The organism is Haliscomenobacter sp., assembly GCF_040403615.1.
GTDB lineage: Bacteria > Bacteroidota > Bacteroidia > Chitinophagales > Saprospiraceae > Haliscomenobacter.
The window spans coordinates 1-84,226 of the sequence record NZ_JBBAKG010000012.1 but is presented as its reverse complement, the minus strand read 5'-3'; the positions used below and the strand labels follow the sequence as shown (position 1 = coordinate 84,226).

The following is an 84,226-nucleotide window of genomic DNA, read 5'->3' as shown; positions in this document are numbered from 1 at the left end:
GTCGGTCGCTGAGCGTGGTCGGTCGCTGAGCGGAGCCGAAGCGCTTCGACTACGCTCAGCGACCGGCTACGTTCAGCGACCGACAAACCTAAAACTACTGCTTGTTAAAAGTCATCGCCGAAGTTTGGGTACCTCGTGAATCATTGAACTTACTGACCAGAAAGACATTCATAGTATTGCCTTGTTTTTTGAAGTATACCGTGCGCAACACAAACCCTTGATTGTAAATGGCACAGTGGGTAAAGTTTGGATTGCCAACCAAAGGATCAACTTTTGCTTTGCCCCAATCGCAATCTTGTGGTGTGCACTTGCCCCAAGTGGCCATGTTTGCACCAGCATCTACAAAGTTGATTTTGGTTAAGCTGCTGGTATTGGCGTCTGCATTCAACCATTTGTCTTGCATTGCAACAATTACTCCAGGATTAACACTGATGCCTGGATCGATTGCAATATTTGGATTGATTACCAAGTTTGCCTTCGCTTTTACCCAAATGGCGCGGCGACCGATATTGTTGGCGTTGTATTTGATCCACATGAAGCCGTCGATTCCCCAATCAGTACCCCATGAGTTTTTGATCAACCAGGCGCCTTTGGCGTCATCCCAACCTACGATCTGTACAACGTGGTTGGAAGTAGGGCTACCGTAGTTGCTGGCGAAACCAAAAAACACACCAGATACATAGTTTTGAAACAAACCGTCTACCATTACACTGGAAGCTACTGATCCATATTTGCAAATGGCTTCTTTGATTTTGGCAACAGAAGCAATGCCTACATAAGTTGCCGCTGGATCAGCCAGCCCCCATGCTTCTGCTTTGTAATTGGTTGCCGGCTTAGGCTGACAAGCCGTAGCAGCGGAGCTATAAGGATAGGTAGCTTCAGAAACCACACTGTTGTTGCCATCTACCCACCATTGATACACTATGTTGGACATACCGCCACCGCAGTCACCGCCACCAGAGCAGGATAGAATTTGTTGTTCAGAAAGGTTCAGCGCATTGGCAGTACCGCCATTGACTTTCAAATAGTTGGATTCGTAAGCCGCAGTTGTACCGAAGGCCCAGCAGCTGCCACATCCTCCTTGATCGCGGATTGGGGTAACCAACCCTTTAGAGCGGGCATCATACGATGCGAAACCTGCATTACAAGACAATATGCCCGGATCGATGGTGAAAGTCTTGAGGCGTAAGTAGTTGTTTACATTTTGAAGTTGCAGTGGAGACAATTCTTTTTCACCAGTAATCATGGCAATCGAGCGACCAGATACCCCCGTAAAGCCTACCGCAAAGGGAAGTTTTTGAGTGAAGATGAATTGGCGCTGTTGTTCCAGTTCAATTTTGATGTTTTGAGGTGCTTGAATTTCACGATTGATGTAAAATTGAGGCACTTGAACTTGAGCTTGCATGCCACAAGCGCTTAAAAACAGGGCAAAAAATGCCAGGGACTTCAGTGCGCTGAAGCCAGAGAAAATTTGCGTATTCATGTTGATGAGCTTAAAGGTTGTTATAGAATTTTGGGATCTTCAGGATTTAGGAAGTGTTGATTGTAATGAAAAAATCAACACTTCCTTGACAAGCTTAATCGATCATTACGGTGTAGTTTTCACGTTTGGCAACTTTCAGAATCTGCTTGTCAAATGGCCTACGGTAAACGAACTCTAGCGTGGTCTTGCCTTGTTTCAGTGCTTTGAACACAAATACATCCATGCCAGGTTTACCATCTATTTTGTCATCAGATTCTTCGTATGTCTGTTTGTCCAATTGTACGTATTGGGTGTCGGCTGGACTGGCCAGCGCCCAACTATAGCCGGTCGCAATGTTGCCGGGTAACTTAATCTCAAACTTTTCGCCAGCTTTGGCGCGGATAGTGTGTTGTTCAGGGATCATGTCAGGGTCAGTATGGCATTGAGCCAGGAATAGGATGCTGATTAACCAAGTTTTCATGGTATTGCATTTGAACGTTCAAGGATAGGTGTGGGGAGGTGGGAAAAGCGTTCCGCGGAGAAGGGATTTTTTTTGAAAAGAATGGAAAATTTTAATTTTTTGGATGTAATTACAATTTCAATGTTTTGTAAACGCAGTATGGGCAGCCTTTCCTGGCTGCCCATACTGTTTTTTTTTGGCCTATAACTTGTGGGCAACCACAAGGGTTGCCCCTACAGTTCGCGTACCCAAATATTCCGGTAACTGGTTGGGTTGCTGTGGTCTTGTAATTCGATTGGTGCTTTGCCGTGGGCAGGGTTCTTGGGCAAACCAATATACGGAGTCGTTCCTCTGATTTCTGTATGGCTTTGGATCAATACGCCATTTTGCAGTACAGTGATGTACGCAGGAATGATTTTGATGCCATCTTTATTGAAGTGAGGAGCAGTGTAAATGATGTCGTACACCTGCCATTCTCCCGGAGGCAAACAAGCATTCACCAATGGCATGGTTTGTTTGTAAATGGATCCTGCCTGACCATTGGAGTAAGTGCGGTTGTTGTAACTGTCCAAAACCTGAAGTTCATAAATGGACTGTAAAAAAATACCGCTGTTGCCCCGGCCTTGGCCTGAACCATCAACAACGGCGGGCGTACGAAACTCGATGTGCAACTGAACATCTCCAAACTCGCGCTTGGTACGGATATTGCCAGCACCTTTCACTGCAGTGATGGCATTGCCTTCAACCTTCCAGCCCACGGCTTTGCCGTCTTTTGCGGCTACCCATTCATCGGCGTTTTTTCCATCAAACAATACGATAGCATCAGAAGGGGCTTTCCCCATCAAAACCGGGGTGATCACCCTTGGCTCGGGCTCCCATATTTCGGTAGCCTCTGGCTTGATGATGTCTTGGGCAATGGCAACTGCGCACAGCCCCAAAAAGCATACTAGTGTTGAAAAGAATCTGTTCATTGTTTTAATTTTTTTGTACAAGACGTTTGTTTATAATCTTCCTTTCGGAGACGCTAGATTAGCAAAAATCATTTGTTATCTGCCCTAAGTCAAGGAAAATTTCTGCTTTTACTCCATGATTTTAACCAAAACGATACCTTTTGATAAATAGTTGGGGAAATCAATCTTTTTGCACTTTATTATTTGGAGCTTTGAACGGAAATTATTTTATATTTTCGCCAATGTGGATGTTGTTAAAACCATAAAACGAACATGAGAGGCAAATACCTGAAAATACGCTGGCTATGGTTGGCCAGCATTGGGGCAATTGGCAGCTTGCTGTTGCTCTCTGAATGTGCCAAAGGTCCAGATGCACTGGGCAATACCATTCCTGATGTTGTTGACTTTAATTTTCATGTCAAACCCATCCTTTCTGATCGCTGCTTCAAGTGCCATGGTCCTGATGCACAAAAGCGGGAGGCAGGTTTGCGCCTGGATACCAAAGAAGGACTGTTCAAGGCTTTGGAGAAGCACAAAGATCAATTTGTCGTAGTGTCTGGCAAACCTGAAAGCAGTGAAATGTGGCGGCGTTTGATCCATGAAGACCCCGATCAATTGATGCCTCCGCCCAGCAGCAACCTGAGTTTGAACGAAGCGGAGAAAACCATTATTCGCCGTTGGATTGCCCAGGGTGCCAAATACCAAAAGCACTGGGCTTTCATAGTGCCCCAAAAATCACCGCTGCCCAAAGTCAAACGCAAAGATTGGAACGATAGCCCGATCGATCGTTGGGTTTTGACCAAAATGAAAGACCTCAATCTCGAACCCAATGATCGGGAAGAATGGCCTCGCCTCATCCGTCGGGTTTGTCTGGATTTGACCGGCTTACCCCCTACCGAGGTCGTGATGCAAAAATTCAAAAAAGACGATTCACCAGCCAACTACCGCAGACTGGTTGATTACCTGATGAAGCAGCCTGCTTTTGGCGAAAGGATGGCTGCACACTGGCTGGATGTGTCGCGTTATGCCGATTCGCACGGTTATCAGGATGATGGGCCTCGTACCATGTGGCCATGGCGCGACTGGGTGATTCATGCCTTCAACACCAATATGCCTTTTGATCGTTTTGTAAGTTGGCAAATCGCGGGGGATATGTTGCCTAACCCCAACAAAGAAATGCTCTTGGCCACGGGTTTCAACCGCAACCACAAAATCACCCAGGAAGGTGGCGTAATCGATGAAGAATACCGCATCGAATATGTAACCGACCGCACCAATACGTTCAGTAAAGCCTTTATGGGCCTGACCATGGAATGTTCCAAGTGCCACGACCACAAGTACGATCCCATTACCCAAAAAGAGTACTATCAACTCTTCTCGTTTTTCAACAGCGTTCCTGAAAAGGGGCTTTTTGGAGACATTTCGCTCGTATCACTGGCCGACCCGCCAAATATGCGCATTTCTAACGCAACGGTACGAGACACTTTGCCTTTCATCAATAAAAAACCAACCGATACGGCAGTGGTCATGATCATGCAAGACATGCCACAAGCTCGCCCCACCTTTATACTCAAGCGCGGGCAATACGACGCTCCATCGGTAGAGGTACAACGCGGAACCCCGCGCTCCGTGCTGGCTTTCGATAAAAAATTTTCCAACAACCGCGCGGGATTGGCCGAGTGGCTCTTCAGTCCCAAGCATCCGCTCACCGCCCGCGTTTTTGTCAACCGGATGTGGATGGAACTTTTTGGAACGGGTATCGTCAAATCTTCAGAAGACTTTGGCAATCAGGGCGAATTGCCTACCCATCCGGAATTGTTGGATTGGTTGGCGGTTGATTTTCAGGAACACCATTGGGACGTCAAGCGCCTAATTCGTGAAATTGTGCTCTCCTCAACTTACCAGCAAGCGGACGCCATCAGCAAACACAAGCAGGAAATTGATCCTGAAAACCGGTACCTCTCCCGTGGGCCGCGCATCCGCATGAGCGCCGAGATGATTCGCGACAACTGGTTGGCTACCTCCGGGCTACTCAACCAAGAAGTAGGTGGCCCAAGTGTCAAACCCTATCAGCCAGAAGGCTTGTGGGAAGACACCAATCCAGGACGGGGGCCGTTGATGTCTTACAAACAAGACAAGAAGGAAAAACTTTACCGCCGGAGTTTATATACCTTTTGGAAACGCACCGCTCCCCCACCGTTCATGCTCACGTTTGATGCGCCAATGCGCGACTATTGTGTACCCAAACGCACACGAACCAATACGCCCCTGCAAGCACTCAATATGCTGAACGACCCGCAAATGCTGGAGGCAGCGCGTTGGTTAGCAGCGCGTTTGCTCAAAAAGACGGGAGGTGGAGAGCTTGCTGTGCTAAGTGCATTTGAACGCATTCTGACCCGTGAGCCCGAAAGCAAAGAGCTCAAGCAATTGTTTGCCTATTTCCAAAAGCGCCGCAAGACCCTCCAGGAGGATCCCAATCGCGCAGAAAAAATGCTCCAGGTGGGGGAAGTAGCGCAAGCCAAAGGGGTAAACCCCTTCGACTGTGCCGCGCTAAGTGAAGTGGTGCAAATCATTTACAACATGGACGAAACCATCACCAAGTAATAGACTTATTGTAACGGCGAATACAATCGCTGCAACCATAAAAGATCATGCAAAAGGAAATACTCGAGTCAAAACTCAACATCAACCGTCGGGCTTTCTTTTCCAAAATGAGTGTGGGCATTGGTTCCCTCGCACTGGGCTCATTGTTGATCCCGGAATTGTTCAAGGGAGGAGAAGAAGATGCAGCAACCCTCATCCCGGGATTGTCGCAATTTGCGCCCAAAGCCAAGCGGATCATTTATCTTTTTCAATCTGGAGCACCTTCTCAGCTTGAGACCTTTGACTACAAACCCAAGCTTCGTGAAATGTTTGGGAAAGAATTGCCTGGTTCCATCAGGCAAGGCCAGCGTTTGACCGGCATGACCAGCGGGCAAACCTCATTCCCCATTGCGCCATCCTACATCAACTTCAAGCAATACGGCCAAAATGGCACCTGGGTAAGCGACTTCTTTCCCCACATTGGAAAAATTGCTGATGACATCTGCGTCATTCGTACCATGAATACGGAGGCCATCAACCACGACCCCGCCATTACTTTCTTCCAAACGGGGAATCAACAATCTGGTCGCCCTAGTATGGGTGCCTGGATGAGCTATGGCCTGGGCAGTGAGAATGAAAACCTGCCCGCTTTCATGGTCTTGACCAGTCGCGGCAAAGGCAACAGTCAGGGCTTGTATGCCCACCTATGGGGCAGTGGTTTTTTAGATTCGGTGCACCAGGGGGTGATGTTGCGCGGCGGCAAAAATCCCGTGCTTTACCTCAAAGACCCCGAAGGCATGAGCCAATCCGAACGGCGGCAAATGCTGGATCAAATCGCGGAGTTGAACCAAAACAGCTACGAAAAGATAGGTGACCCAGAAACAATGGCCCGCATCCAGCAATATGAAATGGCTTACCGGATGCAAACATCGGTACCCGAATTGATGGATTTGAAAGACGAAACCGACAATACCGTAAAACTATATGGCCCTGATTGTTTGGTTCCCGGCACTTATGCATCCAACTGCCTATTGGCGCGGCGTTTGGCCGAACGTGGGGTGCGGTTTGTACAGTTGTACCACCAAGGTTGGGATCAGCATGGCAACCTTCCCAACGAAATGGGTGGCCAGGCCAAAGACGTGGATCAGGCTTCTGCGGCCCTGATTACCGATCTCAAGCAACGGGGTATGCTGGAAGATACCTTGGTGATCTGGGGCGGAGAATTTGGCCGGACAGTGTTCTGTCAGGGCGATTTCAAAGCCGACAATTATGGTCGCGATCACCACCCGCGCTGTTTCAGTATCTGGATGGCCGGAGGTGGCATCAAACCAGGCATCACTTATGGCGAAACAGATGATTTCAGCTACAATGTGGTGCGCGATTCTGTACCTGTTCACGATTTCCAGGCCACCATCATGCATTTGATGGGCATCGATCACGAGAAACTGATTTTCAAACACCAGGGTCGTCGCTACCGGCTCACCGATATTAGTGGTAAACTGGTGCCAGGCATTTTAATGTAATTTCTGATGAACAATCGCTATCGCTCAATACTGGAAAACCTCCGTTTTTTCCTCAGCATTCTATTGGTTTTTTTGATGGTTTTTGAACGTTATATGCACCTGCCAGCCCTTTTGGCTGTTTTGGGACGGATGCATCCGCTTGTGTTGCACTTTCCGGTTACGCTGGCTACTGTGGGAGGTTTGGCATTGCTGATGCCCGACAAAACAGAGTGGGTCAGTTGGGCAAGAAAGACGGAATTCTGGTCAATTACCGCCTCCATTACGGCATTGACCGCCCTATGTGGACTGTTTTTGTCTCGGGAAGGTGGGTACGATGCAGCCACACTCAATTGGCACAAGTATTCTGCCCTGGCGATTACCCTTTGTGCAGGATACTTGGCCTGGCGCTTTGGCCGTGGCCAATTGCACTTGCCACAATGGGTATTTGGTGCAACTACTCTTTTGCTCACTTTTATTTGTGGCCACCAAGGCGGCGTGTTGACGCATGGCAGCAATTTTTTGCTGGAACCAATCCGGCCATCGGCATCAGCTACGCCCGTGGTGGTTGACTTAAAAAAAGCCAAAGTTTTTCAAGATGCAGTGCGCCCAATTTTGGAGAAGAAATGCTTTGCATGCCACAATCCCAATAAAACCAAGGGAGATCTTTTGATGACTACCTTAGAAGGTTTCAAAAAAGGAGGAAAAAACGGGGCCATTTTTGTAGCATTCAATCCAGATTCCAGTCAAATGGTACAGATGGCATTGCTGCCCGAAACGGATGACCTGCACATGCCGCCCCAAGGCAAACCGCAGTTGACTCCCGAAGAACTCAAAGTGATTCATTTCTGGATCAAGAAAGGTGCGGATTTTGGTGCAAAAATTAGCGCATACCTGCCCAATGATACTTTGGCCACTTGGGCAAAAACCAGTTCAATGCCCGCAGAAGTATTGCCTGATATCTCGGCTGCTTCTAAAACATCCATCGAGCGGTTGAAAAGTGATTTTTGTAACATTCGACCTTTGTCTCAAGGTAGTCCGTACTTAGAAGTGGTAATTTTGAACCACCAGAATTACCAAGCGGACGTATTTAAAAAATTGGCAAAAATCGGAAAGAACATTTATCGATTGGAAGCCTCGGGTACTCCTGTTACAGACAAGGAAATCAAATCAATTGCAGGTTTGGAAAATTTGCGGGAGCTGGGCTTGGGCAAAACAAAAATTACGGGTGAAAACCTGCCGGAATTGCTCAATTTGAAGCATTTGCGCATCCTAAAACTTCATGGCAATCAATTGAAAAGCAAAGACGTTGAGCCGCTCTTAAAGTTTCCTGGATTGCAGGCACTTTACCTCTGGGGCAATGATTTCAGCGATAAAGATTTGCAACAGTTGCGCAAAAAAGCGGGCAAAATGCATCTTGATTTGGGCACATCGCCTGACACTACTACACTACAACTCAATAAACCGCTTGCGGAAAAACCAGTTGCTTATTTTCAAAACAGCACCCAACTCATCCTGAGCCACCCCATGCGAGGGGTCAAAATCCTGTATACCACCGATGGTAAAAACCCAGATGAAAAAGCGGGAATAGGTATGGTGTACACCAAGCCCATTGTAGTCAAACAGGATCAGAAAATTAAATACCGCGCAGAGCTAAGTGGTTGGTATGCAAGTGTAATGGACTCGCTTGAATTCAAAAAGAACAATTTCATACCCGATCGATTTGAATTGAAAATCCCTGCCAATTCTCGCTTTCGGGGTGGTGGAGATTCCATTCTTTTCAATTTAACCAAAGGGGCGCCAAACTACAGTACCAACGATGGCTGGCTAGGATTTGAACGCAACGAACATCTCGATGTGGAGTGCTATTTTAAAAATCCGCCCGAAATCCAAAAAGTGAGCATCGGCACCCTGCTTGAAGACAACTCATATCTGGTGCCACCAAGCAATCTGGAGGTTTGGGGAACCAATACGCCTGGAAAATGGGAGAAGATTGGCAGTCAAACCTATCCAATTCCTGATGGACCCCAATACGGCATTCGTTACTTCGATTGCAAAGTCAAACCTGGAAAATATGCTTATGTGAAGGTAGTGTCAAAACCCATTCCTAAGCTTCCAAAATGGCACCGAGGCAAAGGAGAACCTGGTTGGTTGTTTGTGGATGAGGTGTTGATCAACTAGCACAGTCCGAGCTGATCTGTCGCCATCAGAACGTATTGCCCAAATAAAGGGCAACTAACGCCTGTGTCACAAACCAATTGCCCCGGTTCAAACGTATACTCTAGAAAACAACTAAAATGATACGATTGAGCTTTTTGATGTTTTTGGCCTGCATTGGTGTGGCCAGTTGCCAAACCCAACCTGCTGCACCCAAAGCGGAGGCAAAATTGGTTGGGACAAAAGGACAAAACCCTTATTATTCCCGAACAGATACCACCAAATTGCATGTTTCCAATGCAGAATGGAAGAAAGTACTGCCCGAAAGCGTGTACCTGATTGCGCGTACAAAATCAACTGAACGTGCCTTCACCGGCAAATACTGGGATTTTGAGGGGATTGGCACCTACTATTGTGCGGCATGTGGCAATGCATTGTTTCGCTCTGATTCAAAATTTGCCAGTTCTTGCGGCTGGCCCAGCTTCTTTGAAGCGCTGCGCCCAAATGCGGTAAAGTATGAAAGTGACAACACTTATGGCATGGTGAGAACCGAAGTGCTTTGTGGTCGTTGCGATGGACACCTCGGACATATTTTTGACGATGGACCTGAACCTACCGGAAAGCGTTTTTGTATGAATTCCATTGTGTTGGATTTTGAACCCGATCCGACTTTGAAATCGAAATAATTTACCGGGCCACCCACGCAGGGGTGGCCCTACTGGTATCCTTTGGCTTGCAACGTAAATAACTCTGCGTATTTGCCATCCTTGGCCAGCAATTCTTCGTGGCTGCCGATTTCTATCAATTGCCCATTTTCCAACACCAGAATGCGATCAGCCATGCGTACCGTTGAAAAACGGTGGGAAATCAACACTGCTGATTTTCCGCTGATCAGCTCTGCAAAGCGTTGAAAAACCTCATGCTCTGCACGGGCATCCAGCGCTGAAGTTGGTTCATCTAAAATCAACAACTGGGCATCGCGCATGTAGGCACGCCCCAAGGCGATTTTTTGCCATTGGCCACCAGACAAGTCTATGCCATTTTTGAAACGTCGACCCAGCATTTGCTCGTATTGATCTGGCAATTGATCAATGACAGTGTTGGCCAGGCTCTTTTCAGCCGAAGACAGCACATCTTCAAATTTGTCTTTTTGGGAAATGTTGCCCACCGCAATGTTTTCAGCAGCCGTCAATTGAAAACGGATGTAATCCTGGAAGATGATCCCGATGTTTTGCCGCAGGGATTGCAAGTTGTAATCTTTGATGTCTACGCCATCGATCAAAATGCGGCCTTCGGAGGGTTCGTAAAGACGGGCGAGTAATTTGACCAACGTCGTTTTGCCAGCGCCATTCTCGCCTACTAAGGCCAGCTTTTCGCCAGCATGAAGCGTGAAAGAAAGATTGCGAATCGCCCACCGTTCCTGATCAGGATAACGAAAACTGACATTTTCAAATACAAAACCAGTTTGCAACTTATCAGGAAAGGCACCACTACCTGGCGTTGAAAAAATTTCCGGTTTGATGTTGAAAAAGTCAAATAAATCCTTGAGGTACAAGGCACTTTCTGCAATTTTGGAAAACCGCGACATCACGCCTTCTAACAAACCATGCAAGCGTTGAAACGATCCAGTCAGAAACGTAAGCGACCCTACAGTGATCAAACCACCCACTGTTTGTAAGGCAATCAGAACATATGCTCCGTAGTAAGCGATGGTTCCCAAGGCAGCCAACAGAAGCCCCCAAATGGCGCGTCGAATGATGATTTTTCGATTGGCCAGAAAATATTGATCTGATAGTTTTTTAAAACGTTCAATCAAAAAGCCAGACAGGTTAAAGATCTTGACCTCTTTGGCGGTTTCATCGCTGGCACCAACGTAGCGCAAGTAATCCAATTCGCGCCGCTCGGGTGTCCAACTCAGCGACAAGGAATAACTCTGTTGATTGAAGTAAGATTCTCCCAGAAAAGAAGGAATCACCGCTACAAACAGAATCAGGATCAACCAAGGATTGAACGCAACCAGCCCTGCTCCTAAAAAAACAATGGTGATGATGTCCTGAAATTGGGTCAATACTTGCGACATCAACACCGTGCGGTTGGTAGTTTGTCGGCGGGCGCGTTCCAGTTTATCGTAAAATTCCGGATTTTCAAACTGAAACAAATCCAGTTTAGAGGCGTGTTGCATGATGTCGACCGAAGTGCGATTGGAGACCAAATCGCCCAATAAGTTTTCGGTCAACCCGATGCCCCGATTCAGCAAGTCGGAAATGATAACGGCTGAAAATTCAGCTCCCAATAAAAGCCAAAGTTGATGCAGGTCTTTTTCGGAAGCACTCATCAATCGAATGATCTCGTCGACAATCAGCTTGCCTAAATAAAGGGTAAGCAAGGGAACTCCCGCTTTAAAAAGGCGCAAAAGCATGTTAATCGTGGCGAGGCGCGGTTCGGTTTGCCAAATCAGCGCAAAGAACGAGGGTAAATTTTTCAAAGCAGAAAACTGCTCGGTAAGCTTGACTTTAGTTGGTTTCGTACTCATACCACAAATTTACAACCGAAGGTCAATAAAAGTTTAGTCTCGATCTATTTCCTTTTCCCTGTCCTTCCTTACCTTTATCCTTATGGAGAATGAGTTGCAAGAGTTAACCGACCTATTGGAGCTGTTAAAAATCGAGAAAAAAGAGGACTTCGAACAACACCGCAAGCTGATGGACAGCCTTAGTCCTGAGCAGCGGCGTACGAAGGGTCTGGCCTGGTACCCGCTGAATGTAGTGCAGCAAGGCTATACCATTGGGGAAAGGGCGTTTGTAGTCGTGGAACGAACCCAGGGCAAAGGCCAGGAGCACCAATTTCGATCTGGAAAAACCGTGCGTTTTTATACCCAGCAAGCAGGGGTACACAACCCCGAGCGAAACGGCGTCATTTATTACGTCGACAAAGACAAAATGCGCATCATCCTGAATACCCGGGATTTGCCTGATTGGATGAGCTTTGGCCAACTTGCAGTAGACATTCTTTTTGACGAACGCACTTATCTGGAGATGGAAAAAGCCATGCAGCGCGTCATTTCTGCCCCCAAAGGCCGCTTGCAAGAATTGCGTGCTGTTTTTCTGGGCTTAAAGCAGCCTCAATTTTTACCCATTGAGCATCCCATTAAGCTGATAGAACTCAACCCCTCGCAGAATCAAGCGGTCAATCAGATTCTGGCCGCTCAAGATGTAGTGGTCATTCACGGTCCTCCAGGTACTGGCAAAACGACTACTCTGGTGCAAGCCATTAAATTGTTGGCAGAGCGGGAAAAAACGGTATTGGTCACCGCTCCCAGCAATACTGCGGTAGATTTGTTGAGCGAAAAATTGGCAGCGCAAGACCTGAGGGTGGTTCGCATCGGCAATATTTCCCGGGTGGATGAAAGTATTTTACGCCATACGTTGGAATTTCAAATCTCTCAGCATCCGGAAAGTAAAAACATCAAAAAGGTCAAAGTTCAGGCAGCAGAATGTCGCCGGCAAGCCAACCGATTGCGCAGCAAACGTGGCTATGAAGCCTATGAGGAGCGCAAACGTATGGAACAGGAAGCAGCAGAACTTTCTTCGTGGGCCAATTCGTTGGAACAGCGCCTGATTGATATGATCCTGGATGATGCCCAAGTCATTGCGTGTACTTTAGTGGGTGCAGCGCATCCTGTGCTGGATCAGCGCAAATTTCGCACGGCCATTGTGGATGAAGCCGCTCAGGCATTGGAACCCGCTACCTGGATTCCCATCACCAAAGCCTCAAAAATCGTGTTGACTGGCGATCCGTTTCAATTGCCACCTACGGTTAAATCCAATGAAGCCGCGAAAAAAGGATTCAACATCACCATGATCGAGAAATGCCTGAAGCGCATTCAACAAGTCAACCTGCTCAACATCCAATACCGCATGAATGAAGTCATTATGGGCTTCAGCAATCGGCAATTTTACAACAATGAACTAATGGCTGCGCCAGGTGTAAAAGAGCATCGCCTGGATATTGAAATGAACGCGCCGGTTATTTTTATCGATACTGCCGGCTGTGGTTTTGATGAGAAAGTACACCACGCTTATCAAAGCAAGTACAACCCCGAGGAATTCCAGGTACTGCGCGAGCATTTGTACCTGATTGCAGAAGCTTTTTTGGAAAAAGAGCCTCCTTCCATAGCCATTATTTCTCCATACCGCGAGCAGGCGCTACACATTGAGAAAGAGCTCAAAGAAGATCCGAATGTGAGTAAGCTGGATTTGTCCATCAATACCATCGATGGATTTCAGGGACAAGAAAAAGACCTGGTATTTATTTCGCTGGTTCGATCGAATACAAAAGGCGAAATTGGCTTTTTGACCGATTACCGCCGCATGAATGTGGCCATGACCCGAGCGCGCAAGCAATTGATCATCGTAGGAGACAGTGCTACGATAGGCAACAACAAATTCTACGGTGAATTTTTGGATTATTGCGAAAAACATGGCGAGTACCGCAGCGCCTGGGAGTACATGAAAAGTTAAAAAGAAAAAGGGACAGTCCACGTATTCGCAGGCTGTCCCCTTTTTCTATGTAGACTTTATCAAGACTAGTAAGTCCAAAGGTCGTGTTCCATGTTAAAGATTTCCTGCTTGATTTTTTCTGCTTCCAGGAGCAAATCGCGACCAGTGTACTGATCTTGCAAGCGCAAATCTTTTACGTTAGAAGCTTTGTAGATGTAGCTGGAGAAATAACGCATTTCGAATACATCTTCCCAGGTCATAGGCGCACCATCGTTTGCCTCGTTGAAAATCTTTTCACGGGCCAATGTTTCGCGTGCATCGGGATAGTAAATCCAGAAAAGTACGTTTTCCCCTACTTTATCTCCAGTAGAAGTTTTTACAGGAAGTACAGGAGCGATGCCCAGGATACGTACCTGCATGGTAGATGATTCTTTGTCGAAGAACCAGATTTCTTTTACACGAATCCGCTGCACATCTTCAGTGATGTTTACTTCACTTTTGATGATCTGCTGTTTTTGTTCGTAGGTAACTGGATCAGTGATCAATACTGTATCGATCTTGTACAACAAGCCGTTAACGGCTGATGTATCCAATCGAGTTTTGAATTCTTCATCCTGGAAGATGCGCAAAGGCTTCTCCTTGTTGTTGATGGCTTCCAGCAAAATTGTAACGAACGGACGTTTTGGGTAAGCGAACGGAAGGTTCATTTTTTCCCGCACGTCAATGATCCGCCAAATGCGCTTTTTCCAAAAAATGTCTGCCTCGCGGGGTTGATCGTATGGAAGCACCCGTTTTTTGGCCGTAATGCTGCTTTCAACCACATCATCGATTGGGTTGGGTAAACCATCAGCTGGACCAGACTCCGTTTGTAACATGTCGATCGTCTGCGCTGAAAGAGGAGCAACAGCGGCGATACACAGGATAAAAAGAAGACCGAATAATTTGGCGGCCATTTTCATAGTTTGCTTTTTTTCTTTGACAAAAAAGTGTACCCAATAAACGAGTTTATTGGGTACGCTAGTATGAGTATGCAATCAAAAAATTAGATTAGTAACGCAGAAAAATTAACTTCCCGATTTTAGGTTTTGAATAGGAAGTCGAACGATTCATTTCAAGTGAGCTTCCTATTCAAAACCCTCACAAAAAATCGGGAAGTAATTTTTTGCGTCATACTTATTGCACTTTAAAGGAAATGTTGTTGATCTTGCGACCAGCAGCATCACCAGGACACTTCGCACGAATGTTATCAAAGAAGTATTGATCACCGGGTTTTGCCTGATTGATGACGTTGCGAGCAGGGCCACTAAATACCCCACCTGGGTTGGTCACTTGAACAGGATCCTGGCGACGAGGCAAATAAATTACGTTGAACCCTAAGATGTCGCAGCGCGCATCGAAATCAAAGCCGTCCAAAACTGGAATTACCCCGCCTTGTGCTTTCAATACTCCATTGCCAATTTCACCACCGGTTGAGTTGTTGATTTTGGCCACTGGATCAGGAATTGGCTTCACCCGGAATTCAAATGAAGTTGCTTTCAAACCACCACCTGAAACCGTAACCGTTGCTTTACCCGGAGAGGTACCTCTTACTGTAAACTTGGAGCCACCGCCACCCGTTTTGGTAACGTTGCCCGTTACGTTCACGCGGAGGTCGTTGGAAGACACACCCGCAGCAGCAACCGATACCGGGTTTTCAACGCCCATGTAGAACACGTTCATCTTATCGGCAGATACCGTAACCGAACGGCGGCCTACTTCGTATTCGAAAGTTTCGCTGTTGGAGAAAACTTCACCAGTGGTAGGGTTTTTCACGGCGATGTCTACTTTGTAATTTTTTACACCGGGCTCGCTAGATCCAGCGGTGTATTTTGCAGAACCATTTTCAACTCTAAGTGCAGAGCCGTTTACACGGATGCTTACGTTATCATTGAATGATTTGGAAGTTGCACCTACCGAGATGGTAGACTCAAATTGCTCCCCAGCAATGATGTAACTCTTGATTGGCGAAGAAATGGGGATAAACTGATCCACTTTTACTTCTGACTTACCAATCAAGCTGGACAAATAGTTCAGGATTGCCGCTTCAGAACTCTTCATGTCGTTCTGAAACTTGGTCAACAAGGGAAATGCAGCAGCCAGAGGCAATTGCTTAAAGGTGTATTCCGACCAGTTGCTTACGCCTCTTTCTTTGGTCCAATCTTTTGCAGTGATTTGCAAAGCGATGCTGTTTTCCAGTTGCTGCAACTCTTCTTCAGTAATTTTAATCCCTTTGAGATTTTTCAAAGAACGCAACATTTGGATCAGTTCTTCACGGGTTGCGTTTACACGTTGCTCCAGTTTGGAACCATTGCCCTGATTGACCAGGTAACGAGTGGTAATTTCCTTGTTTTTGTAGCCTTTAGGCTGACCAGCATGGTGGATATCCTCCTCGGGGTACATCCCTCCGGTTTGCTCCACCATTGCATCACGCAAGGTTTCTACGTAAGCAATAAATTCTTTGGATTTGGCCTGCACTTGTTTGGCAGTAGAAACCACTTTTGAATACCGCTCTTTGTTTTGTTCTGCGTTGCGCTCCATATCCTTAACAGTGGAATCGTTGGCTACGCCAAGACGACTGTTAGAGGTTTTGATGCCTTTATCGATAACAAAAAAGGCATTGATGATCTTTGCTGAAACGTTGAGGGCCAACATGGCGGTCAACACCAGATACATAATGTTGATCATTAACTGCCGCGGCTCCTTTGGAATTGACATGTCTTTTCTTTTTTCCGGGTTAGAAATTTGTTTCCGAAAAATGGAACTGATTACCCTTGGCGAACACCAGCCATGGCAGTGATAACAGAGCCGTATACGCTATTCAATGAAGAATAAGTAGTATTCAACTTGGAGATGTTTTTATTCAACTCGGTCAAGCCGTCTTTTACTACTTTGGTTTCTTCGGAAGAATCGATCAAGTCAACCATTGCTTCGTTCAACTTGGTGTAGAAGTTGTTCATGGCTTTGAGTTGATCTTTGGTACCAGAGAAATCCACTTCTTGCAGTGCTTTCAATGAACCCAGGCTTTTGGACATGCCTTGCAACTCCTGCAACATGCCACCCAATTGCTGCTCTACTACTTCGCCGTTCAAACCAGGCAAGTTGGGCGTGCTGGCAATGGTAGAAACACCTGCGGTAATGGGCTGAATAGGGGCATTATAGCTATCCAAACCTGGATACAATTTTTCCCAATAGTAGTCCTTATCTGGGCCGATTACACCCAAAAAGAGGAAAAGCAGGGCCTCAGTGACCATACCGAGAATCAACATTTCATCCGCACCAGTCCAAGACATGATTTTGAAAAGTGCACCAAGCAATACTACAGATGCACCAACACCGATGATAAGGTTTTTGAGGTACTTGAATCCTTTCGATTTCAGGAAGCTCATTGTTTAGGATTTTTTTGATGGTTAGACAAAGAATATCATTGTTCGTTGGGATTTTCTACCCATGTACAATCTCAATAATGGTAGAAACAGAAAAGGTTACAGTTTGTGAAAAAATAATTTCAGAAACTGATCAAAATGAACAAAGCATCTTATTGCAGGTTCAAAATGGCCTTTTCACTTATAGACAACAAAACGTAAGGATACTGTGCAGCTAGCACAGTATCCTTATGTTTTATCGATCCAGATTTGGATTAGAAATCGTTGATGGAACGTCCCAGGAAGGTGAGTACACAACGGAAACCTACATAAGACTTGGTAGTATCCTGGTATTCAAAACTCCGTGTACCAGTTTGCAGGAAGTGATGGATGTCCTTCCAGGATCCTCCACGAACAACTTTGCGTTTGTTCTCAGGAGTGTCGTCATCTGCAGCATCGTAACGAATATCGGGATTCAAATCATGCAGGAAGGAATAGGCGTTTTCATAGTAAGCCGTATTGGTCCACTCTGAAACGTTACCAGCCATGTTATAGAGCCCATAATCGTTAGGAAAATAGGCATCTGCGCGCACGGTATAGAAACCACCATCTTCAGGGTAATTGCCACGACCGGGTTTGAAGTTGGCCAACAGACAACCTTTGGCGTTGCGGATATAAGGACCGCCCCAAGGGTACATTGCCCGATCTTTTCCACCGCGAGCGGCATATTCCCATTCGTGCTCGAATGGCAAACGGTAGTTTTCAGTATTTTGACCATCCTTGCTGTCGCCAGCTGCTTTGTTCCAAAGCATGGTACGCCAGTAGCAGAAGGCATTGGCGGTGTGCCAATCGATGCCCACTACGGGATAATCATCAAAAGCAGGGTGCCAGAAATAGTTACGGGCGTAAGGCTCATTATAGGAGTAGGCAAAGTCACGCACCCATACCAAGGTATCAGGATAAACGTTCACTTCTTTTTCCTTGATGAATTCATTACGAGGAGAGCGGCCACGGTTACTTGCAGCTTTTTTCCAATCGTACCAGGTGTACTTGTATTTGAGGTTACGAACGTCGATTTCCTTTTTGCCGGCAAATCGATCATCACCTTGGTAGTACATTTCAGCAAGAGCACCATCTGGATCTTCCCAATCAATTTCTTGATCCCAGTCAATGCGGCCTTCATCTGCATCATCGGCATCACTTTCGAGAAAGTGCTCTAGGATGTTGTGGGCAATTGAATCCTTTACCCAGTAAACGAACTGGCGGTATTCATTGTTGGTAATTTCCGTGTCATCCATAAAAAATCCCTGAATAGAGATTTGTTTGGGACGTTGGACAAAGGTGTTGCTGACATCTTGATCGCTGGGACCTACCAAGAGGGTGCCGGAGGGGATGTAAACCATACCGTATGGGTTGATACCCTTCCATACAGGCCGGTCGAATACACCGGTTAATTCTCCGCTTTCTTGCTTTCCGCAAGCAACCACTACAAATACCAGCGCAACTAGTGCAAGCTTGAGTACGTTTTTCATGTTAATACCCGAGTTTTCCTTCAGACTTTAAACAGCTTTTGTTAAAAGCTGCGTAAATATAGACCGTTTAGAAATATAATAAAAGTTAATTTGTGGGATTCGCCGTAATCTCAACAATCCGATACCTCAAACGTGAAGCTAAGGTTGCTTATTTTAGGGAATCGAAAAAAGTTTGGCGACGTTTTTACTACCGATTATAACAAACGAGGGTTATAAATAATCTTGGGTTTGCGCCCTTTACTTGAACCCTCTTGTATGCGGTAATACACTCTTAGTTCGTGCGATCCATTGCTAACTTCGCGCAAAGGGGAGAGAATCAAGTCATAAGCATAAGCCACACTCAATTTCTCATTTAACTTTGCTCCTGCGATTAACCCAAGGGCATCAATGCTATTGGAATTATACCCTCTAAACGAAGCGCCGCCAAAGATATTGCCATTATATCGAATTATCAAAGCCGCATCGGTTTGTATTTGTGTTAAATCTGTACGTACTATAATCGATGGTTGAAGCAAAAAGCTGGTTCCCAAAGGGAAAGAGGTTTGAGCGTTAAAAAAAACAGTCCGTGTAGTATTGAGGTCAAATTCGCTAAGTTTTATCGTAGCAGCTGTAAAATTGCGTACTGCCAATCCAAAGTTCCATTTTTCGCTGTGAAAATATGCCCCCAGATCAAACGTAGGTGCCAATCCACTCAACGCGCCAGCAGAAAGAATGGCATCATTGTGGTTGATTAAAATATCCTGGTAAGCCCCTCCTGGTGTTCGCAACTTGGATCCATCCAAGCCAAATTGGGTAAAACCAGCAGAAGCACCCAATCCCAGAATGTTTTCCCCCATTTCCAGTTGAAAGCTGTAACTCAGCATCAGGTTGCTGTTGCGTTGGGCGCCGAGTTGATCGTTTTCGAACTTTGCGCCAAAAGCAGCCCGAAATTGAGGTAAGGGAATTTGCAACAACCCAAATTGCGACATGGGCGCTCCCGGCAATCCTCCCCATTGCTGGCGCACACTGGCCGTCAAGCTTAAATCCTGGTCAATTGCCGCTGCACCTGGGTTCCAATAATACGGACTCAACATGTGCAAGGTATACTGTGCCGATTGTTGGCCTTGAAGGCTCAACCCCCAAAAAATACCCAAAAACAGGGTAAGTAGTTTACGCATAGTTTGGATTTTCTATTTCAACAATGCCAAAGCCTCTGCTGTTGTTGAAACCGGCAATTGGCAGGCATAATTGCGACAAACAAAAATCTGGGTCTTGCCCAAGGTTGATCTTCCAGCAAGCAATGGAAAAGCATCATCGGCTTCCATTGCCCCCATCAAGACCTTATTGGGGAGGTAGTTTTGCTGCAAATCCAGGTTCAATTCCGCTGCCCGTGGCCCAACTATGGCAATTTCTTGCATGGGATACACCCAGTTGATCAAGGCATTGGCCCAGCGGGCAAAGGAAGATGGATATCGTTCCACTCCAGTCAGCATTTCTTTGAGCATGGCAGCAGCCAACTCAATATACTGCATTTTTCCCCAAAGCAAACCCAATCGATGCAAGTTTTGAACCATGGTGGCATTTCCAGAGGGAAGTGCGTTGTCATACAATTCAATCTTGCGCAAAACAACATCTTGCTGTTCATTGGAAGTAAAATAGAACAAATTGCGCGTACCATCAAGGAAATGGGCCAAAGTATATTCAGTGTAGTCGGCTGCCTGACGTAAGTAGCGGGTTTCCAGAGAAATCTCGTACACGTCGATCAAGGCCGCAATGAGGTAGGAGTAATCATCCAAAAAAGCGCTGTACTGCGCTTGATCGCGGTCACCAACTTTTTTATAGGTATGGTACATTCCGCAGAATTCGTCTCGTTTGAATTTTTTCAACAAAAAATCCATGTTCCGAACTGCCGCTTCCCGGTAAGTTTCATCGCCCAATGCCGTGTAAGCCTTGGCGTATGCAGAAGCCATCAAGGCATTCCAGGAAAGCAAAATTTTATCATCGAGACCTGGGCGAATCCGTAAATCGCGCTCGGCCATGAGTTTGGCACGAATGGGGGCAAAACGGGACTCCAGTTCGTCGGGGGTCTGGCCTACTTCAACGGCAAAAGCCTCCATGGGCAAAGGGCACCACAGGATGTTGTGTCCTTCCCAATTTCCCAATGGCTCAACCCCGTAATAGCCGCTAAAAAGACCAGCGTCTTCGGCAGATGGGCATACCGCGGCAACTTCTTCAGCCGTCCAAACGTAAAACTTTCCTTCTTCCCCTTCCGAATCTGCATCGAGTGCACTGTAAAACCCACCTTCTGCATTGGTCATTTCGCGTGCTACCCAAGCCAGGGTTTCTTCAATTGCCCGTTTGAAAATAGGCAATTTGGTCACTTTATAAGTGTCGGAAAGTAAGCCAACCAAAAGGGCGTTGTCGTACAACATCTTTTCAAAGTGCGGAACCAACCAGGCCTTGTCGGTGGCATAACGGGCAAAACCACCCCCAAGTTGGTCGTAAATCCCTCCGCGAATCATCCGATCCAATGAGAAAATTACGTGGTCTAAGGCTTCCTTTTCTGCGGTAAAATGGTGGTAATCGAGCAAAAATTGCAGGGCCATGCTGCCCGGGAATTTTGGTGCGCCACCAAATCCACCATCCTGGAGATCGAAGTTTTTCTTGAGGGTTTGAAATATGTTGTGCAGCACCACGGGATTAAAAGGATTGATCCCTGCGGTTTCGGTTTCTTTCTTGGATAAAAAATAGGCGTTGGTTTGCTCAATGTTGCCAATCAGGCGATTGGCTTGATCTTCTACGTCCTGACGGCGGTTGTTGAAAATCTCCGTCACGTGGTGCAACAACTGCGGCCAGGAAGGTCGGTTGAACGCTGCAACTGGCGGGTAGTAGGTTCCAGTCAAAAATGGCCGTCCGTCTGGAGTCAAAAAACAATTGAGTGGCCAGCCCCCCGAACCCGTCATGATCACACAAGCTTCCATGTAAATATGGTCTACATCGGGTCTTTCTTCGCGGTCTACCTTGATGTTGATAAAATTTTCATTCATGATGGCCGCAATATCGGCGTTTTCAAAGGACTCGCGTTCCATCACGTGGCACCAGTGGCAGGTGGAATAACCAATGCTGACTAAGATGGGTTTGTTTTCTTTTTTTGCACGTTCAAAAGCCTCTGGCTTCCAGGCGTACCAGTCTACTGGATTGTGGGCATGCTGAAGCAAGTATGGGCTAGTTTCAAATTGTAGGTGGTTCATGAATGACTTTTATTAAAAAAACAGAAATTGGCAATTTGAGTTGTCTAAGATCTGACAAATATTCCTGATTAGGTAGCATCAAAACTTTAATACCTAACGTTAGGTATTGGTTTATCTCCCTTATCCTAGGTATTTTTTGTACAATGGTGATTTTTATTAGTTGAAAAAGAAAAAAAACGATCTATTTTAGCGCCGTGTTGTTAATTAGATTAAATCAAAATAAGCACAACTGTGGTCGCAACGAGTAATTCCGGAAATCAATTGGCCAAAATGAAAATTGGCAGCAAAGGACATGTTTCTCATTTTACTGATTGTTGCATGGCTTGCAAGCTGTTATCAATGGGAATCCTGCCAGGCACTCAAATTGAAATGATTCGCAGTGCCCCTTTTGGTGGTGGTTGTTACATTAAAGCAGACAATTTGCTGATTGCGCTGCGCAAATCCGAAGCGTGCTGCATCGTTGTACGTTGAGGTATTCCTTCACTTGTATTTAGTTTTTCCAAAGGTTTGAAACCAGCTCTGTCGCCCGATCCTGAACCAAAGATTGCCCTCATTGGAAATCCCAACAGTGGCAAAACTTCCATTTTTAACCAGTTGACTGGCCTACAGCAAAAAGTAGGCAACTTTCCCGGGGTCACTGTCGATAAAAAAACGGGGACGCTCGAGCTTTCCAACGGCCGCCAAGCCAAATTGATTGACCTGCCCGGAGCCTATAGTTTTTACCCTACGTCCAAAGATGAAAAGATGGTTGTACAAAGTTTGGTACAACCTGGCAACGAAAATTATCCAGATGCCATCATCTACATCGCCGATGTCACCAAACTCGAAAAGCATTTATTGCTGTTTAGCCAATTGAAAGACCTGGGCATCCCCGTGCTGTTGGCGCTCAATATGGCCGATGTTGCCGAGCAAGAAGGCATCCAATACGATCTTGAAAAGCTCTCCCGCAAATTGGGTGCTCCTACCCTACTCCTCAGCGGACGTACAGGAGAAGGCATGAGTAAGTTGAAATCCATGCTGGTTGATCTACTGGATGAAGCCCCTGTCGCTCTGCTCAATAGTACCAAATACCGCCTTGCACCTGAGGAATCCAAGATCATCAACCAAATACAAGCTGAATTTCCGGGCTATACGCCTTACCAACTGGTTTTGATGGCGCACCACGTCAAATGGTTGTCTTTTTTAAACCCCAATCAAAAAACGCTCATCGAACAGGCGATCAGCAATAGCGGTTTTCAAGACCTGCAGATGCAGGTGGAGGAAACCATGCAACGTTACGATCAGTTTACGCCCATTGTACAACAATCCCGAGAGAAGGACAGCTTGCATGAAATCAATTTTACCGATCGATTGGACGATCTGTTGACCAATCGTTTTTTTGGCCCAGTGGTGTTTTTCAGTATAATGCTCTTGATCTTTCATGCCCTTTTTACCTGGGCGGAATTGCCCATGAATTTTATTGAGGCAGGTTTTGGCAACTTGAGTACTTTTTTGCAAAGCCATCTTCCGCAACATTGGTTGACCAATTTACTCACCGAAGGAGTATTGGCGGGCTTTAGTGGAATCATTGTGTTTGTCCCGCAGATTGCCATCTTGTTTTTCCTGATCTCCTTACTCGAAGAAGTGGGCTATATGGCGCGGGCAGCGTTTATGTTTGACCGCATTATGCAGTTTTTCGGGCTCAATGGCCGCAGTGTGGTGGCGCTTATCTCCGGTGGCGCTTGTGCCATTCCGGCAATTATGAGTACCCGCACTATTAGCAATTGGAAAGAGCGATTGATTACGATCCTGGTTACCCCTTTTATCAGTTGTTCGGCGCGGATTCCGGTGTATACCGTTTTGATTGGTTTTGTGGTGCCACCTACCAAAATTGGTTTTGTCAGCTTACAAGCGCTGGCTTTTATGGGTTTGTACCTCTTGGGGATTGTTGCCGCGCTGCTGGCGGCTTTTGTATTCAAATTGATTTTGCGCACCCACGAAAGCAGTTACCTGATGTTGGAATTGCCCGCCTATCGCTTGCCCGTGATGCGCAATGTGTGGCTCACCGTGTGGGAAAAAGTAAAAACTTTCACCGTCGAAGCGGGCCGAATCATCTTGATCATTACGGTGGTGCTGTGGGTTTTGTCTTCCTTTGGCCCTCCGGGAGCGGTAAAAAATGCTGAAATGGCCGCCCAAAGCAGTGCCAAAGCAAAAAAACTGAATGCTGACGATACGCAGGATCTGGTGGATGCCAAAAAAATGGAAGCTTCTTTTGCTGGCCAATTGGGCAAATTCATCGAACCGGCCATCAGACCCTTAGGTTTTGACTGGAAAATAGGCATTGCCCTGATTACTTCTTTTGCAGCCCGGGAGGTTTTTGTAGCTACAATGGCCACAATTTACAGCATCGGCCACCAGGATGATGAATATTCCATTCACGAAAAAATGGCCAACCAGCGCGATCCGGTTACCCACCAGTTGATTTACAGTCCGGCCACTTCGTTATCCCTCCTGCTGTTCTATGTCTTTGCCATGCAGTGCATGAGCACCATGGCGGTAGTGTATCGCGAAACCAAATCCTGGAAATGGCCCCTGATTCAGTTTGCGTTTATGACGGGCCTGGCGTATTTGAGCAGTTGGCTGGCGTATATGTGGTTGAGTTGATCTACTTTATTTTTTTTCCTTAGCTTGCGCAAAAAACACTCTCGCCCGTGGAAAAAACCATCTATCAAGGCAAATTTACCTGGCTGGATGTGACCCAGCCCAAGAAAGATCAACTGCTGGACATTGCCAAACGCTTCAATCTGCATCCGTATACCGTGCAGGACTGTTTGGAGCCAGACCATTTGCCCAAATTTGAATTGGATGGCGAAGCTAGGTTCATCATCGTACGCGCTTACAATCCCAAGGAATTGGAAAGTCCACATTCCATCCAGGATTTGACCAGCAAAATTGCGCTGTTTTATACCGACACTTGCTTGATCTCCATCCATCGTTTGCCCCAACCATTCTTTGAGGAAATCGTAGCCAAATATTTAACCGAGGACAATCACTTGGATCCTTGCGATGTCGTAACCCGCATCATTTGGTACGCGGTAGCCACTTACCAGGGGCCCGCGCAATTTCTGGACGATGAGGTTGATAAAATCGAAACTGCCATTTTTGCCCGCCACTCACGGGGCAAATTCGAAGAAAAACTCTATCACCTGCGCCGCATGGTCAGTGTGAACAAAAAGCTGTTGATTCTGACTGAAAAAGTGGTGGATGATTTGTTTCGAGATACCAAATCCAATCCGTTTATCCAGGATTTGAGAGACCTCAACCTGAAGCTGCACAGCAATTACGAGCAGATTCACGAAGATGTATCCAATCTGCTCAACATCTACATCTCTATTTCCGCGCACAAGACCAACGAAGTCATGAAGGTATTGACCATTTTTTCGGTCTTCTTCATGCCACTGACTTTCGTGGCGGGAATTTATGGGATGAACTTTGACATTATGCCAGAGTTGAGGTTTCAGTGGGGGTATCCACTGACCTTGCTTTCAATGCTGCTGATTGTAATCATCATTTACATCTGGTTCAAACGCAAAGAGTGGCTGTAAGTAGCTCATTTATTACGCAAAAAATTACTCAATAACCCAGGTTTTGTCTTAATCCTCCCCTGCGATTCAATTCATCTTGCGGAATTGGCCAGAGTTCGTGTTTCGAGGTTTTAAAATTTACTCCTTTATTTTGTAATTCGCGCTTGTTGCTGTTTTCATAAGGATCTGTACTGTTGCGGTTGTACGACACAAAGGATCCGTTGCTTCCCATTACATCATAAATAAGGGGTCGATTGGCGCTGGTTTTGATGCGCCGCAAATCAAAAAGGCGATGCCCTTCAAAAGCCAGTTCTGAGCGCCGTTCTTTATAAATCGCATCCAACAAAGTAGCGCCACCTAGACCAAGATTGGTGTTCAATTTTACCCTTTTTCGAACTTGATCAAGGTAAGTACGCGCCTGGTCGTCCTTATTGAGATGTGCAGCCGCTTCAGCAGCAATCAGCAACAAATCGGCATAGCGCACAAAGATGATGTTGTGGGGCAATTTAGTGCCCGATCCACCCAGGCGCTGATTGGACGGGACGTATAATTTGCGGCAAAACCGCGCTGATTTACTCTCGTTTGGCCGTGCGTTGAAACGTTTGGTGGTATCGCCAGGTACAGGTGCCAGGTGCTTGATGATGGTCCATTTTAAACGAATACTGTCCTGATCATCGAGGTAATGCTTTTCAAGATTGGAGGTAGGACACAAATAGCCCCAGCCTTTTTCTGCCCTGGTGCCACACATAATGGGAATAGGATCACCGAAAGCATTGAATGGCCAAACACCCGTTCCCAGACTAAAAATAAATTCACGGCTATTGACATTGGTGGGATTCCAAAGGTCACCAAAGTTGGGTTCGAGTGCATAAATCTGCTGGTTGATTACTTTCTCTGCGGTGGTAAATGCGGCATCCCATTTTCCATCGTACAATTCAGCTTTGGCCAAAAAAGCCAGTGCCGCACCTTGGGTAGCTCGACCACGATCTTTGGCTTTTTGCTCGGTCAGGGTTGGCAATACTGCTGCTGCGTCTGCAAAGTCGCGTTTGATCTGAGCATAAACGGTTTGTACGGATAGCCTGCTTATGGTATCGAGGTATCCAGCAGGAACATTGGAGGTTATGAGTGGCACGCCACCGAAGTTTTTGACCAATTCAAAATATAAAAATCCACGAACGAACTTGGTTTCTGCAATCAGGCGATTTTTCACATCGTCGGCAATTTTGGCGCTGCCTAGTCCTTCGAGGGCATTGTTGCACAGAAAAATGCCCTTGTAATTGAATTGGTAAAAATCGCGCAGGCGTTCGCCCCGTGCATCGAGGGTATAATGGCCTGCCTGCATGATTTCAATTCGGCGTTTGTAATAAGGAACCGAGATGGTATCGCGTTTGTTTTTGCTGGTATCAACCGCTGCGCTTGAAAAACGAGGTGGATTGATGTCGTAATTTTTGATGGTATCGCCCACCCAGGCATCGTCGGTAGCTGCATCGTTGCACAATCTCCAGAAATGCACTTGCCACCAATCGTCAAAAGCCATGGCATTGTAGCAGAGGCGAACCGCGCCGTCACAGTCGTTTTCAGTAAAAAAGCGTTGTTCTTGAGTCGAAAGTTCGGTGGGGCCTTCCAAGAGGATGTCTTCCAATTTGGTACAATTGGCAATCATGGTTATTGCTAAAAGGAAGAGTAAAAAACGTAGCGTAAGTTTCATTCCAATCTTTCGTTTTAAGGCACTGATCCTGGAGATCAAGTCATTTGACTCCATGGTGTGCCGCAAATCTAACGCTTATTGCTGATTCTAATTTTCTATCAAATGAAAAGGCCATGATTTAAATGGACAATTTTTTAGTTAATCCAGAATAAACATGAAGGTTTTTTTAACTTTATCCCCCACTTTCAGCACCTATAATCAAACATACTATGCCAAAAGCTACATTACAAGAAAGATTACGGTACCGTTTTGAGAACTCCCTGTCTCATGGGCCCATTGCCATCATTGGCTGGCTGGCGCTGGTTTCACTCGTTTTGGTCATCATCGCTGCCATTGTGCTGCATTTCACAGGAATTGGGCCTGCCCCCGATGAAAAACTCAGTTTTGCCGAAGCTACCTGGCAAAGTTTGATGCGCGCGCTAGACTCCGGTGCGGTAGGTGGCGACTCCGGTTGGGTATTCCGGGGCATCATGTTGCTGGTGACCATCGGTGGGATTTTCATTCTTTCTACCCTGATCGGTTCTATTTCGAGTGGTATTGATCAAAGCATCGAAGACTTGCGCAAAGGCAAATCGATGGTTTTGGAATCCAATCACACCTTGATATTGGGTTACTCTTCCAAGGTTTATTCGATCATTTCCGACTTGTGCATTGCCAACGAAAACCAGAAGAATCCCCGCATCGTCATTTTGGCCAACCAGGACAAAGTGGAGATGGAAGACGACATCCGCGCCAAAATACCCGATACCAAAAATACCAAAATCGTTATTCGCAGTGGTAGCCCACTGGAAGCTTCCGATATTCAAGTAGTGAATCCTCATGAAGCGAGATCAGTCATTATCTTGAGTCCAGAAGACATCGACAATCCTGACGTGCATGTGATCAAAGCTGTATTGTCTTTGACCAACAGCAAGCGGCGCAAACAAGGCAAGTACCACATCGTGGCCGAGATCAAAGATCCGGCCAATTTGGAAGCAGCAAGGTTGGTAGGTGGCGACGAGGCGGTTTATATCCTCACTTCTGATCTTATTTCTCGCTTGACGGCCCAAACTTGTCGGCAATCAGGCCTCAGTATCGTATACACCGAATTGCTGCAATTTGAAGGGGATGAAATTTACTTCGCCGAAGAAAAACAGTTGTGGGGCAAAACCTACCGGGACAGTCTCTTTGCTTACGAAGAATCCGCCATTATCGGGGTGATTACAGCGAGCGATGAGGTGCTGATCAATCCCAACATGGAATACGTGTTGCAAAATGGGGATAGACTGATTGCCATTTCCAAAGATGACGATACCATCAAGCTTTCTGGCAAAACCCTTGCTCCTCGCAACGAATCGCTGTTGGTAAGAGGCTCTGGCACCAGCGCCGGAGTGGAAAGCACGCTCATTTTGGGCTGGAACAAAAAAGGCATCCGCATCATTGAGGAATTGGACAATTACGTGCTACCGGGCTCAAAAGTGACCATACTTGCTGAGACCGCAGAGATTGATGAAGATGTATCCAACTTTAGCACTACGCTCAAGAATATCCAGGTAGAATTGACCAAAGGGGACATCAACAACCGCTTGACTCTCGAATCACTCCGGGTTGAGACCTACGATCACATCATTTTGTTGAGCTACAACGAAAACATCGAAATTCAGGAATCTGATGCCAAAACGCTGATTTGCTTGCTGCACCTGCGCGATTTAGCAGAGAAGGCAGGCAAGGACTTTTCCATCGTATCGGAAATGCTGGATATTCGCAACCGTGAATTGGCCGAAGTATCCAAAGCAGACGATTTCATCTTGAGCGATAAATTGTTGAGCCTCGTTTTGACCCAAATTTCGGAAAACAAGGAACTCAAAAAAGTGTACGATATCCTGTTTGAAGCAGAAGGGTCAGAAATTTACCTCAAGGAAGTAGGTCATTACGTTAAGACCGATGTCGATGTTGATTTTTATACTGTGCTAGAAAGTGCTGCCCGGCAAGGCCATACCGCTATTGGCTACCGCCTCATGCGCGATTCACAGGATGACTCAAAAATGTATGGGGTAAAAATCAATCCGATAAAATCGGCAAAAGTCCGTTTTTCGGACGGGGATAAAATTATTGTATTGGGAGAAGTTTAAGCGTATTTTCTTCCTATTCAATAAGCACGGGACACCTAGCCGTTAGGTGTCCCGTGCTTATTTCAACAGCAGTCTAATTCCCTCTGCCTCTGTTCTTTCCATTGGAATCGCAAGTACGTCTTGATTTTCCATCCCGGTCGCGGTCATGGTAGCGGTCATCATCCCGGTCACGATATCGATCATCATCCCGACCCCGATTATTGCTGCGGTTGGCAGATCCACGACCGTAGCCGTAGCTCTCTCCTCCGCGATATTTGTCTTTGGAGCAGCCATCGCGTCGGTCACGGTCATCGTCTCTTCTTCTGTCTTCATCGCGTGAGCCATAGTTTCCATTCCGTGGGTTGCGGTCGTTGTATTCCGGCTGATGACGGTTGTCATTGTAGCCTCCGTTGTTGTAGGGATCTCTGCGGTCGTTTGCTTGGGTAGTCGTACTTACATCGGTATTCGTTCCTCTCGATCTCATTTTTTCTAATCCCGTTACGTCTTCAATCCGGCGATTGGCGGTGTAAGTGGGTGTGCTGGTTGTTTCGGTTTTTGACCGATTGGCCCATTGATCCAGGGTGGTACTAACGCGCTGGCCTTGTTGCGCCATAATGGTTCCTGCAAACATACTGCAGCATGCCAAAGTCGTGGTAATTGCCCAATTTGTTTTCATAGTGTGGTTGTTTTATGAGCTAAGAACACTCATTTTAATCCGAACGATCTACGAAGTCAGCACTTTAGCAACACCTTAACTTGGTTTCACGATTGTGCTAAAAATTTTAACGGTGCCACATCTTCAAGCGCCCTAACAACCGCAACATTTTAACATTCAAAGACAGACCTGCGTTAAAAAAATGGCCGTTGATCTCGATCCAATCCCCTTTGCGCCGTATATCGACAAGATTGGTGAAGAGGGCAATTTGAGATTTTTGAAAGGGTGCTTTCCAATACAAGCCTCGGGCGGTGATGGCAAATCCCTCTTTGCCATTGCCCAACAAGCTCTGATCGGATACCAGCAAGATTTTTTCATCGCGCGGCGGAAAAAGAAACGCCTGACTGGCATTTTTCAATTTGGCAAGGGGCATTTGCAGCAAATCCGTATAGATTTTTTCCGGCTCGTGGTCAAATTGCAGGAAGTCTTTGACCACCTGAAAAAGATTGATTTCACTCAACGGTATGTTCTGGTACTTGAGAATCGCCTCGGGCAACTCCACTTCGTTGAGGTCTTTGCAATAGCGGATGATGTAAAAATCCAAGAGTTCTTCAAACAAATCTTCTACAAACCAGTTGAGTTGTGAGGTTTCCAGCATACCCAACGACTCCATGTTGCGCAGGCGATCAGCGGATTGGGCAAAACGCCGCGCAATCACATCCCGAAAGCCTGAGGGGTACATCCGCTCAGAGTAGGCGGTGAATTGCTCCGGACGGTGCTCGCGCTCAATGCGGTCTTTCAGCGCCAAAAAGAATTTTTCGGTCAGTTGAGGTTCTATTTCCAAATCCAGGTCAATACTGGGTACGGAGCTGCGCTGGGTAGCTTCCAACTCGGGCTGGGGCGCTCCACAGTTTGAACAAAACCGAGCGTCGACCGATAATACCACCTGACAGCGAATGCACTTCTTCATAGTAAGTTTGGGCTACAGTGCATCCAATTGGAATAGTTGCACTGCATTTTAATCGTCGAAAATAAACAAATGAATCAATGAAAACAATCCAGGCCGCTTGCTGTTTTGTACTTTGTTTCAACAAAAGTGAGCATTTTGGCCAAAAAAACCAAAAAAGCAGACCTGCCGCAGAAAATATGCCTGGTCTGTAACCGCCCATTCACCTGGCGCAAGAAATGGGAGAAAGTCTGGACAGAGGTAAAATATTGCAGTAAAAGGTGTAAACTCAGTCCAAAATCTCAATCCTAAACACCAAACGGTATGACCAATCAAGAACAACCTTACAACGAATACGCTTACCTTGCGTTTCACCCCAAAAACATCATCCTGACCTTGCTGTTGATCGGGTTGGGTACCATTTTTGTGGCCTTGTCTTTGGCCTATGTGTACAATCGGGTGAATCAGCATTTGCCGCCTTTGCGTTTGCCGATTCTTTTTTTATTCAATACGTTGATCCTTCTAGGCAGCAGTGGGGCGATGTTTTGGGCAAAAAAATCTTACCTCGAAGACCATACCGACAATTACCAAAGAGCCTTGTGGTTGACGCTGGGCTTATCCTTGTTGTTTATGGCCGCACAAGCGGTGGCCTGGTACACCTTGTTCAGCGATGGAATTTTGATGAGTTCCGACAATTCAGCGGGGTATCTGTATGTCATTTCAGGGCTGCACTTTGCCCACGTGATAGCGGGATTGCCTTTTTTGGGGATTTTCATTTATCAAGCGCGTTACCGCATGAAGGAACCTGTAAGTGTACTGGTGTATTTTTCTGACCCCGAAAAGCGCTTGAGCTTGCGTTTGCTCAGCATTTACTGGCATTTTTTGGATGGGCTATGGATATACCTGATCATCTTCTTTTATGTGAATTATTTTATTCGGTAGGTTTGTTGCCAATGGAGTTGTCATCACGAAGAAATGCCGTGATGACAATCCCAGCAGCTCATCATACGTTGTACACATTTGAAAATTTGCTCTCAAATGGCCCCTCCGGAAAAATTTGCCGCAGGTGATGCTTCACGTGCTCCACATAATCTGGCATGATGAAACCCAATTCAAAAGGCCCCACGCCCTCGATAAACAATTGGTGGGTCAGTACAGCTGGGTCAACATGGCGGATGATGTGCGCAATATGCCTATTGTAAGCCAACCAAAAATCAATCAACCCAGCCCAATCGGCTTGCTGATAATGTTGAGCAGACACCCAGAAATTTTGGGCATAGCCCACAAAATCCAAATGTGGTGTAGCCATGCTGCGCACAAACTTCTGCTGGTTGTTGCAAGCTGAATCAATCAAATGGCCGATGATTTCCTTGGCTGACCATTTTTCAGGGCCAGGTCTAAACGCCGCCAATTGTGGGTCGATTTGCCGCAATAAGCGTTCGGCAGTGTTCAAAACGGCCAAGAGTTGGTTGGATACTTCAATCATTGATAGAAATGTTTATGGTTGAAAAGTTAAGCATTAGGTCGAAATAGGCACAATCTGCAACTTTTCAACCATAAGCTTTTCAACTTTTATTCCTTATCCCGTACACAGCGAAACCCAGTATGCTCCAAACCCGTATCCGGGCTGGTTTTCATACGGGCTGCCACCCGATAACCCGAGCAGTAGCTGTCATTACACAGAAAAGAACCCCCACGCACTGTCTTTTTGGGTGCATTGGGTTCATCAGGGTCATAACTATTGGAAGGACCCTGGGGGTTCCGAGCATTGCCTGTTTTTTGGGCATAATAATCAGGCTGATACCAGTCTGCGCACCATTCCCAGACGTTTCCGGCCATATCGTACAAGCCAAAGGGGTTGGCAGCGAAGGATTTGACTGGAGCTAAGCGTTGAAATCCGTCTTCGTTCAGCTGCTTGACCGGAAATTCGCCTTGAAAGAAATTCGCTTTTTGTACCGAAACAGGTTCCTTTCCCCAGGGATACACCGCCTCTTCCTGACCGCCGCGCCCAGCGTATTCCCATTCAGCTTCGGTAGGCAAGCGTTTGCCCGCCCATTTACAGTAGGCGATGGCATCGTACCAACTCACGTGTACTACCGGAAGATTGTCCTTGCCCTGGATACTGCTCGCCGGCCCTTGTGGGTGCCGCCAATTGGCCCCTTTAACGATTTGCCACCAATCGGCAGGAGTCAAGGTTTGGATATTGCCGCTGGAGGGAGATTTAAAGACCAGGGAGAAAGGCTGCAAATCTTCTGCGGAAGGCAATTCAGTCCCTGGTGGCACTTGTTTTTTGAGTTCTTCCAGGTCAATGGCTCGTTCCGCTACGGTGACATAGCCAGTAGCGTCCACAAAGCGCTGAAATTGAGCATTGGTGACTTCGGTGGCATCCATCCAAAAGTCTTTCACTTCAACTGGATGTTTGGGGAATTCATCCGGTCTGGCCTGTTCGTTGTCGCCACCCATTTGAAAATTACCGCCTTTGATGGCCACCATTCCAGTTGTATTTTTGGCCTCTTTGGGATCAGGTGTAATTTGATCAATGGCTTTCAGGTAATCCACAATAAGAAAATCAGCGTGTGTTCCGTAGGGAGACGCTCCGGTATAGCAATGCTCGTTGGGAGATACGGGAGGCACTTCGGCAGTTGTTTGAGGAGCATTTGATTGACAACTCCAGATGCTCCACATGAGCAAAAAAAAGGGTAAAAAACGAGTTTGCATAGGCTACAATTATCAGCATAAAAGTAGCTTATTTTTCCACGACGGAAAGGGATTGGCAACGAAAATGAGCCGTAAAACTTTGGAAACGATTGCGCTTTTATTGCGGCACCATTTGCTTTGGGTCATAAAATTACTCTTTTTTGGTTGCAATAATCACCCCCGTAGACCAATTCATTTTGGTCAAATTGAAGTCTTTGCGTTGCTCCAGGTAAGCTATCAAGCCATCAACTTTGTCTTGATGCCCGACTGGCCAATTGGGCTGAGCGGACATGTCGTCGATGACATAAAAGCCACCTACTTTAACCAGCGCTAGGATCTCTTCAATTTCGCTGTACTTGCCAGGCCAGGCATCGGCAAAGACCAAATCAAAGGATTCTCCTGCATAGTTTTTGATCCATTCAGCGCCGTCGGCACATACGATGTTGAGTCTGGGGTCGTTGCCAAAAAAATCCTGCGCAATGAAGCAAAGTTCGGGGTCATTGTCGATGCTGGTGAGTTTGGATTCAGCGTCAAGGCCATCAATCATCCAGGAGAGGGATAGGCCAATACCAGTACCCAATTCAAGGAAATTTCCATGGGGTTTGGAGCTGATCAGGGTTTTTAGCAAGGTTCCGATGTACAGATCAGAGGGCATGGTGAAGCCAATTTCCTTGCACTTGGCTTCGATGGCCGAGTGAAGTAGAGGCTTATCGAGGATGTTTGAGTCGTTCATAACGGTATTGTTCTTTTGAAATGCAAAGGAAAAATACCCGTTTTCAAGCAGCCTGATTTTTTCTATTTCATCATTTTTACAATATGCAGGCCAGTCAAGTCCCTATGATTTTGCCAACCTTTCTCTTGCTTCTTCAATAGATGCGACGAAATTGATGCGCCCTACTTTGTTGCTTTCGAAGATAAAATCCTGCAAACTTTTGCTGGTGTACTTGGTAAAGTCACCTACAATGGCCAGTTGCATTTGATAGGTAGAAAATTTTTGCAGAATTTCTCCAGCAATTCCGGTTTTCAAGTCAAAAAATTCCGGGACAATGTGGCTCGCTTGCACGATGATTTTACTGGCACCTTGATAAGCGCAGTTGGCCAGGATATCCAGAGCATCCTGGGCATTGTGAATGATGATGACTACTGCATCGATTTCGGCGATAGTGACATTTTGATATTCATAAAGCTTAATTTCCATAGTCTTTTTTCTATTGTTTCACTTTTTCCATATCTCTGGCTACTGTTCGTGAAGCTGCAAATAAAACCAATGCCAAAACCACGCACAACATCGGTATGATGTACATCGCATGGTGCAGACCCATTCCTTTGAACTCCTCCGACATAGCAGTAGCGCCCGCGGCTACCATCGCCTGTTTGGCGTAATGATCACTCAGCATGCCCGTAATCACTGGCCCAAAGCTGGCACCCAGCAGATACATTGCGAAAAAGTAGATGGACATGGCCGTGCCCCGCAAGGCAGGGGGAATCACATCTTGAATGGAGGAATACACACTGGCATAATACACAAACATCAACATAGTACCAGTTCCCATCAAGAGCATAAAGCCGACTATCGCACCTGGCGCTTGTTGCAACGCAAAGAAAATACACGGTGCGGCAATGGCCGTAGCGATTGCAGAAAGCAACAATTTCCCATCGGGACGAACCTGACTCAGCCGATCGGCCGCCCATCCCCCGCCCAACAAACCTAAGATCCCAACTGCGCCTAAAACTATGGAAGAAACCGAACTTGCCGCTTTGACGTCCAAATGATGCGTGCGCATCAAAAATGCAGGCAAAAAGGAATTCACCGCGTACATGTTGAAATTGTGCACCGCTCCTGATGCCACAATCCACAAAATGGTGGGGATGCTCAAGACCAGCCAAAAAGGAGATTTATCACTGGACAACGCTATGGGTGGGTGTTCTTCACTGGCACCCCGGGGCGGGTTGGGCAATTTGAGTGCCAATAGTCCAAGGATTAAACCCGGAATGCCCGCGAAAAAAAACGCATACCGCCAACCATATTCCGCAGCAATGAGTCCACTCAAACGGAAGCACAAAAACGTACCCAAAGGCAAACCCAGCATAAAAATGGACAAGGCCATGGCGCGGCGGCGCGGCGGAAACAGATCGCCAATCAGAGAATTGGCAGCAGGGGCACAACTGGCCTCCCCTATCCCTACGCCCAATCTACTGGCAAACAACCAGGCAAAACTCGTCGCCAAACCCGAAGCAGCAGTGAGGACACTCCAGGTACTGACTCCGATGGCAAGGATTTTCTTTCGGTTCCAGGTATCGGCCAAACGCCCCAAGGGCAAACCCACCACAGCATACATCAGGATAAAAGCAGTGCTCAATGTACCCAGGAGGGTATCGCTTAAAGCCCATTCTTTGCGCACCATTTCCGCTACTGGCCCCAGGATCTGACGGTCGTAGAAATTCATCAAATTGATGCCAAACAGAATCCAAAGTGCGCCCCAGGCTTGTTTTGTTGCTTTATCCGTATTCATCCGATGTGGTTTAGGGGCGATAAATCGAAATTCAACAGACTTTATGCATTGCTCTCTGTCTCGGGCGCCAATTGCACTTTCAAGCCGTCCATTGCTTCACTGAGGTGGAGTTGACACCCCAAACGTGAATTGTCTTTAACGAAAAAAGCCTGATCCAACATGTTTTCTTCATCTTCGGTCATCTCTGGCAATCCGTGGTCGCTCAGTATGTATACCTGACAGGTAGAACACAGGGCCATGCCTCCGCAAGTGCCTTTCACGGGCAGTTCGTAGACTTTGCAAAGCTCCATCAGGTTCATGTTCATGTCTGTAGGGCCATCCAGCTCGTGTTCAGTACCTTCTCGATCGATCAGGTGGATTTTGATCATGTCTTCCATATCGTGTAGTTATTGCGTTTGGGTTTGAGAAACAATTTTTTCGATATCAGCTATTCCAGAAACAAGGAAACCTCGTCGCATAATTTAATGCTGCCACCTTTAATGACCCTGGCGGTGATGCCGCCGTGGCCCCGCATGGCATTGTAGCCACCAGGGCCCAGGTTTTCCTCCATACGCTGGCAAGGAAAGCATTTTCCGGTCATTTCAAAAATGGCTTCTCCAATCTGGAATTTCTGGTCTTTCAGCGCCAAAAGATTGATTCCCGAAACAACAATATTGCGACGGGTCAGCTGAGGATCAATGGGGCCGCGTTGCAAAATCGTACCTGCTGCCACCAAATGTTCAGCTTGAATCAAGGTGACTTGGCGTTTGCCGTTTTGCCCAGCATAACGATCACCAGTGAGGCCATTTTCGGTTTGAGCTTCTACTGCTTCTACCTCCATAAGGATGGCGCGTGAAGCAGGCCGCAAGCCAATCCATTCCACTTTTCCGATTTGAGGGAGGGAGAGAACGAGTTCTTTGATGATCATTGTGTACCAATTGAGCGTAAAAAACGGCACAAAATACAAAAGCATCCCGAAAAAGATAACAATCTCTCTGGTTAGCCATTTGGCAAGACCTTGTCCAAGATTGTTTCCAAATAGTCCATCGCAGTTTCGCTGACTTCGAAATTTACCTCCTTGGCTTCGTCGTCAATTTTTCTGATCAAAATTGAATCTTCAAAAAATGGATCAGCTTCGAAGGTTTTGGCCTCTTCCATCGACATGGGACCGCCCTGATAGCGGAGGGTTTCCTGACTGGCGTTAGAAAGTTGCTGGTAATAAGTGTCGTCGGCAAAACACAAATACCGCTTGGCCGCAACGTGATTGCGTACCGTAGCGATGATCCGGTCCGAAAATCCTCTGCTTCGCAAATAGTCTTCTCCCCAATGATCGTGGGCATCAAGGCCATACGATCCCATCGTGGTGACCTGCGCAGAATCGGCAAACTCCAGAGGTGCCAAGTGACCGATGTCGTGCAAAAATGCAGCCGCAATCAATTCTACATCGTAGTCTTTCGCTTTGGCCAGCAGGCCAGCTTGCACGGAGTGCGACAACATGCTGCAGCGTTCGCCGTATTCGATATGACCATGCTTGCGAAAAATGGATAAAATCTCTTGAGTAATCATGTTTGTGTTCATTTCGAGATGATTTACAATGGATCAAATTTGGGCTAATCTTTCTTCCAAAACCCTGATTTTGCTGTACAAAGCATCCCGATCAGCATAACAGCCTTGCAAGTGTCGCACTTTCAAGCCCGAATAGGCCGTTCTGCCGTGCAAGATTCGTTCATTGTCGTAGACGATGGCTTCTCCTGGTTCAAGTTTAAAAATCAACTGGAATTGAGGATCATGCAGTTGGTTTTCAAAATATTGATACGCCTCGTAAAAAGGCAACATCAATTCATCCGGCAACTCAAAGGGTTGGATGGAGCGGTTGTTGAATTTGATGCGCACCAATTCACCGTCAAGATCCAATTCAAAAATCGGAGCACGGTTTTCAAGCCAATGGTCTTTACTTGCAAATTTAAACTTCATGCCATTGGTAGCCAACAAGTGGAAGTAGGCTGGATGTTCATGTTCCATTTTTTCGGCCAGATAAAAACCATCTACCAGTATCGTTTCACCTCCCTTCACCTCTGATTTCAGGCAATGCAAGACCTGGATGGTCGGGGTGGGATTTCGGTAAGGGTTGTCAGTGTGAGCCGCCAAACCAAGGGCCGTGTTGGCCAGGTTTTCAGGGTTTTCTTCCGCAATCACATCGTAAAACGAGCCATAATTGGTTTCTCGCACATGACCAAACAAATGCACCAACCGCAACAAAGAACCCGAAGTAGTAGGTAATCCTGCAATATGCGCAAATCCATACTTTTGTACATCCTTTAAACAGCACAACAAGGCAGCTGGATCAACCGAAACTTGAGCATAATCGTGCAATTGATGCGGATCGAGTTTCGCCCATAATTCCCGCTGGTTTTCTTTGGTTGGGAATGAGTATTGCTTCAGCCACGCCAAGGGATAAGCGATGGCTTCCTTGTCCCAGCTGAGGTGCAACTCCTGCGCAGACCAACTGATTGTTAGTGGTTTGATGTAAAGGTCTACGGCTCTGGACTCGCTGAGTTTTTGGCCCGATTCGTGCCAGTTTTGAGGAGCATTGTCATACAACCAGGCATACCAGTAATTACTGGAATGATCGGCATCCCACTGTATGGTCAAGAATTGGTCTTGAGGAAAAACAGCAATCATTGGAAATTTTAAACAAAGGAAATGCCCTCGTTTGAAGAAACAAGGTACGCGAGTGTTAAGTAATATTGAAGTTTGTGTTAAACCAAAGCATCAGTAGTGGGCAAAAAAATAGGGAAGCCTGTGAGGACTTCCCTTCTTGTAGCGGCGGCAGGACTTGAACCTACGACCTTCGGGTTATGAGCCCGACGAGCTACCAACTGCTCCACGCCGCGCTGTTTAGGACTGTAAATATAGAACGGATAATTTCCTCAAACAACTCTTTTTTTAAAATAATATCCATTCCAAGCTGGTCTGGCTGTAAAAAAGCTTTCAAGAACCTGATTTACAAATGATTGATCCGCAGAAAAAATATTCACGGATAAGTCAACCCGAAGAATTCCATTCCTGTTGAATACAGATCAAGAAAATGAGGTGTAATTTTGTGCTGTCCTTTCCAATTCAAATCTATGAAAGAAGTATTCATCGTTTCAGCCGTACGCACTCCCATGGGGAGTTTCGGGGGCGTTTTGGCTGGTTTTACCGCCACCCAATTGGGCAGTTTTGCCATCAAAGGTGCACTGGAAAAAGCTGGTGTTGCCGCAGATCAAGTGCAAGAAGTGCTAATGGGCAACGTATGTTCGGCTAATTTGGGCCAGGCCCCAGCCCGCCAGGCGGCGCGTGGAGCTGTCGTGAGTGACAATGTACCTTGTACCACCATCAATAAAGTTTGTGCCTCAGGGATGAAAGCCATCATGTACGGCGCTCAGTCCATCATGTTGGGTTACAACGATCTAGTTGTAGCCGGAGGCATGGAAAGCATGAGCAACATCCCCTATTATGTGCCTTCTGCGCGTTGGGGCAGCAAATACGGCAACATGGAACTGGTAGACGGACTCGCCAAAGATGGCCTCACCGATGCCTACGACCATCAAGCCATGGGTACTTGTGCAGATGCTACTGCAGCCAAATACAACATTTCGCGGGAAGCGCAAGATGAATTTGCCATCCGTTCTTATACTCTAGCCGCGGAGGCTACCCAAAAAGGCTGGTTCAACAACGAGATTGTGCCCGTGAGTATCCCCCAACGCAAAGGAGATCCAATCCTTTTGGGGGAAGACGAAGAATACAAAAAGGTGGATTTCAGCAAAATTCCTAGTCTGCGTCCGGCATTCAGCAAAGACGGCACGGTTACTGCGGCCAATGCCAGCACCATCAACGATGGCGCATCCGCACTGATCCTGGCCAGCAAGGAAATGGTGGAAAAACTGGGCTTAAAACCCATTGCCAAAATCCTGGGTTTTGCCGATGCCGAACAAGAACCACAATGGTTTACCACCAGTCCAACCATTGCCGCACCATTGGCAATGAAACGTGCTGGCATCAGCACCAGCGAGGTTGATTTTTTTGAAGTGAACGAGGCGTTCGCGGTAGTACCCATGGCTTTCAATCAGGTATTGGGCATCGACGAGGCCAAAGTCAATGTATTTGGCGGCGCTTGTGCTCTTGGTCACCCCCTGGGCGCTTCGGGCGCTAGAATCGTAACCACTCTGACCAATGTACTTCAGCAGAATGAGGCAAAAATTGGACTGGCAGCGATCTGTAATGGTGGCGGTGGCGCTTCGGCCATGGTGATTGAGCGGGTGTAATTTTAATACCGAAGGTCGAATGTAGAATGACGAATGATGTCATAAATGGACAACCCGCTGTTACACGTCTGCAAGACTTGCACCAGCGGGTATAGTCGCTTAACTTTTGTGGATTGGATTAAAACCGGAAACCGATAGAAACCTGACCGACTCCATTTTTTCCACTACCGAAATACTCTTTAGCATTATCTTGAGTCAAATTTGCAAAACCCTGATTGTAACGGATGCCCAGGAAAACTTTGCTGAAATTAAAACTCAAACCAGCAGTAAGACCGCCGTCAAATTTTCTGAAAGCATCGGTAATAACCAAGTTGTTGTCTATCACCTTAAAATCTTGTGTAGAGATTAAGTAAGAGGCAAAAGGGCCTATTTGGAGATCAACTGGACCCAACTTAAAAGCTACGGGTAATAGGAAATCGATGTAATCCAGGTTTAATGTTTCCCGATTATTTAGCGGCTTATAAGCCGTACCTTTTACGGAATAACTCAATTCGGGTTGAATAGAGACAAAATCGGATGCAATTGGCAAATTTGCAAAAATGCCTGCATGCCATCCTAAACGTTCACTGCGATTGTCCAAGTTGTCAAAGGAGATGTTGGTGGCATTTAAGCCCGCCCGAATCCCAAATGAACTTTTTGTTTGGGCAAAAAAGGGAATCCACATTATGAGTCCTAGACCCAATAAAATGGCGATTTTTAGACTTATCGTTTTCATAAAATTCAATTTGAATGGTGAAAAGTGAGTTAGAGCTTGTTTAAACAAGCTCTCATTGGTGGTGATTACTAAGTTTAACCACTTAGCTATTGTCCAGTTTCTTGTTTGGCTTCTGTTTTCATTTTCTCGTTCGCATAAATGGCGATTTCGACCCGGCGGTTTTGCGCCCGACTTCCTTCTGTAGCATTAGAAACCGCAGGTTGGGTTTCGCCCATGCCTTTGGTTCTCAGTCGGCTATTACTGACCCCATTGGAAGCGAGTTGATTGGAGACAGCAGTTGCACGGCTTTCTGACAAGGATTGGTTGAATGCATTGGAGCCTACATTGTCGGTATGTCCTATGATGAGTAGGTCGGTATCCTGGTTTTGCTTCAAGGTTTCTGCGAAGTTTTCCAGGGTTTGTTTATTCGATTCCAAGAGGCTGGTTTTGCCAAAGTCAAACAACAATTGGCTGTCGAAGGTCAATTTGATGCCTTCACCTACGCGTTCTACCGTTGCCGTTTGCCCCAGGACTTCTTCCATTTTTTTGGCTTGTTTGTCCATTTTGTTGCCGATGACTGCACCGATCGCGCCTCCTGCGGCAGCGCCAATGATCGCACCGATTGCCGTATTTTTGCTCTTGTTGCCAAGAATACCACCGATTACTGCTCCTGAAGAAGCGCCGATAATGGTGCCTTTGGTGGTTTTATTCATGTCAGACTTTGGTTTCTCGCCGCTGGTTTGTGCTTTTTGGGCACTTTTACATCCGGCCAATAAAACGCCTGACAGCGTCAAAAAAATGAGAATATTTTTCATAACAATTTTGATTTTGGGTTAGTAAGGTTAAATGAGTACTGATGAATCGCCCATGTTTTGGATGGGTACATTCTGCGTGTTCAAAGCCCCAAATACACACAGTATCATTCCTTTATGACTGTGTTAATCGTGTGATTCGGAGTATGTATTGTTTTTGTGATTGATTGTTTGCTCGATATTCTGCTCATCTTCTTTTTCAAGTATGGTTGAATCCGCTGTATTTGGATTGTTCTTTATTTCGTTAGGATCTTTTGGATCTGGTTTTTGCTTGTTGTGGTCTTCGTTGGTTTTTTGATTCAGCATGGTACCACTGTGCTGTTTAGGAGGGTTGTTTTTATTTTTTTTCATGTTACTGATGGTTAATGATCCAGGCTTTAAATTCTTCGATTTCTTCATTTTGATCTACAATAATTTGCTGCGCCAGTTTTTTCAATTCCTGATTTCGACCCTGCTTTAATTCATCCTCGGCCATCTTGGCCGCAGCACGGTGGTGGGGGATCATCATTGCTACGAAGTCTTCATCAGTATGGCCAGTCATGTGCATGTTGTTCATTTTGTCCATCATGACTTTTATCGTTGCACTCAGTCCATTGTATTTTTTATCAACCTGTAATGCTTTGAATGGTTTATTGTTATTATCCATTATGAACTGCTGCATTTGTGCAATCCGGGCATTTTGCACGTTGATGATGTCTAGCGCCACTTCCTTAATTTGTTCATCTCGACCCTGGGCTATTTCTACTCTGCTCATGTCAATGGCTGCTTGGTGATTTAGGATCATCATCGAGGCAAAGTCAAGATCAAAGTTTCCACTCATCGCTGCAATGTTCATTTCGGCCAGTGTACCACTCAAGGAAAACATCAGGTCATTGTCCAGTAGCATTTTGGCTTTGCCTGTAGAATCTAATGGCGCCTGCGGATGCATGGTAGTATCCAATTCTCTTGCGTTTGGGTGGTTGTTGGTGTTTCCACAGGATTGCAGAAAGCAGATACCAAGCGCGAAAATTGTTGTGATTAACATTTTCTTTGCCATGATTAAACTATTTTGATGACACCCTCTTGTGCCTTTAATTCTGTGATATTGTTCAAGTTCATTTTTTTGGGCATTTTTGAATTCAACTAAACTTTTGCAAGCTGCTAGCTGCACTGCCCGAGTATCACCCAAATGATGGCAAATACCACGATGGTGCCCAGGCATCCGCCACCCAATTTCATGGCGCCATAGCCGGCGATTAATCCTTTGAATAGATTGTTCATGTCGTGTGCTAAATTTTGTGGATAAGAGAAACTTTTCAGTGTAATATTCAGTCCTTTATGGCCAAGAAGCATTACACAATTCTAGGAAAGAGTTACATGATTCACACGCGACTTGTGCCAACGAAAAACTCTATTTAATTTTAGGCTGCTCTATGATTTTCAATTGTGAGGATACCCCTTAGGAAAAAGTTTCCAGGTTTCATACTTCCTGCTGGCAAATCTGTTGCTACTTTGGATTGCTTACATGTTTTTTTAAAATCCGTTTCCCTTCCGTTTTGACATTTTTATTTTTTCTAAAACTCCACATGATGTCACTGGCTATCTTTCTAGTTTCTTCAATATCAACAACAGGCGCCGGATAATCCTTTCCAATTTCGCACTGGTACAATATTTGTTCAATTAAGGTTAGCTTATAAGGTTCATGAATCAGATTAGTGGGAACATTTTTGAGTTCAGGAACCCATTGTTTGATGAACAACCCCTCAGGATCATGTTCCATAGAATTTTTTATTGGGTTATAAATTCTGATGGTATTGATGCCAGTAGTACCGCTTTGCATTTGCAACTGAGGGTAATGAATTCCGGGTTCATAATCCAAAAACTGTCTGGCTAAAAAATGCAATTCGCGCCAGTCTTGCCAAAGGTTAAACACAAAAAAGGAAACCACTAAGGCCCTCATTCTGAAATTAATATACCCAGTAGCAACCAGGCATCTGATACAGGCATCCACTATTGGAACCCCCGTTTGTCCAGATTGCCAGGCAATGATGTAACTTTCATTTTTAGGTTTGATTAAAGTGTTGTAAGCGCGATTTATATTTTCAAATTCATAACGGCATTCGTCTTCAAATTTTTGAATGAAATGGCAATGCCAATGCAGTCTAGAAATAAAGTTTGACAATGCTCTTTTATTCAATGAAGCTTGATAATGCTTTTTGGTAAATTGGTACACCATGCGCATACTAACATTCCCATAAGTTAAATACGGCGATAAACGACTGCATCCTTTCCGGCTCAATAGAGGTTTGCTGATGTGTTTGCTGTAATTGACATGGCGCTCTTTAATGAAGTTTTCCAGGTACCGCCATGCCCAATATTCACCACCTTCCTGAAAATTTTTATTTCGTGTGGTAATTTCAGCATTTAAATCTGCGCCTTTTATCTGCTTGTATATTGTATCATCAAGGTGTAACGTATTCAAATTTTGTTCGTTCACAATTTTTGGTTGAGCCGTCATTTGGGCCTCCCAACGTTTTTCCCAATTTTTGCGGGTTTTTAATTTGCGAACCACTCCATTGGTTTGGTATTCATTCCAGGTAATGTTGTGACTTTTGAACAAAAGATTCAGGGCTTTGTCGCGCTCATAAGTTAGTCCATTGCCGATTTCTTGGGAGGAAAAAACAGTGCTGACGGAAAAATGATGGATGAGGGCTTCAAAAATAACTTTTGCCTCATTTTGAAAAATTGCAATTTGAGCATTGGCACTTTTTAATTTCTCATTCATTTCGCACAAAGATTCGTGCACAAAGCGCCAATGCCGGATGTCGCTGTCATGATAGGCCATGACCGAAGGCTCAAAGATGTAAACCAACAAAAATGGCAGTTCTGATTTTTGGGCAAAGTAAAGTGGTTCGTGGTCAATAAACCGCAAGTCGCGTTTAAACCAAACAATATTGATGGCTTGCTTATCCATTCTGCGTTTTAGTAGTGGGGAAAAATGAACACTTACTTTTTTATCGCCCTCTAGATAATCTCCTCTGGAAGTATTCCCGGTTTTGCATAGGTTAATCGCGATAGCAGATCAGTTGTATGGTAACAGTCTAACCCAGATATCGTAATGGTTTCTGCTTTTTCAATATCTATTGCACCGTGCGGCAACAAACAATTGTCAGGAATGATTACTTCTAATACCCGCCCAATGATTAAAACGGTACCATTGATCTTTAATTCGTGTTTTTCAGCAAATTCTAACCCATACTTAATGTGGCTTTCTTTTACATAGGGTGCTTGCAGGAGTGTATGAAACTGTGGCGTCAATCCGGTAGCGTCAAATTCAGAAACCTCCTTAGCATAACGCGCAGAGGTTTGATGGGCTTTTTTATAAATTTCTTTATTGACATGGTTGATGGTAAAGCATTTTGTTTCCAAAATGTTTTCCAAGGTGTGCCTGCTGGTAGAATCTGGCCTATTGATGAACCCAATTAGCGCTGGATTGGATCCCAAATGGATAACCGAACTAAAGATAGCGAGGTTTGAATTTCCTTTGCCATCGATGGATCCAATTAATGACGCACTTTTGAACCCACTCAACGAGTTCATAAAAGCAGCCCTGATGCGCGTTTCCATCTGCAAAATATCGTTTCCCGAAAAAATAGTAGCTTCCATTCCCTGACAATTTGTTGAAGAAATCAACAAGCCAAGACTCGATTTGTTTCACTTTTTTGTCTGTTTGTTTTAGGTAAATTCTCCTGCTTTAGAAACGGTTTCAAAATAAATAAGTCTAATCCATTCAACCATTTTTCTACAAAATCATTTAGAGTCGAGTAAGATTAAATGCATCACCAACAATATTCTGGTGATTTGCTACCTTTACACATTCTTTTTCCTAACCAAACCAAGCAGGGTTTCAGCGACATGAACACAATGACTTTTCACGATCAGTTCATCCATCGGCACATTGGCCCCAACGCCGCAGAATTGCAGGAAATGTTGGCCGCAATTGGTGCATCATCCTTAGATCAACTCATTGACGAAACCGTTCCAGCGGCCATCCGGCTAAAGGGAGAACTAAACCTACCCGCAGCCCTCTCTGAGTTTGAGTATTTGCGCGAGTTGGAAAAAATTGCAGCCAAAAACCAGGTTTTCCGTTCTTACATCGGACTTGGGTATTATGGCACGATCACCCCTTCGGTTGTTTCGCGCAATATTTTCCAGAATCCTGGTTGGTATACCCAATACACGCCTTACCAGGCGGAAATTGCCCAAGGCCGTTTGGAGGCGCTGCTCAATTACCAAACCATGGTCAGCGACATGACTGGTTTGCCCATTGCCAATGCGTCTTTGTTGGATGAAGGTACCGCAGCAGCGGAAGCAATGGCCATGTTCCACAGCACCAAAGGCAAAAAAAGTGCATCTACCAATACGTTCCTGGTATCGGATCAGGTTTTTCCACAAACCATTGATTTGCTGATCACCCGCGCTCAACCGCTGAACATTGCGGTGGTAGTAAAACCAGTTGCCGAGTTTGTTTTGGATGAAACCTGCTTTGGCATCCTGCTGCAATATCCTGCAGGCAACGGCAGCATCGAGGATTACCGCGCACTGACTGAAGAGGCACACGCCAAAGACATTGCGGTAACCGTATGCTCCGACTTATTGGCCTTGGCCTTGTTGACTCCGCCAGGAGAATGGGGGGCTGACGCTGTCGTGGGCAACTCTCAGCGTTTTGGGGTTCCGATGGGTTACGGCGGGCCGCACGCGGCATTTTTTGCCACCAAAGACGAGTACAAGCGCTTGATTCCAGGGCGGATCATTGGCGTTTCAGTTGACCATCACGGCAAGCGGGCCTTGCGCATGGCGTTACAAACCCGCGAGCAACACATTCGTCGCGAAAAAGCAACTTCCAATATTTGTACTGCCCAGGCATTGTTGGCCATCATGGCAGGCATGTATGCGGCTTATCATGGGCCAGAAGGCATCAAAGCCATTGCGCAACGGGTGCATGGTGCAACCCAGATTTTGGCTAAAAACCTGAATGCATTAGGCTATACCCAAAAGAACGCAAACTATTTCGATACTTTGCACATCGAGGTGGATGCCACTACCCAGCAAGCCATTCAAACGGCTGCCCTTGCTGCGGGTATCAACTTCCATTATCCAATGGGTGCGGTGCAAATAACGCTGGACGAAACGGTTTTGGCCAGTGATTTGCAAGCGATTGTTGGCGTGTTTGCGCAATTGAAAAATTCAAACTTGGTGGTTGATCTGGAAGGAGCCACCGCGCCACAGATTCCAGCGGCTTTGCTGCGCGAAACGGAATTTTTGACCCACCCAGTGTTCAACAGCTACCATACCGAGAGCAAAATGATGCGCTACATCAAGCGCCTCGAAAACCGCGATCTATCCCTGACACATTCCATGATTCCGCTGGGGTCTTGTACCATGAAGCTCAATGCGGCCAGTGAATTGATGCCGGTTAGTTGGCCTGCTTTTGCCAATTTGCACCCGTTTATTCCCGTCGATCAGGCAAAAGGGTACTTGCAAATTTTTGAAGAATTGGAGGCATACCTGTGTGCTTGTACAGGTTTTGATGCTTGTTCCTTGCAACCCAATTCGGGTGCGCAAGGCGAATATGCAGGATTGCTTACCATTCGTGCTTACCACGAAGCCAATGGCAATACCCATCGCAACATGGCTTTGATTCCTTCTTCTGCCCATGGCACCAACCCCGCCAGCGCCGTGATGGCCGGTATGGAAGTTGTGGTGGTCAAATGTGACGAACAAGGCAACATCGATTTAGACGACTTGCGCACCAAAGCAGAAAAGCACAGCGAAAATCTTGCGGCATTGATGGTGACCTACCCTTCTACCCACGGAGTGTTTGAAACCCGCATCAAGGAAATTTGCGCCCTGATCCATGAGCATGGTGGCAAAGTATACATGGACGGCGCCAATATGAATGCCCAGGTAGGATTGACTAGCCCAGCTGAGATCGGTGCCGACGTTTGTCACCTCAATTTGCACAAAACCTTTGCCATTCCACACGGTGGTGGTGGCCCTGGTATGGGGCCGATTTGTGTCAACAACAGCTTGAAACCATTTTTGCCCAAGCATACTATGGTCGAAACGGGTGGCGAAAAAGGCATCCACGCAGTATCGGCAGCGCCATGGGGCAGTGCCAGCATCCTGCTGATCAGCTATGGGTATGTTCGCATGTTGGGACAGGTTGGAGTAAAAGCCTCTACGGAATACGCCATTTTGAATGCCAATTACATCAAAGTGCGTTTGGAAGGCCAATACGAGGTGTTGTATGCGGGAGAAAAAGGCCGCAGTGCCCACGAAATGATCATCGATTTGCGGCCATTTAAAGCGCTGATCAGCGCTGAAGATGTTGCCAAACGCTTGATGGATTACGGGTTTCACGCCCCTACGCTTTCGTTTCCGGTTGCAGGCACCATCATGATCGAACCCACCGAAAGCGAAAGCCTGGACGAACTGGATCGTTTTTGCGAAGCTATGCTGCAAATCCGCAACGAAATTGACGAGATCGCTACTGGCGAAGCCGATCCTAAATCTAACGTACTGAGCAATGCGCCACATACTGCCGATTTGGTAACTGCCAACGAGTGGCCTTACGCTTACTCTCGCGAAAAAGCGGCATACCCACTCCCCTATTTGCGCCAAGGTTTCAAATTTTGGCCTTCGGTGAGCCGGATCGACAGTGCGTACGGGGATCGACATTTGATTTGTACTTGCCCTCCGATTGAGGAGTATGCACAATAGTTTTTGGAGTTTTAGGGTGGGTTTGGAGTTTTGAGAGCTTCTAACCCACTCTAAATTTAGCCTCAGAAAAATGTTCAAACATGCTCTAATCCAATAATTATGATCATTGTAACCGGAGCAGCAGGTTTTATTGGCAGTGCACTTGTACGTTTCCTCAACGATGCAGGGCACTTGAATCTCATTGTTGTAGACGAATTTACCCGCACTGATAAGAATCGCAACCTGCTCAACAAGAGCTACATTCAGCGGGTTCACCGCGATGAGCTGTTTGCCTGGATTGAGCGCATGCATGTTAGTGTGGATTTTATCTTTCACATCGGAGCTCGTACAGATACCACTGAGCAGGATACGGAGCTGTTTGATCGCCTCAACTTGCACTATACCCAAAAGCTGTGGGCGCAATGCACGCAATACCAAATTCCGTTGATTTATGCTTCCAGTGCAGCTACTTATGGCTTGGGGGAACTGGGGTACGATGACAATCACGAAATTGTATCGCAATTGAAACCATTGAACCCTTACGGCCGCTCCAAAAACGATTTTGACATTTGGGCTTTGCAACAGGAAAGTGCGCCACCTTTTTGGGCAGGATTCAAATTTTTCAATGTATATGGCCCCAATGAGTACCACAAAGGGCGCATGGCCTCGGTCATCTGGCACACCTACCGCCAGATCAAGGAATCGGGCAAGATGAAACTTTTCCGTTCGCATCGACCTGACTTCAAAGACGGGGAGCAAAGCCGGGATTTCATCTACGTTAAAGACGTATTGAAAGTGCTGTACTTCTTGTTTAAACACCAAAAAGACAGTGGCCTGTACAACCTGGGCACTGGACAAGCACGCAGCTTTTTGGATCTGGCCAGCAATACCTTCAAGTCAATGGGATTGCAACCGGAGATTTCATTTGTCGATACGCCCGCAGACATTCGGGATACCTACCAATATTTCACGGAAGCAAATATGTCCAAACTTCGCAGTATTGGTTATGCCGAGCCTTTTTACTCTCTGGAAGAGGGCATCGAAGATTATGTAAAAAGCTATTTGCTGGAAGGTTTGGGGCCTAAAATTTATTAACGGATGCCCAGGCTTTGCAGGTATTTGATCAACTCCTCGGGGTGGTCGGTTTGCAGTGCTTTGATCCCCATTTTGATTGGAACGTTCCATTGGTCTGGGTTTTCGCCAGGATTTTGGATATCTGGCCATACCAAGGCTCCCAATTTTTGCGCAGCACTGACCAGTTCGGGCGTGTAGCCAGTTACTCCTCCATCCAGAATATCCACTGGATTGTCTTCCAAAAACTTAGTCAGTGCTTCGGCTTGATTGACGCTTTTGGGCAAACTCACCATGATGGCAATGCGGGGTAGGGCTTTTTTCCACAATTTGCATTTGTTGAGCGAAGTATACACCACGGCGCAGGTATCCATATGGTATTTTTGGAGCAAAACCGCAACTTGGGCTGGATCTGCGTCTTTGTCGTCGATGTACAAGTGGATGCGCCCTTTGGCCATGCGCAACACCGCTTCAAAAGTGGGTGGATGCAAGGCTGGTAGTAGTGGAAAGCGTTCATCACGGATTTGCAAACTGGTAAACTCAACTGCGCTGAACTCAGCTACTTTTCCTTTGCTGGTGGTAGTCCTGTCTACACTGCCGTCGTGCATGACCACCAATTGGCCGTCCTTACTGCTGCGCACATCCACTTCGATGTAATCAGCACCTACTCGAATGGCTTCTTCGTAAGCAAGTAAGGTATTTTCAGGGGCATTGACGTGGTTGCCCCGATGCGAGATCACCGTATAAGCATGGCGGGCATACGGGATGATGGGATCGTTTTTTACACTAAAACTCATCCATGAAAAAAACAGCAGGATATAAAAAGTGGGCATGGTATTTTTTGCCGAAAATACAGGGGATATGAAGAGCAAATGGAATTTGGAAGGTTAAATAATTGCTACTTTTCTGGATGCTTACGCTGGAACACTCAATTGAAAAGTAGCCTTGAACCATGCTTCGAAGTCATCCAGCACTGGCGAAGCGATATCAAAATAGCCCAATTCGGCGGCCTGTCCGAAGGGTCTACCGGGTTCTTTTTGCCAGGCAAGCCAGGTATGAAGTAGGGCCTTTTGAGTTTTGGCATCAAAAAACGCTTGAAAACCTGAAAGTTTTAAAGTTTCGATAGTTTCTTGCGCAAAATTCCAGGTTTTATCGCTAGCTGGGATCAACTTGGCCAGAAAATGTTCAAGATAGCCTGCATTTTGGTTATCCGGCATGATCCAGAAGCCGATGGTCAGGTTTCCGTCTTTGATTACCTTTCAAGTTCCGTAATTTTGAATTGTCTCCAGAGCGATTTCTTCAATTTTACCACTCAGGAGGGATTTCAAACTCTCCCAACGGTTCTTGGCACCAACATCGTTTGCGTCTAAAATGATACCAATGTTAGTTAAGGAGGGGTTCCGTAAAGCTTCCTTTACAATCTTTGTAATTTTATCAACGCCACCAGCCCGCTTGACAAACTCATTTTCGAATTTCTTGGGTTAGAAGTATCCTTCAGGAGGAGGAAGGTTTCTTTTTTTCAAAAGATTGGCGATGGCAATAGCATCATTACCTTCTACGATAAGTTGTTGAGCCATTATTTTACCGTATTTCAAGGTTCATTTCCAATACTTCCTTCAAGTGTTCTTGTCCGTACTCTATTGCCTCTAATTTGCCTTTTCGGCTGTATTGAAGGCGAAACAAGAACCCTTCTCCTTGATTTTGAGGTTCATTGGCAACATAATAAAATGTATTAAGGGTATCTTGATTATGGGTAGTAACAAACACCTGGATATCCCATTTTTTGGCATATTCAAAAATCAATTTCCATAAAGTTTCTTGTACTGAATAATGAAGTCCACTTTCGATTTCGTCAATAAGGATTATTTTGCCCTTTTGACCATCTATATCGTTTTTGGCACTAACAAAAGCCAAGGCTATCAAAAGAATGCGTTGAACACCATCGCCTAGAACAGTTATTGGCAAAGGTTTATTTATTCCTTCCAGCCTAACCTTTGCTGCACCACCGCTTATATCCAGTCTAATTAACCTAGGCTCAATAGTTTTTCGAATAATATCATTCACATCATCTTCTAAAGGAGTCAATGAAATTTTATCCCAAGATCGTTGCATAAATTCATTGAAGTAACCCGTAAAAGGAAGATTTATCAATTTATCATTAGGAAAATCAGGGGAATCACTTGAACTTAGAATAGCATCAATTTTTTCACTTGGATAAACAACCTTAAATCTAGGATCTTGGGTTTTTAAAGAAATGATCAAGTCATTGATAACTATTGAAGGGTAGCTCTCCAATTTCAATGGATACAACGCATAATACGACTCATCCCAAGAAGGCGTAAACTGCCCTCTCGACTTCAAAATATTATTCACCACTGTACTGTGCCCCTTTGCTTCCAGTATCCGAATCGCCTCCAAAAGGGTAGTTTTCCCGGTATTGTTCTTTCCAACAATCAGGTTGACCCGTTTGAATCCTTCAATATCCAGTTCTTCAAAAAGGCGGAAGTTGCGAATACTCAGTTTTTGTAGCATGTTGTTTATGGTTTATCCTCCACAATTACAAAAATGCATCCTTTTTCTCAATCCTACCCGTCAATTTTTCAGCGGCTTTTCACCTAATAACCCACGCAGCACCCCATTCGTCCAACCAAAACCATCTTGCACCGGATATTCACCGCCACCAGCGGTCAAGGAGATGTCTTCTACGTTGTATTTCTCCACCATTTTGCCGGTGGCTTTGTAGGTTTTGACATTCAATTTCACCCAACGGGCTTTGATTTCGTCGGCCAGTTTGTGTTGGTCGTAATTGCGCAGGCCCTGGATGCTGATCCATTGTAGGGGTGCCCAACCATTGGGGGCATCCCATTGCTGTCCGTTGAGGTTGGCCGTGCAGACCAGACCACCTGGACGGAGGAAGTTTTTGGTCAACACCAATGCCGAGCTGGCAGCTTGAAGCGGGCTAGCCAATTTGTAAAACAAGGGGAACATCCCGGCCAGAGAGAGAACTCCGGTTGGGTGGCCTTTTACCCAATCGTAATCCACGAAATAGCCAGCCTCGGCATCCCAACAGTATTTTTGGATGGCTTTGCTGCGCGCTAAAGCAAAAGCCTCGTATTGTTGGGCATTTACTTGGTCGTTTTTGATGCGGTAAGCTTTGGCGATGGTCATTTCCAGGTTGTACAGCAAGGAGTTCAGGTCAACAGGAATGATGGCCGTGGTGCGGATGGTGTACAGTTTGGTGGGATCGTCCAACCAACGACTGCTGAAATCCCAACCCGATTCACAGGCAGAACGCAGATCGCGGTACAAATCGGCAGAGGGGCGCTTGCCGGTATGGGACAATTCCACGTCGGCAGCGTACATTTCGGCGCGAGGGGTAGCAGAATTGTCGTAATAGCGGTTTAAAAAAGAACCATCGGGCATGCGTACCACGTGTAAGTTGGACAATTTATCCGCAGTGATTTGAGCCTTACCTTTCATCCAAAACTGGTATTCCTTCTCCAGTTGAGGCAAGTATTTGGCGTAGATTTCTTCTCCTTTTTCTTCGGCCAGGATCGTTACCATACCTGCAAAGAAAGGCGGTTGAGAACGCGACAAAAAATAGGTCCGGTTGCCATTCGGGATAAAACCAATGGTGTCAATGAGGAAAGCAAAATTGTCGATCATGTTGTTGATCAAGTCCGTACGTCCATCTTTTTGGAGTCCCAACATGGTGAAATAGCTGTCCCAATAGTATACTTCTCCGAAGCGACCGCCAGGGACTACGTATGGATTTGGCAAAGGTATTAAAGTGCCGCGATGACGGGAATCGGGTTTGCGGGTCAGCACGTCCCAAAGCGCCTGGATGTGCTTTTCTGGCGACTGACTGGTATCCGATTTAAATCCGCTGGAGTATTTGTAAGGCAATTCGAAATTGTCGGCTACAAATTTTTTCAGGTCAAAATTCGGTTCTTTGCGCATCCGTACATACTCCTTCATGATCTCATCAACATTGCCTTTGGGTGTACAATCTGCAAATGTTTTGCCGTCGGGAAAAATTTTTTCCATTTGTACTTCAATAAAAAGCTGGCCCAAGCGCTGTGCAGGATCGTATAGAAGGGGTTCTACAGGGATAGAAGCTGTAATTTTGGCTTCCTGAGAAGCCGATTTTCGACAAGCAGTGCTCAATAATATCAGCGCTAAAGGCATGATGATGCTAAGTTTCATGCGGTAATCAATTGATGGATCAATCTTGCGCTCTATACAATAGCCCATGAAAACGGGTTCATGGGCTATTGTCCAAGAGGAAATGGTACCTGATGTGTTAAATAATTGGACAAAATAGGTAAATTGATCCTGAAGTACAAAGAAGCGAATTGGTTTTGTTTTTTTAGGTGAGAGAAATATGCCATGCACCAAGTTAATTCGCCATTTTCAGCAGTTTTCGACTGATTTGACCATTCGGCGTTTGCATATGGAAAATATAAACACCATTCGGTACACTTGCCCCAGCATCGCTTTGGCCATCCCAATGCAATTCAAGGTCTTGCACTTTGCCTTTTGGGACATCGCTGAAGGTGCGTACAATTTGTCCCAGGTGATTGTACACTACAACTTTGGCTGCCGATAGGTCGATCAATTCTTTGAATTTCAGTTGAATCATCACCTGATCACTAAACGGGTTGGGGCTAATTTTGGTGATGATGAGGCTATCTTGCAAGTCGCGGGTGCCGACCGTTGGTTGTCCCTTACTTTGGTCATTGCAAGTCACGCAAGGCTCGCCACCTTGGGCGGGTTCCAGGCAAAGAAAAGCCGTATAAATTGACAAAATTCTCTCACGGATACTGGTATGGATGATTTCTACAGTGTTGGAATTGGAGTTGTTTTTTTCCAAAGCAGCAATGTAGTTTCCACTCCAGGCATCGGCTCCTGTGCTATCAATGGTGCTGACGTCGGTCAAAGGAACAGTGATTCCATCTAAAAACAGGGTATTGTTGTAGCTACCTGACAGCTCCACTACGAAAGGCCATTTGCCCTGATAACGCCCAACTTGTATGATGGGTTTTCGCAAATCACTGAGTTCTCCTGTCTGATTCAGGTTATAACGGTTGAAACAAAACCCATTTTGCAGGGCAGTATGCAAATCCAGGGTAGCTTTCTCAACAGCAGCCAGGTCAATAACCGTACTGGCAACCTGGTCTATGAAATTGCAGCATTGACGAACTTGCTGAAACTCCCCCTGGGTAAGGCGCGACCAGTTGAGGTAAAAATATTCATTTCCATAAAAATTTCGGTTGTTGAAATAGTAATAGGGTACACCCTGCGTAGCGAAATCCACTACATAAAATGGAATCACCGCATCGCCTTTAATGGCACTCAACTCTCGGATCAATTGGTTGGAAGTGTTCAAATCCCCTTCCGCTCCAGAATTGGAAAAGAGCAATACTTTGGCATCCAATCCACTCTTTTTTACGGTTTCAATCCCTTTACCAAGCAGTGCAGGCAAATTGAAACTGCTGATGTAGGTTGTTTTCAGGTTGTTGAAAACCTGATCAATCTCCGAAGCCTTGGCTGGAAGCCAATTTTCGGAGATAGGCTTAGGGCTGATACCCGCAACAATGACATTGAAAAAATCCTGAGGTCGGAGGGTTCGCTTTAATTGACCTTTGATGAGCTCAAGTAATTTATCGAGGGTAAACTCGGGCGAAACAGCAGTTGGATTGTAATGTACCAAGACCATCATGCGCCTGGGCTTGATGTTTTGGGTAAAATCCAGCAATTGATCCGGGAAAAGAACCATTTGGTAGTAGCCTTGCTGGTTGTCGCCGTACCTGGATAAAAACAAGCCGTTTTTGAGCGGTGCTTTGACGCCAAAGGACAAACTTCGACCATTAAGGCCACCTGAGGGAATCCGCGCTGCGTAGAATTTCCCCAGCTTGGGGTCGTCATTTAGGGTAAAAATGACTTCTGGATGGGAAGGTAATTTGGGCTCTTGCCAGAAGGTTTCCAAAAACACCCGAATGTCTATTGGAGGGGTCGAACCTTGTGTACTGCGCAAAAGATCTACCGGCAGCTGGGTAATTACATTCTGCGCACTCCATTCTCCAGGCACCAGATAAGACAATTTGATCTTGCGGCTTTGGCCCATAATCAGGGGATAAATGCGCAAGGTGTAGCGATCTCCGTATTCTTTGGTCAAAATTGAAGGGTCTCGGCGACGGCTTACAATGCTTTCATAAATAGAAGAGGCGGTCCAGCGATCCAGGATTTTGGCCCTGATAATTGTAGAATCGATCCAAAGCCAGGAATCATTGACGATGGCATTTTTGGGTAGCGAAAAATTCATCACTGCCTCCAGTTGTCGGCCCAACTGAAAACCAGCACCCTGCGCAGATACGGTCATGTACAATCCAATTTCGGTATAAACGCCTACCGGACGAATGGTAACTGTCGCTTCCTCGATGGTACCTCGGTAACTCAACCAACCTATTTGAGGGTCAATAATTGAAAGGTTGGCGTTCTGGCCTTTGCTGATGTGAAAGCAAAGCAGTCCCAGGACAATGATTAAACATTGTTTAAATAATTTCATGGCTTGAATGTATTTGTTAGTGTGCGAAATTCTAGTTAGACCGGGCGATCAAATGGAATGGCTCAAAATTAATGGCATTCTGAAGACGAGAAAAATGGAATAAGCAACTTGGTAATATGTATTGCGAAAACTCCAAATAAGTCACTGAAATGAAAGAGCATGTTTAAGGGCATTGTACAAAAACAAAAAGAGGATTCCAGCGCAATGCCGAAATCCTCTTTTATGCTGTCGCAAAGAACAATTATCCTTGTGGAACCTGTGAAACGTTCTTTTGGAATTTACGCTCTTTGATGCGTGCTTTCTTACCAACGAGGTCACGCAGATAGAACAGTCTGGCGCGGCGTACTCTACCACGCTTGGTGACTTGAACATCTACGATATTTGGTGAAGCGAAAGGGAAAATACGCTCTACACCAACACCATTGGAAATTTTTCTTACGGTAAAGGTTTTCGTAGATCCAGTACCTTTAACCTGAATCACGTCACCACGGAAAGACTGAATACGCTCTTTGTCTCCCTCGATAATCTTATAGTTCACCACTACATTATCCCCAGCACGGAAATCCGGAATGGGAACTTCTCTAGTTGGCGTCAACTTCTCATGTACAAACTTAATCGCATCCATTGTGCAAAAATTTTACTTTTTTCTTTAGCCGTGCAAAGGTAAAGCATTTTTATAAATGAAAAGGTTTTTTAGCAAAAAGTTTTACACATGTCGCAATTACTTTTCTGAGATTACTTATCGAATCAGCGTTACAAAGCCTTTCAATTCAAATGGATTGCCCCTGGGATCGCGGTAAGTAACCAAAACCACGTACACACCTGGCGGCGATTCGACCCCTGCGTTGAATTTTCGGCCATTCCAGCCTTTGTTGGGAGAATCGGTTTGATAAATCAACTCCCCCCACCGGTTCCAAATGGTAAAATTAAAGGCTTTGGCGCCAGCCATCACTCCTACCCCTTTGAATTCATCGTTGACAGAATCCCCATTGGGCGTAAAGGCGTTGGGTAAAAAATAGCGCACCTCGGGGCGTATATCCAGGATTTTGTCCAAGGTATCCAGGCAATTCACGGAGTTGATAACGATTTGTCGTACATTGATGCGGCCCGTGTCGGGAGGCGAAAAACGGGGGCTTCGTTCCGTAAAATTTCGCCCATTGCTGAGTTGCCAATTCCAACGAATGGCACCTTGCGACTCATCAAATAAATTGATCAGTTCGGTTAAATTGGTGGCTTCAGGAGGATCTATCGTAAATCCTGCTTTGGGCGAAGGTCGAACCTTGATGAGGTCTTTAAAGATGGTATCGGTTTTACAACCAATGGGCGAGGTGATATCCAATGAAACGGTAAAAACGCCAGGATCATTGTAGGTATAGGTTGGACTAATGGCTTTGGCTGAGCCTCCATCTCCAAATTTCCAAAGAATTTTGTAGGTAGAATCAATGGGAAATGAAAGATTGGTAAATTTAATTTTCAATGGCACACATCCTTGTGAAGCACTGGGAGATACCACGATCAAATTGGGAACCGGGAAGTAGTTGATTGTTTTGGTTACCTTCTCAACGCATTTGTTGGTATCGCGTACCGTAAGGGAAACCGGAATTTTGCCCGGGTTGCGGTACAAGTGTTCCGGATTCTGAAGGATGCTGGTGAATTTGTCTCCAAAGTCCCATTTCCAACCCGTCAAAAACTTCCCTCCAGAGACCGATTTGTCGGTAAACTTAACCGGGCCGGATATGCAGGTATCGTAAGCATAGTCAAAATCAGCAGTCAACGATGGATAAATGTTGACAAAAATTTTGGCCGTATCCCCGCATTCCGTGCCCTTGTTGAGGATCAAGCGGCCATTGTAGGTACCCACTCCCGGAAACAGAATGGAAGGCTCCCATTCCTTAGAGGTCAGTTTTGTGTTTTTCAAATCAAACTCCCAATCGGAAGTACGGATGAAGGAGCGAGGGGTGCTTTCATTGATGAATTTCACCTCAGTAGGGCCACATGAATTGACCAGGTATTCTTTGTCATTGATTTTGATGTCTTCTCTGATATCCGCTAACAACTTGGGGTCGCATTTAGCCACATTGAATTGGAAATCTCGAAAAATACGGCTCAACAAAACGCCATTGCGGTATTCTGAGACGCAGACACCCACTACATATTGCCCGATTGGATTGGGCTTTCCGGTAATTAAGCCTGTTTGGGGATTAATTGAAAGTGGTGGATCTCCTCCAATTGGTGAAGTAGCGGAATAAAGCGGTGGTCGAAAAGGCACAAATTTGTAGGGTGGTGGGCAGCCTGGATTCGGGTAGGCCCCATCACAGGTATTGTAGATAAAAGGCTCCAGGTTGTTGGCACCACCATCAAAGGGTGGACAAAATTCATAAACCAACTGATCACCATCGGCATCTTTGGCCGAATGGTCGTAACGCAAATTGAAATCGGCACACACCACCGTTGGAGGAAAAGTATTGAACTCGGGGCTATTGTTGCACAAACGCTGGGCTTCGGGGGTGATTTCCACCATATAGGTTGCGCCCCAGCTATCTGGATTGACAATATTGGTAATGGTTTCGTTGCGACAACAGCGTTGATAGCTGATGAAATAACTATTGTCCACACTCGTAGGCAAGCGAATTCCGTATCGGCTGAGTCGAAAAATGTAGGTACCTTCTTCGGTGCAAACTGCGGGAGGCTCCAAGCAAGGATAATCGGGCGCATCAATATTGCGGCGTTGGGTAAGCGGCACATTTAATCTGGCCAAGGCACTCCCTTGTCCATTGCAATTTGCAGTAGGGCCACACCGGTAAATACCAATGAAAGCGACCGGGTCAATTTCCGCACATCGGGTACAAAAACAATCTCGATAAACTTTAAGTGTAAACTCGTAATCCCCATTTCCCAAACATTTGTAGGTCATGGAGCCGCCAATGATGTGGCGCCCAAAAGAGGCAAAAGGGAGCAAGGCAAACAAACAAAGTATGATCAGGCTAGATCTCAACGTTTTCTTCATATCATGGTCGTATGTTGGACTACGAATGTCATGTTTTTTTTTCTTATTTTCTACCGCAAAAGCATGACTGTACCTTGTTTACTGGCGTTTTTGCCAACAGCGGACTGAAAAACAACCTGATAAAAATAGGTATCCTGCGCACAAGGTTCTCCTTCATTGTTGATACGCCCATTCCATGCTTCTTCGGGATTGATGGTCTGAAAAACCAACTGCCCCCAGCGTGAAAAAACCTTAAACTGGTAATTGCTGATGCCTGGAAGTAGTCCCAATGGCTTAAAGACGTCGTTTACGCTGTTTCCGTTGGGTGAAAAAACGTTGGGAATGTACATCGCGCCTTCAGATTTCAATTTGACCTCTCGGATTACTGAATCCCGACAAAAAAGGCCATTGCTTACTACCAGTTTCACCGGAAATACGCCTTCAGAAGGAAACGAGAAACTGGGGTTGCGCTCCTGTGAACTGCCTTTGCCACCAAAATCCCAGCGCCAGTTGTCTGCATTGGTGGAGGTCTCCGAAAAGGTAACCAATGGATTGCGTGCACTGGGCTCGGTGGGGCTAAAGGTAAAATCAACGCTTGGTTTGAGCTTGACCAAAATTGGCTGACGTGCATTGTTCCCGACTACAGCGCATCCTCCTGGGGCAAGAAGCTGATAAGCAACGGTATATGCGCCTGGATTGGCATAAGTTTTGTTCACCGAATAGCCAGCGCCTCTGGTGCTATCCCCAAAATTCCAGGTGATTTTATAATCTGACTGATTCATTACGGCAGGAACGTTCAAAGAAAGCTTGACCACTCCGGTTTGACTACACACCTCCGAAGGTAGAACGATCAACCGGACGTCAGCTGTGGACGCGGGGTAATAGCTTACCGTTTGTTTTGCGGTATCTCTGCAACCCGTATTGGTGGCAATGGTCAAACTTACGGGATAAGTTCCTGCCAACGCAAAGGTATGCTGTGGTGAGCTTTCTGTAGCTTTGGTTTTGTCTCCAAAATCCCATTCGATGGTACGCAAAGTTGCGCCCTGGTTCAGTACAGACGTGTTCTTGAACGCTACGGCACCAATATTGCATCCAGGCAAGGTGGCATCAAATTGCGCTTTTACTGAAGGGAAAACTTTAACATTGATCTTTGCAGTGTCGGTGCAGATGGTACCAGGATTGAGTACCATTAAGCCCGAGTAATCCCCAGGCATGCCAAAATCAAAGGTGGCATCTTTGGTATCGCGGGTTTCTTTTTTGCCATTGATGTCGAATTCCCAACGGTATCCAAACACTTTATCCAGGCCAATACTGGTATTTTGAAAAGCAAAATTCGGTCGGTTACAGGATTTGAGCCAAAAACGTCCTTGGCCATTGCTGCTGTCGGATTTGACCATGGCATCGATGGCGAAATTGCAATTGCTCACTTTGATCTGGATGTCGCGTCGAATCATACCGATGAATACTCCGTTGCGGTATTCCTTGACACAAATTCCCAGGGTAAATTTCCCCAATACCCGAGGAAAAATGCGCAAAATACCGGTGGTGCTGTCCAAACTTAGGGTTCCGGTATTGCCCAAGGGGCTATTGGGCGCAAAGGTGGGAGAAAATGGCAAATCCTCATAAGGCCCTGGTGTGGCCGGATCAGGCTTGATGCCTTGGGGCGTATTGGCCATGCTCATGTCGTTTTGCCCGCCACCCAAAGGGCCGCCGCCCAGCAAAGGCGCACAAAGCTGGTATGACAGGCGATCGCCATCTTTGTCTATTACCGCAAGTTGAATTGCTGATGCAATGCCTACACACAGCTCGCTTTTGGGTGCTGCCGAAAATCGAGGACTGCTGCTGAGCAAATTTTGTGCCTGAGGACTGATCTCTACGGTAAGGGTAATGCCCAAAGTACCACTGCTATTGGGAATGTTGGAAATGGCAGCATTCCGACAACAAATTTGGTACGTCAATGTATATGGTTGAATCGATCGAACCAATTCAATGGTATCGCTGTAAACGGCTTCTTCCTCGCAAAATCCAGGAGGAACGATCAGGCATGGATTGGTTTGGTCTGGTAAAACCTTGTTGATTTTGGGTCGGCTGATGCGCAAATTGCGGAGCGGTCTGGTACTATTCCCCAGATAAATAGCGATGGGTACAGACGCATCAAAACTTGCGCCCCCATTGCAATCTCGAACCAACAACAACACGACTCGATAGCGCAAGGTGTCACTTCCTACCCGGCCATTTTTAAAGCCAACAAATTCATAATTTATTTCTCCTCCGATGATGTGACTGGCCCACAATGATTGGCTGCACGACAATAAGCCCAAAATCAGACTTATAGTAAGCAATAAGCGGACGCGCCCCGCCGTTATTGTGGTTTTTAAAAGTAGCCTTTTTACCCTTATGCCTAAATTAGTACTCATTTTTAGTATGCGTCTGATTTTGAAAAAACGGGGTGATAAAATTTGAAAGAATTGATGAAGATGACCTTTACCAATGTTAAACACATGGCGCAGCATTACGATTTTGAGGGGACAGAAAAAATTTTGTCATCTGGAGGACTAGTGCTATTGCCCACCGATACGCTGTGGAGTGTTGTTTGCCTGACCAGTCATCCCATATCTCTCAATAGACTTATTCAACTCAAACGTCAAAAGCAAGGAGATAATTTTGAATTACTGGTCAATTCAATTGCAATGCTAAAACGATATGTCACGCATTTGCATCCAAGACTGGAAACACTACTCGCTTATCACCTCCGTCCTTTGACCATGGTTTTTGACAATCCGTGCAATCTCTCCTCCAATGTATTGAACTCCAATGGTCAAATCCACATTCGTGTAGTACAAGATCCTTTTTGTTCTGCACTTTTGGAACAACTCAACGAACCCTTGATCAGCGCTTTTGCCCATATAGAAAACACTATTCCTCCCATCAACTTCGGGGCAATCAGTTCAGAAATAATCCAGGGTGTAGACCATGTGGTCAAGTACAGGCAAAATGACAAAGGCATCGACGAACTACCCGTAATGGTTAAGCTGCTGGAAGACCAGGAAGAATTGGAGTTTATCCGAGAATAAAAAGGAATGATGAATTGACAAAATCATTCGTTATTCATCCTTTTATTTTTTCCTTGAATCGATTTGAGTGCGGCTTGTACCGTAGGATCCTCCTGGTTGAGCACCGTAAAGAATCCTTTGTCGTCAAAGAGGTGCTTGGCAATTCGGGCTTTGATGAATCGAGTGATTTCTCCTTTGGATTTTGCCCAAAATTGAGGCGTTCCGCTCAAGCCATTTTGCGCAGCATAGGTTTGAAAGTCTTTGAAGGTTTGTTCGTTGGGGTTAAATGTTTGCTGAAATGCACTCAATCCCAATTTCTTAAGTTGTTTCCGCTTCGACTCATCCAGGTATTTCAAAACAAATGAGGGAATCATTTGGCGGGCATCGAGAAAGAAAGTACTGAGTTGAACGGTATCCAGGGGGACAAAAACATCGGGAATGATGCCACCACCTCCATAAACAATTCGCCCTTTGGTCGTGTAAAATTTGGTAGAATCTTTAATCGAGATCTTATTGGCGGACAAGAGTTCTCCAGTTTTTATGCGTTCTTCCACATCTCGATCATAGGCTTCAGAGCCTTGATTATAAGACTTTTGAATAGAGCGACCTGAAGGGGTGAAATAGCGCGCGATGGTCAGGCGCAAAGCCGATCCATCCGATAGCTGGTACTGCTCTTGAACCAATCCTTTTCCAAAAGACCGCCTACCGACAATGATGCCCCGATCGTTGTCCTGAATGGCGCCTGCTACGATTTCGCTGGCGGAGGCACTGCCCTCATCAATCAAAACAACGATTTTGTCAATGGGGTAAAAAACCCGACCATTGGAGTTGAACTCGGCACGTTGCGAAGCGCGCCCCTGGGTGTACACCAACAAGTTGCCTTTGTTGGGAAAAAGTTGGCTGAGCATATTGGTGGCCACTTGCATATACCCGCCAGGGTTGCCCCGCAGGTCAAATATCAAATCTTTCATGTGCCCCTGTTCGGAAAGTATGCGCATGGCTTCCAAAAACTCTTTGTCCGTATCCGCCGAAAACCGATTCACTCGGATGTAGCCCACCCGATCACTGATCATATAGGCAACATCTACACTTTTAACTGGAATCTCATCTCGTATAACGGTATATCGGTGCAGCTTTTTTTCGCCAGTACGCAGCACCGATATGTTAACCTTGCTTCCTTTTTCTCCACGCAGCAAGCTGACAATGCTGTGATTCGAAAGTTTATCCCCCACGATGGTTGAATCCCCTACCTTGATGATTTTGTCTCCGGGTAAAATTCCCGCAACTTCAGAAGGGCCACCAGACATGGGAGCCACCACTACTGCCGTATCCTTTACAATCAGGAATTCGACCCCGATTCCATTGAATTTACCATCTAATTGCTCATTTACTTCCTGCAATTCCGATGCCGGGATATAGGACGAGTGGGGATCCAATTGATCCATCAGTTTGTGGATGGCTTCGTCGACCAATTTGTCCCGGTCTACTTTGTCCACATATTTTGCTTCAATGTAGCGGAGCAATTCTTCGATTTTTCCTTCCCGAGATTGGTAATCCCGGTAATTTTTAGCTTTGTTGAAGCTGATGGTGGTCACCGATGAGGACATGCGCATTCCAATCACCATGCCCAACACCAAGGCCAAAGCCAATAGCATTGGCAACCAGATCTGCACTTTATTAATGAAATTATTTGGGCGTGTCAGCATAGTCGATTTAAAAAAGGTTCGATTGAGAAATTTATGCACAAATAAAGTAATGACAAAATTCGCACTTTTATGTTGAAATGGGATTGATTATTTTTTGTTTTGAAATTTCAGCTAAACACAACTTGTATGTTAAATGCAATTTCATTACATTGAAGCCTCAAACGTTGAAGCATGACCAGCGATGTAAAATTTCCACTTACCAATCAGGAACTGGCAGAAATAGGAAAGGGCAATTTGGTGCGGCTACCCGCCACTTGGAGCGAATATTGGGAGATACTCGCCACAGCGGAGTACCGTGCAGATTATTACAACAATGAAATCATTGCCAGTATGAGTTACGAAGGAGATATTCACAGTCATCTTGCAGCCGAGTTCGGTTTTATTCTAAAAACTATTTTTGCTGATTCAAAGCTTTATCGCGTCTACAACAGCAACCGTCCAATCTACAGTCCTGCCTGCAAATCCTTGAAAACTGGTGTATTTAATGCAGATGGAATGGTGGTTGCCTTGCCTTCCGTACCTTACGAATACCAGGCTGGTATGACTGCTGAAACCAATCCGATTCTTTTGATAGAGATTCTTTCGGAAAGCACTCAAAGCTACGATTGGGGCACCAAATTGCCTTGCTACAAAGAAATCCCGTCTTTACAACAAATATTTTTCATCGAGCAATCGCGACCAAGAATTTTTGCGATGGAGCGCGAATCACCCAATCGCTGGTCGGAAACTACCCTTACCGAAGGCGAAGACGCCATTGTTATTCAAGGGTCTTCTATTCCCCTTCAAAAGATCTACCGCGAGTTGTATTTTTAGGTTCAACCCTTAAATTGAAGTGGCTAATTCAACCTTTTTTCAAAAAATATGAAGTATCGAGTAAAAAAATGAAGTAATTTTTGAAAATATTCAAAAATTAAGGACATTTGTTGAATTACTCGAAATCATTTGTGCTTACATGAAAAAAGGAATTGAAATTGATCGGTTAGACAAGCAGATTCTATCCATTCTCATGCGCGATGCAAAAATAGCCTATACCGAAATTGCCAAAAAGCTCTTTGTATCGGGCGGTACGATTCATGTACGCATGAAAAAGCTGGAAGATGTTGGAATTGTAAAGGGACACAGCTTGACCGTAGATTACGGAAAGCTGGGATACGACATTTCTGCCTACTTAGGTATTTACCTGGATAAGAGTTCGTTGTACGAAGAGGTTGCCGAGGAATTGGAAAAAATCCCGGAGGTAGTAGAGGCCCATTACACGACCGGCCTGTACAATATTTTTGCCAGGGTATTCTGTAGGGATACCGCTCACCTGAAGGAAGTGCTACACGATAAGATCCAGAATATTCCCGGTATCCAACGCACCGAAACCTTTATTTCCCTACAGGAAAGCATCAATCGCCCTTTGGAAATCCTGAGTCTGAATGAAGAAGAGGACGAACCATCTAATGATGAGTTATGAGTTATTACACACAATTCTGCATGGCTATGTAGAATTGTGTGCAATAACTCATAACTCATAACTCTTTTCTATCCTCCCAAGTAGTTTTTCAACAACTTGCTGCGGTTGGCTGAGCGCAATTTATTGATGGCTTTATCTTTGATTTGGCGCACACGTTCGCGGGTTAGGCCAAATTTCTCACCGATGTCTTCCAAGGACATGGGATGCTCTACCCCAATGCCAAAATACAATTTGATTACATCGCATTGGCGATCAGTCAATGTACTCAACGAACGTTCGATCTCTCTGCGCAAGGATTCATTGTAATCCAGGCCAGCATCGGTGCTGGGAGTAGTGCTGTTTTCGAGTACATCCAGTAAGGAGTTGTCTTCCCCTTCAACGAAAGGTGCATCCATTGAAACGTGACGTGCTGCTACCCCAAGGGTCGTTTCCACCTCTTCGGTTGGAATCTCCAACAATTCTGCCAATTCCTCAGGAGAAGGTTCTCGTTCAAATTCTTGTTCGAGTTCAGAAAAAGCTTTATTGATCTTATTAAGTGATCCAACTTTATTCAGGGGCAAACGTACAATACGAGACTGCTCAGCCAAAGCTTGCAAAATAGATTGACGAATCCACCACACTGCATAGGAGATGAATTTAAACCCTCGGGTTTCATCAAAACGTTGGGCGGCTTTAATTAGGCCTAAATTGCCTTCGTTAATAAGGTCGCTCAGGGATAAGCCCTGGTTTTGATATTGCTTGGCAACAGAAACAACGAATCGAAGATTGGCTTTGGTCAACTTTTCCAGCGCTGCTTGATCGCCTTGTTTGATCCTCTTGGCTAACTCCACTTCTTCCTCTGGCGTCAACAAATCCACTTTTCCAATTTCCTGCAGGTACTTCTCCAACGACTGGCTTTCCCGGTTCGTGATCGACTTCGTGATCTTAAGTTGTCTCATGCACAATCTTTATTTAGTATTAAGGAACAATTCTTTTCTCTTAGTGGTTTAAAATCGGTACTTCAATGGTAATCTAGGATGCTAGACGTAGAAACAACATCGAGCAACAAGATGTTCTAGGAATTATGGGTTTGGGCAAGGATAGAAAATGGGACCTAAAAATTGAAGTATAACGGGGCTTCGTGCAATCATTTCTGGAGATGGGCGCACCCATTTTTTACAATCGCCCACAAAAATATTGGAATTCCTCGTTACTGTCAAGTAAGTTGGCATAAGTTTCTACATAAATCTATTTCATTTGAAAAAACTTTCAGGATTTGGAATTTCCATTTTTTTACTTTTTATTGTGCGATCTGGTGAAATCAGCTTAGTTTAGCTGATTTGCAGTACTGGAATCATAGAGTTTCGATTGCTTGTATGAAAAGAGCCCAACTTAAACTAGAATACATTTTCCGAGCTTCACCGCAGATTTTGTATCAATTTTTGACCACTCCATCTTGTCTCATCCGGTGGTTTTGTGACAAAGTAGAGATCGACGGTGAAGGCTATACTTTCTATTGGGGAGATTCAACAGATGAAGCTACCGTAGTGGACGACGTGGAAGACGAAGTATTCAGCTTGCGTTGGGAAGGACTTCACGAAGCCAATGAAAAGCTGGAATTCAGAATAACCGAAGCCCCCATCACTGGTGAGACCATTCTTATCCTCAACGATTATTGTGACGAAAACGAATTAAAAGACCAAAAGAGATATTGGGATAAGCAAATGGCTGAACTTCAAATCGCTTCTGGCGGCGGTTGATCCGTACAAAAGTTCTAATATTTTTCGGATGAAGCTTATTTTTGGCTTGGCACTTGATAATCCCTCCTGGCCGCTGCCCCACCATTCAAATGGAGGCTGTCTATGGCTTGGACCCAATGGTTTATTGCAATGGCTAGAGTTTTTTTATGGCTTGGCCGGGCACAAAAACAACAATGAGTACCTCCGCATAGAACAATACCGTCAAGCCATTCGAGTTTTTTTACAGCACACGCCTTCTGCTTTTTTTTCTCGGTCTTTTCAAGCTGATCAATTTGCTACTGCCGCCAACTTGTTGGAACGTCGGGATGAATTGTTGTTGGCGGGCTGGGATTTCCTCCCTGCTTCCCATACACCTGAGCGCTTGCGCTGTATTGCAGCCATCGAACAAATACTTGCTGCTTCAGCGCAAGTATGGCCAGAGGGATTTGCCGATCGTTTTTTGACCCTGGAGCAAAAGATCAATCTTCGATCTTCTCCCCTTCAACAAATCAGTTTCGTTGAACCTGAAACCTTGATTCCGCTTCACTGGAAAAGGTTATTCGGCAGACTCCAGCAGCAAGGCGTTGATTGCGTCCATCCAATGCCTCATCAAGCCTTTGCAGATACTGACCTGGGGCGTTTTCAAGCTTTTTTGGAAGGGGGGGATACCGCTCCAAAAGAATTGACCAATGATGGTACTTTATTGCTATTGAGAGGAAAGCGAGATACCGATCTCGGGAGTTATTTGGCTGCTTTGCTGCGCAAAAACCCTGCATTTGCACCTTGTTTCTTGATTCCTGACAAATCTAGAATCCTTGATGAAGCCTTTATGCAGGAAGGTTTACCCAGTTTGGGTATTCAACCCGCTTCCTTGGCCAGACCAACCTTACAGGCCCTCAAATTGATACCTAATTTTCTGTGGACTCCGGTGGATCCCTACAAAATAATGGAATTTGTCTCCTTGCCCCTCAAGCCTTTGGAGACAGAGCTGGCCAACCGCATTGCCCAACAAATGGCCCAAACTCCTGGAATCCTGGGAGAATCCTGGCAGGCTATGCTCGGCCAATATTTTAGCGAGTTGGACGAAAGGGCAGCGAAAGAATCGGGCATCGACGTTCGAGAAATCCGACAACAATACCGATTCTGGTTTGAGCGGCGGCGTTTTGATGTCTCCGGCAGTGTTCCCAAAGCAGAAGTGGAAGATATTTTTCAGTACCTGTACATCTGGGCAACCAAAACCCTGGAACAAAAGAGCAACAACCCCTCGTTGCTCACTTTGGCAGAGCAAGCCAAGCAAGTTGTGGATTTGTTGCAAACCCTGCCGGAAAAGGAATTGACCCGCCTTGAATTGGAGCGCATTGTACGTACAGTGTACGAACCTGCACCGATGCAAATGAGCTTGCAGGAAGTAGGCCGGTTTCCATACATTCACCAACCCAATGCTTTGACCGCCCCAGTACGCGATTTACTCTGGTGGAATTTCACCCAAAATGAGCCAGATTACTTTTTTTCGCGCTGGTATGATCATGAACGGGATTGGCTACACACCCTGAGCATTCAACTCAACAGCCCGGCTACCCAAAATGCCCTCCTGGGTTTTCAGCGCCGCCATCCAATCTGGATGACCCAACATCGCTTGATTCTGGTAATCCCAGAAACAACTGAAGGAGAAACGATGCTTCCTCATCCATTACTGAGTGACCTGGAGGCATGTTTTGGCAGCCTGGACACGATTAGCACAAGTGAAGACAATCAACGTTTGTCCAGGTATTTTGAGCTTCCTCAAAAGGTCAAGATTCCATTTCGTCAATTGGGCAAACCGGCACCTTTCTTGCAACTCAAGAACCCAGAAAAACTGGTTGAACGTGCAGAAGAAACCTTTACCAGCCTCGAAAGCTTGTTGTATTACCCTTACCAGTGGTTGTTCAGGCACCATATCCGCTTGCGCAAATCTTCGATTTTGAGCATTGTCAAGGACACTACCTTGCTGGGAAATCTTGCCCACCGTTTTTTCCAGAACCTTTTGTTGATTCCAGAGTTAAGCACTTGGAGCAAAGGAGAAGTAGATCGTTGGATTGATCGAGAATCAGAGCGGTTGTTGCACAAAGAAGGAGCGGTTTTGCTTATGTACGGGAAAGAAGCGGAAAGAAAACGCTTTTTGAAAAGACTGAAGTTTGCTGCCTGGAGCCTGGTCAATCTTCTACAAGGCAATGAATGGAGTGTACAAGCCACCGAATTGGTGCTTGAAGGGGAGTTTGCAAACATTAAATTGAATGCACGAGCAGATTTGGTTTTAGCAAGGGAAGCAGAACAAGCCATTTTGGACTTCAAGTGGCGGGGTGGACTGCGCCGCGAGTTGATGATCAAAAATGAAGAGGATTTGCAATTGGCTTTGTACGCGCATTTGCTGGGTGAGGGGGAGGCCAAAATTCATACCGCGTACTTTATCATGGAGAATGGCCGTTTGTTGGCGCGGGATCGTTCTGCGTTCAAAGACATCATTCCGGTTAGCCCAGATTTAGATCCGATCGAGGTGCGGCAACGCATCCTCCAAAAAATTCAAGCCACTTTGCAATGGCGACTGGATCAGGTTAAACGCGGCGAGGTCGAAATCCGCTGTACCCCTACCCTGACGATTCTGGAAAGGCATTATGAGCAATTGGATCTGCTCTCTTTTTTGGAGTTAAAAAACGAAGATGCCCCATTTGATGACTATCGGACTTTGATCAGTTTGGTCGTATAGCTACTTTTGTACATCCTCAGACAAATAATCCTATTCCGTTAAACGTTTTTTGCCTTATTCCTTTGTTTACATCTGAACATTGAAACTTCAAGCCCTTGTCATAATCTTAAAAACGGATAAGCATGTCCTTAATTCATTTACGTCGATTTGATTTTGCATTCTTTTTTTGTGCACTATTGTCATTCTTTTCTTTTTCAGTAAGGATTGTCGCGCAAAGCATCAAGGCATCTAACCTTTCAACTGAGCTTTACTTATCGTTGAATCAACATCCTCAGAACCATTATTTCCATATTTTGGTCACCCTCAAGAGCCAGGTCGATCTTTCGGCCTGGGGTCAAAACGAGCTTCGCAATGCCTCTTCTCGAGATCAGCAAGTTGCTGCTTTGATTGGAGCTTTGCAAAGTAAAGCAGCAGCTACTCAACCAAGATTGCTGGAATGGATGCAATCCTCAACCGAGGTAGAAAAAAACTCGGTAAAAGGATACTGGATTGCCAACCTCATTTCATTAAAGGCCAACGCAACATTCATTGCGGAATTGAGTCAATACCCGGAAGTAGACTGGATCGAAATATTCCCGGAAATGACCATCGAAAACTACCGTTCAGCACCTGCTGCAACCACGCTTGCACCCGGTGGCGTTGAACCCGGCTTGAATGTCATCAATGCCCGAGCACTTTGGCGTCTGGGGTACACTGGATACGGCCGCAAGACCATGATTGTAGATTCTGGACAAGAATACACCCACCCAGCCTTGCGCACCCAATTTGCCTACAATTACGGATCACTGGCTTCCACATACCGCAGTTCCATCGTGGGTGACTTATGTGGCGAACATGGCACCGCGGTAGCCTCCGTCGTTTTAGGGTTGGATCGCTTGACACGAGATACCATCGGGGTAGCATTCAATGCGTTGTGGATCGGGGCGCCATCAGCTTTTCTTGACCCCAATACCGGCAAGCTTTGCCCCCTGGAAGGCATTCAAACCAATAACCTGGAGGTACTGCAATGGGCATTGAATCCAGATGGAAACAGCGGTACCTCAAGTGATGTCCCGGATGTAGTCAACAATTCCTGGGGCAATATCAGTTCGAGTGAAGAATGCCGGAGTGGTTTCCGCACCGTGGTTCAATCACTTGATGCTGCGGGTATCGCCGTCGTGTTTTCAGCAGGCAATTCTGGACCGGGGGCATCAACGGTAAAATTGCCGGGCGGTTTGAACCTCGATTTGGTGGTTCCTATGTCGATCGGATCGATCAATGGCAACAATGCGAACTATCCCATCTCAGATTTTTCATCCCGCGGACCAACGGTATGTGGCCGGGATGGCAGTTTTTTGATCAAGCCAGAAGTTGTTGCTCCTGGCGAAAACGTACGCGCAGCCAATCTGAATGGCTCGTATACCCAATTGTACGGCACTTCTTTTTCTGCGCCATATGTCACCGGCGCTATTTTGCTACTCAAAGAAGCTTTCCCCAAATTGAGTGGCCGTCAAATTGCACTTTCGCTTTACAATTCAGCCAGGGACTTGGGACCAACTGGCGAAGACAATGACTACGGCAAAGGCTTGATTGATGTGGGGGCAGCTTACAATTGGCTCATTGCCCAGGGTTTTCAACCCACCCCACCCGTAAAGGCCAGCAATGATGTAATTCAAATTCAAGCCAAACCAAGAATTTATGGTTGTGATGGCAAAGCTTATTTGGAGGTCACTTTTGAAAACAGTGGAGCAGATACCTTGCGAAACTTGGATATCGTGATTCGCAGAGAGGGTCAAACCGCAGTTTTATCCCAGAATCGTTGGACGGGAAAATTGGCTCCAGGAAAAAATACCACTTACTTTTTTACACCTTTCAATGCGCCATTGGGCCGTTACGTAGTAGAAGTAGAGTTGCGCAATCCAAATGGATTTGCCGACTTGCGCTCTTTGAACAACCAAATGAAGACCTATATCAATGTCAGTCCTTTGCCTCAACTCCCAGATGCCTCAGCTTCAGCAATCAACATTTGTGCAGGAAGCGAAGCTTTAGTGAGCAGCAATTATGAGGGAGAGGGAACTGTGCGCTGGTTTAACAAAAATACGGGCGGAACCGTGCTTGGTACGGGAAAAACTTATGCTACCGGAGTGCTTACCAAAGATACCGTTTTGTTTGCGGAATTGACCTACAACAAATTCACAGGACTATTGGACCAGACTGGAAGAGAGGTGGTGTACAATGATTCCGTCGGAGGAATTTTATTTGATTCGTACTATGATTTCATCCTCAAGTCGGTGACCATTTTCCCCAACCGAACGGGTCTGCGTTTTTTCACCTTGCGCAACGGCAATGGACAATTGCAAACCACCAGCTACCGGGTAAGTAAAGTCGGCGAACAAAAGGTGCCGCTGAATTTCAAAGTAAGCCCTGGTTCCAATCATGTTCTGGAATTGACCCGCGGCGGAGAATTGTCCATCGTGAAATCCAACTCTACTTATCCAATTGTCATCTCCGATGTTTTGGCTATAAAAGGCACCAACAATACCGATGGGGCAGAAGATTATCCTTATTTTTTCAATTGGGAGATTGAGTATGGTTACCCTTGTGGCCGTACCCCCGTTTTCATCGATGTCAGCGCTAGTACATCAAGCCCTCAAGCTCAGTTTTCAACTTCAAGCAGCAGCATTCAAATCAATAAAACATTAAATTTCAAAGATTTATCAACCAATGCCACTGAAGTCCATTGGGATTTTGGCAACGGACAAAGCAGCTCTGATCGCAATCCCAGTACGATATATTCAACTCCGGGGAAATACCAGGTTGCCCTGAGTGCTACCAATCTGGATGGCTGCAGTGATGTACTGGTAAAAACCATTCAAGTAGATTTGGTCAGTTCAACCCAAGAACAAGATGAATTGAGTTATCGCCTGGGTATTTTTCCTAACCCGACTCAGGATCTGATCAACATCGAATTCAATCTGGACCGCACCCGAACCGTTAGGCTAAGTATCGTCAACGCAACGGGTCAAATCATTCGCTCAGAAAATTTGGGAGAACGCAGTTCCGGGATTCAACAACTTTCGATGGGCCAATTGCCTGCCGGAGCCTACTGGTTGCTTTTTGATGTGGATGGAACAAGGGTGGCCAAGCCTCTGCGGGTTATCCGCTAAGGTTTTATAAGCTGATAAGATAGGGATGAATGCACCTTGCTCTTGTTCATCCCTATTTTATGAAGGTGATACAGAGGTGCTTGTGGAGCAAAACAATCGGATTGGTGTTCAATTTGTACTGGCTGCGCAACACTTGCTTTTCTGCTTCACTTTCTGTTTTTCGCAAAGTTCGTTGTAAGGTCAACCAGGAACGCAAATACAGAAAGGGAGCGGCAAACAAAAAAACCAACAATGCAGATATACTGAGTACGTTAGGATGAACGCTTTCAATTTTCAAACCTGCAAGTCCAGCCAGGCTGCGCAATCGCTGCACTCCGCACAAGAAAAAGCGCCCCAAATAGACGTGCTTGTCATCGTATCCTACAATTCCATTGTATTCATTTGGCAAGAAGATTTTATTGGATTCCGATTCCAACCAGAAATAAGTCAAGCGGTTTTTTAAATTGCTTTGATTGGGCATCGTGACAATGAGCTTTCCACCTGGTTTTAGAATGCGCGCCAATTCGCGTAGCAGATGCAGTTGATCGGCAATACTTTCTACGTTTTCCATAAACAAGACATAATCCGCATATTCAGACTGAATCGGAAGTGTTTCATTGAGGTCAGCTTGGGTACAGGTTAATTCCGGGTACTGGAAAACTTCTGGGTGTAAATCATAAGGTTCCACTAAGGCACCTGCTTGTAGGCAAAGCATCGACACAAACCCAGAGCCCGCTGGGACATCGATCAAAATTTTGTCTTTTACGGGTTCATTTTTTAAGTACTGATCGATGAATTGAAGTGCGTTCACCCTGGAATGAGGTACACTTTTGAAGTCTAATGGTTGATTTGCCATGCCCAATTTTACGTTTTGTGCTTTGTGGAGAAAAACTGTCGTTTTACCGCTCCAATGTAAGAAGTCTATGCAATTGTAAAAAATAGGAAATCAAATTGCTTTTTCGAATTTGTTGTATTTTATTTAGCAGTTTGATGATTACCGCGTAATTTTGATTTGTTTTCATCTAGCATTCAATCTGAACCACTTTTTTTGTGTCAAACCCAACATTCAGCTCAACTTGTGAAGAAAAAACTTACGAAGACCTGTTCCATTTGCACGGACAGGCGATTCGCAATTATTTATATTACAAAAGTGGTTCTATTCAACTGGCAGAAGATTGGTTACAAGAGGCTTTTTTGAAATTGTGGCAAGAGTGTGATAAAGTTCCTCCTGAAAAGGCGCGTTCGTTTTTGTTCACCGTCGCAAATAATCTTTTCCTGGACTATGTTCGGCATGAAAAAATAGTGTTGAATTTTGCCCAGCAATCGCATTCAGAAAACCAAAATACGGACAATCCGGAAGTGTTGTTGGAGGCAAAAGATTTACAAAAAAAACTACTCAGTGCCATCGCATCCCTGCCTGAACATCAGAGGGTCGTTTTTTCAATGAATAGATTTGATGGGATAACTTATTCAGAAATAGCTGAAATTCTGGATATAAGCGTTAAAACGGTTGAAAAAAGAATGCACAAGGTGCTGATTGCGTTGCGACATATTTTGCATTCATTTTAGCAGATTTAAGTAGGGTGATTCCTTTTTAGATCGTTCTAATTCTGATCATTCATTTAATTTTCAAATGTTTAGAGACGATACATTTTTGGCAAGGTGGTTGTCTGGAAATCTTTCAGACTCAGAGCAACAGGAATTCGAACGAAACCCTGATTACCAGGCCTATGTTAGTCTGGTAAACACCATAGATACACTTAAGCCCCCCGCTTTTGATGAAGAGAAATCATTGCAAAATTTGCGCAAAGCATTAGCCGAAAATGCTGCTTCTTCGCGACCATTAGCTTATTTACCTAAGCTAGTGGCTGTTGCGGCGGTAGGACTGCTGTTTCTTTTCATTTGGTTTTTGCTTCCCAATAAAAGCATTGAATTGCAGACCAATCCAACTGAAATAAAAAAGGTTACTTTGCCGGATGGATCACAGGCCACCTTACAGCCTTCCTCTGAAGTTCATTATCGACTCAAGCATTGGCCAAAAAATCGTCAACTAATTTTAAAGGGAGAAGCATTTTTCAAGGTCAGAGCAGGTAGCAAGTTTACAATTCAGGTTCTCGGAAGCAAAATAGAAGTTTTAGGTACCTCTTTCAATGTAATAACTCAGGATAGTGCCCTGGCGGTGCAATGTTTTTCAGGCAAAGTCAGAGTCATTGCCCATCCAGTCAAGACTCAAGCATTTGTACTGGAAGCTGGTGATTTTGTCCAGATCCATACCCCAAAAGACAAGCCCCTTCGCTCTTCCGCAACTAGCTTACCCATCCTCACCCAGGGAGAATGTAACTTTTATGCCGCTTCGCTAGCCGAAGTCTTAACCAAAATCGAATCGCAGTTTAAAGTAATCATACCCAACAAAGAAAACTTCCGCTCCCGCCGTTTTACCGGGGTTTTTCGCAATGGGGATTTGGAAATGGCCATTAGGATGGTTTGTATTCCTATGGAATTGACGTACGAGATAAAAGATAAGCGTGTTATAATTTCCGAAAATTGATTTTGAAAAAAACCTCCCTCATTGACCATCTTTACAAAAACTAAAAAAATTTCACTTTTTCTCAACTCATGGTAGGGTTTAAGCCGTCTGATCCGTTGTATTCCGCCCATTGGTTTCATTTTTGATTTTGCATTCACATAAAGAAAACATTGGGTACAAGGGAATTATTTGGTGTGCATTTTGTTAATTACCAAGTCTATGATCAAGGAAATCAAGGAGAAACCAATGAATGAGTTGCCATTAATGGAAACTCAAGAGGGAATTGTACTTTTTTATCCCAATATCCCTAAAAATGCGAGTCAGGCGGTCACTGAAGTATTGAGTACCCGATGGATTGGTCAAGGCCCGAAAGTAGATGAATTTGAAAAAAGGTTTCAGGCAAAATTTACAGATCCATGTACCTGTATCGCAGTGGGTTCTGGTACTGATGCGCTTCATTTGGCCTACATTCTGGCAGGTTTGGAAGAAGGAGATGAGGTCATAGCACCCGTTTTTACTTGTACGGCTACCAATATCCCGTTTTTGTACATGGGGGTAAAGATTGTTTTTGCAGACGTAGACGAAAACTTGAACATTGACGTCAACCATGTTGCTTCACTGATTACCCCCAAAACCAAAGCCATCGTCTGCGTGCATTATGGTGGTTTGCCTTGTGACATGAGTACGTTGTGGGCTTTGGGCAAAGAACACCATATTGCCATTATCGAAGACGCTGCTCACGCCATCGGTGCAAAATACCAAGGCCAATACATTGGTAGTCAAAGTGACTTTACCATTTTCTCTTTTCAAGCCATCAAGCACATCACCACTGGAGACGGAGGCATGCTGGTGATCAAAGATCGTTCTTTGATTGAGAAAGCCAAGCGCATTCGTTGGTTTGGAATCGACCGCAGCAGCAAGCAAAAAGGCATCTGGGAAAATGACATTACCGAAGTGGGGTACAAATACCAGATGAACGATATTGCCGCAAGCATTGGCCTGGCTGGTTTGGCCGAATTTGACGACCATTTGGCCCACCGTCAGAAACTGTACAAGTTGTATTGCAATTTGCTTGAAAACACCCCCGGAATCAGGATAATTGGTAAGAATTATACGGATCGTGAACATGCGGCATGGTTACTTACCGCAGAAGTTGATGATCGGGAGCGCTTGATTGTCCACTTGCGCAATCACAGCATTGAATCCGCCCAGGTACATTATCGGAACGATCGGTATTCGATCTTTGGGGGACGGGTAGAAGGTAAATTTCCCAAAATGGATGCGATCGAAGAACGCTACATCGTACTCCCGCTTCACGCCAAAGTAACCGAAGCCAATGTCGAATCCATTGCCGAGGTATTAAAAAAAGGATGGTAACCTAATTTTATGAATTTTATTTACAACAAGGTTGCGCTGGATTTTGAGCCTGTTTTTTCGATTTTGATTCCATCCTGGAACAACCTGGCCTATCTGAAATGTACGGTCGATAGTATTCGGAAAAACAGTGCGCTTCGCCATCAAATCGTCGTACACATCAACGAAGGGCTGGATGGCTCAGAAGAATGGGTTAAATCCCAAAATGACCTGAGTTACAGCAAAAGTAGCGGCAATTGTGGCGTTTGTTATGGATTCAATGCAGCCTCCCACCTGGCGACATCAGAATACCTGGTCTTTATCGACGACGACATGTACCTCTGCCCGGATTGGGACAAATACCTTTGGGAAGAAATCAAAACCCGTACCGACGACAAATGGTGCATCAGTAGCACCATGATTGAGCCATTTGACAAAGGAAATCCCTGCGTGATTGCCAACAAACCATACGGCTTACACCCCGAAGAATTCGAGGAAGCGCGGTTTTTAAACGATTATGCAAATTTTGAAAAAGCAGACTGGAACGGAAGTCAGTGGTATCCCATGGTATTGCCTACCGCCGTTTATCGGGTAGTAGGCGGATTGAGTATTGAATTTACTCCGGGAATGTACAGTGATCCTGATTTTATGATCAAACTCTGGCATTATGGGATTCGGTATTACAAAGGGATCAGCAAGAGCCGGGCGTATCATTTTGGAAGCAAAACCACGGCTCGGGTAAAACGCAATGACGGTCGCAGCATGTTCATCCTCAAATGGGGCATGAGCAGCAACACGTTTTTCAGCAATTACCTTAAAATTGGAACTTCTTTTTTAGGTGACTTGCCAGAAACGACTGAAACTACCTCCCTTGACTGGAAAAAACGCCTGGATCGCTGGAAAGTAAAATTAAAGAAACGATTCATACCTTTATCCAACCGCTAGAAAAGCTTTATTAGAAAAAAAAATGAAAATGAGCGCTCTGCTCTGGGTATTTTCTTCATTTTTGTACCATGAAGTAGAATTCCATGCAGCGTTTCATTCCGTTTCTATGTTTATTTCTTGTTATATCATCATTTTCAAGCGCCCAGTCAGCTCTTGAGATTACTGCTCATTTCCAAAAAACGCCACTTTCCAAGGTTTTTTCTAAACTGCAAGGAAAATATCCGCTCACTTTTTCCTACGACAATGATTTGGTGCAAGGCATTGTTGTTCAAGCGGATTTCATCAAGCAACCCCTCAAATTTGTCTTGCAATCCATTCTTACGGAACAGGGATTGGATTACGAATTGGTTGATCAACAATATATCCTGATCAAAAGGCTGCGCACGCCCGCAATACCTAAAGAAGTACCAATTCCCACCACCACCTTTTGTGGCAGAGTCCTAAATGAAAATACTGGCGAGCCTCTCCAAGGCGCAGTTGTGGCATTGAGCAGCGGATTGTATGGAATGGTTACCAACCACGAAGGAAAATTCCACTTCAGCAGTACATTTATGCCCAACGACACCCTTTTCATTAGTTATTTGGGGTACCAAAGTGTAAAAATACCCGTGTTGCACGCTGGGGCAAGTCCGTGTAGGGATGTATACCTCTCTCAGTCCATCCAGTGGATGAAAGAAGTAGAAGTTAGAGACTTTGCTACGGATATGCTCAATTTCGATACCTTGAGCAACGCAGTAGCGTTTCGTCCAGAACGGATTCCAATTTTGCCTGGCTGGGGTGAGCCAGATGTTTCAAGATTGTTGTTGCTCCTGCCCGGAGTAAACAATACCGATGAGGGCGTTGGAAACCTAAGCGTTCGGGGCGGTACTCCTGACCAGAATCTGATCCTATGGGACAAAATTCCGATTTACCATACTGGCCATTTTTTTGGCCTTTACGATGCCATTAATCCCTATGTTGTCCAAAAAGTAGATTTTTTTGGCGGCAATTTTAGTGCCAACTATGGTGGGCGCACGGCCAGTGTGATCGATATAGCCGCAAAGCCCCAATTCAACGATGGAAAATGGCATGGCACGGCGGGATTTAATCTACTACACGCTTATGGTTTTTTAGAAGCCCCCGTAATCCGCAACAAAGTGCAGCTGATGTTTGCTTGCCGAAGGTCGTATTCTGATTTGATGCAAAGCAATACTTACCAAAACCTTTTCAATCAGGTATTTCAGAATGGGCGAGTGATGTCAGAAAGGGAAGGCCACAACCCCAGGGACAGTACGGTCAAATGGCAGCCCAATTTTTTTTACTTTGACATCAATGCCAAATTTTTGTGGGATATATCCCGGAAGCATCAGCTTTCAGCTAGTTTGTATCAGGGCAAAGACCAACTCGATTACTATTACCGATACAGTGATGTGGATTATTTTTTCGCGAGTAAAGACCGTTTGTCCACCGAAAATCTGGGCTTCAGTACTCAATATGCTGGCCAATGGTCTAAAAAACTCAAACTGGATTATTCCCTGGCTACCAGTCGATTTCAAAACTATTACAGTTATACATATGGCTGGGATCGAACCCGTCCCAAAGAATACTTCCACCGCCAGTTCAATAAACTAGAAGATGTAACCGTCAAACTCAACCATCGTTTCGAATTTTCGGCAAAAGCAAACCTTTCTTTTGGATACCAATTTTCTCACTATGCCCACCAAATCCGATTTCGGGACATCGCACTTGGCGATCCCCAACGTGGCAACCGTTATCGAGATAGTACAGCCTCCGGATTGCATACACTTTTTGTGGAGTCGAGGATACATTTCAGGCAAAATTGGCTTTTACAGGTAGGACTACGAGGGAATTATTACCAAGCACACCAGCATTTCTATAGTGAACCCCGGCTGCTTTTGCAATGGGCAATCCCTGAATCTTCTTGGCGAATTCAGGCTTCTTTTGGTCAATATTATCAATTCTTATTTCAAAGTTTGCAGTGGAACAGCGTGGGCGTAGGAGCTCCTTTCTGGCAGGCATCTGGACTGGGAATCCCTGCTCAACATACTTGGCAAAGAGCCTTGGGGGTACAATACGACAAACCCGGGTTATACTTGCGGGTAGAAGCTTATCTGAAAAAGCTCAATGGACTCGCTTCTGAAACCCTCAGGCTAAAACCAGAGCAAGAAAACCCTTATTCTTTTGATGGCACCAGTCGCGCGCGCGGAATCGATGTTTTGCTGCGCAAAACCTGGCATCCTTACAGTTTTTGGATGTCTTATTCGCTCAGCAAAGTAACCCAACGGTTTCCTGGACTAAATTTTAACGCAGCTTTTCCCTCCCAACGGGATGTGCGCCACAACTTGCGATTGGTAAACATGTATACTTTGCACAATTTCGATTTTTCCTTGAATTTCAATTACCGCTCTGGTCAGCCGTATACCGCTCCAGACACGATTTTTCAAGTAGAGTGCAGCGATTGTGTCAATGGCTACACCCAAAAATTGGGCTACCAGCGATTGAATACCAAACGATTGAATGAAGTCATCCGCCTGGATTTTGCGGTCAATTGGAAATGGAGACATCCCGGCTGGGAAGCACGCATTGGGCTTTCCATCTACAACCTCCTGAATCGGGTCAATATCCTGGACAAGGATTTTGTACTCGACCTCCCCCCCATCAACCGTCCTCAAATTGGTTCTTTGCGGGAAATCAATCGCCGGGCGGCAGGTCTTACCCCAAATTTGGTGGTTCAGATCCGGTTTTAAGAAAAGAGATCTCCCTCAATTCAGCACATACTCCAGCCCCAATCGCCCCAACTCCCGGATAAAATCATTGTCTGCATTCACCTTCCGATCCAGCGATACCATGTTGACTTTCATCTTGGCGCTGTGATCCAGGATTTCTATTTTAAATTTATGCGGCCCGGTATGGGTACGACAAAGTCCTTCTAGTTCAGTAATGATGGTATCCGTGATGCGCTCCAGTGGCAATTTTAGGGTAATTGACTCCGTCATACTCAAGGCAATACCTTCCAGCAGGCGCACTTCCAGTACTTTAAAGTCCATTTCGCCATCGTCTTTCCAACCCTTTTGAAAACGGCCTTTCACAAAAATGGCAATGCCATCGGTAAGCAAATGCCGAAACTTCTGATAGTCTTCACCAAAAAGCTTGATTTCATAAATACCGGTATAGTCACTGATTTCGAAAATCCCCCAGCCGTTGCCGTTTTTACTGACTCTATGGATGGTTTTGGTCACCATGCCTCCCACTTGTAGGGTTGGTTTGTTTTGGTGATTGCTGATCGAATCGATGGTACAGGTCATGAAATGCTCAATCTCTACCCGGTAATCATCCAAAGGGTGGCCAGAGATGAAGATCCCGGTTACGTCTTTTTCTTTATTGAGCTTCTCCAACAAAGACCATTGTTCCACTTGAGGTATGGGGGGTTCGGGTAGCATGATCGAGTCACTCATGTCACCAAAAAGCGAATTGGCTGATTGGGAATGAGTTGCACGTACAGCACTGGCAAACTTGATGGCGTGCTCAAGTAGTGTTTCATATTTATCAGATGGAGCAAAATACTGTGCCCGGTGCGTACCTTCAAAACAGTCAAATGCGCCGCCATGCGCCAGACTTTCCAGGGCTTTTTTGTTGACCGCCTTCATTTGTAGCCGGCGCAGCATTTCAAAAAGGCTCTTAAAAGATCCATTCTTGCGTTCCTCCAAAATTTCTTCCACTGGCCCCTCTCCTACCCCTTTCAGTGCTGACATACCAAAACGGATGGCACCTTCCTTGTTGACCGAAAAATCCATTTCCGATTCATTCACATCCGGGCCAAGTACCGGAATTCCCCCCCGTCGGCATTCTTCCAGGAAGAAGGTGATTTTACCAATGTCGTTTTTGTTGTGCGTGAGTACCGAGGCCATAAACTCGCCAGGATAATGCGCTTTGAGGTAAGCCGTTTGGAAAGCCACGAATGCATAACACGTCGAGTGGGACTTATTAAAGGCATAGGAGGCGAAAGCTTCCCAGTCTTTCCAGATTTTTTCCAATTTGTCTTTGGGGTGGTTGCGTGCGGTCCCCCCCTCCAAAAACTTGGGATACATTACATCCAGGTCAGCTTTGAGTTTTTTACCCATCGCCTTGCGCAACTTATCGGCCTGGCCTTTGGTGAAACCCGCCAGTTTTTGCGACAGCAACATCACCTGCTCCTGGTATACGGTGATGCCATAAGTATCTTTTAGGTATTCTTCGCAATCTGGCACATCATAAGTGATGGGTTCGCGGCCATGCTTGCGCGCAATAAAGTTGGGGATGTATTCCAATGGCCCCGGGCGGTACAGGGCGTTCATAGCGATGAGGTCTTCAAAAGTAGTCGGCACCAATTCCTTCATGTACTTCTGCATGCCCGTACTTTCATACTGAAAGATACCGACCGTTTCACCGCGTTGGAAAAGCTGATAGGTCTCTTCATCTTCGAGCGGCACCTCATCCACATCCAGCTTAACCCCATGGTTTTTTTCGATCATCGACACCGCATCCTTGATGATGCTGAGGGTTTTGAGCCCCAAAAAGTCCATTTTGAGCAAACCTGCTGATTCGGCTACCGAGTTGTCAAACTGGGTGATGTACATCTCCGAATCCTTGTCTACCTTGACCGGAACATACTTCGTGATGTCATCTGGAGTGATCACCACTCCGCAAGCGTGAATGCCGGTATTGCGCACCGAACCCTCCAATTTACGTGCAGTTTGGATCATCTGGCCGATTTGATCTTTGCCATCGGCCAATTGACGGAATTGGTAGGCTTTTTCTACGTCTTCCGAATTGAGTTCGCTTTTGAGTTTGGGGTCGATGTCATCTTTGGCCAGTACCTTGCCCAGAGTCGCTTTGAGGTGGAGTGGAAAAGTTTTGGCCACCTTGTCCACTTCGGAGAGGTGAATGTTCATCACCCGGCCAACGTCCCGCAGGGAAGACTTGGCGGCCATGGTGCCGTACGTCACGATTTGCGCCACCTGGTTGCGGCCATATTTATCGATCACGTAATCGATGACCTGCTGGCGGCCCACGTCGTCAAAGTCGATGTCAATATCGGGCATGGACACCCGCTCCGGATTGAGAAAGCGTTCAAAAAGCAAATCGTACTTGATGGGGTCTACGTTGGTGATGCCGATACAGTAGGCCACAGCTGATCCTGCCGCAGAACCACGGCCAGGGCCAACCGATACGCCCATTTGGCGAGCAGTAGTGGTAAAATCCTGCACAATGAGAAAGTAGCCAGGATAGCCGGAATTCTTGATGACCTGCAACTCAAAGTCCAAACGCTCTTGAATGGCCGGCGTAATGTGTTTGTAGCGGCGTACCGCTCCTTCCAACGTCAAATGCCTCAGGTACGCGTCCTGAGTATCAAAACCTGGCGGCAAAGGGAACGCTGGCAACAAAACCTCGCGTGCCAAATCCAGAAAATCGACTTTATCCGCAATTTCGATGGTATTGTCCAGTGCCTGCGGGACATCCGCAAACAACTGTCCCATTTCCGCTTTGGTTTTGAAGAAAAAATCGGAACTGGGAAATTTAAAGCGCCCTTCCTCTTCGAGGTACGAGCCAGTGTTGACACAAAGCAGGATATCGTGCGGCAACCAATCATCTTCATTCACGTAGTGCGAATCATTGGTGGCGATGACCTTTCGGTTGTATTTTTTGGCAAAGCCCAGCAGGGTTTGGTTAATGTCTTCCTGGCTGACACCACTGCCATCGATGTTTTCGAGGCCGCGGTGGCGTTGAATTTCAATGTAATAATCATCCCCAAACAGGTCGATCCACCAACGCAATTGTTTTTCTGCTTCTTCCAGTTTACCTTGCAAAATCAACTGCGGAACCTCCGCCCCGATGCAACAGCTGCTGGCAATCAGGCCTTCACTGTATTGCACCAGCAACTCCCTGTCGATACGTGGATATTTGCCGTACAAGCCTTCGATAAAGCCCAGAGAGCAAAGTTTGGATAGGTTTTCGTAGCCTTTGGCATTTTTGGCCAAGAGCAATTGGTGGTAGCGGTCATCAAATTCCCCTTTGGCCCGCGAGAACGCTTTTTGATGCCGATTCTTGACCAGGTAAAATTCGCAACCAACGATTGGCTTGATGTTGCGTTTTTTGGCTTCGGCCACAAATTTAAATGCCCCGAACATGTTGCCGTGGTCGGTTAGTGCAACGGCAATTTGCCCATCCTGTACGGCTTTGTCCATCATAGTGGTGATAGAGGAAGCGCCGTCTAACAATGAAAATTGGGTATGACAGTGGAGGTGCAGAAAATCGGGCATTTTGTTTAGTTATTGGCAGTCAGAAGCTTAACCAAATCGGTTTAAAAAGAATTGAATCGCATTGGAAAGATACAGACTTTTTTAAAAAAATTCAGCTTTGAAAAATGGCATTAGTAGTGGGGTGAAAATAAGTGATCATTTTTCCTGAGCCAGAGGATTAGATAAGACTCTTGAAATGAAACGCTTTCTTATCTA

At 45.7% G+C, this 84,226-nt stretch carries 64 protein-coding genes, 1 tRNA gene and 2 pseudogenes; 25 read left to right on the top strand and 42 right to left on the bottom strand.

From position 1 onward, the window contains the following. Positions 1-94: 94 nt before the first annotated feature. The 3 genes from ABW391_RS06105 to ABW391_RS06095 all read right to left on the bottom strand — a co-directional run bounded on the left by ABW391_RS06105 (position 95) and on the right by ABW391_RS06095 (position 2,893). The gene (locus tag ABW391_RS06105) at positions 95-1,483 is read right to left on the bottom strand and encodes a C1 family peptidase (RefSeq protein ID WP_353480948.1); all 1,389 of its coding nucleotides are present in this window, start codon (positions 1,481-1,483) and stop codon (positions 95-97) included. A gap of 94 nt (positions 1,484-1,577) precedes the next feature. Beyond that, positions 1,578-1,943 (bottom strand): protease inhibitor I42 family protein, encoded by a 366-nt coding sequence (locus ABW391_RS06100; RefSeq protein ID WP_353480947.1) that lies wholly within the window; start codon positions 1,941-1,943, stop codon positions 1,578-1,580. A 212-nt stretch (positions 1,944-2,155) separates the two neighbouring features. Then, complete coding sequence (locus ABW391_RS06095) at positions 2,156-2,893, bottom strand: 3-keto-disaccharide hydrolase (protein WP_353480946.1); 738 nt, start codon at positions 2,891-2,893, stop codon at positions 2,156-2,158. A gap of 252 nt (positions 2,894-3,145) precedes the next feature. Here ABW391_RS06095 and ABW391_RS06090 point away from each other — a divergent pair, with 252 nt between their 5' ends. From ABW391_RS06090 to msrB, 4 genes are all read left to right on the top strand, one after another. Then, complete coding sequence (locus ABW391_RS06090) at positions 3,146-5,476, top strand: DUF1553 domain-containing protein (RefSeq protein WP_353480945.1); 2,331 nt, start codon at positions 3,146-3,148, stop codon at positions 5,474-5,476. Between the two features lie 47 nt (positions 5,477-5,523). Further along, entirely contained in the window at positions 5,524-6,978 is a 1,455-nt protein-coding gene (locus ABW391_RS06085; protein WP_353480944.1) for a DUF1501 domain-containing protein, read from the top strand. Positions 6,979-6,984: 6 nt separating this feature from the next. Further along, positions 6,985-9,135: a c-type cytochrome domain-containing protein gene (locus ABW391_RS06080; protein WP_353480943.1), complete on the top strand. Its 2,151-nt coding sequence runs from the start codon at positions 6,985-6,987 to the stop codon at positions 9,133-9,135. Positions 9,136-9,251: 116 nt separating this feature from the next. Beyond that, the gene (msrB, locus tag ABW391_RS06075; RefSeq protein WP_353480942.1) at positions 9,252-9,797 is read left to right on the top strand and encodes a peptide-methionine (R)-S-oxide reductase MsrB; all 546 of its coding nucleotides are present in this window, start codon (positions 9,252-9,254) and stop codon (positions 9,795-9,797) included. Positions 9,798-9,826: 29 nt separating this feature from the next. Here the strand turns inward: msrB and ABW391_RS06070 are convergent, their stop codons facing one another. Next, on the bottom strand, positions 9,827-11,644 hold the full coding sequence (locus tag ABW391_RS06070; RefSeq protein WP_353480941.1) for an ABC transporter ATP-binding protein: 1,818 nt from the start codon (positions 11,642-11,644) through the stop codon (positions 9,827-9,829). An 82-nt stretch (positions 11,645-11,726) separates the two neighbouring features. Here ABW391_RS06070 and ABW391_RS06065 point away from each other — a divergent pair, with 82 nt between their 5' ends. Next, entirely contained in the window at positions 11,727-13,631 is a 1,905-nt protein-coding gene (locus tag ABW391_RS06065; RefSeq protein WP_353480940.1) for an AAA domain-containing protein, read from the top strand. A gap of 65 nt (positions 13,632-13,696) precedes the next feature. Here ABW391_RS06065 and porN read toward each other — a convergent pair whose 3' ends face one another. The 6 genes from porN to ABW391_RS06035 form a co-directional block, all read right to left on the bottom strand. Next, positions 13,697-14,563 (bottom strand): type IX secretion system ring subunit PorN/GldN, encoded by an 867-nt coding sequence (porN, locus tag ABW391_RS06060; RefSeq protein WP_353480939.1) that lies wholly within the window; start codon positions 14,561-14,563, stop codon positions 13,697-13,699. Between the two features lie 220 nt (positions 14,564-14,783). Beyond that, entirely contained in the window at positions 14,784-16,364 is a 1,581-nt protein-coding gene (porM, locus tag ABW391_RS06055) for a type IX secretion system motor protein PorM/GldM (RefSeq protein WP_353480938.1), read from the bottom strand. 50 nt (positions 16,365-16,414) lie between these two features. Further along, the gene (gene porL, locus ABW391_RS06050; protein WP_353480937.1) at positions 16,415-17,035 is read right to left on the bottom strand and encodes a type IX secretion system motor protein PorL/GldL; all 621 of its coding nucleotides are present in this window, start codon (positions 17,033-17,035) and stop codon (positions 16,415-16,417) included. A gap of 251 nt (positions 17,036-17,286) precedes the next feature. After that, entirely contained in the window at positions 17,287-18,543 is a 1,257-nt protein-coding gene (porK, locus tag ABW391_RS06045; RefSeq protein ID WP_353480936.1) for a T9SS ring complex lipoprotein PorK/GldK, read from the bottom strand. Positions 18,544-18,737: 194 nt separating this feature from the next. Further along, entirely contained in the window at positions 18,738-19,700 is a 963-nt protein-coding gene (locus ABW391_RS06040) for a PorP/SprF family type IX secretion system membrane protein (protein ID WP_353480935.1), read from the bottom strand. A gap of 12 nt (positions 19,701-19,712) precedes the next feature. Next, positions 19,713-21,773 (bottom strand): thioredoxin domain-containing protein, encoded by a 2,061-nt coding sequence (locus tag ABW391_RS06035; RefSeq protein ID WP_353480934.1) that lies wholly within the window; start codon positions 21,771-21,773, stop codon positions 19,713-19,715. A gap of 270 nt (positions 21,774-22,043) precedes the next feature. On the opposite strand from ABW391_RS06035, the gene ABW391_RS06030 reads away from it, so the two are divergent. The 3 genes from ABW391_RS06030 to ABW391_RS06020 are packed head-to-tail and all read left to right on the top strand — an operon-like array spanning position 22,044 to position 25,357. Beyond that, positions 22,044-22,244, top strand: a complete 201-nt coding sequence (locus tag ABW391_RS06030) for a FeoA family protein (RefSeq protein WP_353480959.1) — start codon at positions 22,044-22,046, stop codon at positions 22,242-22,244. A gap of 36 nt (positions 22,245-22,280) precedes the next feature. Next, on the top strand, positions 22,281-24,416 hold the full coding sequence (feoB, locus tag ABW391_RS06025; RefSeq protein WP_353480933.1) for a ferrous iron transport protein B: 2,136 nt from the start codon (positions 22,281-22,283) through the stop codon (positions 24,414-24,416). Positions 24,417-24,463: 47 nt separating this feature from the next. Beyond that, entirely contained in the window at positions 24,464-25,357 is an 894-nt protein-coding gene (locus tag ABW391_RS06020) for a magnesium transporter CorA family protein (RefSeq protein WP_353480932.1), read from the top strand. A 28-nt stretch (positions 25,358-25,385) separates the two neighbouring features. Here ABW391_RS06020 and ABW391_RS06015 read toward each other — a convergent pair whose 3' ends face one another. Then, the gene (locus ABW391_RS06015) at positions 25,386-27,044 is read right to left on the bottom strand and encodes a RagB/SusD family nutrient uptake outer membrane protein (RefSeq protein WP_353480931.1); all 1,659 of its coding nucleotides are present in this window, start codon (positions 27,042-27,044) and stop codon (positions 25,386-25,388) included. A gap of 209 nt (positions 27,045-27,253) precedes the next feature. Here ABW391_RS06015 and ABW391_RS06010 point away from each other — a divergent pair, with 209 nt between their 5' ends. Next, positions 27,254-29,155: a CASTOR/POLLUX-related putative ion channel gene (locus tag ABW391_RS06010; protein ID WP_353480930.1), complete on the top strand. Its 1,902-nt coding sequence runs from the start codon at positions 27,254-27,256 to the stop codon at positions 29,153-29,155. A gap of 73 nt (positions 29,156-29,228) precedes the next feature. Here ABW391_RS06010 and ABW391_RS06005 read toward each other — a convergent pair whose 3' ends face one another. Both ABW391_RS06005 and ABW391_RS06000 read right to left on the bottom strand, forming a co-directional pair. Then, on the bottom strand, positions 29,229-29,810 hold the full coding sequence (locus ABW391_RS06005; protein ID WP_353480929.1) for a hypothetical protein: 582 nt from the start codon (positions 29,808-29,810) through the stop codon (positions 29,229-29,231). Positions 29,811-29,916: 106 nt separating this feature from the next. Next, complete coding sequence (locus ABW391_RS06000; RefSeq protein WP_353480928.1) at positions 29,917-30,759, bottom strand: zinc ribbon domain-containing protein; 843 nt, start codon at positions 30,757-30,759, stop codon at positions 29,917-29,919. A gap of 135 nt (positions 30,760-30,894) precedes the next feature. Here ABW391_RS06000 and ABW391_RS05995 point away from each other — a divergent pair, with 135 nt between their 5' ends. Next, positions 30,895-31,047: a DUF2256 domain-containing protein gene (locus ABW391_RS05995; RefSeq protein WP_353480927.1), complete on the top strand. Its 153-nt coding sequence runs from the start codon at positions 30,895-30,897 to the stop codon at positions 31,045-31,047. A 12-nt stretch (positions 31,048-31,059) separates the two neighbouring features. Then, positions 31,060-31,677, top strand: a complete 618-nt coding sequence (locus ABW391_RS05990) for a cytochrome c oxidase subunit 3 (protein WP_353480926.1) — start codon at positions 31,060-31,062, stop codon at positions 31,675-31,677. Between the two features lie 61 nt (positions 31,678-31,738). Here the strand turns inward: ABW391_RS05990 and ABW391_RS05985 are convergent, their stop codons facing one another. The 10 genes from ABW391_RS05985 to ABW391_RS05940 all read right to left on the bottom strand — a co-directional run bounded on the left by ABW391_RS05985 (position 31,739) and on the right by ABW391_RS05940 (position 38,818). Continuing rightward, a complete protein-coding gene (locus ABW391_RS05985; RefSeq protein WP_353480925.1) occupies positions 31,739-32,221 on the bottom strand; it encodes a DinB family protein in 483 nt (160 codons plus the stop codon). 86 nt (positions 32,222-32,307) lie between these two features. Further along, positions 32,308-33,453, bottom strand: a complete 1,146-nt coding sequence (locus ABW391_RS05980) for a formylglycine-generating enzyme family protein (protein ID WP_353480924.1) — start codon at positions 33,451-33,453, stop codon at positions 32,308-32,310. 130 nt (positions 33,454-33,583) lie between these two features. After that, entirely contained in the window at positions 33,584-34,165 is a 582-nt protein-coding gene (locus tag ABW391_RS05975; RefSeq protein WP_353480923.1) for an O-methyltransferase, read from the bottom strand. A gap of 102 nt (positions 34,166-34,267) precedes the next feature. Beyond that, on the bottom strand, positions 34,268-34,630 hold the full coding sequence (locus ABW391_RS05970; protein WP_353480922.1) for a DUF4180 domain-containing protein: 363 nt from the start codon (positions 34,628-34,630) through the stop codon (positions 34,268-34,270). Positions 34,631-34,640: 10 nt separating this feature from the next. Beyond that, a complete protein-coding gene (locus tag ABW391_RS05965) occupies positions 34,641-35,945 on the bottom strand; it encodes a spinster family MFS transporter (protein ID WP_353480921.1) in 1,305 nt (434 codons plus the stop codon). A 41-nt stretch (positions 35,946-35,986) separates the two neighbouring features. Then, positions 35,987-36,322, bottom strand: coding sequence for a 2Fe-2S iron-sulfur cluster-binding protein (locus ABW391_RS05960; protein WP_353480920.1), 336 nt, complete (start codon positions 36,320-36,322; stop codon positions 35,987-35,989). 50 nt (positions 36,323-36,372) lie between these two features. After that, positions 36,373-36,852, bottom strand: a complete 480-nt coding sequence (locus ABW391_RS05955; protein ID WP_353480919.1) for an MOSC domain-containing protein — start codon at positions 36,850-36,852, stop codon at positions 36,373-36,375. 71 nt (positions 36,853-36,923) lie between these two features. Further along, positions 36,924-37,502 (bottom strand): HD domain-containing protein, encoded by a 579-nt coding sequence (locus ABW391_RS05950; protein ID WP_353480918.1) that lies wholly within the window; start codon positions 37,500-37,502, stop codon positions 36,924-36,926. Positions 37,503-37,523: 21 nt separating this feature from the next. After that, complete coding sequence (locus ABW391_RS05945) at positions 37,524-38,606, bottom strand: TauD/TfdA family dioxygenase (protein ID WP_353480917.1); 1,083 nt, start codon at positions 38,604-38,606, stop codon at positions 37,524-37,526. Positions 38,607-38,745: 139 nt separating this feature from the next. Continuing rightward, positions 38,746-38,818: transfer RNA gene (locus ABW391_RS05940), tRNA-Met, on the bottom strand. Positions 38,819-39,052: 234 nt separating this feature from the next. Here ABW391_RS05940 and ABW391_RS05935 point away from each other — a divergent pair. Continuing rightward, complete coding sequence (locus ABW391_RS05935; protein WP_353480916.1) at positions 39,053-40,231, top strand: acetyl-CoA C-acyltransferase; 1,179 nt, start codon at positions 39,053-39,055, stop codon at positions 40,229-40,231. A gap of 118 nt (positions 40,232-40,349) precedes the next feature. On the opposite strand, the gene ABW391_RS05930 is transcribed toward ABW391_RS05935, so the two are convergent. The 7 genes and pseudogenes from ABW391_RS05930 to ABW391_RS05900 all read right to left on the bottom strand — a co-directional run bounded on the left by ABW391_RS05930 (position 40,350) and on the right by ABW391_RS05900 (position 45,382). Continuing rightward, positions 40,350-40,946, bottom strand: coding sequence for a porin family protein (locus ABW391_RS05930; RefSeq protein WP_353480915.1), 597 nt, complete (start codon positions 40,944-40,946; stop codon positions 40,350-40,352). An 86-nt stretch (positions 40,947-41,032) separates the two neighbouring features. Continuing rightward, the gene (locus ABW391_RS05925) at positions 41,033-41,740 is read right to left on the bottom strand and encodes a YiaD family glycine zipper/OmpA-like lipoprotein (RefSeq protein WP_353480914.1); all 708 of its coding nucleotides are present in this window, start codon (positions 41,738-41,740) and stop codon (positions 41,033-41,035) included. 123 nt (positions 41,741-41,863) lie between these two features. After that, positions 41,864-42,088, bottom strand: a complete 225-nt coding sequence (locus ABW391_RS05920) for a hypothetical protein (protein ID WP_353480913.1) — start codon at positions 42,086-42,088, stop codon at positions 41,864-41,866. Position 42,089: 1 nt separating this feature from the next. Continuing rightward, complete coding sequence (locus ABW391_RS05915; RefSeq protein ID WP_353480912.1) at positions 42,090-42,773, bottom strand: DUF305 domain-containing protein; 684 nt, start codon at positions 42,771-42,773, stop codon at positions 42,090-42,092. Positions 42,774-43,223: 450 nt separating this feature from the next. Then, complete coding sequence (locus ABW391_RS05910; RefSeq protein WP_353480958.1) at positions 43,224-44,288, bottom strand: FAD-binding domain-containing protein; 1,065 nt, start codon at positions 44,286-44,288, stop codon at positions 43,224-43,226. A 3-nt stretch (positions 44,289-44,291) separates the two neighbouring features. Then, positions 44,292-44,690 (bottom strand): annotated as a pseudogene (locus ABW391_RS05905) (deoxyribodipyrimidine photo-lyase); the annotation flags it as partial. Between the two features lie 50 nt (positions 44,691-44,740). Next, positions 44,741-45,382, bottom strand: coding sequence for a flavin reductase family protein (locus ABW391_RS05900; protein WP_353480911.1), 642 nt, complete (start codon positions 45,380-45,382; stop codon positions 44,741-44,743). Between the two features lie 249 nt (positions 45,383-45,631). Between ABW391_RS05900 and gcvP the strand changes: the two genes are divergently transcribed. Continuing rightward, entirely contained in the window at positions 45,632-48,499 is a 2,868-nt protein-coding gene (gcvP, locus tag ABW391_RS05895; protein WP_353480910.1) for an aminomethyl-transferring glycine dehydrogenase, read from the top strand. A gap of 99 nt (positions 48,500-48,598) precedes the next feature. Then, positions 48,599-49,573 (top strand): ADP-glyceromanno-heptose 6-epimerase, encoded by a 975-nt coding sequence (gene rfaD / locus ABW391_RS05890; RefSeq protein ID WP_353480909.1) that lies wholly within the window; start codon positions 48,599-48,601, stop codon positions 49,571-49,573. Here rfaD and ABW391_RS05885 read toward each other — a convergent pair. The 8 genes and pseudogenes from ABW391_RS05885 to ABW391_RS05850 form a co-directional block, all read right to left on the bottom strand. Next, on the bottom strand, positions 49,570-50,382 hold the full coding sequence (locus ABW391_RS05885) for a glycerophosphodiester phosphodiesterase (protein ID WP_353480908.1): 813 nt from the start codon (positions 50,380-50,382) through the stop codon (positions 49,570-49,572). The two genes, rfaD and ABW391_RS05885, sit on opposite strands and share 4 nt — an antisense overlap. An 81-nt stretch (positions 50,383-50,463) precedes the next feature. Then, positions 50,464-50,997: pseudogene (locus tag ABW391_RS29580) on the bottom strand (DUF3226 domain-containing protein); the annotation flags it as partial. 133 nt (positions 50,998-51,130) lie between these two features. Beyond that, positions 51,131-52,081 carry an AAA family ATPase gene (locus ABW391_RS05875; protein WP_353480907.1) on the bottom strand — a complete coding sequence of 317 codons (951 nt, stop codon included), beginning with the start codon at positions 52,079-52,081 and terminating at the stop codon, positions 51,131-51,133. A gap of 60 nt (positions 52,082-52,141) precedes the next feature. Next, positions 52,142-53,755, bottom strand: a complete 1,614-nt coding sequence (gene treF, locus ABW391_RS05870; RefSeq protein ID WP_353480906.1) for an alpha,alpha-trehalase TreF — start codon at positions 53,753-53,755, stop codon at positions 52,142-52,144. 193 nt (positions 53,756-53,948) lie between these two features. Continuing rightward, complete coding sequence (locus ABW391_RS05865) at positions 53,949-56,117, bottom strand: VIT domain-containing protein (RefSeq protein WP_353480905.1); 2,169 nt, start codon at positions 56,115-56,117, stop codon at positions 53,949-53,951. 241 nt (positions 56,118-56,358) lie between these two features. Further along, on the bottom strand, positions 56,359-56,742 hold the full coding sequence (gene rplS, locus ABW391_RS05860; RefSeq protein WP_353480904.1) for a 50S ribosomal protein L19: 384 nt from the start codon (positions 56,740-56,742) through the stop codon (positions 56,359-56,361). Between the two features lie 114 nt (positions 56,743-56,856). Then, entirely contained in the window at positions 56,857-59,124 is a 2,268-nt protein-coding gene (locus ABW391_RS05855; RefSeq protein WP_353480903.1) for a PKD domain-containing protein, read from the bottom strand. Between the two features lie 50 nt (positions 59,125-59,174). Next, on the bottom strand, positions 59,175-61,520 hold the full coding sequence (locus ABW391_RS05850; protein WP_353480902.1) for a PKD domain-containing protein: 2,346 nt from the start codon (positions 61,518-61,520) through the stop codon (positions 59,175-59,177). Positions 61,521-61,574: 54 nt separating this feature from the next. Here ABW391_RS05850 and ABW391_RS05845 point away from each other — a divergent pair, with 54 nt between their 5' ends. Next, a complete protein-coding gene (locus ABW391_RS05845) occupies positions 61,575-62,177 on the top strand; it encodes an L-threonylcarbamoyladenylate synthase (RefSeq protein WP_353480901.1) in 603 nt (200 codons plus the stop codon). 23 nt (positions 62,178-62,200) lie between these two features. On the opposite strand, the gene ABW391_RS05840 is transcribed toward ABW391_RS05845, so the two are convergent. Further along, the gene (locus tag ABW391_RS05840) at positions 62,201-63,862 is read right to left on the bottom strand and encodes a S41 family peptidase (RefSeq protein WP_353480900.1); all 1,662 of its coding nucleotides are present in this window, start codon (positions 63,860-63,862) and stop codon (positions 62,201-62,203) included. Between the two features lie 171 nt (positions 63,863-64,033). Between ABW391_RS05840 and ABW391_RS05835 the strand changes: the two genes are divergently transcribed. Further along, a complete protein-coding gene (locus tag ABW391_RS05835) occupies positions 64,034-64,675 on the top strand; it encodes a Uma2 family endonuclease (protein WP_353480899.1) in 642 nt (213 codons plus the stop codon). 139 nt (positions 64,676-64,814) lie between these two features. Continuing rightward, positions 64,815-65,321, top strand: a complete 507-nt coding sequence (locus ABW391_RS05830) for an Lrp/AsnC ligand binding domain-containing protein (RefSeq protein WP_353480898.1) — start codon at positions 64,815-64,817, stop codon at positions 65,319-65,321. A 68-nt stretch (positions 65,322-65,389) separates the two neighbouring features. Here the strand turns inward: ABW391_RS05830 and ABW391_RS05825 are convergent, their stop codons facing one another. After that, the gene (locus ABW391_RS05825; RefSeq protein WP_353480897.1) at positions 65,390-66,259 is read right to left on the bottom strand and encodes a sigma-70 family RNA polymerase sigma factor; all 870 of its coding nucleotides are present in this window, start codon (positions 66,257-66,259) and stop codon (positions 65,390-65,392) included. 417 nt (positions 66,260-66,676) lie between these two features. Here ABW391_RS05825 and ABW391_RS05820 point away from each other — a divergent pair, with 417 nt between their 5' ends. The 3 genes from ABW391_RS05820 (at position 66,677) to ABW391_RS05810 (ending at position 72,928) form a co-directional block, all read left to right on the top strand. Beyond that, positions 66,677-67,060, top strand: coding sequence for an START-like domain-containing protein (locus tag ABW391_RS05820; RefSeq protein ID WP_353480896.1), 384 nt, complete (start codon positions 66,677-66,679; stop codon positions 67,058-67,060). Positions 67,061-67,088: 28 nt separating this feature from the next. Further along, positions 67,089-69,782: a PD-(D/E)XK nuclease family protein gene (locus ABW391_RS05815; RefSeq protein WP_353480895.1), complete on the top strand. Its 2,694-nt coding sequence runs from the start codon at positions 67,089-67,091 to the stop codon at positions 69,780-69,782. 122 nt (positions 69,783-69,904) lie between these two features. Continuing rightward, complete coding sequence (locus ABW391_RS05810) at positions 69,905-72,928, top strand: S8 family serine peptidase (protein WP_353480894.1); 3,024 nt, start codon at positions 69,905-69,907, stop codon at positions 72,926-72,928. 52 nt (positions 72,929-72,980) lie between these two features. Here ABW391_RS05810 and ABW391_RS05805 read toward each other — a convergent pair whose 3' ends face one another. Continuing rightward, positions 72,981-73,763: a class I SAM-dependent methyltransferase gene (locus tag ABW391_RS05805; RefSeq protein WP_353480893.1), complete on the bottom strand. Its 783-nt coding sequence runs from the start codon at positions 73,761-73,763 to the stop codon at positions 72,981-72,983. Positions 73,764-73,957: 194 nt separating this feature from the next. Here ABW391_RS05805 and ABW391_RS05800 point away from each other — a divergent pair, with 194 nt between their 5' ends. From ABW391_RS05800 to ABW391_RS05780, 5 genes are all read left to right on the top strand, one after another. Continuing rightward, complete coding sequence (locus ABW391_RS05800; protein ID WP_353480892.1) at positions 73,958-74,476, top strand: RNA polymerase sigma factor; 519 nt, start codon at positions 73,958-73,960, stop codon at positions 74,474-74,476. Between the two features lie 64 nt (positions 74,477-74,540). Next, positions 74,541-75,455 carry a FecR family protein gene (locus ABW391_RS05795; protein WP_353480891.1) on the top strand — a complete coding sequence of 305 codons (915 nt, stop codon included), beginning with the start codon at positions 74,541-74,543 and terminating at the stop codon, positions 75,453-75,455. Between the two features lie 198 nt (positions 75,456-75,653). Next, positions 75,654-76,811, top strand: a complete 1,158-nt coding sequence (locus ABW391_RS05790) for a DegT/DnrJ/EryC1/StrS family aminotransferase (RefSeq protein ID WP_353480890.1) — start codon at positions 75,654-75,656, stop codon at positions 76,809-76,811. A 9-nt stretch (positions 76,812-76,820) separates the two neighbouring features. Beyond that, positions 76,821-77,732, top strand: coding sequence for a glycosyltransferase family 2 protein (locus tag ABW391_RS05785; protein ID WP_353480889.1), 912 nt, complete (start codon positions 76,821-76,823; stop codon positions 77,730-77,732). Positions 77,733-77,815: 83 nt separating this feature from the next. After that, positions 77,816-80,479 carry a TonB-dependent receptor gene (locus ABW391_RS05780; protein WP_353480888.1) on the top strand — a complete coding sequence of 888 codons (2,664 nt, stop codon included), beginning with the start codon at positions 77,816-77,818 and terminating at the stop codon, positions 80,477-80,479. 15 nt (positions 80,480-80,494) lie between these two features. On the opposite strand, the gene dnaE is transcribed toward ABW391_RS05780, so the two are convergent. After that, a complete protein-coding gene (gene dnaE / locus ABW391_RS05775; protein WP_353480887.1) occupies positions 80,495-84,031 on the bottom strand; it encodes a DNA polymerase III subunit alpha in 3,537 nt (1,178 codons plus the stop codon). Positions 84,032-84,226 lie beyond the last annotated feature (195 nt).

What these genes read in the sequence shown, in the direction of transcription:
- ABW391_RS06105 (WP_353480948.1), bottom strand. Translation starts at nt 1,483, where the DNA reads ATGAATACGCAAATTTTCTCTGGCTTCAGCGCACTGAAGTCCCTGGCA.
- ABW391_RS06100 (WP_353480947.1), bottom strand. Translation starts at nt 1,943, where the DNA reads ATGAAAACTTGGTTAATCAGCATCCTATTCCTGGCTCAATGCCATACT.
- ABW391_RS06095 (WP_353480946.1), bottom strand. Translation starts at nt 2,893, where the DNA reads ATGAACAGATTCTTTTCAACACTAGTATGCTTTTTGGGGCTGTGCGCA.
- ABW391_RS06090 (WP_353480945.1), top strand. Translation starts at nt 3,146, where the DNA reads ATGAGAGGCAAATACCTGAAAATACGCTGGCTATGGTTGGCCAGCATT.
- ABW391_RS06085 (WP_353480944.1), top strand. Translation starts at nt 5,524, where the DNA reads ATGCAAAAGGAAATACTCGAGTCAAAACTCAACATCAACCGTCGGGCT.
- ABW391_RS06080 (WP_353480943.1), top strand. Translation starts at nt 6,985, where the DNA reads ATGAACAATCGCTATCGCTCAATACTGGAAAACCTCCGTTTTTTCCTC.
- msrB (WP_353480942.1), top strand. Translation starts at nt 9,252, where the DNA reads ATGATACGATTGAGCTTTTTGATGTTTTTGGCCTGCATTGGTGTGGCC.
- ABW391_RS06070 (WP_353480941.1), bottom strand. Translation starts at nt 11,644, where the DNA reads ATGAGTACGAAACCAACTAAAGTCAAGCTTACCGAGCAGTTTTCTGCT.
- ABW391_RS06065 (WP_353480940.1), top strand. Translation starts at nt 11,727, where the DNA reads ATGGAGAATGAGTTGCAAGAGTTAACCGACCTATTGGAGCTGTTAAAA.
- porN (WP_353480939.1), bottom strand. Translation starts at nt 14,563, where the DNA reads ATGGCCGCCAAATTATTCGGTCTTCTTTTTATCCTGTGTATCGCCGCT.
- porM (WP_353480938.1), bottom strand. Translation starts at nt 16,364, where the DNA reads ATGTCAATTCCAAAGGAGCCGCGGCAGTTAATGATCAACATTATGTAT.
- porL (WP_353480937.1), bottom strand. Translation starts at nt 17,035, where the DNA reads ATGAGCTTCCTGAAATCGAAAGGATTCAAGTACCTCAAAAACCTTATC.
- porK (WP_353480936.1), bottom strand. Translation starts at nt 18,543, where the DNA reads ATGAAAAACGTACTCAAGCTTGCACTAGTTGCGCTGGTATTTGTAGTG.
- ABW391_RS06040 (WP_353480935.1), bottom strand. Translation starts at nt 19,700, where the DNA reads ATGCGTAAACTACTTACCCTGTTTTTGGGTATTTTTTGGGGGTTGAGC.
- ABW391_RS06035 (WP_353480934.1), bottom strand. Translation starts at nt 21,773, where the DNA reads ATGAACCACCTACAATTTGAAACTAGCCCATACTTGCTTCAGCATGCC.
- ABW391_RS06030 (WP_353480959.1), top strand. Translation starts at nt 22,044, where the DNA reads ATGAAAATTGGCAGCAAAGGACATGTTTCTCATTTTACTGATTGTTGC.
- ABW391_RS06015 (WP_353480931.1), bottom strand. Translation starts at nt 27,044, where the DNA reads ATGAAACTTACGCTACGTTTTTTACTCTTCCTTTTAGCAATAACCATG.
- ABW391_RS06010 (WP_353480930.1), top strand. Translation starts at nt 27,254, where the DNA reads ATGCCAAAAGCTACATTACAAGAAAGATTACGGTACCGTTTTGAGAAC.
- ABW391_RS06005 (WP_353480929.1), bottom strand. Translation starts at nt 29,810, where the DNA reads ATGAAAACAAATTGGGCAATTACCACGACTTTGGCATGCTGCAGTATG.
- ABW391_RS06000 (WP_353480928.1), bottom strand. Translation starts at nt 30,759, where the DNA reads ATGAAGAAGTGCATTCGCTGTCAGGTGGTATTATCGGTCGACGCTCGG.
- ABW391_RS05990 (WP_353480926.1), top strand. Translation starts at nt 31,060, where the DNA reads ATGACCAATCAAGAACAACCTTACAACGAATACGCTTACCTTGCGTTT.
- ABW391_RS05985 (WP_353480925.1), bottom strand. Translation starts at nt 32,221, where the DNA reads ATGATTGAAGTATCCAACCAACTCTTGGCCGTTTTGAACACTGCCGAA.
- ABW391_RS05980 (WP_353480924.1), bottom strand. Translation starts at nt 33,453, where the DNA reads ATGCAAACTCGTTTTTTACCCTTTTTTTTGCTCATGTGGAGCATCTGG.
- ABW391_RS05975 (WP_353480923.1), bottom strand. Translation starts at nt 34,165, where the DNA reads ATGAACGACTCAAACATCCTCGATAAGCCTCTACTTCACTCGGCCATC.
- ABW391_RS05970 (WP_353480922.1), bottom strand. Translation starts at nt 34,630, where the DNA reads ATGGAAATTAAGCTTTATGAATATCAAAATGTCACTATCGCCGAAATC.
- ABW391_RS05965 (WP_353480921.1), bottom strand. Translation starts at nt 35,945, where the DNA reads ATGAATACGGATAAAGCAACAAAACAAGCCTGGGGCGCACTTTGGATT.
- ABW391_RS05960 (WP_353480920.1), bottom strand. Translation starts at nt 36,322, where the DNA reads ATGGAAGACATGATCAAAATCCACCTGATCGATCGAGAAGGTACTGAA.
- ABW391_RS05955 (WP_353480919.1), bottom strand. Translation starts at nt 36,852, where the DNA reads ATGATCATCAAAGAACTCGTTCTCTCCCTCCCTCAAATCGGAAAAGTG.
- ABW391_RS05950 (WP_353480918.1), bottom strand. Translation starts at nt 37,502, where the DNA reads ATGAACACAAACATGATTACTCAAGAGATTTTATCCATTTTTCGCAAG.
- ABW391_RS05945 (WP_353480917.1), bottom strand. Translation starts at nt 38,606, where the DNA reads ATGATTGCTGTTTTTCCTCAAGACCAATTCTTGACCATACAGTGGGAT.
- ABW391_RS05935 (WP_353480916.1), top strand. Translation starts at nt 39,053, where the DNA reads ATGAAAGAAGTATTCATCGTTTCAGCCGTACGCACTCCCATGGGGAGT.
- ABW391_RS05930 (WP_353480915.1), bottom strand. Translation starts at nt 40,946, where the DNA reads ATGAAAACGATAAGTCTAAAAATCGCCATTTTATTGGGTCTAGGACTC.
- ABW391_RS05925 (WP_353480914.1), bottom strand. Translation starts at nt 41,740, where the DNA reads ATGAAAAATATTCTCATTTTTTTGACGCTGTCAGGCGTTTTATTGGCC.
- ABW391_RS05920 (WP_353480913.1), bottom strand. Translation starts at nt 42,088, where the DNA reads ATGAAAAAAAATAAAAACAACCCTCCTAAACAGCACAGTGGTACCATG.
- ABW391_RS05915 (WP_353480912.1), bottom strand. Translation starts at nt 42,773, where the DNA reads ATGGCAAAGAAAATGTTAATCACAACAATTTTCGCGCTTGGTATCTGC.
- ABW391_RS05900 (WP_353480911.1), bottom strand. Translation starts at nt 45,382, where the DNA reads ATGGAAGCTACTATTTTTTCGGGAAACGATATTTTGCAGATGGAAACG.
- gcvP (WP_353480910.1), top strand. Translation starts at nt 45,632, where the DNA reads ATGAACACAATGACTTTTCACGATCAGTTCATCCATCGGCACATTGGC.
- rfaD (WP_353480909.1), top strand. Translation starts at nt 48,599, where the DNA reads ATGATCATTGTAACCGGAGCAGCAGGTTTTATTGGCAGTGCACTTGTA.
- ABW391_RS05885 (WP_353480908.1), bottom strand. Translation starts at nt 50,382, where the DNA reads ATGCCCACTTTTTATATCCTGCTGTTTTTTTCATGGATGAGTTTTAGT.
- ABW391_RS05875 (WP_353480907.1), bottom strand. Translation starts at nt 52,081, where the DNA reads ATGCTACAAAAACTGAGTATTCGCAACTTCCGCCTTTTTGAAGAACTG.
- treF (WP_353480906.1), bottom strand. Translation starts at nt 53,755, where the DNA reads ATGAAACTTAGCATCATCATGCCTTTAGCGCTGATATTATTGAGCACT.
- ABW391_RS05865 (WP_353480905.1), bottom strand. Translation starts at nt 56,117, where the DNA reads ATGAAATTATTTAAACAATGTTTAATCATTGTCCTGGGACTGCTTTGC.
- rplS (WP_353480904.1), bottom strand. Translation starts at nt 56,742, where the DNA reads ATGGATGCGATTAAGTTTGTACATGAGAAGTTGACGCCAACTAGAGAA.
- ABW391_RS05855 (WP_353480903.1), bottom strand. Translation starts at nt 59,124, where the DNA reads ATGAAGAAAACGTTGAGATCTAGCCTGATCATACTTTGTTTGTTTGCC.
- ABW391_RS05850 (WP_353480902.1), bottom strand. Translation starts at nt 61,520, where the DNA reads ATGAGTACTAATTTAGGCATAAGGGTAAAAAGGCTACTTTTAAAAACC.
- ABW391_RS05845 (WP_353480901.1), top strand. Translation starts at nt 61,575, where the DNA reads ATGAAGATGACCTTTACCAATGTTAAACACATGGCGCAGCATTACGAT.
- ABW391_RS05840 (WP_353480900.1), bottom strand. Translation starts at nt 63,862, where the DNA reads ATGCTGACACGCCCAAATAATTTCATTAATAAAGTGCAGATCTGGTTG.
- ABW391_RS05835 (WP_353480899.1), top strand. Translation starts at nt 64,034, where the DNA reads ATGACCAGCGATGTAAAATTTCCACTTACCAATCAGGAACTGGCAGAA.
- ABW391_RS05830 (WP_353480898.1), top strand. Translation starts at nt 64,815, where the DNA reads ATGAAAAAAGGAATTGAAATTGATCGGTTAGACAAGCAGATTCTATCC.
- ABW391_RS05825 (WP_353480897.1), bottom strand. Translation starts at nt 66,259, where the DNA reads ATGAGACAACTTAAGATCACGAAGTCGATCACGAACCGGGAAAGCCAG.
- ABW391_RS05820 (WP_353480896.1), top strand. Translation starts at nt 66,677, where the DNA reads ATGAAAAGAGCCCAACTTAAACTAGAATACATTTTCCGAGCTTCACCG.
- ABW391_RS05815 (WP_353480895.1), top strand. Translation starts at nt 67,089, where the DNA reads ATGAAGCTTATTTTTGGCTTGGCACTTGATAATCCCTCCTGGCCGCTG.
- ABW391_RS05810 (WP_353480894.1), top strand. Translation starts at nt 69,905, where the DNA reads ATGTCCTTAATTCATTTACGTCGATTTGATTTTGCATTCTTTTTTTGT.
- ABW391_RS05805 (WP_353480893.1), bottom strand. Translation starts at nt 73,763, where the DNA reads ATGGCAAATCAACCATTAGACTTCAAAAGTGTACCTCATTCCAGGGTG.
- ABW391_RS05795 (WP_353480891.1), top strand. Translation starts at nt 74,541, where the DNA reads ATGTTTAGAGACGATACATTTTTGGCAAGGTGGTTGTCTGGAAATCTT.
- ABW391_RS05790 (WP_353480890.1), top strand. Translation starts at nt 75,654, where the DNA reads ATGATCAAGGAAATCAAGGAGAAACCAATGAATGAGTTGCCATTAATG.
- ABW391_RS05785 (WP_353480889.1), top strand. Translation starts at nt 76,821, where the DNA reads ATGAATTTTATTTACAACAAGGTTGCGCTGGATTTTGAGCCTGTTTTT.
- ABW391_RS05780 (WP_353480888.1), top strand. Translation starts at nt 77,816, where the DNA reads ATGCAGCGTTTCATTCCGTTTCTATGTTTATTTCTTGTTATATCATCA.
- dnaE (WP_353480887.1), bottom strand. Translation starts at nt 84,031, where the DNA reads ATGCCCGATTTTCTGCACCTCCACTGTCATACCCAATTTTCATTGTTA.